Genomic DNA, 108941 nt, shown 5'->3' with positions numbered 1-108941 from the left:
CCGCCGCGGCGGCGCCTGGCTGCGCGCCGCCCACAGCGCTCCCGCCACCGCACCCGCCGCCAGCAGGGAGCTGAGCAGCCCGTACACGCCGGAGCCGGTACGGAAGACGCCTGCGGTGAACGCGGTCAGCCAGACGGGGAAGTTGAACCCGAACGTGCCGATGAAGGCGACCAGCACGATCGGCCACAGCAGGCCGGGGTCGCGGCCGACCTGCCGCAGTGCTGCCCTGACCTGGCCGCTGCCGCGCGGGGCGCGCTCGGCTGGGTGCATCTCGCCGGGGCGCAGGAGGAGCAGGGCGGCCAGGGGCGCGAGGTAGGAGAGGCCGTTGAGGAGGAAGGCCCAGCCGCTGCCCGCCACGGCGATCACGACGCCGGCGGCGGCGGGGCCGACCAGGCGCGCGGTCTGGAAGGTGGCGGAGTTCAGGCTCACCGCGTTGCGCAGGTGCTCCGGCCCGACCAGTTCGGCGACGAAGGCCTGCCGGGCGGGGGCGTCCGCGACGGAGACCAGGCCCAGTAGGACGGCCATGACGTACACGTGCCAGGGCCGCACCTGGCCGGACAGCGCCAGTACGGCCAGGACGAGCCCCGTCGTGCCCAGCGCGGCCTGGGTCCGCAGCAGCAGTCGGCGCATGGGCAGCCGGTCGGCGATCAGGCCGCCGTGCAGCCCGAGGAGCAGCATGGGCGCGTACTGGAGGCCGATGGTGACTCCGACGGCGGCGGGGGAGCCGGTCAGCTCGACGACCAGCCAGTCCTGGGCGATGCGCTGCATCCACGTACCGGTGTGGGAGACGGCCTGCCCGGCGGCGAACAGCCGGTAGTTGCGGATGCGGAGTGAGCCGAACGTCGTCGCGCCCGGCTGTGCGGAGCGTCCGGGTCTTCCCTTCACGCGTCGAGAAAGGCGTCCGTGCGGGAAGCGGCGCCCGAACCGGGATCGGGGAATGAAATCCATGCTGAATTCCTCCTCCCCGCCGCCCGGTCGGTACGCATGCAGGATTCCCTCCGGAAGTGCCGCATAGTCGTCGGAGTTGCAGCTTCAGCCGGAAGGCTTTCATTTCTTGTGAGCTGTAGGATTGTGCGGACACTTCGATACGGTGGGTATTCGTCTGCGCCGGATATCTTTTTACGCTCGGCGGCCGAAGGGCGTACGGTCGCGCGCGGTCGTGAGCCGGAGCGGGGGAGGGGCGTGCGCTCCGCTCCGCCGCCCCGAGGTGCGGAAGTTCGGGTTGCGGGGTGCGGCGCGCACGAATTACCGAGGGAGCTTCCGTCATTTGGAGTAACGTGCTGGTGTCGGAGCGTCACCGCCCGGGGAGGGGGCGGCGCGCGCCGAGGGGTCAGGCGTCGCCAGGAAGTCCAGCCGGCACCAGAGGAGTCCGCCGCTCGTGGTAGTTGCTCACCCCGTCGCCCGCGCCGCGCCGCGCGGTGACGGCTCCGTGTCCGCCGCCCGGGAGTCGCGCGTGCACCACGGGCCGCCGAGGTGCGCCCCGGGGCCGTCCGTACGCGCCGACGGGCGGTGAGCGGGTGGTCGGCAGCGAGATCAGGCCCTGTGACCACCCCAAGAAGGACGTGCGGCGGGTGCTGGAGAAGTGGGCGGCCCGGGGGTGGGTGCTGCGCAAGGACGGGCACTGGGGGCGGCTCTACTGTCCGTGCGAGGGGCGGTGCACGGTCATTCCGGTGGCGGGCACGCCGCGCAGCGCCACGGCGCACGCGCGCGTGATCGACCGGCTGGCGGCGCGGTGTCCGCTGCCGGGCGACGCGGCGAACCGGAGTCTGACGGGGATGCCGCGCGGCGAAGCGTGACCGCTGCGTCAACTGAGGTGGGCGGTCGGCGGTCGTACGTTTTGCGACAGCTGCCCGGGCGGGATGCGACAGGCTTTGTCATGCTTTGTCTGTTGACGAACGTCAACAGACCTGCAACCCTGCCCAAGGACTAGGGGGACGCCGCCATGGACTACGACTTCACCTTCGTCGTCACGGGTGCGACCGTCGACGACCAGGACGCCGTCGATGCGCTGCGCGACACCTGCGACGCCCTTCTGGCGCGGGCCGGCGGCACCGACCTGCTCAGCATCACCTGGCCCGGCGACTGCGCGGTCCGGGCCGCGCTCGAAGCGGCCTCGGCCGCCCGGGCCGCGGTGCCGCGCCTGCGGGTGCGCCGCCTCGACCGCGACCTGGTCGGCATACACGAGATCGCCGAGCGCACGGGCCGCTCCCGGCAGAACGTCGCCCAGTGGGCCGCCGGGGCCCGCAAGGCCCAGGGCGCGCCCTTCCCGGCCGCCGAGGGGACTGTGGGGCGCTCCCAGGCGTGGCTGTGGCCGGAGGTCAACCGCTGGCTCGCCGCGCACGGCCTCGACGACGGTGCCGCGTACCCCACCCGCGAGGAGATGGCGGAGATCGACGTGGCGCTGGCCGGCCGGGTCTCGCTGACGTTCCGGTTCGCCGCGACCGCGGGCTTCCAGGAAGGGCGCCAGCGCGTCATCGACGAGCTGCGCAACCGCCACATAAACCGGTTCCTGGGCATACTGGCGGGGTTCGAGGGGACGACGGACGAGCACGGCGACCACGTCCTGGTCGTGGCCGACGGGCGCGAGCCGGCGCGCGGTGTCATGGAGCGCGTGGCGCAGTTCCCGCACGACGTGGTGCTGGTGACCGAGACCGACCGGTTCACCGTCACGGTCCTCTCCAGCCGCGGCCCGGACCGCTCCGGCCGCGTCGTCCCCGTATCCGGCACGGCGACGGTCGGCGAGTGGCTCCGCCAGGTCCGGGACTTCCCGCACGCGGCCTTCACCGTGGAGGGTGACGACCGTCTCACGGAGGAGTCCGCCCGTATCCAGTGGCAGCTGGCGATCGCCGCGTGACGGCGGGGCCGTCGCGCCCCGCCGACGACTCGTTCCGGCGTGCCGGGGGCGGGTCCGTGCATCCGGACGGTGCGCCGCGGTGTACGATCTCCGGCTCGATTGGCAGCGGTCACCGCTGGTATGGCACACTGTCCAGGTTGCTCGGTTGAGTGCCGATGCTGCGCGCCTCCCGCCGGGAGGACTGGAAGCGAGTCCTAGGTATTCGTCGTCTCTTGTCAGAGGCGGAAGTACGGGAATCTTCCGGGAAGCGTCAGCGGGGTGCCTCAGCCAGGCGCCCGGTGGGTGTTCATCCCCCACGTTTTCCTTCTCGAAGGATCGCCCTTGCGGGGATCTGCGGGAAGGAGCGCGACACGCCCGACCGCGTGGGTCGGTGGATGAACGGCAACGTACCGGGTCCCAGAGCGTTACGAGAGACAGGACTACGAAGTAGCCATGGCGGGACAGAAGATCCGCATCCGGCTCAAGGCCTACGACCACGAGGTCATCGACACGTCGGCGAAGAAGATCGTCGAGACGGTGACCCGTACTGGTGCGTCGGTCGCGGGCCCGGTGCCGCTCCCCACCGAGAAGAACGTGTACTGCGTCATCAAGTCGCCGCACAAGTACAAGGACTCGCGCGAGCACTTCGAGATGCGCACGCACAAGCGCCTGATCGACATCCTCGACCCGACGCCCAAGACCGTTGACTCGCTGATGCGCCTGGACCTTCCGGCCGGCGTCGACATCGAGATCAAGCTCTGAGAGGCGCAGTAGAGATGGCTAAGCAGATCAAGGGCATCCTGGGCGAGAAGCTCGGCATGACCCAGGTCTGGGACGAGAACAACCGTGTCGTCCCGGTCACTGTGGTCAAGGCCGGCCCCTGCGTCGTTACCCAGGTGCGCACCAATGACCAGGACGGCTACGACTCCGTCCAGATCGCCTTCGGCGAGATCGACCCGCGCAAGGTGAACAAGCCCCTCAAGGGCCACTTCGCGAAGGCCGACGTCACCCCCCGCCGCCACCTCGTCGAGGTTCGTACCACTGACGCCAGTGAGTACACCCTCGGCCAGGAGCTGACCGCCGAGACCTTCGAGTCGGGCGTCAAGGTGGACGTGACCGGCAAGAGCAAGGGCAAGGGCTTCGCCGGTGTCATGAAGCGTCACGGCTTCCACGGCGGCAAGGCTTCGCACGGTGCCCACCGCGTGCACCGCAAGCCGGGCTCCATCGGTGGCTGCGCCACCCCGGGCCGCGTGTTCAAGGGCATGCGGATGGCCGGCCGTATGGGCAACGAGCGGGTCACCACCCAGAACCTGACCGTCCATGCCGTTGACGCGGAGAAGGGCCTGCTGCTCATCAAGGGCGCAGTTCCTGGTCCGAACGGCGGCCTCGTCCTGGTCCGTACCGCGGCCAAGGGGGCCTGAGGTAACCGATGAGCACCATTGACATCCTTTCGCCGGCAGGCGACAAGGCCGGGACCGTCGAGCTCCCCACGGAGATCTTCGACGCGAAGGTCAGCATTCCGCTGATCCACCAGGTCGTTGTCGCGCAGCTGGCCGCGGCCCGTCAGGGCACGCACAAGACCAAGACCCGTGGCGAGGTCCGCGGCGGCGGCAAGAAGCCGTACCGCCAGAAGGGCACCGGCCGCGCGCGTCAGGGCTCGACCCGTGCGCCGCAGTTCGCCGGCGGTGGCGTCGTCCACGGCCCCGTGCCGCGTGACTACAGCCAGCGGACCCCGAAGAAGATGAAGGCCGCCGCCCTGCGCGGTGCCCTCACCGACCGGGCCCGCAACAGCCGCATCCACGTCGTCTCCGGCGTGGTCGAGGGCGAGGTCTCCACGAAGGCCGCCAAGGCTCTCCTCGGCAAGATCAGCGAGCGCAAGCACGTGCTCCTGGTCGCCGAGCGCGCCGACGAGGCCGCGTGGCTGTCCGCCCGCAACCTGCCCCAGGTCCACATCCTGGAGCCGGGCCAGCTGAACACGTACGACGTGCTCGTCTCCGACGACGTGGTCTTCACCAAGGCCGCCTTCGAGTCCTTCGTGTCTGGCCCCAAGGCCGTTGAGACCGAAGGGAGCGCCGCCTGATGGCTGAGGCGACCGTCACCAGCAAGTCCTTCACGGACCCGCGCGACATTCTCGTCAAGCCGGTCGTGTCCGAGAAGAGCTACGCGCTGCTGGACGAGAACAAGTACACGTTCATCGTCGACCCGCGTGCGAACAAGACCCAGATCAAGCAGGCCGTCGAGGCGGTCTTCTCGGTCAAGGTCACCGGGGTCAACACGATCAACCGCCAGGGCAAGCGCAAGCGCACCCGCACCGGTTTCGGCAAGCGCGCCAACACCAAGCGCGCCATCGTGACCCTCGCCGAGGGCGACCGTATCGACATCTTCGGCGGCCCGGTCTCCTAACGGAGTCCGAGTCGTCCGGAATCGGACGAGGACTGAGAAATGGGTATCCGCAAGTACAAGCCGACGACCCCGGGCCGTCGTGGCTCCAGCGTCGCCGACTTTGTCGAGATCACGCGGTCCACGCCGGAGAAGTCGCTGGTCCGCCCGCTGCACAGCAAGGGCGGCCGTAACAACGCCGGTCGTGTGACCGTTCGCCACCAGGGCGGTGGCCACAAGCGCGCCTACCGCGTGATCGACTTCCGTCGTCACGACAAGGACGGCGTGCCGGCCAAGGTCGCGCACATCGAGTACGACCCGAACCGCACCGCGCGCATCGCGCTGCTGCACTACGCAGACGGCGAGAAGCGCTACATCATCGCGCCGCGTGGCCTGGTGCAGGGTGCTCGGATTGAGAACGGCCAGGGCGCCGACATCAAGCCGGGCAACAACCTGCCGCTGCGCCACATCCCGGTCGGTACGACGATCCACGCCATCGAGCTGCGGCCCGGCGGCGGCGCGAAGTTCGCCCGCTCCGCGGGTGCCTCCGTGCAGCTGCTGGCGAAGGAGGGCTCCATGGCCCACCTTCGTATGCCGTCCGGTGAGATCCGCCTGGTCGACGTGCGCTGCCGCGCCACCGTCGGCGAGGTCGGCAACGCCGAGCAGTCGAACATCAACTGGGGCAAGGCCGGCCGTATGCGCTGGAAGGGCGTCCGCCCGACCGTGCGTGGTGTCGTGATGAACCCGGTCGACCACCCGCACGGTGGTGGTGAGGGCAAGACCTCCGGTGGTCGCCACCCGGTCTCGCCCTGGGGCCAGAAGGAGGGTCGTACGCGTTCGCCGAAGAAGGCTTCGAACAAGTACATCGTCCGCCGCCGCAAGACGAACAAGAAGCGCTAGGAGCGGGTTTAGATGCCGCGTAGTCTCAAGAAGGGGCCCTTCGTCGACGACCACCTGAGCAAGAAGGTGGACACGCAGAACGAAGCCGGCACCAAGAACGTCATCAAGACCTGGTCCCGCCGCTCCATGATCGTCCCGGCCATGCTCGGCCACACGATCGCGGTGCACGACGGCCGCAAGCACGTCCCGGTGTTCGTCACCGAGTCGATGGTCGGCCACAAGCTCGGCGAGTTTGCGCCGACCCGCACCTTCCGCGGCCACGAGAAGGACGACCGCAAGTCGCGTCGTCGCTGATCGACCGGAGTGCGAAGACTATGACTGACACCGAAGGGACAACCATGGAAGCCAGGGCCCAGGCGCGGTACATCCGCGTCACGCCCATGAAGGCCCGCCGCGTGGTGGACCTTATCCGTGGCATGGATGCCACGGAGGCTCAGGCGGTCCTGCGTTTCGCCCCGCAGGCCGCGAGCGTGCCCGTCGGCAAGGTGCTGGACAGCGCCATTGCCAACGCGGCGCACAACTACGACCACACCGACGCCGACAGCCTCTTCATCTCCGAGGCGTACGTCGACGAGGGTCCGACCCTGAAGCGGTTCCGGCCGCGCGCCCAGGGCCGTGCCTACCGGATCCGCAAGCGGACCAGCCACATCACCGTGGTCGTCAGCAGCAAGGAAGGAACCCGGTAATGGGCCAGAAGGTAAACCCGCACGGGTTCCGGCTCGGCATCACCACCGACTTCAAGTCGCGCTGGTACGCCGACAAGCTGTACAAGGACTACGTCAAGGAAGACGTCGCCATTCGTCGCATGATGACGAAGGGCATGGAGCGCGCCGGTATCTCCAAGGTGGAGATCGAGCGCACCCGTGAGCGCGTCCGCGTCGACATCCACACCGCTCGTCCGGGCATCGTCATCGGCCGCCGCGGCGCCGAGGCCGACCGCATCCGCGGCGAACTGGAGAAGCTGACCGGCAAGCAGGTCCAGCTGAACATCCTCGAGGTCAAGAACCCCGAGACCGATGCTCAGCTCGTGGCCCAGGCCGTCGCCGAGCAGCTGTCCTCCCGCGTCTCCTTCCGTCGCGCCATGCGCAAGAGCATGCAGTCGACGATGAAGGCCGGCGCCAAGGGCATCAAGATCCAGTGCGGTGGCCGTCTCGGCGGCGCCGAGATGTCGCGCTCGGAGTTCTACCGCGAGGGCCGCGTGCCCCTGCACACGCTCCGCGCCAACGTCGACTACGGCTTCTTCGAGGCCAAGACCACCTTCGGCCGTATCGGTGTGAAGGTCTGGATCTACAAGGGCGACGTCAAGAACATCGCCGAGGTCCGCGCCGAGAACGCTGCCGCCCGTGCGGGTAACCGCCCGGCCCGTGGTGGCGGCAACGACCGTCCGCGCCGCGGTGGCGAGCGTGGCGGCCGTGGCGGCCGCAAGCCGCAGCAGAACGCCGCTGCCGAGGCCCCCAAGGCCGAGGCCGCTGCCGCTGCTCCGGCTGCTGAGAGCACCGGAACGGAGGGCTGACCGACATGCTGATCCCTCGCAGGGTCAAGCACCGCAAGCAGCACCACCCGAAGCGCAACGGTATGGCCAAGGGTGGCACCGAGCTTGCCTTCGGTGAGTACGGCATTCAGGCCGTGACCCCCGCCTACGTGACGAACCGGCAGATCGAGTCCGCTCGTATCGCCATGACCCGTCACATCAAGCGTGGCGGCAAGGTCTGGATCAACATTTACCCGGACCGCCCGCTGACGAAGAAGCCGGCCGAGACCCGCATGGGTTCCGGTAAGGGTTCTCCGGAGTGGTGGGTCGCGAACGTCAAGCCCGGTCGGGTGATGTTCGAGCTGTCCTTCCCGAACGAAAAGGTTGCGAAGGAGGCGCTGACCCGCGCCGCCCACAAGCTTCCGATGAAGTGCCGCATCGTGCGGCGCGAGGCAGGTGAGTCGTGATGGCGGCCGGTACCAAGGCGACCGAGCTGCGCGAGCTGAATGGCGAGGACCTCGTCAAGAAGCTTCGTGAGGCCAAGGAGGAGCTGTTCAACCTCCGCTTCCAGGCGGCGACCGGACAGCTGGAGAACCACGGCCGGCTGAAGGCCGTCCGCAAGGACATCGCCCGGATCTACACCCTGATGCGCGAGCGCGAGCTCGGCATCGAGACGGTGGAGAGCGCCTGATGAGCGAGAAGAATGTGACTGAGACGAACGAGCAGCGCGGCTTCCGCAAGACCCGCGAGGGTCTCGTCGTCAGCGACAAGATGGACAAGACCGTCGTCGTCGCTGTCGAGGACCGTGTCAAGCACGCGCTGTACGGCAAGGTCATCCGCCGTACGAACAAGCTCAAGGCGCACGACGAGCAGAACGCTGCCGGTGTCGGCGACCGCGTCCTCCTGATGGAGACGCGTCCGCTTTCGGCGAGCAAGCGCTGGCGCATCGTCGAGATCCTCGAGAAGGCCAAGTAAGGAAATTCCCGTTCGGGAATTCCTATAGATACCGCCTGGGGGGTTTCCCCCAGGTCAGTTCCGCCAGGCTCGGCGGTGGGCCTCAGCCATGAGGCCCCCGCCGGGAACCGGCAGACGATCAGGAGATAGACGTGATCCAGCAGGAGTCGCGGCTTCGGGTCGCCGACAACACGGGTGCGAAGGAAATTCTCACCATCCGTGTTCTCGGTGGTTCGGGCCGCCGCTACGCGGGCATCGGTGACGTCATCGTCGCCACCGTCAAGGATGCGATCCCCGGTGGCAACGTGAAGAAGGGTGACGTCGTCAAGGCGGTCATCGTTCGCACCGTCAAGGAGCGCCGCCGTCCGGACGGCTCGTACATCCGCTTCGACGAGAACGCGGCCGTCATCCTCAAGAACGATGGCGACCCCCGCGGCACCCGCATCTTCGGCCCCGTGGGCCGGGAGCTGCGCGAGAAGAAGTTCATGAAGATCATCTCGCTCGCGCCGGAGGTGCTGTAACCGATGAAGATCAAGAAGGGCGACCTGGTCCAGATCATCACCGGCAAGGACAAGGGCAAGCAGGGCAAGGTCATCGCGGCCTTCCCCCGCGAGGACCGTGTCCTGGTCGAGGGTGTCAACCGGGTCAAGAAGCACACCAAGGCCGGTCAGACCGCTCGCGGCTCCAAGACCGGCGGCATCGTGACGACCGAGGCCCCCATCCACGTCAGCAACGTTCAGCTGGTCGTGGAGAAGGACGGCAACAAGGTCGTCACCCGCGTCGGGTACCGCTTCGACGAAGAGGGCAACAAGATCCGCGTTGCCAAGCGGACCGGTGAGGACATCTGATGACTGCCACCACCAACGCGCCGCGCCTCAAGCAGCGCTACCGCGAAGAGATCGCCGGGAAGCTGAAGGACGAGTTCTCCTACGAGAACGTCATGCAGATCCCCGGTCTGACCAAGATCGTGGTCAACATGGGTGTGGGCGACGCCGCCCGCGACTCCAAGCTGATCGAGGGTGCCATCAAGGACCTCACCACGATCACCGGCCAGAAGCCGGCCGTCACCAAGGCCCGTAAGTCCATCGCGCAGTTCAAGCTGCGCGAGGGCCAGCCGATCGGTGCCCACGTCACCCTCCGCGGTGACCGCATGTGGGAGTTCCTGGACCGCCTGCTGTCGCTCGCGCTGCCGCGCATCCGCGACTTCCGTGGTCTGTCCCCGAAGCAGTTCGACGGTCGGGGCAACTACACCTTCGGTCTCACGGAGCAGGCGATGTTCCACGAGATCGACCAGGACAAGATCGACCGGCAGCGGGGCATGGACATCACCGTGGTCACCACGGCGTCCAACGACGATGAGGGCCGCGCCCTGCTTCGTCACCTCGGCTTCCCGTTCAAGGAGAACTGACCGTGGCGAAGAAGGCTCTGATCGCTAAGGCGGCCCGCAAGCCGAAGTTCGCTGTGCGCGCGTACACGCGTTGCCAGCGCTGCGGCCGGCCGCACTCCGTCTACCGCAAGTTCGGCCTGTGCCGCGTGTGCCTTCGTGAGATGGCTCACCGTGGCGAGCTGCCGGGCGTGACCAAGAGCTCCTGGTAACACCCCCTCCCGCTCGTCCGACCAGCGCCCTCTCGGGCGCCCGGCGGACGGCAGGAATCACGTGGGTGGTTCCGGAGTCTCTCGGTAAGCATCTGATCGGCGGGGGCCCGCCCTTTGATCCCGTAGGGTAGAAGGGTTGGGCGCCCGCCGCCCAGGAACGACTTACTACGCCGAAGGTCCCCGCGCCGCACCCGTCCCGACCCTGATCGGGGAGAGGGATGGCGCATACAGGAAACCCCGGCGAGAGAGGCCGAAGGCCAATTCATGACCATGACTGACCCCATCGCAGACATGCTCACGCGTCTGCGGAACGCGAACTCGGCGTACCACGACACCGTCGTGATGCCGCACAGCAAGATCAAGTCGCACATCGCGGAGATCCTCCAGCAGGAGGGTTACATCACCGGCTGGAAGGTCGAGGACGCCGAGGTCGGCAAGAACCTCATCCTCGAGCTGAAGTTCGGACCGAACCGCGAGCGCTCGATCGCCGGCATCAAGCGCATCTCGAAGCCGGGCCTGCGGGTCTACGCAAAGTCCACCAACCTGCCGAAGGTGCTCGGCGGCCTGGGCGTGGCGATCATCTCCACGTCGCACGGTCTCCTCACCGGTCAGCAGGCCAGCAAGAAGGGCGTAGGCGGAGAAGTTCTCGCCTACGTCTGGTAATTCGGGAACGGAGGAATAGCTAATGTCGCGTATTGGCAAGCTGCCCATCCAGGTTCCCGCTGGTGTGGACGTCACCATCGACGGCCGCACGGTTTCGGTGAAGGGTCCCAAGGGCTCCCTGCAGCACACCGTCGCCGCGCCCATCGAGGTCGCCAAGGGTGAGGACGGCGTCATCAGCGTCACCCGCCCCAACGACGAGCGTCAGAACAAGGCCCTGCACGGCCTGTCCCGCACGCTGGTGGCGAACATGATCACCGGCGTGACCCAGGGATTCAGCAAGGCGCTCGAGATCAGCGGTGTCGGTTACCGCGTCCAGGCGAAGGGCTCCAACCTGGAGTTCTCGCTCGGTTACAGCCACCCGATCCTGGTCGAGGCGCCCGAGGGCATCTCGTTCAAGGTCGAGTCCCCGACCAAGCTGAGCGTCGAGGGCATCGACAAGCAGAAGGTCGGCGAGGTCGCCGCGAACATCCGCAAGCTGCGCAAGCCCGACCCGTACAAGGCCAAGGGCGTCAAGTACGCCGGCGAGGTCATCCGCCGCAAGGTCGGAAAGGCTGGTAAGTAAGCCATGGCATACGGTGTGAAGGTCGCGAAGGGTGACGCCTACAAGCGCGCCGCCGCCAAGCGTCGCCACATCCGCATCCGCAAGCGGATTTCGGGTACGCCGGAGCGTCCGCGTCTGGTCGTGACGCGGTCCAACCGCGGTATCACCGCCCAGGTCATCGACGACATCAAGGGTCACACCCTGGCGTCGGCGTCGACCCTGGACGCGTCGATCCGCGGTGGCGAGGGCAACAAGACGGACCTGGCCAAGCAGGTCGGTTCCCTGGTCGCCGAGCGCGCCAAGGCCGCCGGCGTCGAGGCCGTCGTGTTCGACCGTGGTGGCAAGCAGTACGCCGGGCGGATTGCCGCTCTGGCCGACGCCGCCCGCGAAGCCGGGCTGAAGTTCTAAGCCCCGGTTCCGTAGCTAGCGGACGTAACAGAGAGAGGTAATTCCAATGGCTGGACCCCAGCGCCGCGGGAGCGGTGCCGGTGGCGGCGAGCGGCGGGACCGTAAGGACCGGCGGGACGGCGGCGCAGCTGCCGAGAAGACCGCCTACGTCGAGCGTGTTGTCGCCATCAACCGCGTCGCCAAGGTTGTGAAGGGTGGTCGTCGCTTCAGCTTCACCGCGCTGGTCGTGGTGGGCGACGGTGACGGCACCGTGGGTGTCGGTTACGGCAAGGCCAAGGAGGTGCCGGCCGCCATCGCCAAGGGCGTTGAGGAGGCCAAGAAGCACTTCTTCAAGGTCCCCCGTATCGGCGGCACCATCCCGCACCCGATCCAGGGCGAAGAGGCCGCGGGCGTCGTCCTGCTCAAGCCGGCTTCCCCCGGTACCGGTGTGATCGCCGGTGGCCCGGTGCGTGCCGTGCTGGAGTGCGCGGGCATCCACGACGTGCTGAGCAAGTCGCTCGGTTCGTCGAACCCGATCAACATCGTGCACGCCACGCGCGCCGCGCTCCAGGGCCTTCAGCGGCCCGAGGAGATCGCTGCCCGCCGTGGCCTGCCGCTGGAGGACGTTGCTCCCGCCGCTCTGCTGCGGGCGCGTGCCGGGGTGAACGCGTAATGGCTTCGCTCAAGATCACGCAGACCAAGTCCATCATCGGCAGCAAGCAGAACCACCGCGACACCCTGCGCTCGCTCGGTCTCAAGAAGATCAACGACGTGGTTGTCAAGGAAGACCGCCCCGAGTACCGCGGCATGGTGCACACCGTCCGCCACCTCGTGACGGTCGAGGAGGTCGACTGACATGGCGGAGAACAACCCGCTGAAGGTCCACAACCTCCGTCCTGCCCCGGGCGCCAAGACCGCCAAGACCCGTGTGGGTCGTGGTGAGGCGTCCAAGGGTAAGACCGCAGGTCGTGGTACCAAGGGCACGAAGGCCCGTTACCAGGTTCCGGAGCGCTTCGAGGGCGGGCAGATGCCCCTCCACATGCGCCTCCCGAAGCTGAAGGGCTTCAAGAACCCCGCCCACAAGCAGTTCCAGGTCGTGAACCTGGACAAGCTGGCCGCGCTCTACCCGCAGGGTGGCGAGGTCACGGTGGCCGACCTGGTCGCCAAGGGCGCGGTGCGCAAGAACGAGCTCGTCAAGGTCCTGGGCCAGGGCGAGATCTCCGTGGCGCTGACGGTGACGGTGGACTCCGTCTCCGGCTCCGCCAAGGAGAAGATCACCGCTGCCGGTGGCAGCGTCACCGAGCTCATCTGAGTTCAGTGAACCAACTGACCGGGGATGCCCACGTATTGGGGCATCCCCGGTCGGTCGTTCCAAGGGGGGCGTGGTCGCCGGTAAGGTGGCGTGCACTGTTGCTGTATTTTCCGGGGGTTCTTCCCCCGGGCCCCCGCCGCGTGGGCTAATGTCTGCGCGGTTTTGGCCGCTTTGTATCCGTCATCCTCAAGACCGTCACCTCTCGCTCCAGAGGCGGGAGGCGCAGGAGGCACCGTGCTCACCGCGTTCGCCCGAGCGTTCAAGACGCCCGACCTGCGCAAGAAGCTGCTGTTCACATTGGGCATCGTGCTCGTCTACCGGCTCGGAGCGCACGTTCCGGTGCCCGGGGTGAACTACTCCAATGTCGACACCTGCATGAAGCAGGCCGGTGCCAATGGCGGTCTCTTCGGCCTGGTGAACATGTTCAGCGGTGGTGCGCTGCTCCAGATCACGATCTTCGCGCTGGGGATCATGCCGTACATCACGGCGAGCATCATCCTCCAGCTGCTGACCGTGGTCATCCCCCGTCTGGAGGCCCTCAAGAAGGAGGGCCAGTCCGGACAGGCGAAGATCACTCAGTACACCCGGTACCTGACCGTCGCGCTGGCGGTCCTGCAGGGCACCGGCCTGGTCGCCACCGCCAAGAGCGGCGCGCTGTTCCAGGGCTGCCCCGTCGCCAGCGAGATCGTGCCGAGCGACACGATCTTCACGACCATCACCATGGTCATCACGATGACCGCCGGTACGGCCATGGTCATGTGGCTCGGTGAGCTGGTGACCGACCGCGGCATCGGCAACGGCATGTCGATCCTGATGTTCGTCGGCATCGCGGCCGGCTTCCCCGGCTCGCTGTGGCAGATCAAGATGTCCGGCAAGCTGGCCGACGGCTGGATCGAGTTCTTCTCCGTCATCGTCGTGGGTCTGGCCATGGTCGCCCTGGTCGTCTTCGTCGAGCAGGCCCAGCGGCGGATCCCCGTGCAGTACGCCAAGCGGATGATCGGACGTCGCTCGTACGGCGGTACGTCCACCTACATCCCGCTCAAGGTGAACCAGGCGGGTGTGATCCCCGTCATCTTCGCTTCGTCGCTGCTCTACATCCCGGCCCTGGTGGCACAGTTCAGCGGGTCGAAGGCCGGCTGGGCGACCTGGATCGAAACCAACTTCACCAAGGGCAACCACCCGGTCTACATCGTCACGTACTTCCTGCTGATCGTCTTCTTCGCGTTCTTCTACGTCGCCATCTCCTTCAACCCCGAAGAAGTTGCCGACAACATGAAGAAGTATGGTGGCTTCATCCCGGGGATCCGGGCCGGTCGCCCCACAGCCGAGTACCTCAGCTACGTGCTCAACCGGATCACGTGGCCGGGCTCGCTGTACCTGGGTCTGATCGCGCTGGTGCCCACCGTGGCGTTGGTGCTGTTCAAGGCCAACCAGAACTTCCCGTTCGGCGGGACGAGCATCCTGATCATCGTGGGTGTGGGTCTGGAGACCGTGAAGCAGATCGAGAGCCAGCTCCAGCAGCGCAACTACGAAGGGTTCCTCCGCTGATGCGAATCGTCCTCGTCGGGCCTCCTGGGGCAGGCAAGGGTACGCAGGCCGCGTACCTCGCCAAGAACCTCTCGATCCCGCACATCTCCACGGGCGACCTGTTCCGCGCCAACATCAGCCAGGGCACCGACCTCGGCAAAGAGGCGAAGTCCTACATGGACGCGGGCAACCTGGTACCCGACTCGGTGACGATCGCGATGGCCGAGGACCGGCTGAACCAGGAGGACGCCCGGCAGGGCTTCCTGCTGGACGGCTTCCCGCGCAACCTGGGCCAGGCCGAGGCGCTGGACACGTACCTCAAGGGCAAGGCCGTGAAGCTGGACGCCGTCCTGGACCTGGAGGTCCCCGAGGACGAGGTCGTCAAGCGGATCGCCGGCCGCCGGATCTGCCGCAATGACAGCAGCCATGTCTTCCACGTGGACTACCACAAGCCGAAGACCGAGGGCGTCTGCGACATCTGCGGCGGCGACCTGTACCAGCGCGAGGACGACCGCGAGGAGACCGTCCGCAAGCGGCTGGAGGTCTACCACACGGAGACCGAGCCGATCATCGACCACTACAAGGCGCAGGACCTGGTCGTCACGATCCCGGCCCTCGGCAAGGTCGACGAGGTCACCCAGCGTGCGATGGGCGCGCTCGGCAAGGCCTGACAAGGCACGAGAAGTACGCATACGGCCGCGGTGCCCGGGCACGGGCACCGCGGCCGTATCGTGTGTAGAGGCGGCCGTGTGCTGCCGCAGCAGCGTCGTAGTAGTCGGTTTGAGGAAGGCGTCAGCCCCCATGGTGGAGATCAAGAACCCCGAGCAGATCGCGAAGATGCGCGAGGCGGGGCTGGTGGTCGCCGCCATCCACGCGGCCACCCGTGAGGTGGCGGTGCCCGGCGCCACCACCAAGGACCTGGACGACGCCGCGCGCAAGGTGCTGGCCGAGCACGGCGCCAAGTCGAACTTCCTCGGGTACGGCGGCTTCCCCGCGACGATCTGCACGTCGGTCAACGACGTCGTCGTCCACGGCATCCCCGACACCGACACCGTCCTGAAGGACGGCGACATCATCTCCATCGACTGCGGCGCGATCATCGACGGCTGGCACGGCGACGCGGCCTACACCGCCTTCGTCGGTTCCGGTCACTCTCCGGAGCTGGTCGAGCTGAGCCGGGTCACCGAGGAGTCCATGTGGGCCGGCATCGCGGCCGTCCGCAAGGGCAACCGCCTGGTCGACATCTCCAAGGCGATCGAGGGCTACATCCGCCGCCAGCCGCGTCCGGCCAACGGCAAGTACGGCATCGTCGAGGACTACGGCGGCCACGGCATCGGCTCGCAGATGCACATGGACCCGCACCTGCTGAACTACGTCGACCGCAAGCGCGGCCGCGGACCGAAGCTGGTCCCGGGCTTCTGCATCGCCATCGAGCCCATGGTCAACCTGGGTACGGCCAAGACCCACGTCCTGGAAGACGACTGGACGGTCAAGTCGAACGACGGCAGCTGGTCCTCGCACTGGGAGCACTCGGTCGCGCTGACCGAGCAGGGCCCGCTGGTGCTGACCGCCCCCGACGGCGGCAAGGCCAAGCTGGCCGAGCTGGGTATCGAGGCCGCGCCCGACCCGCTGGCCTGAGGCCCGCACCCGGCCGGCGGTACGGTCCGGGCCCGAGGCGTAACGATCACTGTCCGTGGGCAATAATCGTGGATTCGTCTTTTCGGGAACGCTGACGTAGACTGACGCGTCGGCTGTCGTGCATCCGTGTGCCTGTTTTCCGGGTATGCGTGCGCACGCAGTCGATCAAGGTAGCCGATTCGAAGGGCGAAGCGTGGCCAAGAAGCAAGGTGCCATCGAAATCGAGGGCACCGTGATCGAGTCCCTCCCGAACGCGATGTTCAAGGTGGAGCTTCAGAACGGTCACAAGGTCCTCGCGCACATCAGCGGCAAGATGCGGATGCACTACATCCGTATCCTTCCGGATGACCGGGTCGTCGTGGAGCTGTCTCCGTACGACCTGACGCGTGGCCGGATCGTCTACCGCTACAAGTAGATCTTGTCGACGTCCCCTCCCGTGGGGCGGCGGCACTGACCCGGAGAACCTCACATCCCATGAAGGTCAAGCCGAGCGTCAAGAAGATCTGCGACAAGTGCAAGGTGATCCGCCGCCACGGCCGGGTCATGGTGATCTGCGACAACCTGCGCCACAAGCAGCGCCAGGGCTGACGCACGCCGACCTCTCTGCATTTCGCAGTATCTTCGCGCGACGCAAACGCACAGTAATACGTACATACGCAGACACCCGACCCCTCGTGCTCGCTCACGTGGGGACGACACCCCCGGCTCGGAGGCCGGGGACCCGGCTCGTAATGCTCCAGAGTCTTACGGGAACGGTGCTGCGGAAGACCTCCGAATACCTCAGGAGCCTATAAATGGCACGCCTCGCAGGCGTTGATCTCCCGCGCGACAAGCGCGTCGAGGTCGCCCTCACCTACGTCTTCGGCATCGGGCGCACCCTGTCGCAGCAGACCCTCGCCGCCACCGGCGTGAACCCGGACACCCGCGTTCGCGACCTGGCCGAGGAAGACCTGGTCAAGATCCGCGAGTACGTGGACAACAACCTCAAGACCGAGGGTGACCTCCGTCGCGAGATCCAGGCCGACATCCGCCGCAAGGTCGAGATCGGCTGCTACCAGGGTCTGCGTCACCGCCGCGGTCTGCCGGTGCACGGTCAGCGCACCAGCACGAACGCCCGTACCCGCAAGGGCCCGCGTCGCGCGATCGCCGGCAAGAAGAAGCCGGGCAAGAAGTAGTCCTCAGCGGACGCTCATCAGCGGTCTTCGCTGTAGGACCGACCACCTCCACCGGGAGTAATACATGCCTCCGAAGGGCCGTACGGCCGGCGCCAAGAAGGTGCGCCGCAAGGAGAAGAAGAACGTCGCCCACGGGCACGCTCACATCAAGAGCACGTTCAACAACACCATCGTTTCGATCACCGACCCCACGGGCAACGTGATCTCCTGGGCCTCGGCGGGCCACGTGGGCTTCAAGGGCTCGCGCAAGTCCACGCCGTTCGCCGCGCAGATGGCTGCCGAGTCGGCCGCCCGCCGCGCGCAGGAGCACGGCATGCGCAAGGTCGACGTCTTCGTCAAGGGTCCCGGCTCCGGCCGTGAGACCGCGATCCGCTCCCTCCAGGCCACCGGCCTCGAGGTCGGCTCGATCCAGGACGTCACCCCCACGCCGCACAACGGCTGCCGTCCGCCCAAGCGCCGTCGCGTCTGACGCCGCGCGGCCGCACGACGGCCGCAGCCTGTCGGTCCGCGCTCCGGCGCGGGCCGTCACCGGGCACTTTTCGGGCGGTACGCCGCGACTCCTGGGAGCCGCGCCGTGCCGCCCGTACCCTTGTAGAAACCGCCGGGCCACCGTCCGGCGCAGCTGGCATCAAATAGCGGGTGCCAAGACTGGAAGGCGAAACACCTCATGCTGATCGCTCAGCGTCCCTCGCTGACCGAAGAGGTCGTCGACGAATACCGCTCCCGGTTCGTGATCGAGCCGCTGGAGCCGGGCTTCGGCTACACCCTCGGCAACTCCCTGCGTCGTACGCTCCTGTCCTCGATCCCGGGTGCGGCGGTCACGTCCATCCGCATCGACGGTGTCCTGCACGAGTTCACCACCGTGCCGGGCGTCAAGGAGGACGTCACCGACCTCATCCTCAACATCAAGCAGCTGGTCGTCTCCTCGGAGCACGACGAGCCCGTCGTGATGTACCTGCGCAAGCAGGGCCCCGGCCTGGTCACCGCCGCGGACATCGCCCCGCCGGCCGGTGTCGAGGTGCACAACCCCGACCTGGTCCTCGCCACCCTCAACGGCAAGGGCAAGCTGGAGATGGAGCTGACCGTCGAGCGCGGTCGCGGCTACGTCTCCGCCGTGCAGAACAAGCAGGTCGGCCAGGAGATCGGCCGCATCCCGGTCGACTCCATCTACTCGCCGGTCCTCAAGGTCACCTACAAGGTCGAGGCGACCCGTGTCGAGCAGCGCACCGACTTCGACAAGCTGATCGTCGACGTCGAGACCAAGCAGGCCATGCGCCCGCGTGACGCCATGGCGTCCGCCGGCAAGACCCTGGTCGAGCTGTTCGGTCTGGCCCGCGAGCTGAACATCGACGCCGAGGGCATCGACATGGGCCCGTCCCCCACGGACGCCGCCCTGGCCGCCGACCTGGCGCTGCCGATCGAGGAGCTGGAGCTCACCGTTCGGTCGTACAACTGCCTCAAGCGCGAGGGCATCCACTCCGTGGGTGAGCTCGTCGCCCGCTCCGAGGCCGACCTGCTCGACATCCGCAACTTCGGTGCGAAGTCGATCGACGAGGTCAAGGCGAAGCTGGCCGGCATGGGCCTGGCCCTGAAGGACTCGCCCCCCGGGTTCGACCCGACCGCCGCCGCCGACGCCTTCGGCGCCGACGACGACGCGGATGCCGGTTTCGTGGAGACCGAGCAGTACTGAGCCCGCCTGCGGCGGGTCGGCTGAATTCGGTCGGCCCGCCGTTCGGGTGCGGCTCCCATCGGCCTGCGGCCTCGTCCTCAAACGCCGGATGGGCTGGATTGTGCCTGGCCAGGCCGGAGCGATGAGCCCGGTCGAGACTGGAGGCGGCAGGGCAACCTGTCGCGGCCAGCGTGAATGATCTTCCGCGGGGCACCCGCCTCGTGGGAACTGACACCGGTACCTGATACGGCCGGTGCAGCAATGAAGGAGAAATACCATGCCGAAGCCCGCCAAGGGTGCCCGTCTGGGCGGCGGCGCAGCGCACGAGCGTCTCATGCTGCGCAACCTGGCCACCGCGCTGTTCGAGCACGGCCGCATCACGACGACCGAGGCCAAGGCCCGTCGTCTGCGTCCGTACGCCGAGCGTCTGGTGACCAAGGCGAAGAAGGGTGACCTTCACAACCGCCGTCAGGTCATGCAGCTGATCTCGGACAAGAGCGTCGTGCACACGCTCTTCACGGAGATCGCGCCGCGCTTCTCGGAGCGTCCGGGTGGTTACACCCGCATCACCAAGATCGGCAACCGTCGCGGCGACAACGCCCCGATGGCCGTCATCGAGCTGGTCGAGGGCGAGATCGCCAAGAAGGCCACCGTTGCCGAGGCCGAGGCCGCGACCAAGCGCGCGGTGAAGGAGTCCGACGAGGCCGCCAAGGCCGAGGACACCAAGGGCGAGGCCGCCGAGGCCCCGGCCGAGGAGTCGAAGGACGCCTGAGCCTGACACAGGCCACCGGACGGGCCCGCTCCCCTCAAGGGGGGCGGGCCCGTTCCGCTTGAGAGGATGCACGCGTGAGCGATGAAGTGGAGCCCGGGTTCGTACGGGTGCGGCTGGACCTTTCGTACGACGGCAAGGACTTCTCGGGCTGGGCGAAGCAGCGGGCGCGGCGCACGGTCCAGGAGGAGCTGGAGACCGCGCTGCGGACGGTGACGAGGTCGGCGCAGACGTACGAGCTGACCGTGGCCGGGCGGACCGACGCGGGGGTGCACGCGCGCGGGCAGGTGGCGCACGTGGACCTGCCGGCGGAGCTGTGGGCCGAGCACGCGGACAAGCTGTTGCGGCGGCTGGCCGGGCGGCTGCCCAAGGACGTACGGGTGTGGCGGGTGGCCGAGGCGCCGTACGGGTTCAACGCGCGGTTCTCGGCGATCTGGCGGCGGTACGCCTATCGGGTGACGGATCACCCTGGTGGTGTCGATCCGCTGCTGCGCGGCCACGTGCTGTGGCACGACTGGGACCTGGACGTGGCCGCGATGAACGCGGCGTCGCAGGCCCTGCTGGGGGAGCACGACTTCGCGGCGTACTGCAAGCGGCGTGAGGGCGCGACGACGATCCGTACGCTCCAGGAGCTGAGCTGGGTGCGGGACGCGGACGGGATCATCACCGCGACGGTGCGGGCGGACGCCTTCTGCCACAACATGGTGCGGTCGCTGGTGGGCGCGCTGCTGTTCGTCGGGGACGGGCACCGGCCGGTGGAGTGGCCGGGGAAGGTGCTGGCCGCCGGGGTACGGGACTCGGCGGTGCACGTCGTACGGCCGCACGGGCTGACCCTGGAGGAGGTCGGCTATCCGGCGGACGACCAGCTCATGGCCCGTAACAGGGAGGCACGCAACAAGCGGACCCTGCCGGGGGGCGGCTGCTGCTGAGCCGCCCCGGGGCGGGCGTCAGGACTGGGCGCGCGCGACCTTCGCCGCCTGGTCCTTGCCGCGCTGCCAGATGCGGTTGAAGGCGTACGTGCCGCCGTCCCGGGCTATCTGCAGGGCCTTGGCGGACGCCTTGGTGACGGGCGAGCCGTCGAGGTTGCCGGCGATGGTGAAGTAGGCGTAGCGGCCGGTGGCGTTGGTGTACATGGTGCAGGCCGTGCCCTGGCAGAAGGAGCCGAGGCCGTCGCCCGCCAGCGGGGCGAGGCTGGGCTTGTTGGCGGCCTTGACCTTGAAGGCGGCGGCTTTGGAGTCGAAGACCGCGACGCCGACGGTGACCGCCACGCCGTCCTTGGCATACGTGGCGCGCAGCAGCTTCTTGCAGCCGTTGTGCTTCAGGACCGAGCCGAGGGCGCCGTGGGTGCCGGCCGTGCAGTCGTCGGTGGCGGCGGTGGTCTTGCGGGGGTAGCTGTTCTTGCCGAGCACCATGTTCTGTTCGGGGAAGAGGGTGGCGGGGGTGAGGGCCGCGGTGTCCTTCTTGGGGTCGGTGATGTAGTCCCGCGGGTTCGGCGGCGGCGGGACGGAGACCTCGGAGAAGGACGGTTTGGGGGCGTCGGGCTCGTCGGGCAGCTGCTGGGCGTGCGGCAGGTTGCCGTCGTCCTTGTTACTGGTGATCACGGCGGTGGCGACGATGCCGGCCACGGCGACGGTGGCCAGCGCGCCGCCGCCGATGTACAGCCAGCGCCGGCGTCTGCCGCGTGCTTCGCTCTCCTCGGCGAGTGCCTCCCAGTCAGGAGTCGAGGAGTCCGGTCCCCCGGGGCCGAACGGCCCACCATGCCCAAAGCTCATGCCGCGCATCCTAAACCGGTTGGTGGAACGCGCGGCGGGCGGAGACAATCCGGGCCATGGGACACGTGGAGGCCGGGCATCTGGAGTACTACCTGCCGGACGGGCGGGTGCTGTTGGGCGATGTGTCCTTCCGGGTCGGTGAGGGCGCCTCGGTCGCCCTGGTCGGCGCCAACGGGGCGGGCAAGACGACGCTGCTCCGGCTGATCGCGGGGGAGCTGCAGCCGCACGGCGGCGCGGTGACGGTCAGTGGCGGGCTGGGGGTGATGCCGCAGTTCGTGGGTTCGGTGAGAGATGAGCGGACTGTGCGGGACCTGCTGGTCTCGGTGGCGCAGCCGCAGATCAGGGCAGCCGCCGCGGCGGTGGACGCGGCCGAGCACGCGGTCATGACGGTGGATGACGAGGCCGCGCAGATGGCGTACGCGCAGGCGCTCAGCGACTGGGCCGAGGCGCGCGGGTACGAGGCCGAGACGGTGTGGGACATGTGCACCATGGCCGCGCTGGGCGTCCCGTACGAGAAGGCGCAGTGGCGGCAGGTGCGCACGCTCAGCGGCGGCGAGCAGAAGCGGCTGGTGCTGGAGTCGCTGCTGCGTGGCACCGACGAGGTGCTGCTGCTGGACGAGCCGGACAACTACCTGGACGTGCCGGGCAAGCGCTGGCTGGAGGAGCGGCTGCGCGAGACGAAGAAGACGGTGCTCTTCGTCAGCCACGACCGGGAGCTGCTGGCCCGCTCCGCCGAGAAGATCATCAGCGTCGAGCCGGGGCCCGCCGGGTCGGACGTGTGGGTGCACGGCGGCGGCTTCGCCACGTACCACGAGGCCCGCAAGGAGCGCTTCGCGCGCTTCGAGGAACTGCGGCGGCGCTGGGACGAGAAGCATGAGCAGCTGAAGAAGCTGGTGCGCAGCCTGCGGCAGGCCGCGGAGAACAGCCACGAGCTGGCCTCTCGCTACCACGCGGCCCAGACCCGGCTGCGCAAGTTCGAGGAGGCCGGCCCGCCGCCGGAGCCGCCGCGCGAGCAGGAGATCACCATGCGGCTGCGGGGTGGCCGTACCGGCGTACGGGCCGTGACCTGCGAGAACCTTGAGCTGACCGGGCTGATGAAGCCGTTCGACCTGGAGGTCTTCTACGGGGAGCGGGTCGCGGTGCTGGGGTCGAACGGGTCCGGGAAGTCGCACTTCCTGCGGCTGCTGGCGGGCGACTCCGAGAACCCGGTCGCGCATACGGGGAGGTGGAAGCTGGGCGCCCGTGTCGTACCCGGTCACTTCGCGCAGACGCATGCGCATCCGGAGCTGGAGGGCCGCACGCTTCTGGACATCCTGTGGACGGAACACGCCAAAGACCGGGGCAAGGCGATGAGCGCGCTGCGCCGGTACGAGCTGGAGCGGCAGGCCGAGCAGCGCTTCGACCGGCTGTCGGGCGGCCAGCAGGCGCGCTTCCAGATCCTGCTGCTGGAGCTGGCGGGGACGACCGCCCTGTTGCTGGACGAGCCGACCGACAACCTCGACCTGGAGAGCGCGGAGGCCCTTCAGGAAGGGCTGGAGGCGTACGAGGGCACGGTGCTGGCGGTGACGCACGACCGCTGGTTCGCGCGGTCCTTCGACCGGTACCTGGTCTTCGGCGCTGACGGGCGGGTGCGGGAGACGGCGGAGCCGGTGTGGGACGAGCGCAGAGTGGAGCGGAAGCGGTAACGCCGCGTCACCGCTTGGTGTACGCCCGGTGGTGGGGCTGCGGGGGCGGCTCTTAGATGGACGCATGAGCGCGGAGAGAACGGGCCTGGCGGGCGTCGGCGGGGGTGGGGCCGCGACCGGGGCCGCGGACACCCCGCTCGTCGGGTGGCTGCTCCGGCGCGCCTCGTGGCCGCTGTGGGCGGTGGCCGCCGTACTGATGGGTGCGGTGATCTTCAACGTCCAGCGGCACAGTCCCACCGTCGGCATGGACAACGACTTCGTCGTCAAGGCCGCGCGGGCGCTGCTGCACGGTGAGGCGCCGTATGCCGACAAGCGGTTCCTGTATCTGCCGAGCGCGGTGCTGGCCGCGGTGCCCGAGGCGCTGCTGTCCGCGGGGAAGCTGCGGCTGCTGGTCCCGGTGGCGGGGGTGGGGCTGGTGGTGCTGGGCTGGGCCGTCTCGCTGCGGATCTTCCGGATCCCGGTACGGAGCCGGCTGGCGGTGCTCGGGGTGGCGGCCCTGGCGTTCTTCGAGCCGTTCCGCAACGTGGTGAACATCGGGAACTGGACGCTGGCCTCCGTGGCGGCGCTGCCCGTGGTGCTGCTGCTGGCGCTGCGTTCCCGGTGGGTGGCCGCGGGCGCGGTCCTCGGGCTCGCGCTGGCCCTCAAGCCGCTGCTGGCGCCGCTGCTCCTGCTGCTGGTCCTGGCGCGGCGGTGGCGGGCCCTCGCGGTGGCGGTGGCGGTGCCCGTGGTGGCGTCCGTGCTGGCGGCGCTGGTGATGCCGCGGCCCGGCATGTTCTTCACCCGTACGCTGCCGTTCCTGCTGCGTGGGCAGGACAGCTTCGCGCGGCCCTTCGACGCCTCGCTCGGCATGATCCTGACCCGTCTGGGCGTGCCGGAGACGGCGGCGTACGGGGTCGCGGCGGTGGCGGCGGTCGCCGGGGTCTGGTGCGCCTGGGCGCGCTGGCGGCGGGGCGACGCGGGGGCGCTGCGGCTGGTGGAGACCGCCGCGATGCTGATGCTCGCGGCGTTCCTGGTGTCCCGGCCGTCCTTCGACCACTACCTGCTGGTGGTGCTGCCGCCGCTGGTGGCCTCCGTCACCCTGCCCGGCTCGGTGCCCCGTGCGGTCTGGTTCTGGGTGGCTCTCGTGCCGCAGGTCAGCGGGCTGGTCTGGCCGCATCTGGAGGGGCTGCACCGGCGGGCCTTCAAGGACGCGGCGATGCTGTGGACCGTCGCGGCCGTGCTGGCGTGGTCCTGTGTCCGGCCGCGGGTGCTGCGGGCGGTGGCTATCATGCCCGTGGGGCCCGAGAGCGCGGATCGCACGCCGGTTCGGGACGTATTTTGACCCGGCTGGGGGCGGCCCGGTATTCTGCCAGTTCGTTATGCGTATTGGCTTGCTCTATCTCACGTGAGGGGCCCTTACGCCGGTCCACCGGGCCGATGACCAGCGGCAGGAACCCGGGTTGCGTCCCCGTGGTGCCGCCAGTGCTGGGCGATCGACCGAGGTGGCCAGTACAGGACCCTATTCACTGAAGAAGCGAAGGCTAACCGTGCGTACGTTCAGCCCCAAGCCCGGCGATGTCCAGCGCCAGTGGCACATCATTGACGCCCAGGACGTCGTCCTGGGCCGTCTGGCCTCCCAGGCCGCTTCCCTCCTGCGGGGTAAGCACAAGCCGGTGTACGCGCCGCACGTCGACACCGGCGACTTCGTCGTCATCATCAACGCCGACAAGGTGCACCTGTCCGGCAACAAGCGCAGCCAGAAGATGGCCTACCGCCACTCCGGCTTCCCGGGTGGTCTGCGCTCGGTCCGTTACGACGAGCTTCTCGAGAAGAACCCCGAGAAGGCCGTCGAGAAGGCCATCAAGGGCATGCTCCCCAAGAACACCCTGGGCCGTCAGATGCTCTCGAAGCTGAAGGTCTACGCGGGCGCCGAGCACCCGCACGCTGCCCAGCAGCCGGTCCCGTTCGAGATCACCCAGGTCGCGCAGTAAGTCCGGCCACCCCCTAAGACGAAGAGAATCTGAGGAGAATCGTGGCTGAGACCACCGCCGAGACCCCGCTCGAAGAGGTAGAGGTCGAGGAGTACACGACCGAGACCGAGGTTCCGCTGGAGGGTGAGTACACCTCCGAGTCCCTCGCCTCGCGCTTCGGCGACCCGCAGCCGGCCGCCGGCCTGGGCCGCCGCAAGAACGCCATCGCCCGTGTCCGGATCATCCCGGGCACCGGCCAGTGGAAGATCAACGGCCGCACCCTTGAGGGCTACTTCCCGAACAAGGTGCACCAGCAGGAAGTCAACGAGCCCTTCAAGGTGCTCGAACTCGACAACCGCTACGACGTGGTCGCCCGCATCTCCGGCGGCGGCATCTCCGGCCAGGCCGGTGCGCTGCGCCTGGGCGTGGCCCGTGCGCTGAACGAGGCGGACGAGGACAACAACCGCGGCCCGCTGAAGAAGGCCGGCTTCCTCAAGCGCGACGACCGTGCGGTCGAGCGCAAGAAGGCCGGTCTGAAGAAGGCCCGCAAGGCCCCGCAGTACAGCAAGCGCTAATTGCCGCTCGGCTGCTCGCGCGGCTCTTGGCGAACGCCCCGGTGGCACCATCCGTGCTGCCGGGGCGTTCGGCTATCCGGGACCAGCGGCGTATACCTGGACGCAACGCTCTGGTCCACGTACATCAACTCGGAGGACACCAGTGGGACGACTCTTCGGCACGGACGGTGTGCGCGGTGTCGCCAACGCGGATCTCACGGCGGAGCTGGCGCTCGGTCTGTCGGTCGCGGCGGCGCACGTGCTTGCGGAGGCCGGCACCTTTGAGGGGCACCGGCCGGTGGCCGTGGTCGGACGCGATCCGAGAGCGTCGGGGGAGTTCCTGGAGGCCGCCGTGGTCGCGGGCCTGGCCAGCGCGGGCGTGGACGTGCTGCGGGTGGGCGTGCTGCCGACCCCGGCCGTGGCGTACCTGACCGGGTCGCTCGGCGCCGACCTGGGCGTGATGCTCTCCGCCAGCCACAACCCGATGCCCGACAACGGCATCAAGTTCTTCGCCCGCGGCGGCCACAAGCTCGCCGACGAGCTGGAGGACCGCATCGAGCGCACCTACCGGTCGCACAGCTCCGGCGAGCCGTGGGAGCGGCCGACCGGCGCCGGCGTGGGCCGCGTCAAGGACTACGACCAGGGCTTCGACAATTACGTCGCCCACCTGGTGGGAGTCCTCCCCAACCGCCTCGACGGCCTGAAGGTCGTCATCGACGGCGCGCACGGCGCGGCGTCCCGCGTCTCCCCGGAGGCGTTCGCCCGGGCCGGCGCCGAGGTCGTCACCATCGGCACCGACCCTGACGGCCTGAACATCAACGACGACTGCGGCTCCACGCACATCGCCGGCCTGCGCACCGCTGTCGTCGAGCACGGCGCGGACCTCGGCGTGGCGCACGACGGCGACGCGGACCGCTGCCTGGCGGTGGACCGCGACGGCAACGAGATCGACGGCGACCAGATCCTGGCCGTCCTCGCCCTCGGCATGCGCGAGGCCGGGACGCTGCGCAAGGACACCGTCGTGGCGACCGTCATGTCCAACCTGGGCTTCAAGCTGGCCATGGAGCGCGAGGGCCTGACCTTCGTGCAGACCGCGGTCGGCGACCGGTACGTCCTGGAGGAGATGAAGTCCGGCGGCTACGCCCTCGGCGGCGAGCAGTCCGGGCACGTCATCGCGCTGGACCACGCGACGACCGGCGACGGCACGCTCACCGGCCTGATGCTGGCCGCCCGCGTCGCGGCGACCGGCCGCCCGCTGGGCGAGCTGGCCGGCGTCATGAAGCGCCTGCCGCAGGTGCTGGTCAACGTGCCGGACGTGGACAAGACCCGGGTCGGTACGTCGCCGGAGGTCACCTCGGCGGTCGCCGAGGCGGAGCGCGAGCTGGGCGCCACCGGGCGCGTACTGCTGCGCCCCTCGGGCACCGAGCCGCTGGTACGGGTCATGGTCGAGGCCGCCGACATCGAGCAGGCGGGGGCCGTGGCCGGCCGCCTGGCCGATGTGGTGAAGTCGGCGCTGGGCTGACGCGAGCCGGTCAGCGCTGCCGCTGCCTGGCCCAGTACAGCTTCTGGGCCAGCAGCGTCAGCGTGCCCGCCAGGACGATGCCCAGCAGGTTCAGCAGGAGCTGTTCCGTGGAGCCCCACGCCTGCCGGTACGAGCCGTAGCCGAAGGCGGCGGCCGCGTTGGCGGCGGCCGGCACGGTAGTGACCGAGATCGCCACGCCGACCAGGGCTCCGGACTTCGCCGAGGTCAGCGAGAGCACGCCGGCGGTGCCGGCGAGGACGGCCACGACGAAGGAGAACCAGTCCGGCCGGTAGATGAAACCGGTGTTCGGCCGCTCGGCGGTCAGCGCGTCGGCGTGGAAGAGGCCCACGGCGTCCATGAACAGGCTGAAGCCGACCGTGACGGCCATGGCCACCGCGAAGCCCGCGACCAGGGCCAGCAGGGAGCGCCAGGCCGGCCGGGGCGCGCGCCGGACCAGGGCGGTGCAGATGCCGGCCAGCGGGCCGAACTCGGGCCCGACGGCCATCGCGCCGACGATCAGGATCGCGTTGTCCAGCACCACACCGCAGGCCGCGATCATCGTGGCGAGCGTCAGGAACGCCAGGTAGGTGACGGAGAGCGTCGACTCCTCGTGGGTGGCGTCGGCCAGCGACTCCCACAGGACGGCGTCAGCGCCCTCGCCCGGCGCGTCGTCCTCGGCCCGGTCCGCGCGGGCGGACAGGGACAGGTCGATGTTCTCGACGGCGATCGAGCCGTCCCGGTCGACGCCGAGTTCCCGCAGCGCGCGCAGCAGCCCGTCGCCGGCCTCGCGGGCCACGTCGCACAGGATCACGTCGCCGCGCGGGTCGCGGGCCGCGCCGGTCAGGACCGCGAGGTGGGCGGTGCCGACGGTGCTCTCCACGAGCCGTACGACGTCGTCCGTACGGTCGGCGGGGACGATCAGGCGCAGGTGCAGCACGGGCGTACTCCTCGGGGCGGCGCGACGGCGGCGGGCAGCCTCACAGCTTGCGCAGCGACAGCCGCTGCACCTTGTGGTCGGGGCCCTTGCGCAGGACGAGGTTGGCGCGGCCGCGGGTCGGGGCGACGTTCTGTTCCAGGTTGGGCTTGTTGACGGTGCGCCAGATCATCCGGGCGTAGTCGAGGGCTTCTTCCTCGGAGACCTGGGTGTACTTGCGGAAGTACGAGAACGGGTTCTGGAAGGCGGTCTCGCGCAGCTTGCGGAAGCGGCCCAGGTACCAGCGTTCGATGTCCTCCGTGCGGGCGTCCACGTACACCGAGAAGTCGAAGAAGTCGGCGAGGCCGAGGCGGGTGCGGCCGTCCTTGCCGGGCAGGGCGGGCTGCAGGACGTTCAGGCCCTCGACGATGAGAATGTCGGGGCGGTGCACGGTCAGCCGTTCGCCCGGCACGATGTCGTAGATCAGGTGAGAGTAGACCGGGGCGCTGACCTCGGCCTTTCCGGATTTCACGTCGGCGACGAAGCGGGTCAGGGCGCGGCGGTCGTACGACTCGGGGAAGCCTTTGCGGGACATCAGGCCGCGGCGGTGCAGCTCGGCGTTGGGGAACAGGAAGCCGTCGGTGGTGACCAGTTCGACGCGCGGGTGCTCCGGCCAGCGGGCCAGCAGCGCCTGGAGGAGCCGGGCGGTGGTGGACTTGCCGACCGCGACGCTGCCCGCGACCCCTATGACGAACGGGGTGCCGGGCTGGGCGCCGTGGCCGCCGCCCGCGTCGCCGAGGAAGGTGTTCAGGGCGCCGCGCAGGCTGCTGGACGCGCCCACGTACAGGTTGAGCAGGCGGGACAGCGGGAGGTAGACGTCGCGTACCTCGTCCAGGTCGATCACGTCGCCCAGGCCGCGCAGCCGCTCGACCTCCTCGGCGGTCAGCGGCAGCGGTGTCTTCTCCCGCAGGGCGCTCCACTCGGCGCGCGTCAGGTCGACGTACGGCGTGCGCTCGGCGCGGCGGCGGTGCTGCGACTCGGTGGGCTCTGTGGTGAGGGGCACGCGCCCATTGTCCGCAGGCGCGGGGGCCGGTTCACCCCGGGGTGGGGTTGTGGCCGCCCGGTGCGCGTGTCGCGGCGCGGACGGTTGCGCTCCGGCCGTGGCCGGGACCCCGTGGGTCGGCCGGATGGAGCGCGGGTATTGATCGCGCCGCCCCGTAGGCTGCCCTCATGTGCGGAATCGTGGGGTATGCGGGCGGCCGGTCCGCCCTGGACGTCGTGCTCACCGGGCTGAAGCGGCTGGAGTACCGCGGCTACGACTCGGCCGGGGTGGCCGTGCTGGCCGACGGCGGGCTCGCGGCGGCGAAGAAGGCGGGCAAACTCGCCAACCTGGACAAGGAACTGGCCGACCGTCCGCTGCCGGCCGGCACGACCGGGATCGGGCACACCCGGTGGGCCACGCACGGCGCGCCGAACGACACCAACGCCCACCCGCACCTGGACAACGCCGGTCGGGTCGCCGTCGTCCACAACGGCATCATCGAGAACTTCGCGGCGCTGCGCGCGGAACTGGCCGAGCGCGGCCACACGCTGGCATCCGAGACGGACACCGAGGTCGTCGGGCACCTGCTGGCGGAGAACTTCTCCTCGTGCGGGGACCTGGCCGAGGCGATGCGCCAGGTGTGCCGCCGCCTGGAGGGCGCGTTCACGCTGGTCGCGGTGCACGCGGACGCGCCGGACGTGGTGGTGGGCGCGCGCCGCAACTCGCCGTTGGTGGTGGGCATCGGCGAGGACGAGGCGTTCCTCGCGTCGGACGTGGCGGCGTTCATCTCGTACACCCGCGAGGCCGTCGAACTGGGCCAGGACCAGGTCGTCGAGGTGCGCCGGGACGGGGTGACGGTCACCGGTTTCGACGGCGCGCCGGGCGAGGTGCGCCACTACCACGTGGACTGGGACGCGTCGGCCGCCGAGAAGGGCGGCTACGACTACTTCATGCTCAAGGAGATCGCCGAGCAGCCGAAGGCCGTCGCCGACACGCTGCTGGGCCGGGTGGACGGGTCCGGGGTGCTCTCGCTGGACGAGGTCCGCATCGACGACACGGTGCTGCGCGAGGCCACCAAGGTGGTGATAGTGGCCTGCGGCACGGCCTTCCACGCCGGAATGATCGCCAAGTACGCGATCGAGCACTGGACCCGCATCCCCTGCGAGGTGGAGCTGGCCAGCGAGTTCCGCTACCGCGACCCGATCCTGGACCCGCGCACACTGGTCGTCGCCATCTCGCAGTCCGGCGAGACGATGGACACCCTGATGGCCGTCCGGCACGCCCGTGAGCAGGGCGCGAAGGTGCTGGCGGTGTGCAACACCAACGGCTCGACGATTCCCCGCGAGTCGGACGCGGTGCTCTACACGCACGCCGGGCCCGAGGTCGCGGTCGCCTCGACCAAGGCGTTCCTGACGCAGCTGGTGGCCTGCTACCTCCTCGCGCTGTACCTGGGCCAGGTGCGCGGCACCCAGTGGGGTGACGAGATCCGCGCGGTGGTGCGCGAACTGGCCGCGATCGGTACGCAGGTCGACCAGGTCCTGGGCACGATGGAGCCGGTACGGGAGCTGGCGCGCAGCCTCGCGGACAAGAACACCGTGCTGTTCCTGGGGCGGCACGTGGGCTACCCGGTCGCCCTGGAGGGCGCGCTGAAGCTCAAGGAGCTCGCGTACATGCACGCGGAGGGCTTCGCGGCGGGTGAGCTGAAGCACGGGCCGATCGCGCTGATCGAGGAAGGCGTGCCGGTCGTCGTGGTCGTACCGTCGCCGCGTGGCCGGTCCGTCCTGCACGACAAGATCGTCTCCAACATCCAGGAGATCCGGGCCCGGGGCGCGCTCACCATCGTCATCGCCGAGGAGGGCGACGAGACGGTCGTCCCGTACGCGGACCACCTCGTGCGCATCCCGCGCACGCCGACCCTGCTCCAGCCGATGGTCTCCACCGTGCCGCTCCAGGTCTTCGCCTGCGAACTGGCCACCGCGCGCGGCAACGAGGTCGACCAGCCGCGCAACCTCGCCAAGTCGGTGACCGTCGAATGATCATCGGGGTGGGGATCGACGTCGCCGAGATCGACCGGTTCGCGGCGGCGCTGGAGCGCACCCCCGACATGGCCCAGCGGCTGTTCGTCGAACGGGAGTTGACGCTGCCCAGCGGCGAGCGCCGGGGCATCGCCTCGCTCGCCGCGCGGTTCGCGGCGAAGGAGGCGGTGGCCAAGGCGCTCGGGGCGCCCGCCGGGCTGCGGTGGACGGACGCGGAGGTGGCGGTGCTCGACTCCGGGCAGCCGATACTCCGGATCCGCGGCACGGTCGCGGAGCGGGCGGCGGAACTCGGCGTGCGGTCGTGGCACGTGTCGCTCAGTCATGACGCGGGGGTGGCGTCGGCGGTGGTGATCGCGGAGGGGTGAGCGGCGGCCGTACGCGGTCCGGCTGCCGGGCGAGCCGGGAGGAATGCCCGCGCCGTCCGGGGTGAGACTGGGGGCATGAGGACTGCGTACAGCGTGGATGTCGTACGGGCGGCCGAGCGGGACCTGATGGCGCGGCTGCCCGAAGGTGCCCTGATGCAGCGGGCCGCCGCCGGTCTCGCGGTGGCCTGCGCGGAGCTGCTGGGGCGGGTGTACGGGTCCCGGGTCGTGCTGCTCGTGGGCAGCGGCGACAACGGCGGCGACGCGCTGTACGCGGGCGCCCGGCTGGCCCGGCGCGGCGCGGGCGTACGCGCCGTCCTGCTGTCCCCTGACCGGGCCCACACGGGTGGCCTGGCGGCACTGCGCGCGGCGGGCGGCCGGGTGTCCGGCGACGCCCTGGCCGACCTCGCGCGGGCCGACCTCGTCGTGGACGGCATCGTCGGCATCGGCGGCAAGGGCGGGCTGCGCCCGGAGGCGGCCCGGCTGGCCGGTGCGGCGCGGCAGGCCGTGACCGTCTCCGTCGACCTGCCGAGCGGCGTGGACGCGGACACCGGGGAGGTGCCCGGGGACGCCGTACGGGCCGATGTGACGGTGACGTTCGGCGCGTACAAGCCGGGGCTGCTCATCGATCCGGCGCGCGAGTACGCGGGCGCGCTGCGGCTGGTGGACATCGGCCTGGAGCTGCCGGGGGACGCGACGGCCGAGGCGCTCCAGTACGCGGACGTGGCGGCGCTGCTGCCCCGCCCCACGGCGGAGAGCGACAAGTACCGGCGCGGTGTGGTGGGCGTCGTCGCAGGGTCCGCGCGCTATCCGGGCGCCGCCGTGCTGGCGGTCTCCGGGGCGCTGCGGGGCGGCGCGGGGGCCGTACGGTACGTCGGCCCGGCGGCCGACGCCGTCCTCGCACAGTTCCCGGAAACCCTCGTGCACGCCGGGCCGCCCTCGAAGGCGGGCCGCGTCCAGTCCTGGGTCATCGGCCCCGGCATCGGCGACGACGGCGACGCCATGGGGGACGTCCTCGACTCGGACGTACCCGTCCTGGTGGACGCCGACGGGCTGCGCTTCCTGGACCCCGCGCGCGTCCGCGGCCGTGGCGCGCCGACCCTGCTCACCCCGCACGCCGGAGAGGCCGCCGCCCTGCTCGGCACCGACCGGGCGGACGTGGAGGCGTCCCGCCTGCGCTCGGTACGGGAACTGGCCGAGCGGTACGGCGCCACCGCCCTCCTGAAGGGCTCCACGACGCTCGTCGCCGACCCGGCGGGCGGCCGGGTACGCGCCAACCCCACCGGAACGGGCTGGCTGGCCACCGCGGGCAGCGGCGACGTGCTGTCCGGGCTGACCGGATCGCTGCTGGCCACCGGCCTGCCCGCGCGCGACGCGGCCGCCGTGGGCGCGTACCTGCACGGCCTGGCCGCCCGCCTGGCGGGCGGCCCGGACGGCGCGCCGATCCTGGCGACGGACGTGGCCGGGGCGCTGGGGGAGGCGTGGCGGGACATCAGCCGGTCCTGAGGCGGGCGGGCGCCGGCCGGTCCTGAGGCGGGCGGGCGCCGGCCGGTCCTGAGGCGGGCGGGCGCCGGCCGGTCCTGAGGCGGGCGGGCGCCCCGGCGGTTCCGAGGGCGCCGGCCGGTCCTGAGAGGGGGCGCCGGCCGCTTCCGAGGGCGTCGGGCAGCCCCGTACGCCGGGGGCACGGGCCCCTTCCCCACACCCCCGCGCACCTGCCTCTCCGTGCCCCAACACCCCGTTCTGCGACACTGGGTGGATGAACCATGCAGTCATGCGGGCCCGTGCGGCCGTCGATCTCGACGCGGTGCGCTCCAACGTGCGAGCGCTGCGGGACCGTGCGCCCCGGGCCGAGCTGATGGCCGTGGTGAAGTCCGACGCGTACGGCCACGGCGCGGTCCGATGCGCCCGGGCCGCCCGCGAGGCCGGGGCGGCATGGCTGGGCACCGCGCTCCCCGAGGAGGCGTTGGCGCTGCGGGCCGCGGGCGACACCGGCCGGCTGCTGTGCTGGCTGTGGACGCCCGGCGGGCCCTGGCGGCAGGCGGTCGAGCAGGACATCGACGTGTCGGTCAGCGGGATGTGGGCCCTGCGTGAGGTGACCGCGGCGGCGCGGGCGTGCGGCCGTACCGCCCGCGTCCAGCTCAAGGCCGACACGGGGCTGGGCCGCAACGGCTGCCAGCCCGCCGACTGGGCCGAACTGGTCACCGCCGCGCGCGCCGCCGAGGCCGAGGGCGCGATACGGGTCACCGGCGTCTGGTCGCACTTCGCCTGCGCCGACGAGCCCGGCCACCCCTCCATCGACGCCCAGCTCGCGGCGTTCGCCGAGGCCGACGCGGTGGCCCGCCGGGCGGGTCTTGACCCGGAGGTGCGCCACCACGCCAACACCCCGGCGCTGCTCAGCCTCCCGCACGCGCACTTCGACCTGGTGCGCGCCGGGATCGGGATCTACGGCGTCTCGCCCAGCCCGGAGATCGGCGTCCCGGAGGACTTCGGACTGCGGCCCGCGATGACGCTGGAGGCGTCGCTGGCGTCGGTCAAGCAGGTGCCCGGCGGTCACGGCGTCTCGTACGGGCACCGCTACACCACGTCCGGCGGGACCACCCTCGCCCTGGTCCCGGTCGGCTACGCCGACGGCATCCCCCGCCATGCGTCGAACAGCGGGCCGGTGCTGGTCGCGGGCAAGTGGCGGACGGTCGCCGGAACCATCGCGATGGACCAGTTCGTGGTCGATCTGGGCGGGGACCCGGCCCAGGAGGGCGACGTGGCCGTACTGTTCGGCCCTGGGGACCGGGGTGAGCCGACCGTCGAGGACTGGGCGCGTGCGGCGGGCACGATCGGGTACGAGATCGTCACGCGGATCGGTACCCGGGTGCCACGCGTCTATCTCGGTGAGCGCGCGGACACGGGGAGCGGGACATGAGCGACAGGACGGGGGCGGCCGCCGACGCCGCGATCGACGCGGCGGCCGAAGCGGCCACGACGGCCGGCAACTGGACCCGGGCGGGACGCCAGGCGGGCCTCGCGGGCGCCGCGATCGGCGTGGTCGCCGCGGGCGCCGCGGCGGGCGTGGCCATCGAGCGGCTGACGGTCGGCCGGGGCGTACGGCGCAAGGCACGGCTCGCCCTGGACGCGGCGGGCCCGTACGGGACGCTGCGCGGCACGCCGGGCACGGCGGTGGCCGAGGACGGCACCGAGCTGCACTACGAGATCGACGAGCCGGCCGACGGCAAGGGCGGCAAGGGCGGCGGAACCGGCAGCGCGCGCCGCAAGCGGCTGCTGGGCCTGCTGGGACGCCGCTCCGGGGCGCCCACGGTCGTCTTCAGTCACGGTTACTGCCTGAGCCAGGACTCCTGGCACTTCCAGCGCGCGGCCCTGCGCGGCGCGGTACGCAGCGTCCACTGGGACCAGCGCAGCCACGGCCGCTCGGAGCGCGGCCGGGCCCAGCGCGACGGCACCGAGCGGGTCACCATCGAGCTGCTCGGCCGGGACCTGAAGGCGGTGCTGGACGCCGCCGTGCCCGAGGGGCCGATCGTGCTGGTCGGGCACTCCATGGGCGGGATGACGGTGATGGCGCTGGCCGACCAGTATCCGGAGTACGTCGCGGAGCGTGTGGTCGGCGTGGCCCTGATCGGCACGTCGGCGGGCCGGCTCAGCGAGGTCGCCTTCGGGCTGCCGTCGCTGGGCGTCAAGGCGTTCCACCGCCTGGCGCCGGGCGTGCTCAAGGCGCTGGGCGCGCAGAGCGAGCTGGTCGAGAAGGGCCGCCGGGCGACCGCCGACCTCTTCGCCGGGCTGGTCAAGCGCTACTCCTTCGGTACGCCGAAAGAGGTGGACCCCGGGGTGGCGCGGTTCGCCGAGCGGATGATCGAGGCGACCCCGATCGACGTCGTCGCCGAGTTCTTCCCCGCCTTCGCCGTGCACGACAAGACCGAGGCGCTGGCCGCGTTCGATCCCGTACCGGCCCTGGTGCTGGCCGGCGACCGGGACCTGATCACCCCGTCCGACCACAGCGAGGCCATCGCCGAGCTGCTGCCGGGCGCGGAGTCGGTGTGCGAGGCGGGAGCGGGCCACCTGGTGATGCTGGAGCGCCCCGAGGTGGTCACCGGCCACCTGGAGACCCTGATCGAGCGGGCGGCGGCGACGGCAGCGGCGGCGCGGTCGGCGCGGGCGTAGGGCGGGCTCGCGGCGGCCGCCCGCGGGGGCGTGGGCCGGGCTCGCGGCGGCCGCCCGCCGCGGGTGTGGACCGGCCTTCCGGTGTCCGCCCGCCGCGGACGGGTTCGGAATGCCGGTTGTGTGCGCCGTACCATCGGCGCATGAGCGCCACCGAGACGATCGAGCACGTAACCGTCAAGTCACCTCAGCGGATGCAGGAGTTGGGCCGCACACTGGCCGGGCTGCTGCGCCCAGGGGACCTGGTGCTGCTGACCGGGGAGCTGGGAGCGGGCAAGACGACGCTGACCCGCGGGCTGGGCGAGGGCCTCGGCGTCCGTGGCGCGGTCACCTCGCCGACGTTCGTGATCGCCCGGGTGCACCCGCCGCTGGCCGGCGGCCCGGCCCTGGTGCACGTGGACGCGTACCGGCTCGGCGGCGGCCTCGACGAGATGGAGGACCTGGACCTCGACGTGTCGCTCCCGGAGTCGGTGGTGGTCGTGGAGTGGGGCGACGGCAAGGTCGAGGAACTGTCCGAGGACCGGCTCCACGTGGTCATCGAGCGCGCCGTGGGCGCGGACGCGCCCGCCGCTCCCGGCGACGGCGAGCCGGGGGACGAGGACGACGTGCGGGAGGTCACGGTCCGTGGCGTCGGACCGCGCTGGGCGGCGGCGGATCTCTCGGTGCTGGCCGGGGAGTAGGCCGCGGCCGTACCGTAGTTTCCGACAAGCCGTCGGGAAGATGTTGCGCGCGCGGCGCCGGACGTGGTCACATGGGTGAAGAGAGAGCCGGTTAGGTCTGCCTAACTACGCCCGCTTGCCCAGGAGCCACGGGAGGCATCCATGTCGGCCCACCAGCCCGCCACCGCAGCGGTCCGCAACGGCGCGGCCGAACCGTCGCCGACCATGAACGAGCTGCTGGCGGCGTGCGCCGCGGCCAGCGCGGTGTCCACGCCCCCGCAGCCGCCGTCCCGCGCCGAGGAGGACGAGCAGGAGCCGCAGGACGCGCCGGACGACGTGCGCGACGCCGCGGCGGAGGACGCTGGTCCGTGTCCGCACGGGACGCGCGACGCGGCGTAGAAGGGGCGCGCGAACGGCGCGCGCGGGCGTACCCGCCTACCGGAGCCTGCCCGCCGCCCTACCGGAGGCCGCCCCGCCTCACTTGACGACGACGACCTTCGTCTTGTGCAGCGCGAAGTCCCACATCGCCGTACCGTCCGCCCGCGACTCCCGGATACCGCCGGTCTTCTTCGTCGCGCCCGGATCCGGCATCGAACCGTCGATCGCCGCGCTGAAGCCGATCACCACACCGTCGGCGACCGTGAACCGCACCACGTGCTCGATCGGCACCCCGTCCGAGCCCGCGACCTTCAGCGACCGCCCGTTGACCTTGTAGGTGCCCGGCGCCGGGCTGACCGTGCTCGGCGTGACCTCGTACGTCCGCTTGACCTTGCCGTCCGCCGTGACCAGCCACACCCGGCGCGCGCCCAGCGAGTAGACGACCCGCTCGCCCTCGCCCGAGTCGGGCGGGACCGGCACCTCGGCCTTCCGCTTGTCCGCGCCGTCCTCGCCCTTGCCCGGGGCCGGGCTCGCGGTGGCCGACGGCTGCTTGGCCGCGGTGGTGTGGTCGGGCGCCGAGGCGGACGCCTGGTAGGCCAGGAAACCGACGGCGGCGAGTGCAGCCGTGGTCAGAGCGGTGACGATCGAGCTGCTCTTTGCGGACACCGCCGTGCCACCTTTCGTACGCGCGTGACTACGGGTGACGGTAGCACCCGGCAAGGCACCCGCAGCCGCGCCGTAGTCTTGGAGGCGTGCTGCTGCTTGCTCTGGACACCGCAACCCCCGCCGTCACCGTCGCCGTCCACGACGGCTCCCGCGTCCTCGCCGAGGAGCGCCAGGTCGACGCCCGCCGGCACGGCGAACTGCTGCTGCCCGCCGTCGACCGGGTGCTCGCCGAGGCCGGCGTGAGACTCGGCGCGGTCAGCGACATCGTCGTCGGGGTCGGCCCCGGCCCGTACACGGGCCTGCGGGTCGGCCTCGTGACGGCCGCGACGTTCGGGGCCGCGCTCGACGTGCCCGTACACGGCCTGTGCACGCTGGACGGCATCGCGTACGCCGCCGGGCTCGACGAGCCGTTCCTGGTGGCGACCGACGCCCGCCGCAAGGAGGTCTACTGGGCGCGCTACGCCGACGCCCGCACGCGGCTCACCGAGCCCGCCGTGGACCGCCCCGCGGACATCGCGGACGAGGCCGGCGCGCTCCCGTCGGTGGGCGCGGGCGCGCTGCTGTACGCCGGCACGTTCACCGGCGTACGGGACGGCGGCCCCGAGCACCAGTCCGCGGGCGCGCTCGCCGCGCTCGCCGCCGAAAAACTGGCGCGCGGCGAGGAGATGCTGCCGCCGCGGCCGCTGTACCTGCGCCGCCCCGACGCGCAGGTCCCCGCCAACTACAAGGTGGTCACCCCCAAATGACCGCGCGGCCGGCAGCCGGGGACGGTGCGCGGGACGGCGCCGTACTCCGCGAGATGCGCTGGTGGGACATCGCGCCGGTGCTGGACCTGGAGCGCGAGCTGTTCCCCGAGGACGCCTGGTCGGCGGGCATGTTCTGGTCCGAGCTGGCGCACGCGCGCGGGCCCGCCGCCAACCGCCGCTACCTCGTCGCCGAACTGGACGGCCGCCTGGTCGGCTACGGCGGCCTGGCCGCCGTCGACGGCACCGGCGACATCCAGACCATCGCCACCGCCCGCGACCAGTGGGGCACCGGCCTCGGCTCCCGGCTGCTGACCGAGCTGCTGTCCGCCGCCACCGCCTTCGAGTGCGCCGAGGTGCTGCTCGAAGTACGCGTCGACAACACCCGGGCGCAGCGCCTGTACGAACGGTTCGGCTTCGAGCCGATCGGCTTCCGGCGCGGCTACTACCAGCCGGGCAACGTGGACGCCCTCGTCATGCGCCGTACCACCGTGTCCCCCTCCGAATCCCCGGCCGATTCCACCCCCGGACCGGCCGGTGACACCCCCGCTTCCTCCCCCTCCTCCCCACCCCCCGCACAAGGAACCCGGACCCATGGCTGACGAACCGCTCGTCCTCGGCATCGAGACCTCCTGCGACGAAACCGGCGTCGGCATCGTGCGCGGCCACACGCTCCTCGCGGACGCCGTCGCCTCCAGCGTCGACGAGCACGCGCGCTTCGGCGGCGTCGTCCCGGAGGTGGCCTCGCGCGCGCACCTGGAGGCGATGGTCCCCACCATCCAGCGCGCCCTGAAGGAGGCCGGCGTCGCGGCATCCGACCTGGACGGCATCGCGGTCACCGCCGGGCCCGGCCTGGCGGGCGCCCTGCTGGTCGGCGTCTCGGCCGCCAAGGCGTACGCGTACGCCCTCGGCAAGCCGCTCTACGGCGTCAACCACCTCGCCTCGCACATCTGCGTCGACCAGCTCGAACACGGCGCCCTGCCCGAGCCGACCATGGCCCTGCTGGTCTCCGGCGGCCACTCCTCCCTCCTGCTCGCCCCCGACATCACCTCCGACGTACGCCCGCTCGGCTCGACCATCGACGACGCGGCGGGCGAGGCGTTCGACAAGGTCGCCCGCGTCCTGCACCTCGGCTTCCCGGGCGGCCCGGTCATCGACCGCTACGCACGCGAGGGCGACCCGGAGGCGATCAGGTTCCCGCGCGGCCTGACCGGCCCGCGCGACCCGGCCTACGACTTCTCCTTCTCCGGCCTCAAGACCGCCGTCGCCCGCTGGATCGAGGCCAAGCGGGCCGCGGGCGAGGAGGTCCCCGTCGCGGACGTCGCGGCGTCCTTCCAGGAAGCGGTCGTCGACGTCCTGACCCGCAAGGCCGTACGCGCCTGCAAGGACAACGGCGTCGACCACCTGATGATCGGCGGCGGCGTCGCGGCCAACTCCCGCCTCCGCGCCATGGCCCAGCGCCGCTGCGAGGACGCGGGCATCACCCTGCGCGTCCCCCGCCCCAAACTCTGCACCGACAACGGCGCCATGGTCGCCGCCCTCGGCGCCGAAATGGTCGCCCGCAACCGCCCCGCCTCCGCCTGGGACCTCCCGGCCGACTCCTCCCTCCCGGTGACGCAGCCGCACGTCCCGGGACCGGACCACGACCATGCCGACCACCCTCATGGACACGGCCACGGACACGGCCACGACCATGACCACTTTCACGAGTTGAGCAAGGACAACTTGTACTCGTAGGGGCGTGGGGAAAGGCGCTGCGGCAGGCTTCCCGGCACATGCCGCGCCACTCGTTCGCATGAAGCATCCCGGTTCCCGCTGGCTACTCTGGGCCCACGGCCCAGAATCCCGCCCATGGGAGAATCGATGACCGGCAGTGCCTCCGAGCGCCCCCTCATCCCACAGCCGCCGGCGTCGATCACGCTGCTGCGTGATGCCGTGGCGCAGATCGCCCCCGCCGCCCTGCCCGCATTCGCCCGCGAGCTTTCCCGGGCCGCCGATCAGGCCCGGCAGGGCTCCGATCTCCTGCCGCTGCGGCGCTTCACGACCCAGTGGGCCGTCTACGTGCACATCCAGCGTCACCCCAAGATTGCCGCCAGGTTCCGGGAACTGGAGGACCTGGCCGTGGCCACCGACAACGCTGACGAGGCCCGGAGCGCCGCGGCGGAACTCGGGCACATCCTGGACGCCGCCCACGCCGCCCACGCCGCCGTGGCGCAGGAAGCGTCTTGAAGGAACGCTGGCCGTGGGAGTACGACCCCGACTCCCAGCAAGTGACGGGGGGCTTGCCCCCGAGGTGGTGGCCGAGGCCGAGCACCTGGTCGGCCAACTCGTCGAACTGGCCGATGTGGGGGTCGACATCACTGACATGGGCGAAGGGCCTCGCCCCGGTGGGATGCGCCGGATGGATGCAGCCGGCGGATACTTCTTCTTTCTTCCCGCTCCCCGGAGCAAGCTGGTGGTGGTCACGCGCATCATCCCGCCGTTTGCGGGCCTCTGAAAGAGCGCCGCCCTGCCCCACCCCACCCCTGACACCAGGTCATACCCTGGCCAGAGCTGACATATGCGGTGACGGGGAGGGGCAGGCTGTGAACTGGTTCTGGTGGGTGTTTGTGTTTTTCATGGCGGGGGGTTTCGCCAAGGTCGCCGATGTGGGGCGGAAGGCGATGAGTACGCGGCACGCGCGGAAGATGGAGCGGCTGGAGAGTGCGCGTCGGGAGCGGCTGGAGCTGGAGGCGGCGCAGCGGCCGCCGGAGCCGGTGTGCGGGTGTACGCATCATCTGGCCAAGCACGACAAACAGGGCAAGTGCCATGAGGTGACGCAGGTGCCGACGGCCTGGGACGAGGAGCGGAAGCCGGTCAGGTACGAGCCGGGGCAGTGCACCTGCCAGCAGTACGTCGGGCCGCAGCCCCTGTCGCAGGTGTTCGCGGAGGAGCTGACGGACCGGGCGTAGGCGGCGGGGTGCGCGTCAGGGCGTGGGGGCCGTCTGGCCGAGGAGCATGGTGGGGGCGCCTGCCACCCGCGTCAGGAAGATGACGCAGGAGTGGGGGCCGGAGAGCTTCAGCTTCTTGCGCAGTTCCTCGGGTTCGACGGCCGAGCCGCGCTTCTTGACGACGGCGACGCCGATGCCGCGTTCGCGCAGCAGTGCCCGGAGTTTCTTGACGTTGAACGGCAGCGTGTCGGTGATTTCGTAGGCGGTGGCGTACGGGGTGGGGCGGTGGTCGTCGGCCGTGACGTAGGCGATGGTGGGGTCGATCAGGCGGCCGTTCACCTGCTGGGCGACCTCTGCGACGAGGTGGGCGCGGATGACGGCGCCGTCCGGTTCGTACAGCCAGCGGCCGACGGGGCCCGGTCCGGGGTCGGGCAGGCCGGTGCCGAGCAGGTGGTCGCCGGCGGGCAGGAGTGTGGCGCGGCGTGCGCCCGGCGTGGTGCCGAACCACAGGACGGCTTCCTTCACGTCACCGCCGTCGGAGATCCACTCCGCCTCCGCCTCGTCCGGGACGATCTCGTGCGGAATGCCCGGCGCGATCTTGAGTGCCGCGTGCGGCGCCGTACGGGCGGCCTGTACGGCCCAGGACAGCGGCGGCGAGTACGCCTCGGGGTCGAAGATCCGCCCGCCGCGTCCGCCCCGGCCGCCGCGCCGCGCCGGGTCGACGAAGACCGCGTCGTACGCGGAGGTGTCCACCTCGGTGACGTCGGCGCAGCGCACCTCGATCCGGTCGGCCAGTCCCAGCGCCTCCGCGTTGGCGCGGGCCGCCGCGCAGGCCAGCGGGTCGCGGTCGACGGCCAGGACGTGGATGCCGGCGCGGGCCAGGGCGATGGCGTCGCCGCCGATGCCGGAGCACAGGTCGGCGAGCGTGCGGACGCCGAGGGCGGCGAGGCGGGTGGCGCGGTGGGCGGCGACCGTGCCGCGGGTGGACTGTTCGACGCCGTTGGGCGTGAAGTACATGCACGCGGCGTCCGCCCCGAACTTGGCCGCGGCGCGCTGGCGCAGCCGTGCCTGGCCCAGTGCGGCGGAGACCAGCGGCGCGGGGTGGTCGCGCCGCAGCCGGGTTGCGGTCGCCAGTTCGTCGGCCGGGTCGTGGTCGCGCAGTTCGGCCAGCAGTGCCTGGCCTTCGGGCGTGTGCAGCGCGGAGAAGGAGTCGAGGTCGTTCGCCTGGTTCACCTGGTCCATTGTGGGCCAGCGCGCGCGTACGGGAGCGGCGGGACCCGGGGAGGGGGCTACCCGCGCGTACGGCGGGCGCGGCGGCCGTGGCCTGCGGTGCGTCCGCCGGTCTGGGGCGTGGCGGGGGCGGGCAGCGCCGCGACCACGCGGGGTGTGGCCTGTGTGGCGTCCAGGTCCACCGCGTCGCGGGCCCGCCGCCTGCGCCGCCCGCCGTGCCCGCCCGGCTGCCCTATCGGCTCGCGGCGGCGCTGCGCGCTGTCGCTGATGCGTATGAGCAGCGCGACCATCACCCAGTTCGCGACGAGTGAGGAGCCGCCCTTGGCCAGGAAGGGCAGTGCCTTGCCGGTGAGGGGTATCAGCCCGGTGACGCCGCCTGCCACGACGAAGACCTGGAGCAGCAGCGCGCTGGCCAGGCCGACGGCCAGGAGTTTGCCGAAGGGGTCGCGGGCGGTGAGGCCGACGCGCAGGCCGCGCTGGGCGAGCAGTACGTACAGGAGCAGGACGGCCATCACGCCGGCCAGGCCCAGTTCTTCGCCGACGGTGGTGAGGATGAAGTCGCTGTTGCCGGCGAAGCCGATCAGTTCGGGGTGGCCCTGGCCCAGGCCGGTGCCGCTGATGCCGCCGCTGCCGAAGCTGAACAGTGCCTGGGCGGCCTGCTCGGAGACCAGGCCCGGCGGCCGCTGCTTCTCGGGCAGGAAGATGTCCATGGGGTGCAGCCAGGCCATCACCCGGCCTTTGACGTGTGGTTCGGTCGAGCCGACGACGGCGGCGCCGATCACCGCCATGGCCAGGCCGCACAGCACCCAGCTGGTGCGTTCGGTGGCCATGTAGAGGGTGATCACGAAGAGGCCGAAGAAGATCAGCGAGGTGCCGAGGTCGCGTTCGAAGACCAGCACCAGGAGGCTGATGATCCAGATGGTGAAGATCGGCCCGAGCTGGCGTCCGGGCGGCAGCTGGACGCCCATGACGCGGCGTCCGGAGAGGGCGAGCGCGTCGCGGTTCAGCGTCAGGTAGCCCGCGAAGAACACCGCGATCATGATCTTCACGAACTCGCCGGGCTGCAGCGACAGCGGCCCGACGAAGATCCAGCGCTTGGCGCCGTACGTGTCACCCGGGAAGAACGCCGGGGCCATCAGCAGCACCAGCGCGACGGCCATCGTCAGGTAGATGTACCGCTGGAGGAAGCGGTGGTCGCGCAGCAGCATCAGCACGCCCGTGCAGACCGCCACCCCGATCACCGTCCACACCAGCTGCCCGCCCGCCGCCGGGGCCATGTGCAGGCCGGGCTTGGCCGCGTACGTGATGTCGAGGCGGTTCAGCAGCACCAGGCCGATGCCGGACAGCAGTGTGGCGAGCGGCAGGATCAGAGGGTCGGCGCGCGGCGCGAAGCGGCGCACGATCAGGTGCGGGACGAGCGCCATGAAGAAGACGGCGGCGGCGAAGCCGGGCAGCCCGGCGGGCAGCCGGCCGTTCATCGACAGGCCGGTGTACGCGTAGCCGAAGACCGTGATCAGTACGGCGAAGGCGAGCAGCCACATCTCCGTACGCCGCCGGTTCGGGGCCTGGGCGAGAGCGGCGAACGTCATCGTGCGCTCGGCGTCGCTCTCCGGCGCCCCGGAGGGCCGGAGCGAGCTCGTCAGTCCACGCACGGGATGCCTCCGCCATCAATCATGGGAGCCGTCTGCCCGGAACCACCCGTCCCGGAACCGGACTCCACCGTCGATGGAGAAGACGAGGGCGGCGGTTGCAGGGTTCCCACAGGCGAGCGAGGGGCGGCCGGGCCGTCGCCGGGGATGTCGGTGCTGGTCGGGGCGGCGGAGCCGCCGGCGCCGGGTCCGATTTCACGGGCGACCAGCCGCCGTATCTTGTCCGGATCCACCCGGTTCACGTCCTCACCGCGATGCTTGGCGAACCCCTCCACGGGCAGCGTGCTGAATCGTACATTCCCGCCCGAAAGGTTCTTGGCCTGCTGGACGAACGACAGCAGGTCCCAGCCTTCGTCGGTCACCAGGTCCTGCTTGGCGACGTCCATCAGCTTCAGCAGCCGCAGCGGGTCGGTGAAGGTGCCGGCCGAGTTCAGCCGGTGCGTGGCGGAGGCGAGGAACGCCTGCTGGCGGCGCGTACGGTCCAGGTCGCCGCCGGGCAGACCGTGCCGCTGCCGTACGAAGGCCAGCGACTGCGGCCCGTCGAGCGTCTGCCGCCCGGCCGGGAAGTCGGCCCCCGAGTACCGGTCCTCGACCGCGTGCTTCAGGCACACCGGTACGCCGCCGAGCGCGTCCGCGATGTGCAGGAAGCCCACCAGGTTCACCTCGGCGAAGTGGTCGACCGGCACGCCGAGGAAGTTCCGTACCGTCTCGATCTGTGCCCGGCGGCCCGCCTCCCGGCCCTCGCGCTCCAGCCGGCCGTGGCCGGTGACGCCCTGCCGCGCGAGCCGGTCCTCCGTCTCGGCCTTGGCCAGCCCGTACGCCTTCTTGATCTTGTCCTTGCCGTGCCCCGGTATCTCCACCAGATCGTCGCGCGGAATCGAGAACGCGGTGGCCCGGCCGCCGCCACTGGGCACGTGCAGCAGGATCAGCGTGTTGGTGTTGTAGCCGCCGATGTCGGACGACGCGCCCGCGTGCAGCTTCGCCAGCACATCGTCCGGCAGGTCGTTCCCGTCCTGGTCCTTACGGCTGTCCAGCCCCATCAGCAGGATGTTCGTCGCCCCGCCGGACGACCTGGGCGCCCCGTCGCCGAGCGCCCGCGACGAGCCGATCCGCGCGGCGAGGTCCCGGTAGAGGTACCAGCCCGCGCCCGCCGTGCACAGCACGAGCACGGCGACGCACAGGGCCAGCCTGCGCAGCACGACACGGCGCCGGGACCCGCGCCCGCGCCGCGCCCGGCGCCGGTGCCCTCGCGGACGGGCTGCGTCCGGGGTGGTGGTGAGCCTGCGACGGTGCTTCATCCGACCAGGCTGGCCGGACGGCACTGAAGAAATCCTGAAGGTCCTGAAGGGAGGCTCAGAAGCGACCGGCCCGGCGGCCGTACGGCTCGGCATGCACGGGCTTTACGGGCAGAACAGCCACGAAGCGGGCGCCGGCCCGGCCGTCCTCCCTGCCCCGTACGGTCAGCTCCCCGCCGTGCGCACGGGCGATCCCCCGGGCGATGGCCAGGCCCAGCCCCGTACCGCCGGTCTCGCGGTCACGCGACGCGTCGAGGCGGGCGAACCGTTCGAATACCTGCTCCCGGTCGCCCTCCGGAATGCCCGGCCCGTCATCCGTCACTTCCAGGACGGCCTGAGCGCCGCCGCCGTCTCCCTGCCCCCGGGTACGCGCGACGACACGCACCTCAGAAGCCGCATACCGCAGACCGTTGTCGACCAGATTGGTCAGCAGACGCTCCAGCTGCGCCGGATCGCCCCGTACGGGCACGGGCTCGCCCGCCTCCACCACCAGCCGGGGCCCGCCGCGTGCGGGCCGGCGCGCGGCCTCCTCCTCCGCCAGCAGCGCCAGGTCGGCCGGCTCCGCGGCCCGCGCGGCGTGCGCGTCGAGACGGGCGAGGAGGAGCAGGTCGGCGGCGATCCGCTGCAACCGCTCGGTGTCGCGAAGGGCGGCACGGACAGAGTCGTGCAGAGACGCGCGGGCGGCGGGGCCGGCAGTGCCCTCGCTGTCGTCCGCGAGCGCCACCTCCAGCCGGGACCGCACCGCCGCGATCGGGTTGCGCAGCTCGTGCGACGCGTCCGCGACGAACTGACGCTGCCGGGTGACGGCCTGTTCCAGCCGGTCCAGGGTGGCGTTGACCGTACGGGCCATCAGCGCGATCTCGTCACCGCCCGCCGGGTCCGGCACCCGCCGGTCCAGCTCGCTCGCGCTGACGGCTGCCAGCTCCGTCCTGATGGCCGTCACCGGGCGCAGCGCCAGCCCGGTCACCGCCCAGGCGATGGCGGCGGCCAGCGCGATCAGCGGCGGGGCGCTGGCGAGCAGGGCCACGCCGATCGCGTGGGTCGCGTCGTCCACGTCCGAGAGCACGGTCACGGCGTACACGTACCGTTCCCCGCTGCCGGCCGGCGGCGTGGCACGGACCACCACCACGTCCGCGCGCGCACCCCCCGCCGCGGCGGCGGGGGAGCCGGTGATGACGCGGTCGGCGGAGTCCTGGCCCGGGGCCGGGCGGAAGTCCCGCAGCTCGGCGGCGAGCGGGTCGGCGGTACGGAGACTGGTCGCGACGACCTCGCCCGCCGCGTCCAGGACCAGCACCAGGTCGACGCCGTCGGCGGGCGACGACAGCACCTCCGGAAGGGCACCGCTGTCCGCCTGCGCGGCGACCTTGCGGGCGGCCACTTCGGTACGGCTGGTGGTGTTGTCCAGCAGGTTGGCGCGCAACAGCACGTAGAGCCAGCCGCCGCCGACGGCCAGCACCAGGCCCATGGCCAGGGCGGCGGCTGCGGCGGTGCGGCCGCGCATGGACGCGGGGCGGGGGCGGAACCGGGCCGGTGGCCGGCGGTCAGCCGTCATCGGGCGCCATCCGATAGCCCGTGCCGTGCACCGTACGGATGGAATGGCGGCCGAAGGGCACGTCCACCTTCTTGCGGAGCGAGGAGACGTACACCTCGACGATGTTGGGGTCCACGTCGGCCGGCGCGTCCCAGACCTCGTCGAGGATGTCCCGCTTGGCGACCGCCTGGCCCTCACCCGCCATGAGGCAGCGCAGCACGGCCAGTTCCCGAGCGGTCAGTTCGATGTCGGTGTCGCCGCGGCGGCAGCGGCGGGCGTCAGTGTCCAGAGTGAGATCGCCGCTCTGCAGCGTTCGTGGCCGCTCGGCGGCGCGGCCGCGCCGGGTGAGCGCCCGCAGCCGGGCAAGCAGCACAACGAACGAGAACGGCTTGGCCAGATAGTCATCGGCGCCCGCGTCCAGCCCTTCGGCGACGTCGTACTCGCCGTCCTTGGCGGTCAGCATCAGCACGGGCGTCCAGTCGTCCTGCCGCCGCAGCCGCCCGCAGATCTCGTACCCGCTGGGCCCCGGCAGCATCACGTCCAGCACGATCGCGTCGTACGACCCGCTCAACGCGAGCTCCAGCCCCCGATGCCCGTCCCGAGCCACGTCAACCCAGTGCCCCTCAGCAGCCACCCCCCGCCGCAAGGAGTCAGCAAGCCCCTCTTCATCCTCCACGACCAATATGCGCATGCCCCCCATTGTCACGGTTCCACCCCATTCCCGAGGCCAGCCGCCGGGGAGTCCCCGAGGAGCAGCCATCGATGACCTCGCCCCCAGGAGAGCGGGCGCCAGGGTGATCGGCAATCTCCCCCCAGTACAAAGCAATGCGATCCGCGCGACAGCGCAAACCCACGTGCGCGGCGCGCAACGCACAGCACAACCCAGGATTGCCAAGCTCCCCACCTGGGCAAGGTGCCCACGGACCGGCACCCCCCGAAAGACGCGCCGCAAGGTGCATTGGCACTCCGCTTGACCGAGTGCTAACCGCGTCATAGTCTCGGCTCTGGCACTCTCCACCGGGGAGTGCCAAACACAGCGACGGGCAGGTCCGGCACCCGCGACGACGGATCCACCTGGTCGCCACCTCAGACAGTTAACCCCGTGAGATCTCCGAAGGGGGAGGTCGGATCGTGACGACCGCCAGCTCCAAGGTTGCCATCAAGCCGCTTGAGGACCGCATCGTGGTCCAGCCGCTCGACGCCGAGCAGACCACGGCTTCGGGCCTGGTCATTCCGGACACTGCCAAGGAGAAGCCCCAGGAGGGCGTCGTCCTGGCCGTGGGCCCGGGCCGCTTCGAGGACGGCAACCGTCTTCCGCTCGACGTGACCGTCGGCGACGTCGTGCTCTACAGCAAGTACGGCGGCACCGAGGTGAAGTACAACGGCGAGGAGTACCTCGTTCTCTCGGCGCGCGACGTGCTCGCGATCGTCGAGAAGTAATTCACCGAAGATTGCCTTGATCTGCGCCCCTGGTTCCCGCGTCTAAACAACCGGTTTCCCGGGGCGCAGTTCGTTGGAGAGAACGACTAAGGACACGTAACTCATGGCGAAGATCCTGAAGTTCGACGAGGACGCCCGTCGCGCCCTTGAGCGCGGCGTCAACAAGCTTGCCGACACCGTGAAGGTGACGATCGGCCCCAAGGGCCGCAACGTCGTCATCGACAAGAAGTTCGGCGCCCCCACCATCACCAACGACGGTGTCACCATCGCCCGTGAGGTCGAGGTCGACGACCCGTACGAGAACCTGGGCGCGCAGCTGGTGAAGGAGGTGGCGACCAAGACCAACGACATCGCTGGTGACGGCACCACCACCGCCACCGTGCTGGCGCAGGCGCTGGTCCGTGAGGGCCTGCGCAACGTCGCCGCGGGTGCTTCCCCGGCCGCCCTGAAGAAGGGCATCGACGCCGCGGTCAAGGCTGTGTCCGAGGACCTCCTCGCGACCGCCCGTCCGATCGACGAGAAGTCCGACATCGCCGCCGTGGCCGGTCTGTCCGCGCAGGACAAGCAGGTCGGCGAGCTGATCGCCGAGGCGATGGACAAGGTCGGCAAGGACGGTGTCATCACCGTCGAGGAGTCCAACACCTTCGGTCTGGAGCTGGACTTCACCGAGGGCATGGCCTTCGACAAGGGCTACCTCTCGCCGTACATGGTGACCGACCAGGAGCGTATGGAGGCCGTCCTCGACGACCCGTACATCCTGATCCACCAGGGCAAGATCTCCTCGATCCAGGACCTGCTCCCGCTGCTGGAGAAGGTCATCCAGCAGGGTGGCAGCAAGCCCCTGCTGATCATCGCCGAGGACGTCGAGGGCGAGGCTCTGTCGACGCTGGTCGTCAACAAGATCCGCGGTACCTTCAACGCCGTCGCCGTCAAGGCGCCCGGCTTCGGTGACCGCCGTAAGGCGATGCTGGGCGACATGGCCGCGCTGACCGGTGCGACCGTCATCGCCGAGGAGGTCGGCCTCAAGCTGGACCAGGCCGGTCTGGACGTGCTGGGCACCGCCCGCCGCGTGACCGTCACCAAGGACGACACGACCATCGTGGACGGCGGCGGCAACTCCGCCGACGTCGAGGGCCGCGTCAACCAGATCAAGGGCGAGATCGAGGCCACGGACTCGGACTGGGACCGCGAGAAGCTCCAGGAGCGTCTGGCGAAGCTGGCCGGCGGCGTCTGCGTGATCCGCGTGGGTGCGGCCACCGAGGTCGAGCTGAAGGAGAAGAAGCACCGTCTGGAGGACGCCATCTCCGCGACCCGCGCCGCGGTCGAGGAGGGCATCGTCTCCGGTGGTGGCTCCGCTCTGGTGCACGCCGCCAAGGTGCTGGAGGGCTCCCTCGGCAAGGAGGGCGACGAGGCCACCGGTGTCGCCGTGGTCCGCCGCGCCGCCGTCGAGCCGCTGCGCTGGATCGCCGAGAACGCGGGCCTGGAGGGCTACGTCATCACCTCGAAGGTGGCGGAGCTGGACAAGAACCAGGGCTTCAACGCCGCGACCGGCGAGTACGGCGACCTGGTGAAGGCCGGCGTCATCGACCCGGTCAAGGTCACCCGTTCGGCGCTGGAGAACGCCGCGTCGATCGCCTCGCTGCTGCTCACGACCGAGACCCTGGTCGTCGAGAAGCCGGCCGAGGAGGAGCCCGAGGCCGGTCACGGCCACGGCCACGCCCACTGAGGCAGCTCACAGCCGTTCGAGGCCCGGTCCCCTTTCGAGGGGGCCGGGCCTCGTCCCGTTGACGAGGCCCGGCTGGTCCGCCGTATTCGCGCCGGGGCTCGCTCCGGCTCCGCTTCAGGCCGAGCGGCCGAGGCCTTCCGGGCGTACGGGGTCGGCGAACGGCAGCCCTTTCGTGTAGCGCTCGATCTCGTCCAGGGCCTGGTCGGCCATGCGGTGGAGTTCGCCGCCGAGGGAGCCGGCGATGTGCGGGGTGAGCAGGACGTTCGGGAGGTCGTAGAGGGGGGAGGAGGGGGGCGGGGTCTCGGGGTCGGTCACGTCCAGTACGGCGTTGAGGCGGCCGGAGACGAGTTCGGGGAGCAGGGCCGTCTCGTCGACGAGGGTGCCGCGGGCCGTGTTGATCAGGGTGGCACCGTCCGGCATCAGGGCCAGCCGGTGGGCGTCGAGCAGGTGGTGGGTGGCGGGCAGTCGGGGCGCGTGGACGGTGACCACGTCGGAGGCGGCGCAGAGGGTGTCGAGGGGCGCGGGGGTGACGCCGAGGCGGGTGGCTTCGGCCTCGTCCACGTAGGGGTCGTGGAGGAGGACCGTCAGGTCGAAGGGGCGCAGGAGGCCGATGACGCGGCGGCCGATGCGGGAGGCGCCGATCACGCCCACGGTGCGGCGGTGGTTGCCGGCGCCTGCCAGTTCCTGGTGCCAGTCGTGGGGGGCGCGCAGCGCGCGGTAGCGGTGCGCGGTGTGCAGGACGCGCTTGTTGGCGAAGAGGATCGCGGCGAGCGTGTATTCGGCGACGGGCTGCGCGTTGGCGGCGGCCGCTGAGGTGACGGTGATGCCGCGCTTCCAACAGGCCCCGGTGACGTGGGGTTTGACGGACCCGCCGGCGTGGACGACGGTGCGCAGGCGCGGGGCCCGGGCGAGGACGGCGGTGGTCAGCGGGGTCGCTCCCCACGACGTCAGGAGGATCTCGGCGTCGGCCAGCGCGGTGGCTACGGCCGGGGGCGGGTCGGTCAAGTCGTGGGCGACCAGGCGGGGATCGGTGCGGGTGAGGGCTGTCAGGCGGGTGCGGTGCTGGTCGGTGAGCAGGCGTTCCGCGAGGCCGGGTTCCATGGCGAGCAGCAGAGTGGGGCGGGAAAGTGCCTGGTCGGGGCGATTGTCAGTGGTGTGGTGCATGGTGGAAGCGTGCTCCTGGTTCGGGGCGTCACTTGACGCTTCCGGCGGCGAGTCCGGCCTTCCAGTGCCGCTGGAGGGTCACGAAGGCGATGATCAGGGGGAGGACGGCGAGGAGGGAGCCGGTGACGACGAGGGGGTAGAAGGACGGTTCGCCGTGGGCGTTGCCGTTCCAGGCGTACAGGCCGAGGCTCACGGGGAAGAGTCGCTGGTCGGAGAGCATCACGAGGGGGAGGAAGAAGTTGTTCCAGATCGCGGTGAACTGGAAGAGGAAGACGGTCACCAGGCCCGGCGCGACCATACGCAGGCCGATGGACCAGAAGACGCGCAGCTCGCCCGCGCCGTCGATACGGGCCGCTTCGAGCGCCTCGTCCGGGATGTAGCCGGCGCTGAAGACCCGGGCCAGGTACACGCCGAACGGGTTCACGAGTACGGGTACCAGCACCGACCAGTAGGTGTTGACCACGCCGGTCCTGCTGGCCAGCAGGTAGAGGGGGAGGGCCAGCGCTGTGGTGGGCACCAGCACGCCGAGCAGGACGACGCCGAACAGCTGCTCCTTGCCGGGGAACGCGTACTTGTCGAAGGCGTACCCGGCGGCCACGGAGACCAGGGCGCACAGCGCGGCGCCGGCGCCCGCGTAGAGCAGGCTGTTGGCGTACCACCGGAAGTAGATGCCGTCGCCCTCCGCGGCGAGGCGGGAGAGATTGCCGGCCAGGTCGAAGCCCTCGAAGGACAGGGCGTCGCCGGCCAGCAGGCCGCCCGCGTCCTTGGTGGCGGCGGTGACCAGCCAGACGAGGGGGAAGAGCGTGTAGAGGACGGCGAGGCCGAGTGCCGCGTTGACGGCGGCGGGGGAGAGCCAGCGGCAGCGCGGGCGGCGGCCGGCGGTGCGTACGGACCGGATGCGGGACGGGCGTACGGGCGCGGGGGCCGCCGGGCCGGCGACGGCGGTACGGGGCGGGGGCGCCATCAGGTCCTGCCCTTCGGGTGGGCGAGCGGGGGACGGGCCGGTCCGGGCAGGCGGCGGCCGGGCCGGGGCGACCGGCCGGAGAGGCGGGTGACGGCGAAGGACAGCAGTGCGGCGGCGAGGGCGAGCAGGACGGACGAGGCGGCTGCCAGGCCGTAGTCGTTGCGGGCGAAGGCGGCGGTGTAGGCGTACATGTTCGGCGTCCAGGAGGAGGTGACGGCGGATGCCGAGCCCTGGCTGAGGATCAGCGGTTCGGTGAAGAGCTGGAGCGAGCCGATGACGGTGAAGAGGGCCACCATGACGAGGGAGGAGCGGATGAGGGGGACCTTGACGCCGGTCGCGACGCGCCAGGCGCCCGCGCCGTCCACGGTCGCGGCCTCGATCACCGAGCGGTCGACGGCCTGGAGGGCGGCGTAGAAGATGACCATGTTGTAGCCGAGCCACTCCCACAGGGCGATGTTGACGACCGAGGGCAGCGCTCCGGAGGGGGACAGGAAGTCGAAGCCGAGGCCGCCGGACTCCATCGCGGTCACGACCGGGCTGAGCTGGGGCGTGTAGAGGTAGACCCAGATCAGGGCGGCGATGATGCCGGGCACGGCGTGCGGCAGGAACAGGGCGAGCTGGAAGAAGCGCCGGGCACGGGCGAGGGCGGAGTCGAGCAGCAGGGCCAGGGTCAGCGCGCCGGCCAGGAGGAGGGGGATGTAGAGGGCGCAGTAGCCGAGGAGGACGAGGAAGCCGTCGCGGAAGGCGTGGTCGCCGAGCGCCGCCGCGTAGTTGCCGAGTCCGCTGAAGACCGTGTGGGTGCCGCCGAAGCCGAGGCCGGACTGTTTCTCGGTGAAGAGGCTGAGCCAGACCGCGTACCCGACCGGGACGACCATGACCACGGCGAACAGGACGAAGAAGGGGGTGAGCAGGACGGTGACGGCACGCGCCTTGGCGTTCACCGGCCCATGACCTTCAGGCCGCGCCTCTTCAGTTCGCGTACCGTCGCGTCGCTGCCGGCGCGTACGGCGGCGGCGAGGGAGCCCGTGCCGCCGCGCGCGCCCGCCGCCTTGCCGAACTCGTCCTTCAGCGTGGTGTTGGTGGTGCTGGTGGCCGGGCCCCAGCCCCACTTCCCGTCGACCGAGGCGGCCGCGGCGTCGAAGAGCGCGTAGACGTCCTGGCCGCCGTAGTAGCGGGTGTCGAACGCCTGCCGGGCTACCGGGCGCAGCGCCGTTGCGGCCGGGTAGGCACTGGACTCGCCGGAGGCGACCCGGGCCTTGACCGCGTCGGCGGAGGTGGACATCCAGGTCGCGAACCGCACCGCGGCTCCGGTGTGCCGGCTGCTCTTGGTGACGGCTGTCGTCGATCCGCCGAGCATGCCGCTGGCGGGCCTGCCGTCCCAGCTCGGCACGGGCGCCGCGGCCCACTTGCCGTTCTGGTCCGGCAGGGTGCCCTTGAGGACGCCCGCGCCCCAGGAGGCGCCGAGGTAGCCGACGGTGCCGCCGCTCTTGAGCGAGTTGGTCCAGCCGGGACTGAAGGAGACGTGGGTGTGGACGAGGCCGTCCTTGAGGAGGCCCTGCCAGTAGGCGGTGACTTTCCTGGTGGCCGGGTCGGTGGTGTTCAGCTTCCAGGAGTCGCCCTGGGTGGTGAACCAGTGGGCGCCGGCCTGCCAGGCCATCGCCTCGAAGGTGGTCGGGTCGTCGGGGAAGAAGGTGGCGACGCGCGCCTTCGTGTCGGCCTTCTTCACCGCGGCCGCCGCGGTGCGGAAGGCGTCCCAGGTCCGCGGTACGTCGATCTTGTGCTGGGTGAAGAAGTCCTTGCGGTAGTAGTAGACCTGCGGCGCGGCGTCGAAGGGGACGGCCCAGCTGCGGCCGCCGAGGGTGGTGAGCTGGACGGCCTGCGGCAGCAGTTTCTTCTTCAGGCCGGGTGTGATGTGCGGGGTGATGTCCTGGAGGGCGCCCTGGCTGACGAACTCGGGGAGCGTCGGGTATTCGACGCTGACCAGGTCGGGCGCGTTGCCCGCCTTGACCGCGTTGGAGATCTTGGCGTACCCGCCCGCGGTGCCCGAGGGGATCTCCTCGAACCGTACCTTCGTGTCGCGGTGGGTGGCGTTGAACGCGTCCACGGCTTGTTTCGTGCCCTTGGTCCAGCCCCAGTACGTGAGGGTCACGGGGCCTTCGCTCCCGGCGGCGCCACTGCCCCCGCCGCAGGCCGTCAGCAGGGTCAGGGCGGTGAGGCCGCCGGCTAGCGCGAGCGTCGTTCTGCTCCAACTGCGGCTCATGGCGCGGCTCCTGAGCATGAGGAGGGGGCGGCTCGAAGGTGATGGCCGCGATCCGCGATCCTTGGGCCGGCCTTGAGCGAAGTCAAGAGCGAAAGATTGATTGATCGAAAAAAGAACAGGATGGGGGAGGTGAAGGGTGGCGTCCGGAGGTGGTCAGGCGAAGTCGCCGTCCGGAGCGGCCCCGGAGGCGGCACCGCTCCCGGTGCCGGTGCCGGTGCCCCCGTCGGCGGCGCCGGAGCCGGCCCCCGTGCCGCCCCCCGCCCCGCACGAAGCGCGTACCCGCAGGGCCGGCAGCAGGGTGAGGTGGCGTCGCGGGGCCGGTTCGCCGACGGGGCCGCGCGGCAGGCCCGGCACCGGCGTCGCCGCCGCGAGTCCGTCCCCGTCCGCCGCCCCGCTCCCGTCGGCCCCTTCGCGCAGCCGGTCCACCAGCAGCCGCGCCGCTTGCCGGCCCACCTCGCGCTTGGGCGGTGCCACGGCCGTCAGCGGGGTGTCCGCCAGTGCCGCCACCTCGTCGTCGTACGCGACCAGCGCCAGGTCGCTGGGTACCCGTACGCCCAGTTCGGCCAGCCGCTGCACCATCTGGATCGCGTCCACGTCGTTGTGCACCAGCGCGGCCGTCGCCTCCCCCGAGGCCACCGCCGCCCGCAGCTCCCGTACGGCGCGCTCGAAGCCCTGCGGGTCCAGCTCGGCCGGTACGGAATCGATCACCGGCCGCGGCCGCGGCACGCCGAGGGCCCGCAGCGCCGCCGCGTACCCCTCGCGCACCGCGAGCGCCGTCGGGCTGTCGGCGCGGGCCACCAGCAGCGGTGCCGCGTGCCCCTGTGCGATCAGGTGGCGCAGTGCGAGGAGCACCCCGTGGCCGTGGTCCGAGCACACCCGGTCCAGTCCCGCCAGCGGGCTGCCCGGTGGCACGCTGCGTTCCAACAGGACGACGGGTACGGGCAGTTCGGCGACCCAGCCGCCGTACTCGGCCGGATCGCCCGGCCCGCGCCAGCCCGGCGCGACGAGCAGCCCCTCGGCCCCGGCCGACAGCAGGCCCTCGGCGCGCGCCGGGTCCTCCTCGGGCCGGTAGTCGGATATCCGCAGGACGAGCCGGGCCCCGGCCCGCGCCGCCGCCTCGTGGGCGCCGCGGATCACATCGGCGAAGTAGTACGTGGCGGAGGGCGCCAGCAGGCCCAGTACGGGTCCCTCGGCGGCGGGCGCGCGGCCGTCGGCGGCCCGGTCGCGCCGCCGGGGCCAGGACACCGCGCCGTGCGCCCGGTCGAGCAGGCCCTTGCCGGTCAGCGCCTCGACGTCGCGCCGTACGGTGACGGGCGAGACGCCGAGCTGGTCGGCCAGGTCGGTGACGCGGGCCGAGCCGCGTTGCCGTACCAGGGCCAGCAGGCGGTCATGACGTTGCACAGCACGCTCGCGCACGGCGGCAGCCCCTCGTGGTGTGGTGGACCGGTGGCGGCCGGGACGGCGGCCGGCCCGGGCCCGTCTCCAAGGTGAAGACGCACCCTAGTCCAGTCTGATCGAACCGGCTGGTAACCGGTCGTTCGATCAGGCCCCCTTGACGTTCGATCGCGGCGAGTTGAGGATTCCTGGGTCGCCGACCGTGAGGGAAACGCCCATGACCGTGCCCCCGTCCCAGCAGCCCGCCCACCGGGAGGCCGGTCCGCTCCCGCCCGAGGACCGCGAGCTCAGCCCGTACACCGGATGGACCCGCGCGCACTGGGAAGCCACGGCCGACCGCCTCCTGGGAGCGGTCGTCCCGTACGCGTCGCCGCGCAACGGGCTCATCAACCTCCCGGGCGCACGGCCCAGTTGGGCGGGGCCGCGCTCGGACGGCCTCGAAGGGTACGCCCGTACCTTCCTGGCGGCCGCCTTCCGGGTGGCCGGCAGCGGCGGCCGGGACCCGCACGGCTACCTGGCCCGGTACGCCGAAGGGCTCGCCGCGGGCACCGAACACCCCGTGACCGAACCGGGCCTCGGCGGCCCGCACCCCGACGCCTGGCCGGTCATGCCGGACACCCGGCAGGCCATCGTCGAATCCGCCTCCGTCGCCCTCGGCCTGCGGCTGACCCGCCCCTGGCTCTGGGACACCCTGGACGACAAGGTCCGCGCCCGGGCCGTGGACTGGCTGCTGCCCGCCCTCGACCCGCCGCCCATCGACAACAACTGGTGGCTGTTCGGCCTCACCGTCGGCGGTTTCCTCCTCGACGCGGGCATCGAGACGGAGCGCGCGCAGGCGTCCGTCGACCGCGCGCTGGAGCGCATCGACGGCTGGTACCGGGGCGAGGGGTGGTACAGCGACGGCGACAATCAGGCGTTCGACCACTACAACGGCTGGGCGCTGCATTTCTATCCCGTCCTGCACGCCCATCTCTCCGGCGACCGCGTGCTGCTCGACACGTACGGCGAGCGGCTGCGCGCCCACCTCGACGGTTACCGTCGCATGTTCGACGCCAACGGCGCGCCGATGCCGTTCGGCCGCTCGCTCACCTACCGCTTCGCGACCCTCGCCGCCCCCTGGCTCGGCGCGCTCACCGGCCACACCCCGCTCACCCCCGGCGCCACCCGCCGCCTCACCTCCGGCACGTTGCGGCACTTCCTCGACCACGGTGCCGTGACGGACCAGGGTCTCCTGCCGCTCGGCTGGTACGGCCCGTACGCGCCCATGCTCCAGGGCTACTCCGGGCCCGCCTCCCCGTACTGGGCCTCCAAGGGCCTCCTCGGCCTGCTGCTGCCGGACGGCCACCCCGCCTGGACCGCACGCGAGGAACCGCTGCCCGCCGAGACGGCGGACGCCGTCACCACGCTGCGCGCGCCCGGCCTGCTCGTGCAGTCCACGGCCGCCGACGGGCTGGTCAGGCTGCACAACCACGGCAGCTCCTCGGTCTTCGGCCCGGCCGACCCGAACTACGCGCGGTTCGCCTACTCGACGCGTACGGGCCCGTCCGCGGCGGAGGACGCGGGGACCAGCCCGGACACGTCGGCCAACCCCGGCTCGGACACCACCCCCGCCGAACTTCCCGACAACCACTTCGCCCTGCTCGTGGACGGCACGCCCACCGGCCGCGGCGCGGTCGAACCGCGGGGCAGCGGCCCCGGCTGGGCCGCCTCCGCGCACATCCCGCGCCGCGCGGACGGCTCCGAACTCACCGGCGTACGGGTGCTGTCCGCGACCCTGGCGCACGGCCGCGCCGAGGTACGCGTCCACCTCGTCACCGGGGCCGCGCCCGGCACGCCCGTACGGCAGACCGGCTGGGCCGTCACGGACGACGGGCCCACCGCCCAGCTGCACGCCGTGCACGGTTTCGGTGAGGACGCCGGGCAGCCGAGGACCGTACCGACCGGCAGTACGCCCTTCGGGGACCACACCCGTACCGCCTGCCTCGACGGCACCGTGCCCGACGACGCCCCCGGAGGCGCCCTGTTCGTCTCGCTCGCCTCCCTCACCGCCGAGCCCGGCCCGGCGCCCGTCCACGAACTGGCCGAGGTCCGGCTCACCGGCCGCCACACCCTCCACGTGACCTGGGAGGACGGCACCACCAGCACCCTGTCGCCCGACTCGCTCGACGACCCGGCCGGCAAGGACACCGCCACCGCCCCGTAAGGGAGGCAGCGACCATGAGACCCGAGACGGGCCGGGGAGCGCACGTCACCGCACGCGCGCTCTCCGCCGTACGCGCGCTCTCCACCGCCCTCGCCCTGGCCACGGCGCTCACGCTCGTCACAGCCCCCGGCGCGCACGCCGCCGACCACCCCTCCGCTTCCGCGGGCCACGTCTTCCACGTCGACTGCGCCGCGCCCGCCGGGGGCGACGGCTCCCGCGCCCGCCCCTGGTCCACCCTGGCCCAGGCCAACGCCCGCCCGTACGGCCCCGGCGACCGCCTGCTGTTCCGCCGCGGCAGCACCTGCACCGGCACCCTCGCCCCCAGGGGCGCGGGCTCCGCCACCGCCCCCTTCACCATCGCCGATTACGGAAGCGCCGCCGCCCGCGCCCGGCTGGACGGCGCCGGCGCCCACGACACCGTGCTGCTCGCCGACACCCGGTACGTACGGCTCACCGCCCTGGAGATCGTCAATGCGGCCCGCCCGGGCAGCGAACGCAACGGCGTACGGCTGCGCCTGACCGATTACGGCACCGCCCGCGGGATCGCGGTCACCGGCCTGTACGTGCACGACGTACGCGGCGGCGACGCCAAGACCCTGACCGGGTCCAGCGGCATCCACGTGGCGGTCGAGGGCACGGCGCGGCCCAGCCGCTACGACGGCCTGGAGATCGCCCGTAACCGGATCGAGGACGTCGACCGGGAGGGCGTGTACGTCAAGTCGACCTGGTCCAGGCGCGCCCTCGTCGGCAACCAGCAGGACCCGCACACCTACCCCGGCGCCTGGACCCCGAGCACCCGCGTCCGCGTCCACCACAACACCCTCAGGTCGCTGGCGGGCGACGGCATCAAGCTGGACACCACGGCGGGCGCCGTCGTCGAGCACAACCGGGTGGACGGCTTCCAGCTCCGCTCGCCGTCGGCCAACGCGGGGATCTGGACGTTCAACACGGACGACACCCTCATCCAGCACAACGAGGTCTCCGGCGGCGGCAGCACCCACGACGGCATGTCCTTCGACGCGGACGGCGCCTCCCGGAACACGGTGTTCCAGTACAACAACAGCCACGACAACAAGGGCGGATTCCTGCTGCTGTGCCCGTACAGCGGCGCGAAGACGATGGGCACAACCGTGCGCTACAACATCAGCCGCAACGACGGCGCCCGGCTGATTCAGAACTGCGCGGGCCCCATCCTCGACACCCGCATCTACAACAACAGTTTCCTCAACACGGACCGCATCCCCGCCTACCTGGTCCAGGACGACACCGCCGCCCCGGCCACCACCCACCACCGGCTGACCGTCCGCAACAACATCTTCGCCAGCCGCGGACAAGGCGGCTACGCGCTCAAGAACCCCACACCCGGCCTGCGCTTCGACCACAACGTCTTCCACGGGCTGCCGCCCGCGCACCTGCCCGCCAACCCCGGCGGCACCACGGCCGACCCCGGACTGCGCGACGACTTCCGCCTCACAGCCGGGTCCCCGGCCCACGCCGCCGGACGGCACGTGACGGGCAACGGCGGCCGCGACTACTTCGGCACACCGCTGCCCGCCGGGGCCCCCACCATCGGCGCGTACGAGGGCCCCGGCGTCCGCTGACGACTTCCCCGGCGGCGGTACGGGCCGCACGCTTCACCCGCGGCCCGTACCGCACCGCGTCACTGAGGCCCGTACTTGCGGCCCGTCTTCGACGTGATCCCGCCGAGCAGATTGCGCGGCGCCAGCTTCGCCACGCCCATCAGCGCCTTGTAGCGCGGGTCCGGGATCGACAGCGACTTGCCGCGCGCCAGGTCCTTCATCGCCGCGGCCACCAGCTTGTCGGCGTCCAGCCACATCCAGTCGGGGATGCTGTCCGTCCCCATCCCGGCCCGCTCGTGGAACTCGGTCCGCACGAAGCCGGGGCACAGCGCCATCAGCCGTACGTTGCTGCCCGCCAGGTCGCGGGCGGCGCCCTGCGTGAACTGCACGACCCACGCCTTGCTCGCCCCGTACGTGCCGCGCGGCACGAACGCGGCCACCGAGGCGACGTTGACGACCCCGCCGCGGCGCCGCTCGCGCATCCCCTTCAGCGCCTCGGACGTCAGCCGCAGCACCGCTTCGCAGTGCACCTTGAGCATCTTCAGCTCGTCGGCCATCGGCACGTCCAGGAATTCACCCTTGTTGCCGAAGCCCGCGTTGTTGACCAGCAGGTCCACCGGGTGGGTGCGGTCGCCGAGCCGCTGCTCGACCGCCGCGATGCCGTCGTCCGTCGCCAGGTCGGCGACCAGCACGGACACCTCGACGCCGTGCCGGTCGTGCAGCTCGGTGGCCTGCTCACGCAGCCGCTTCTCGTTGCGCGCCACGAGCACCAGGTTGTGGCCGTCGCCCGCCAGGCGGCGGGCGAACGCGGCGCCGATGCCCGCCGTCGCTCCCGTAATCAATGCAGTCGTCATACGGGCACGCTATCCGCATACGGACACGCCACTCGCCCCGGCCGCTACGCACCGGCCGGGGCCGCGGCGCCCCGTTCACCCGGTTCAAGCCTCTTGGTCACGGATGTACTTGAGCGCCCATTCGCGCAGCTCCGGGTGGAGTGCCTCGCCCGCCTCCAGGAGCCGCGGCAGCACCGGGCGCTCCGTGGTCATGCCGCGGAAGGCGAGGGCGATCGTCACGTCGTGGTCCGGGCGGTGCTCGACGGTGATGGTGTCCCCGGCGCGTATCTCTCCCGGCTCGACGACCCGCAGGTACGCACCGGGCACGCCGGCCTGCGTGAAGCGCTTGACCCAGCCCGGCTCGCCCAGCCGCCCCTGGAAGGTCATGCAGGGGATGCGCGCGGAGGTCACCTCCAGCAGCAGCCGGGGGCCGACGCGCCAGCGTTCGCCGATGCGGGCGTGGGTGATGTCCAGGCCGCTGGTGGTGAGGTTCTCGCCGAACAGCCCGGCAGGCAGTTCGCGGCCCAGCTCCTTCTCCCAGGTGTCCAGGTCCTCGCGGGCGTACGCGTACACCGCCTGGTCGTCGCCGCCGTGGTGCTGGAGGTTGACCACCGCGTCACCGGCCAGGCCGCTGCCGGCGATCCCTTTGGGACCGGGCGCGGAGACCGCCACCGGCCCGTCGACGGGCTGTTTCCCGATGCCCGTACTGCCCGTGGCGCCGCGGTACTCCATGGGCCGCGGCCGCCCCACATTCACAGACAGAAGCTTCATGGCGGCACGCTACTGGCACCCGGCCAAAGCCGCGACCCATTATTTCCCGTCCGCTCCAAGGCTCGCTTATGCTCGAAGCATGATCGAGGCCCGTCATCTCCGCGTGCTGCGCGCCGTCGCCCGGACCGGCTCCTTCTCCGCCGCCGCCCGCGAGCTGGGCTGCACCCAGCCCGCCGTCAGCCAGCAGATGAAGGCGCTGGAGCAGTCCGCCGGCACCCCGCTGCTGATCCGTACGGGCCGCGAGATGCGGCTGACGCAGGCGGGCGAGGCGCTGGTGCGGCACGCCACCGGCATCCTGGCCGGGCTGACCGCCGCCGAGGAGGAGGTCGCCGCCATCGCGGGCCTGCGGGCCGGGCGGGTACGGCTGGTCTCCTTCCCCTCCGGCAGCTCGACGCTGGTGCCCACCGCCCTGGCCGCCATGCGCGCCGCCCACCCCGGCACCCGCGTGTCCCTGGTCGAGGCCGAGCCGCCGCGGTCGGTCGAGATGCTGCGCAACGGCGACTGCGAGATCACGCTCGCCTTCCGGTACCCGGAGGTGCGCGGCGCCGACCCCGCCGCCGAGGCGGAGTGGGACGACCTGGTCGTCCGGCCGGTCCTGGTCGACCGGCTGGTGGGGCTGGTCCCGGAGGCCCACCGGCTGGCCGGGGCCGGGACGGCGGGCTACGCCGACCTGGCCGGCGAACCGTGGATCGCCGGCTGCCCGCGCTGCCGGCGGCACCTGGTCGAGGTCTGCGAGGGGGCGGGCTTCACGCCGCGCATCGACTTCGCGACGGACGACTACCCGGCGGTGATCGGCCTGGTCGGCGCGGGGCTCGGGGTCGCCGTCCTGCCGGAACTGGCGCTGGAGTCGGTACGGCACAAGGGGGTCCGTACGGTCACGATGGAGCCGTGCGTGCAGCGCGAGGTCGTGGCGCTCACCCTGCCGGACCTCGCGCAGGTCCCGGCGGTCGAGGCGATGCTCGGCCGGCTCGCGGGGGCGGTCAGCCGCTGAGGCGGCGGGGCTGAGGCGCGCACAGGCCGCCGAGACGGCGGGCCGGGAGGGGCGGGCGCAGGCTCCGGGGCGCCCGGCCGGGGTCCGGCCATGGGTTCAGGGGGCGGCGCGCGGCGGGGACCTGGCCTGATTGCGCCGTCCGGGTGAAGTTTCTGAGGAAACGTTTCTTCAGTCCGTGCTCTCAAGCACCCCCGGCGCCGGGGTGTCCCACTGCCGCCGTCGCCGGCACCAGCCGGTGCCGCGCCCGGCCCATCAGCTCTTCGCGCTCGTCCTCCGTCAGCCCGCCCCACACCCCGTAGGGCTCGCGCACCGCGAGGGCGTGCGCCGCGCACTGGGCGCGTACGGGGCAGCGCATGCAGACCTCTTTCGCCGATGTCTCACGCGCGCTGCGGGCGGCGCCGCGCTCGCCCTCGGGGTGGAAGAAGAGGGAACTGTCCACGCCACGGCACGCGGCGAGCAGCTGCCAGTCCCAGAGGTCTGCGTTCGGGCCCGGAAGGCGCGAGAAATCTGCCATTGCTAGTCCCCTCGAAGCGGTACCGGTTCGGGCTCGTTGCTCACGACCGTACATCTACTGTCTAAGTAGATGTAAATATGACTCATTGCGAATCTAGCCACAGACACTGTGAAAAAGGAAGAAAAGCCACCAAATAGGGCATAGCGCTACAAAGGGGGGCGTTGCTCGGCGTCGCATCTTCTGCGTGTCCGGGCCCTCACGTAGAGTGCCGAATAGGGCTGTCCAACCCGTAACTCTTTCGAGTGACCGTCGTTGAGAGGGCGGAAGCGGTTGGCGGAGGTAGGTCTCGGGCAGGTGTCCGAGGCGGTCGATCGCTCAGGTGACGATACGTACCAGCCTGGAGGCTCAAGGTGACGCGCATCAGCTGCGGAGGGCGGTCATGACATCCGTCCTCGTCTGTGACGACTCCCCGCTTGCCCGAGAGGCGCTCCGCCGCGCGGTCGCGACCGTGCCCGGTGTAGAGCGTGTGACGACGGCGGCCAACGGCGAGGAAGTCCTCCGCCGCTGGGGCGCCGATCGCTCGGACCTGATTCTGATGGACGTGCGGATGCCCGGCCTAGGCGGGGTCGAGACGGTGCGCCGGCTGCTCTCCGCCGACCCCGGGGCCCGCATCATCATGCTCACGGTCGCCGAGGATCTGGACGGGGTCGCCCTGGCGGTCGCCGCCGGCGCCCGCGGCTATCTGCACAAGGACGCCTCGCGCGCCGAACTGCGGGCGACGGTCACCCAGGCCCTCGCCGACCCCACCTGGCGGCTCGCCCCGCGCCGGCTGCGGTCCGCCGAGATGGGGGCCGCCCCGACCCTGACCGCGCGCGAGATCCAAGTGCTGGAGGGCATGAGTCACGGCCGCTCCAACGCGGAGATCGGACGTGAGCTGTTCCTCTCCGAGGACACGGTCAAGACCCACGCCCGGCGGCTGTTCAAGAAGCTCGGCGCCTCCGACCGGGCCCACGCGGTCGCGCTCGGATTTCGCTGGGGTCTGGTCCGCTAGGACGGCCGTGACGTGCAGCGATGCGGGGGATTGAGGGTCCCCGCCCGCCGCGTGGCGGGCGGGGTGGCAAGTGGTCCCGCAGGCGCCGGTCCGGGAGCGGCATCCCGGTTCGGCGCGCGGTGCCGCATCCTTGAGGTATGGAGTTCCTCGGGGACGGGCCGATCCGGTGCGAGGGGAGGGCGCGGGAGATGACAGCCGGCGCACCTGCCGCGCATAACGCTTCGGTGCACAAGTACGGACCTGATGCCGCGGATCGCGCCGCGCCAAGGCACCATGGACCGATGCGCGATGACGGGATTCAGGAGATCGGCGATCTCGTCGCACGCGCCGTGGAAGGGGATCGCCGGGCCACCCACGACCTGCTGGCCCACGTGCACCCCCTCGCGCTGCGCTACTGCCGCACCCGGCTGTCCCGGCTGCCGGGTGACGCGCGCCACTTCGTCGAGGACCTGGCGCAGGAGGTCTGCGTCGCGGTGCTCTGTGCGCTGCCGCGCTACCGGGACACCGGAAAGCCCTTCGAGGCGTTCGTCTTCGCCATCGCCGCCCACAAGGTCGCCGACCTCCAGCGGGCCGCGATGCGCGGCCCCGGCAGCACGGCCGTGCCGTCCAACGAGATGCCCGAACAGCCGGACGACTCCCTGGGCCCCGAGGAGCGGGCGCTGCTCAGCAGTGACGCCGAGTGGGCCAAGAAGCTGCTGGCCAACCTGCCGGAGAACCAGCGTGAGCTGGTGCTGCTGCGGGTCGCGGTCGGGCTGACGGCCGAGGAGACCGGGCAGATGCTGGGGATGTCGCCGGGCGCGGTGCGGGTGGCGCAGCACCGGGCGCTGAGCCGGCTGCGGGCGCTGGCCGAGCAGTAGGAGCGGCGTCGGGGGCGGGGTGCCGGAGGCCGGGGCGACCGGACACCCCGGGGGAACGTACAGTCGAAGCATCGTGCAGCCGTAGGAATGTACGTCCGTACCGCGGCGATTTTCATGGGAACGCACAAGTGATGCGCTCCTCACCGGTTGTGGAATGAGACGCCTGTGGTGGCCGTTAGCATGGGTGTCCGCGCTGAGGCAAGACCATTTGGGAAGGTGTCATGACTGACAACGTCGACGGAATGCCCGCCAAATTCGCGATGCTCGGTCTGACATATGACGACGTGCTGCTGCTGCCCGGCGCCTCCGAGGTGCTGCCGAACGCGGTCGACACCTCGTCCCGGGTCTCGCGCAACGTCCGGGTGAACATCCCGCTGCTCTCCGCCGCCATGGACAAGGTCACCGAGGCGCGGATGGCGATCGCCATGGCGCGGCAGGGCGGCGCGGGCGTGCTGCACCGCAATCTGTCCATCGAGGACCAGGCCAACCAGGTCGACCTGGTCAAGCGCTCCGAGTCCGGCATGGTCACCGACCCGATCACGGTCCGCCCGGACGCCACCCTCGTCGAGGCGGACGCGCTCTGTGCGAAGTTCCGCATCAGCGGTGTGCCGGTGACCGACGCGGCGGGCAAGCTGCTGGGCATCGTCACCAACCGCGACATGGCCTTCGAGCTGGACCGCAGCCGCCAGGTGCGCGAGGTCATGACCCCGATGCCGCTGGTCACCGGCAAGGTCGGCATCTCCGGCGAGGACGCCATCGAGCTGCTGCGCCGCCACAAGATCGAGAAGCTGCCGCTGGTCGACGACGCGGGCGTCCTCAAGGGTCTGATCACGGTCAAGGACTTCGTGAAGGCCGAGAAGTACCCGAACGCGGCCAAGGACGCCGAGGGCCGCCTGGTCGTCGGCGCCGCGGTGGGCGTCGGCGACGAGGCCTTCGACCGCGCCCAGGCGCTCGTCGAGGCCGGCGCGGACTTCCTGGTCGTGGACAGCGCGCACGGCCACAGCCGCGGCATCCTCGACATGATCGCCAAGGTGAAGTCCAACATCCGCGTCGACGTGGTCGGCGGCAACGTCGCCACCCGTGACGGCGCCCAGGCGCTGATCGACGCCGGCGCGGACGGCATCAAGGTCGGTGTCGGCCCGGGCTCGATCTGCACCACCCGCGTCGTCGCCGGCGTCGGCGTGCCGCAGGTCACCGCGATCTACGAGGCCGCGCAGGCCGCGAACGCGGCGGGCGTGCCGCTGATCGGGGACGGCGGCCTGCAGTTCTCCGGCGACATCGCCAAGGCCATCGCGGCCGGCGCCGACACGGTCATGCTGGGCTCGCTGCTGGCCGGCTGCGAGGAGTCGCCGGGCGAGATGGTCTTCATCAACGGCAAGCAGTTCAAGTCGTACCGCGGCATGGGCTCGCTCGGCGCGATGCAGTCCCGCGGCCAGGCGCGCTCCTTCTCCAAGGACCGCTACTTCCAGGACAACGTCCTGTCCGAGGACAAGCTGGTGCCCGAGGGCATCGAGGGCCAGGTCCCCTACCGCGGCCCGCTCGGCTCGGTGGCCCACCAGCTCGTCGGCGGCCTGCGCGCCTCCATGGGCTACGTCGGCTCGGCGAGCATCGAGGAGCTGAAGGACAAGGGCCGCTTCGTCCGCATCACCGCGGCGGGCCTGAAGGAGAGCCACCCGCACGACGTGCAGATGGTGACCGAGGCGCCGAACTACGCGCGGCGGTGAAGCCGGTAGGCTTGAGGCGCCTGTTCAAGGGGGTCTGATGTCGTACTCGGTGAGTTACAGCGAACGCGCGGCTCACATGCGCGACACTTTGACCGAGGACCGCCGGGCTTCGCTGGAGCGGGGCCTCAAGAAGCTCGCGGACGACCCACGGCCGAAGATCTCGATACCGTTTCCGAACGACGAGAACACCCGGTCGCTGGCGCTCACCCAGAACATCGCGATCGAGTACGTCATCAGCGACGGTCTGCTGATCGTCCTCGTGGTCCATGTCGTGGACACCTCGCAGGTGCTCCTCGAAAACGAGGAGTGATCAAGCCCTGATACGTCCCCAGCGTCCCCGGTCGGGGATACTGGGGACGTAATCGTATGGAAGGGCCAACACGTGACTGAGATCGAGATCGGGCGCGGCAAGCGCGGCCGCCGGGCGTACGCCTTCGACGACATCGCCGTCGTACCGAGTCGGCGCACCCGCGACCCGAAGGAGGTCTCGATCGCCTGGCAGATCGATGCCTACCGTTTCGAGCTGCCGTTCCTGGCGGCCCCGATGGATTCGGTCGTCTCGCCGCAGACCGCGATCCGCATCGGTGAGCTGGGCGGCCTGGGCGTACTGAACCTGGAAGGGCTCTGGACGCGCTACGAGGACCCGGAGCCGCTGCTCGCGGAGATCGCGGAGCTGGACGGCGACGCCGCCACCAAGCGGCTCCAGGAGATCTACGCCGCGCCGATCAAGGAAGAGCTGATCGGGCAGCGCCTCAAGGAGGTGCGCGACTCCGGTGTGGTCACCGCCGCCGCGCTCTCGCCGCAGCGCACGGCCGAGTTCTCCAAGGCCGTCGTGGACGCGGGCGTGGACATCTTCGTCATCCGCGGCACCACCGTCTCCGCGGAGCACGTCTCCTCGGCCGCCGAGCCGCTGAACCTGAAGCAGTTCATCTACGAGCTGGACGTCCCGGTGATCGTCGGCGGCTGCGCCACGTACACCGCGGCCCTGCACCTGATGCGCACCGGCGCGGCGGGCGTGCTCGTCGGCTTCGGCGGTGGCGCCGCGCACACCACCCGTAACGTGCTCGGCATCCAGGTGCCGATGGCGACCGCGGTGGCCGACGTGGCCGCCGCCCGCCGGGACTACATGGACGAGTCCGGCGGCCGGTACGTGCACGTGATCGCCGACGGCGGCGTGGGCTGGTCCGGCGACCTGCCCAAGGCCATCGCCTGCGGCGCGGACGCCGTGATGATGGGCTCGCCGCTGGCGCGCGCCACGGACGCGCCGGGCCGCGGCCACCACTGGGGCATGGAGGCCGTGCACGAGGACGTGCCGCGCGGCAAGCGGATGGACCTGGGCGCGGTCGGCACCACCGAGGAGATCCTGTGCGGTCCCTCGAACAGGCCGGACGGTTCGATGAACTTCTTCGGCGCGCTGCGCCGGGCGATGGCGACCACCGGCTACTCCGAGCTGAAGGAGTTCCAGCGGGTCGAGGTGACGGTCGCGCCGTCGCAGCACGACAAGCACTGACGGCCGGCCGGGCGGGTTCGCCCGGCCGCCTGTGACGCCCGAAGGGCCCGGACCGCGTGTGCGGTCCGGGCCCTTCGTGTCGTGCGATCCGTCAGGCGCCCAGCTTCTTGGCGACCTGGAAGCCGCCGGCCCCCGCCAGCAGGTAGAAGACCACGTCGATCGCGCCGAGGTACTCCTTCCACACCGCGTGGACCAGGTCGAAGTGGCCGAAGACGGTCTCGGTGAGCGTGGCGTGCGCGGCGTCGGCCGTGAGGAGGGCCATGCCGAAGACCTGACCGAGGTAGAGCCCGGCCAGACCGAGCACCGCGGCGACGACCGGCAGCGCGGCGCCGCGGCCGCCGACCTTGCCCACGACGGCACCGATCAGCGCGCCGACGGCGAGCGCCGCGTATCCGATGGAGGCGCCGTCGACGGCCTTGAGGACCGCGCCGTAGATACCGGCCGCGACCAGCGTGACGACGACGCCGAGCGCGACGGCCAGGCCGGCGTTGCCCTGGCGGGCGGCGGGCGGGGCCATCGGTGCCGGGAAGCCGCCCGGTGCGGGAGCGCCGTACGGAGCCTGCGGCGGCTGGTTGGGCTGCTGCGGCTGCTGAGGCGCGGGCGGCCAGGGCTGACTCATGAGGTTCCCCCGAGGTGGTGACCGTCGTGGCGCTGGGCGCGGGACCGGTCGGTGTGGACGCGCACTACGTTCGATGCGCGGACACAAGCTAACAGACCGGTCTGACATGTCCACTATGGAATTCCGCTGTGCCCGGAGCTGCGCTCGGAGCCGGTGCTCAGAGCCGGTGTGCGGAACCCGTCGGCGTCGCCCCCCGGGTGTCCAGCAGCAGCTGGGCCTTGACCGCCAGGCCCTGGAGGTCGTACGTGCGGTGGTGCTGGAGCAGCAGCGTGAGGTCGGCCCCTGCGGCGGCCTCGTAGAGGGCGTCGGCGCGCGGGACGGGCCGGTCCCGGACCTGCCACTGGTGGACGTACGGGTCGTGGTACGTGATGTGCGCGCCCAACTCCATGAGCCGGGAGGCGACTTCGCGGGCGGGGGAGCCTTCCTCGTCGCCGGTGTCCGGCTTGTAGGTGACGCCGAGGAGCAGGACGCGGGCGCCGCGCGCGGACTTGCCGTGCTCGTTGAGCAGGGTCGCGCAGCGCTGTACGACGTAGCGCGGCATCCGGCTGTTGACCTCCTGCGCCAGCTCGACCAGGCGCAGCGGGTAGCCGAGTGAACGGCCCTTGTAGGAATAGTAGTTGGGGTCGATGGGGGCGGTGTGGCCGCCGACGCCGGGGCCGGGGCGGAACGCCTGGAAGCCGAACGGCTTGGTCTCGGCGCAGCGGATGACGTCCCACAGGTCGACGCCGATGTCGTGGCAGAGCACCGCCATCTCGTTCATGAGCGCGATGTTCAGGTGCCGGTAATTGGTCTCCAGCAGCTTGGCCGTCTCCGCCTCGCGCGGGCCGCGGGCGCGTACGACCTTGTCGGTGAGCCGGCCGTAGAACGCCGCCGCGGCTTCCGTGCAGGCGGGGGTCAGGCCGCCGATGACCTTCGGGACGGTGGCGTAGGGGTGGGTGCGGTTGCCGGGGTCGTGGCGGGCGGGGGAGCAGGCGAGGTGGAAGTCGCGTCCCGCGGTCAGGCCGGAGCCCTCTTCCAGGAGGGGGCGCAGGAATTCCTCGGTGGTGCCCGGGTAGACGGTGGATTCGAGGACCACCGTGGTGTGCGGGCGCAGGTGCGCCGCCAGTACGCGGGCGGCGTCGGCGACCGCGGTCAGGTCGAGGGCGCCGTCCTCGCCGAGTGGGGTGGGGGCGCAGATGACAGCCGTACGGACCCGGCCGAGCACGGTGGGGTCGTCGGTGCTGCGGAAGCCGGCCGAGAGCAGCCGGCGGACTTCGGGTGCGGTGAGCGGGTTGTGCGCGGCGGGCGCGGTGGCGGCCGGGCGTCCTTCCGGGGGCGCGGCCGCGGGGGCGCCCGGTGCGGCCGTCGCCGGTGGCGGTTCGGGGTCGTAGCCGATGGTGCGGACGCCGGCGAGGGTGGCGGCCTGGGCGAGGGGGAGGCCGATATGGCCTAGTCCGATGACGGCGAGGTCTGCGGGCATGGCTGGCTGCCGTCCTTCCCGAGCGGTTCCGGATGAGGCGTTGAAGCATAAGAGCATAAGTAGACTAAGCGGACATTTGGCCCAGAATAGGGATTGGCGGACCGGTGCGGCGGGGTGTTGCCCTGCCCGCCGGAGGGTGGATACGGGCCGGTGGCGCGGCCAAAATCGACGGACGGGGAGTGTGGCCCCGACCACAGCGGGAGGCAGCGGTGAGGACAGCGACACTCGGACCGGCCCAGCGTGCCGAAGCGCTCGCACGGATGGCCGAACGGGAGCTGGACATTTTGGTGGTCGGCGGCGGAGTCGTCGGCGCCGGCACGGCACTGGACGCGGCGACCCGCGGTCTGGACACCGGACTGGTCGAGGCCCGTGACTGGGCGTCGGGCACGTCGAGCCGGTCGAGCAAGCTCATCCACGGCGGGCTGCGGTACCTGGAGATGCTGGACTTCGCGCTCGTACGCGAAGCGCTCAAGGAGCGCGGACTGCTGCTGGAACGGCTCGCACCGCACCTGGTCAAGCCGGTCCCGTTCCTCTACCCGCTCACCCACAAGGGCTGGGAGCGCTGGTACGCGGGCTCCGGCGTCGCCCTGTACGACGGCATGTCGGTCTCCTCGGGCCACGGCCGCGGCCTGCCCGTCCACCGGCACCTCTCGCACAAGTGCGCCCTGCGCGTCGCGCCCTGCCTGAAGAAGGACGCCCTGGTCGGCGCGTTGCAGTACTACGACGCCCAGATGGACGACGCCCGCTTCGTGATGAACCTCGTCCGCACCGCCACCGCCTACGGGGCGGACGCCGCCAACCGGGCCCGGGTGGTCGGCTTCCTGCGCGAGGGCGAACGCGTTGTCGGTGCCAGGGTGCAGGATGTGGAGGCAGGGGGTGAGTACGAGGTACGGGCACGCCAGGTGGTGAACGCGACCGGCGTGTGGACCGACGACACACAGGCCCTGATCGGGGAGCGCGGCCAGTTCCACGTACGGGCGTCGAAGGGCATCCACCTGGTCGTGCCCAAGGACCGGATCCACTCGACGACCGGGCTGATCCTGCGCACGGAGAAGAGCGTGCTCTTCGTCATCCCGTGGGGCCGGCACTGGATCGTCGGGACGACCGACACGGACTGGGACCTGGACAAGGCGCACCCGGCCGCGTCCAGCGCCGACATCGACTACCTGCTGGAGCACGTGAACTCGGTGCTCGCGACGCCGCTGACGCGCGACGACGTCGAGGGCGTCTACGCGGGCCTGCGCCCCCTGCTGGCGGGCGAGTCGGACGCGACCAGCAAGCTGTCGCGCGAGCACACGGTCGCGCACCCGGTGCCGGGGGTCGTGGTGGTCGCGGGCGGCAAGTACACGACGTACCGGGTGATGGCCAAGGACGCGGTGGACGAGGCGGTGCACGGGCTCGACCAGAGGGTGGCCGAGTGCGTCACCGAGGACACGCCGCTGGCCGGCGCCGAGGGCTACAAGGCGAAGTGGAACGCGCGGGCCCACACGGCGGCACGCACCGGTCTGCACGTGGTGCGCGTCGAGCACCTGCTGAACCGTTACGGCTCCCTGGCCGACGAGGTCTTCGAACTGATCCTCGCCGACCCGGCGCTCGGCGACCCGCTCGCCGCCGCCGACGACTACCTGCGGGCCGAGGTCGTCTACGCCTGCACCCACGAGGGCGCCCGGCACCTCGACGACGTCCTCACCCGGCGTACGCGCATCTCCATCGAGACCTTCGACCGGGGCACCCGCAGCGCCCGCGAGTGCGCGGAACTGATGGCGCCGGTGCTGGGCTGGGACGCGGACCAGGTCGACCGCGAGGTGCAGCACTACGAGAAGCGGGTGGAGGCGGAGCGCGAGTCGCAGCGGCAGCCGGACGATCTGACCGCCGACGCGGCACGGTTGGGGGCGCCGGACATCGTGCCGCTGTAGGGCCCCGGCCCCCAGCCGGCCCTGCCGGGCGGAGTCGATGCATCCGGAGGTGACGCGTCCGGACCCGACGCGTTCGGACCCGCCCGGCAGGACTCCGCCGCCGGCACCGCGGGTGTCCCGGCCGTCGTCTTCGCCGTGTCCGTGTTGTCGCGCAGGCTCAGTACGTACCGTCCGTCCGCTTCGCGTTGCGTGGCTGCCGTGTCCCGCGCGGCTCGGACCGAGGGCGGTGGACTCCACCCGGCGCGCGCCGACGGGGGAGCAGTCCCGCCCGTACGGCTCGGGCAGCCCGGGAGCGGGGCCATGCACTGCGGGGCCCGGCCGCCGGAGTACGCGGTGCGGGGGGGGGCGAGGGCCGTCAGGATGGCGGTGAGGGTGAGCAGGCGAAGGAAGGTACGGGCGGGTGCGATGCGCGGGACGCGGGGAGAACCGAGGGGAGGGCTGAGGGCGTGGAGGGAGTAGGGGCATCGGAGTGAGCGGAGGGAAGGGGGGCGGAGCCGGGCGGAGTGACGAAAGGGACGCGGGAGGCGCTGGAGGAGATGAGACCGGTGGTGTCGGAGGTGCGGGCGGCGGGTCCGGAGGTGTCGGAGACGGCGACGGAGCGGGCGGCGCACCGGGCCCTGGCGCCCGCGGTCCGGGAGACGGCGGGAGGGGCGCGGTGCATCGCGGTTCCGCCCTCGCCCCGGTCCGCGTTTTCCGTCCCGGGGCCCGTCGGCACCGCGCCGACGATGCCCTCGTCAGCGGGGATGCCGCCCTTCCAGGCCATCATGGCTGGTGCACAACAGGCGCCGAGTCGTGGACCCTGGCCTTCCCCACGGGCGCGGATGAGAGAGAATGAAGGCTCCGCCAGGGTGGGTTGTCCGAGTTGGGCCAGTTTGGTGATCGACAAGTGTTCGAGATGCCAACTCGGCTGGATTGCAGAGGGGATTCAGTGGGCGACGAGGTCGAGATGGACGGCAAGGAGGGCAGGCTGCTCGCCGGCCGGTACCGGCTCGCCGAAGTCCTCGGCCGGGGCGGAATGGGTACGGTCTGGCGCGCACGGGACGAAGTGCTCGGCCGTACGGTCGCGGTCAAGGAACTGCGCTTCCCTGGCGGGGTCGAGGAGGACGAGAAGCGCCGCCTGATCACCCGTACGCTGCGGGAGGCCAAGGCGATCGCCCGGATCCGCAACAACGGCGCGGTCACGGTCTACGACGTGGTCGACGAGGACGACCGTCCGTGGATCGTCATGGAGCTGGTCGAGGGCCGCTCGCTCGCCGAGGTGGTGCGCGACGACGGCCCGCTGACGCCCCGCCGGGCGGCCGAGGTCGGCCTCGCCGTCCTCGATGTGCTGTGCGCCGCCCACCGCGAGGGCATCCTGCACCGCGACGTGAAGCCCTCCAACGTCCTGATGTCCGACGACGGCCGGGTCGTGCTCACCGACTTCGGTATCGCCCAGGTCGAGGGCGACCCCTCGGTGACCTCCACCGGCATGCTCGTCGGCGCCCCCTCCTACATATCGCCCGAGCGGGCCCGCGGCCAGAAGCCGGGCCCGCCGGCGGACCTGTGGTCGCTGGGCGGCCTGCTGTACGCCTGTGTCGAGGGCGTGCCTCCGTACGACAAGGGGTCGGCGATCGCCACTCTGACCGCGGTGATGACCGAGCCGCTGGAGCCGCCGAAGAGCGCCGGCATGCTGGAAGAGGTCATCTACGGGCTGCTGGTGAAGGATCCGGCGGCGCGGCTCGACGACCGGGCGGCGCGGGCGCTGCTCCTGGACGCGGCCAGCGCGCCGGAGGACACCGGACCGGAACCGCCCGCCCCGGACGCCACGCGGGCGATGGCGCTGCCGGTCGTCCCCGAGGAGCCCCCGGCGAAGGCCGGGGACCGTGGCCGGGACAAGGACCGTGACCGGGAGCAGACCCGGTCGAAGCCGTCGGTGCCGCGCCCGCAGTGGAAGCCCAAGCCGCGCGCCAAGGAAGCCGAGAGACGCGCGCCGGAAGCGCGCCGTGGCGCCTCGCGCCCGGGGTCGTCGGCCGCGGGTGCGGGTGCGGGTGCGGCGTCGGCTGCCGCGCCGCTCGCGGACACCGGGTCGCGCACGGGATCCGGCCCGGGGTCGCGTACGGGTGTGGATTCCCGTACGCGCACGGCTGCCCGTACCGGACCGGGTACGGGCACGGGGGCCGGAGGTGCGGCGGCGTCCGCCTCGACGACGCGGAGCACCACCGGCAGCCAGTCGGCGCAGACCGGTTCGACGAACGGGCCGAAGAACTGGCCGACGGCGGTCGGCTCGGCCGGCCGGACGGGCTTCGAGTCGGAGGGCGCCAAGGAGAAGGTGCGCACCGCGCTCCAGGCGGTGCGCAAGGCGGCGGCCGCCGCGGCCGCCGCGGCCCGCCCGGAGTCGAAGCCGGCCGACGGCACGCGCCCGTCCGGCCCGCCGCGGGCGTCCGTCACCGATGTCGTACCCCGCCGTACGCTCGTCATCGTTGCCGTGGTCGTGGTGCTCGCCGTGCTCGGCACGGTGCTGGCCTTCGCGCTCAGCGGGAACGACGAGCAGGGCGGCGGCCGGGCGGCGGGCGCCGGCCAGGCCGCCACCGGCCAGGCCGAACCGTCCGGGGGCGGCGACACGGGCGAGGGCGCCGACGGGAACGCGTCCCGGCCGTCGGACGGCAGGCCGGGCGGCGGCCAGAACGGCAAGCCGGGCGGCGACGCTCAGGGCAAGGCGGTGCCGCAGGGCTACGCGACGGTGGCGAACGGCGGGTTCCACTTCGCCGTGGCGCTGCCGTCCGGCTGGAAGCAGACGGACACGGCCGGCCGGAACTCCGGCGCGATCTACAGCGCCTCGGGCGGTTTCCCGCGCGTGCAGATCGACTACAACGCCAAGCCCGGCAGTGACGCCGCGGCCGCCTGGCGCAGCCTGGAGCCCGCCGTCCGCGGCAGCGTCCAGAACTACCACCGCATCGACATCAGGGCGATCGAGTGGCGCGGCTACCCGACGGTCGCCGACTGGTCGTTCACGCGCAAGCAGAACGGCCAGGACGTACGCGTGCTCAACCGCGGCTTCCGGGCGGACGACCAGCACGGCTACGCGATCATGGTCACCTGCAAGGCGGACGCCTGGGACGCGGCGGAGTGCCGGCAGCTGCGGGACACCGCGTTCGCGACCTTCCAGGTGAAGGACTGACCTCTCGGCTCACGGCACGGCCTTCCGGGGCACGGCACGGCCTTCCGGGGCACGGCACGGCCTTCCGGGGCACGGGCCGGCCTTCCCAGGTGAACAACATGCCTTCCGCGGCGTGCGTACCGGAGAGGTGCGCAGGCTGTCGCGGTGTGCGCGGTGACGGGCGCAGGGCGGAAGCGAAGTCCTGGGGGAACTGTTGGCCGGAGCGCTCCTCAACTCACGCCTCCGGCACGTATCGTGAGACCCCGAAGACCGTACGCAGCCGCAATCGGAAGATATGCGACCGGTTTTGACCACTCGGGGTAACCGGTGGGGCCGGGAGATCCCGGACAAAGACCGGCAGGCGGCGTGAATCGCGCGCTGGGAGGCGTCGTGGACGAGTACGCGGGAAGAGTGCTCGCCGAGCGCTACCGGCTGCCGGTGCCGCCGGCGGACGAGTACGAGTCCGCCGAGACCCGCGCCTTCGACACGTACAGCGGGCAGGAGGTCCTCGTCCGGCAGGTGCCGCTGCCCGAGGTCGTGGACGCCGAACTCCTGGACACCGGTCACCCGTGCGGGCGGCCCGTGCCGGGCGAGTACGGACACCGGGCGCCCGGCGCCGACCGCACGCCGCAGGACCCCGCCGTACGGCGCGCCCTGGAGGCCGCGACCGCCGCGGCCCGGCTGCCGGACCACCCGCAACTCGATCAGGTCTTCGACGTCTTCGCCCAGGACGGCAGCCTGTGGATCGTCAGCGAACGCGTCGCCGCCCGCCCGCTCGCCGCTCTCCTCGCCGAACGCACCCTCACTCCGCACCGGGCGGCGGAGGTCGCCGCCGACCTCCTCACCGCCCTGCGCGCCCTGCACGCGCACGGCTGGACCCACCGCAACATCACCGTCCGTACGGTCCTGGTCTGCGACGACGGGCGGGCGATCCTGACCGGCCTGGCGGCGGGTGCGGCGGAGGAGGCGCTGTGCGGGTACGACCCGGTGCCGGGGGAGGGGGCGGCGGGAGAGGGCGCGCCTGTTCCGGGGCGGGTGTCGGTGCCGGGGCAGGCTTCTTCCGCGTCGCATCAGGTCTCCGCGTCGCATCAGGTCTCCGTGCCGGAGCAGGTTTCCGCGTCGGCCGATGCGGGGACCGAGGCGGAGGATTCCGTTCCGGAAGCGGGCGGTGACGGAGGGACGGGCGCCGCGTCCGAAGCGGATGCCCGCCGGGCCCGGGCCGGGGCCATCGCCGCATACCAGGCGGGCACCCGTGCGGCGGCCGCTCGTACGGCCACCGGCCACAAGGCTGCCGGCAACACCGCCACCGGCAGCACGGCCACCGGCGACGGCCCACCCGCGCCCTGGCCCGCCGGCCGCGCGCACCCCGCCGACCCGCACTTCAGCCCGTACCGGGACCACATCACCGCGCCGGCGCCTCCGACGCGGCCGGGCAGCGCCGCGTACGGCGGCAGCCTCCCGGGACCGGGGCCGCACCCGGGTGGCGTACGGGTCCCGAATCCGCTGCCGATACAGCGCCCGGCGCCGGAGTCGGGTCCCTCCCTGGCCAAGGCGCCGGAGAGGACGGAGGAGTGGGCGGGGGCGTACGAGCCGAGGAGACCTCACGAGCCGAGGAGGCTTGACGGGCCGAAGGAGCCGCCGCAGCAGCCGGAAGGCCAGGCCCCGGCCGGTTCCTACGGGCGTCCGGGCGCGGCCCTGGCCGCCGAGCGGGCGCGGCAGATACGCATCAGCGTCGTCGGCCCGGTCACCGAGCGCTGGGCGCCGGAGCAGGCCGGTCCGGTGCACGCCAACTGGCAGCTCGCGCCCCCGATCGGCCCCGCCACCGACCTGTGGGCGGTCGGCGCGCTGCTGTTCCGGATCGTGCAGGGGCACTCCGCCTACCCCGAGGACAGCGCCGCCGAGCTGGTGCAGCTGGTGTGCTCGGAGCCGCCGTCGTACGCCGAGGAGTGCGGCGCGCTGCGGCCCGTCGTCGAGTCGCTGATGCGGCAGGACCCGGCCGACCGCCCGGACTTCGAGGAGCTGCGCGGCTGGCTGCGGTCGCTGATCCGTACCGCGCCGGAGCCGGAGGTGGGCAGCCGGGTCGTGACCGTACCGTCGCTGGAAGGGCCCGGTGACTCGCGGCGGCTGCCGATCCTGCGGCGCCGGGGCGAACTCGTACGCAAGGGGCGGCAAGGGCGGCACAAGAAGGCGCGCCAGTCCCGGCCGCCGCGCCCGGCCAAGCCGCCGCGCCAGCCGAAGGGCAGGCGTTCCGCCGTGGCGTACCGGGAGACCACCCAGCACGCCCAGCCCGGCCTCACCGAGACGCCCGCCGAGCAGCCGCAGCACCGCACGCCACCGGCGCCCCAGTCTCAACACCCCACCCACCCGCAGCCACAGCCGCACGCAAACCCCCAGTCACACCCGCATCCCACCCAGAACGACCACCACTCCCGCCACTCCCACCAACCTTCTTCCTCACCGCCGCCCCCACCCCCGCACACCGCGGCCACAGCCCGGCCCCCGCGCCGGCCCGAACCGGCCCGCGCGCCCAAGCAGCCCCGCCCCGCCGGACACCACCGCCCGGCCAGGCAGTTCCGGCGCGTCGAGGGCGCCACATCTACGGGCTCAGGCAGCCCGCGCCGCCTCGGGCTGCTTCTCGTCGGGCTCGTGCTGCTGCTCGTGGTGGGCACGATCCTGGCCGCGGTGCTGTTCATGCCGAAGACCGGCTCGGGCGAGGGCGGCGCGGGCAGCGTGCGGGAGCGCGGGGGCGCGGTGGGCACGCAGAGCTCGACGCCCGACGACCGCTCCGGCGACCAGGGCTCACGCAAACAGCAGCCGCAGACGACCGAACCCGCCGACCTCGCCGAAGGCTTCGCGGTCCGCAAGGACCCGGAGGGCTTCCAGGTCGCCGTCCACCAGGGCTGGCAGCGTCGTGGGGAGAACGAGCGCGGCCAGGTCCGTTATCTGGGGAACGACTTCGAGCTGCTGATCGTGCCCGGCCGCGACACGACGTCCCGCTACGGCACCGATCCGATGGCCTACCAGCAGGACAAGGAGGCGGAACTGGCCCCGTACCGGGAGTCCAGCTGGTCCGGCTCCTCCGGCCTGCGCCGTATCGACGTCGGCAAGGCCGCGATGGCCGAGGGCACCTTCACCTGGCAGGACAGCAGCGGCCGCCAGGTCTACGTGCGCAACCTCGCGATGATCCACGAAGGCCGCTACCACGTCATCCTGGTCATCGGCCCGGACAACGAACGCCGCGAGGTCGACCGCCTGTACGACCAGGCGACGGGGTCCTACCGGCCCGGTTAGCCACCCGCCGGCCTTCGGGCACCGGCTCTCACGCGCTCAACTCCCGCTCCAGCGGGGTACGGAAGCGAGGCGTGACCCGTACGTCCCCGGTCCACCGCGTCAGCCGCTCCGCCTCGGCGCCTACGGCCTCCGCCGCCTCCCGGCCCGCGTCCGTCAGGAGGCGCCAGGTGACATCGCCTCCGGGGCGCTGGGCCCAGCCGCCGATGACGCGGCCGTTCCACCAGACGGTGGGGCCGATGTTGCCGTTGCGGTCGAAGAGGGGGCGGACGTGGTCCGGGTCGAGATACCAGTCGCGGTGCTTCCAGCCCATGGCGGTCGGGTCCAGGGAGGGCAGCAGGGCCGCCCAGGGCGCGGGATCCGGTACGGGATCCAGGTCGTCGGGGAGGGCGAGACCAGGGACGGAGACGGCTTCGGAGCCGGACCCCGCACGGGAGCCGGCCCCCGACCGCGCCCCGGAGCCGGAGCCGGAGCGTGCGCCCTCGGACAGGTCCACCTCGACCTCGACCGCACCCGCGGCGGCGGCCGCGCGCCGGGCGTCGGTGAGGGTCCAGCCCGTCCACCACTTGAGGTCCTCGACCGTCGCCGGGCCGTACGACGCCAGCCAGCGGCGGGCCAGCTCGGCCCTGGCCGCGGCGGGGTCGGGTGCGGGCAGGTCGGCCCAGGCGGTGCCGGGTGACCAGCGGAAGGAACTGCTGGTCCAGCCGCCGCGCGGCCGGCTGCGCCGGACCCGCCCCTCGGCGGCGAGGGTGCGGAGGATGCGGCTGGAGACCGCGACGGTGGCTTCGTACGGCTTGCCGGGGGACACCACGATCGTGGCGCGCAGTTCGGGCACGTCGGCGGCGAGATCGGCGGCGGTGGCCTCACCGCGCGCTTCGAGTGCGGCGAGAGTTCTGGCCTCCACCTCGGCCAGCCGCCGTGCGTCCCAGTCCGGCAGGCCCTCGATGACCCACTTGGTCATGGCGAGCCGTTCCTTGGCGGCGACCGGGGCCGCGGCGGACGCGGCCACCACGGGGGCCAGCGTGGTGCTGACGGCGAAGAGCGTCCGGCGCATGCACAGCATCCGGACGAGGGTGCGGTCCCGGTAGAGGGCGCGGTCGAGCTCGTCGGGGTCCGGATCGGCCAGTCGGGCCCGGGCCGTGAGATGCACGGTGGCGGCGTCCGTGGCGTGCAGGCCCACGAGGGCGTCGGCCGCCTCCTCCGCCGTGGCGGCCTTGGCGGCGGCCGCGAGCAGCTGCCGGTGCCCGAGACGGGCGCGGCGCTGGGCGGCGTCGATGCGGGGGCGGGGGGTGGCGGGGCTCATGGTGCCGACAGTACGGGGGGTGTAGGGCGGGGGCTGTCCTACGGGGCCGGTGGCGCGCGTCAGGCTCTCGCCGTGTGCCTTGCCGGGGCGTGGGAGCCCGGCTAGCCTGCCACCTGACGGCCCGTCAGGAGCGTTGTCGCGGCGGCTCGTCGAGCACCGGTCGGTGGGAACCGCGTAAGGGGAACCGGATGGAGAACCGGACGGAGCTGCCGCGCATCGTCAGCGTCGACGACCACGTCATCGAGCCCGCGCACCGCGACGAGATGACGCTGGAAGGCATCACCCGCGCCGAGACACGCCCCGGCCGCTGGGGCCCGGCCGAGCGGCTCAGGGACATGGACCTCGACCACGTCGAGGCGTCACTGCGCTTCCCGGCCTACTCCCGCTTCTGCGGCCACCTGGGCCCCGTCCGATGGATCTGACGTACTCGCCCGAGGAGGAAGAGTTCCGGGCGCGGCTGCGGGAGTGGCTGGCCAAGACGCTCCCGGACCTGCCGGCACGTCCCGACCCGCTGGACTGGCCCGGCCGGCGCGCCTACGACCTCGGCTGGCAGCGGCGGCTGTACGACGCCGGGTACGGCGCCCTGCACTGGGACGCCTCGCCCGCCCAGCGGCTGATCTTCCTGGAGGAGACGGAACGGGCCGGCGCGCCCTACGTGGGCGCCAACTTCGTCGGACTGCTGCACGCCGGACCGACCATCGCCGCCGAGGGCACGGACGAGCAGCGCGCCCGCTGGCTGCCGCCGATCGTGCGCGGCGACGAAGTCTGGTGCCAGGGCTTCAGCGAGCCGGAGGCGGGCTCCGACCTTGCCGCCCTGCGCACGCGCGCGGTCCGCGACGGCGACGCGTACGTGGTCACCGGGCAGAAGATCTGGACCTCGCACGCGGAGATCGCGGACTGGTGCGAGTTGCTGGTGCGTACCGACCCGCAGGCGCCCAGGCACCGGGGCATCTCCTGGCTGGCGATGCCGATGGACGCGCCCGGGGTCACCGTACGGCCGCTGCGCACGCTCGCCGGCCCGGCCGAGTTCGCCGAGGTCTTCCTCGACGCGGTACGGGTTCCGGTGGCGAACCGGGTCGGCGCCGAGCACGACGGCTGGCGCGTCACCATGGTCACGCTCTCCTTCGAGCGGGGCACCGCCTTCGTCGGCGAGGTCGTCGCCTGCCGCCGTACGCTCGGCGAGCTGGCCCGTACGGCACGGGCGGACGGACGCTGGGACGACCCGGTGCTGCGCCGCCGGCTGGGCCGGCTGAACGCCGAGTTCGCGGCCCTGTGGCGGCTCATCCAGCGCAACGTCGGCGCGGCCCGGGACACGGGCGGGGTGCCGGTTGCGGGCGGTTCGGTCTTCAAGCTGCGCTACTCGCAGGCCCGCCAGGAGCTGTATGACGCGGCCGCCGAGGTGCTGGGGGTGGCCGGCGCGCTCGACGCGGACCAGCGGTGGACGGCGGACCGGCTGTCGTCCCTCTCGTACACGATCGCCGCCGGCACGTCGCAGATCCAGCGCGACATCATCGCCGAGCGCATCCTCGGCCTGCCGAAGGGACGGTGAGCGGCGCCGTGGACCTGCGGCCCAACGCTGATCAGCGCGCCTTGCAGGCGGGGACCCGTGAACTGCTGGCGCGGCGCTTCGGGAGGGAGCGGCTGCGGGAGGCGGTGGAGAATCCCGCGCTGGACCGCGCGCTCTGGCGCGAGCTGGGCGCGGCCGGCTTCTTCGCGCTGCGGCTGCCGGAGGCGGACGGCGGGGTCGGGCTCGGGCTGCCGGAGGCGGTGCTGGTCTTCGAGGAGGCGGGCCGGGCACTGCTGCCGGGGCCGCTGGTGGCGGGACAGCTGCTGGCGGGGGCGGTGCCGGGCGTGGCCACGGGGGAGCGGGTGGTGGGGCTGTGCGATGTGGGGGTGGGTGGGGGGCGGTTGTGGGAACACCCTGGGGACTGCGATGAGTTGATCTTGGTGGAGGGCGGCTCGGAGGGCGGCTCGGAGGGCGGCTCGGAGGGCGGCTCGGAGGGCGGCTCGGAGGGCGGCTCGGAGGGCGGTTCCGAGGGTGGCTCGGAGGCGGACGCGTACGGGCGGGCCTTCTGGAACGCCCGCGACTGGCCCGTCCTGGAGCCCTTCCGCTCGATCGATCCGCTGACGCCGCTCGCGCGCGTGGTGTCCTACCCGCGCCGTGCGCCGCGCTCTCTGGACGTGCCGCGGCTGCGGCGCGAGGCCACGCTGCTGACGGCGGCGCTCCAGCTGGGCAGCGCTGCCCGTACGGTCGAGATGGCCGTGGAACACGCCGGGCGCCGTGAGCAGTTCGGCGTACGGATCGGATCGTTCCAAGCGGTGAAACATCTGTGCGCCGAGATGCTGATAAGAGTGGAGATAGCGCGAAGTGCCGTATATGCGGCTTCGCTCACCGGACGGTCACTCGCAGTGACCGGCGCCAAGCTCCTCGCCGACGAGGCCGCGGTGCGCAACGCCCGGGACTGCCTCCAGGTGCACGGCGGCACGGGCTTCACCTGGGAGGCCGATGTGCATCTGCATCTCAAGCGGGCGTGGTGCCGAGTCGAACAATGGCAAAGCAGGCGAAAGGCGGAGGAAGCGCTCGCAGAGGGCTTATTGGCCAGCGATGTCGACGTGTAGTGCGGTGTGTGCGGAATGTCGGATTCCGTACATGTAAGCGGTCACGGAGGGTCGATATCGGGTTGCGTCCTGGGCGTAACTCGTCACAGGGGGGAGTCGGCGTCCCGCTCGGGTACGCTCCCTTGGGTGCGAGTGGTCCTGAGGCGCAACTGTTCCCGTGGGGTCGTGGTGACCGACCCGGAATGCCGAATGCGCTCCGCTCGCCCTCGAAGGAGGGGCGTCAGGCCTTCTTGTTCGACTCCCGGCAAAGCGCGTCGCACAGTATGCACCACGCATACTCCCTTGCGCTGGAATATGCCCGAAGCGCTTGTTGGGGTGACTGAACGTCAACCATGCTGTGCATCACCGGGGTCACGGAGTGTGACCCCGAGGAGGCGCGAGGCGATGTGTCCGCCGGTTCGGATGGTGTGAGCGGTGCAGGTGCTTCAGGTGCAGTTGGAAGTCCGGCCCGACCCCGCGGAGGTGGGGCGGGCCCGGAGGTGGGCCCGGTCTCGGCTGGCCGGCTCGGGTATAGGGGCCGACGAGCCGCTGGCGGAGACGCTGATCCTGCTGATCTCCGAGTTGGTCACCAACGCCGTCGTGCATACCGGGAACCCCGCCGAGCTGCGGATGTGCTTCTCGGGCTCGGGTGCCGCGGTCGGCACCGTAAGAGTCGAGGTCGCGGACCGCAGCGCCCGCGCGCCACGCCCCCGGCGCGCCGACGGTGACGACACGAACGGCCGCGGCCTGGAGCTGGTCGACGGGCTGGCGGACCGCTGGGGCTGGCGGCCCGAGGGGGCCGGCAAGAGCATCTGGTGCGAGGTGGACCGTGGCCAGTCGTTGCTGATGGCGGCGGGTTCGGACCTGGGCGCGTACGACCCGCACTGCGCCGTTCCGCACCGCGCCTGAAGCCGCGTCCGGGTCCGCGTCCGACCCGGAGAAGTCCGGACCGGACGTCGGTGCGGGTGTTGACGTGTCGTGTCCACTTGATCACGCTGGGGTGGAGCGATTCGCCGCGAGGGGACGCCGAGGGTACGGGGGCGGGAGCCTCGGCGAGTGCGGGTCGTGTCCCGTAGCCGGGTGGTGGTCCGCGGTGCCGCGCTCGGGGTGCGCACGGGCGTACCGCCACCCGGCTGGGACGATCCCGCCTCACGGCCGGCCGGTGTGCGGCGTGAGATCCCGCCGTACGGCCCGCCTCACAGCACCGCGACCGGCGCCACCGGCGCCCCGGTGCCGCCCACGAACGGCTCCGCCGTCGCGGTGAGGAAGAACGCGTAACGGTTCTCCTCCGCACACGCCCCGGCCAGCTCCTCCAGGTTCCAGTTCTGGCCCTGGAGCATGCCCATCTCCACCAGGTGCAGCGCATGCACGGGCAGCCAGAGGTTCTCGATCTCCGGCGGGAAGATCTCGAAGGTGAGGGTGTCGTTGGCGACCGCCGCGACATCGCGGGCGTGGAACCATTCGGGCGTACGGACCGACAGTCCCGGGGACGGGAAGGCGTACGCGTCCCGGTCGCCCGCCAGGTAGTGCTGGATCTGCCCGGTGCGGACGAGGACGATGTCGCCGGACCGCACCCGTGTACCTGCCAACTCCTCCGCCGCGTCGAGATCTTCCGGTGTCACCACGTGGTCGGCGGGCAGCCGCCCGGGCCCTTCGGTGTCCCCGCGACGGGCGCGGGCCACGTCGAGCAGGACGCCGCGCGAGACGATCGGCGGCGCCTTCTCGATGCCGAGGACGGTGGCGCCGCCGTGCGCGGTGACGGTGTCGGCGGGCCGGTCGTTGTACAGGCGTCCGGAGTGCGAGACGTGGGTCAGGCCGTCCCAGTGGGTGGCCGCCTGGAGCCCCATGGTGACGGCGTCGTCGGAGGTGGCGACCGTCCCCGGGCCGAAGATCTCCTGGTTGATCGCGGTCATGGTGTGCAGCGGGTTGACGCGGCCGGGGATCAGGCCGGTCTGGACGCCGTCCTGCCGCAGCGGCAGCGCGAGCGCGACGCGGCGGCCGGAGCGGACGGTGGCGGCGGCCTGCCGTACCACCTCGGGTGTCAGCAGGTTGAGCGTGCCGATCTCGTCGTCCGCGCCCCAGCGGCCCCAGTTGTTCACGCGCTTGGCGAGGGCGTGGAACGCGTCGGGCAGGGGCATGGGGCCTCCTCGGGCGGTCGATCCGGTCGGCCCGGTCGATCCATGGGTGGGCTGCGGGGTGCGCGGGTCTTGTGCTCGGTGCGGCGCTGCCCAAAAATCTAACGGGCCGTCAGAAACCGTGGGAAGGGGCTCGGCATGGGGAACTTCTTGGCGGACAAGGTGATCGCCGTCACCGGTGCGGGCCGCGGCATCGGGCGCGCGGTGGCCCTCGCCTGCGCCGCGCAGGGCGCCCGGGTGGTCGTCAACGACTACGGGGTGGCGGTCGACGGCGCCGAACCGAGCAGCGAGATCGCCGAGGCGGTGGTCAAGGAGATCGGGCAGGCGGGCGGCGACGCGGTCGCCGTCGCGGACGACGTGTCCACCATGGAGGGCGGGCAGCGCGTCATCGACACGGCCCTGACGCGGTACGGGCGCGTGGACGGCGTGGTGTGCGTGGCCGGCATCCTGCGCGAGCGGATGCTCTTCAACATGACCGAGGAGGAGTGGGACCCGGTCGTCGCCACCCACCTGAAGGGCACGTTCACCGTTTTCCGCGCGGCCTCGGCGGTCATGCGCCGGCAGAAGTCCGGCACCCTCATCGGCTTCACCAGCGGCAACCACCAGGGCAGCGTCTCGCAGGCCAACTACGCGGCGGCCAAGGGCGGCGTCATTTCGCTCGTACGCAGCGCCGCGCTCGGCCTGAGCCGGTACGGCGTGACCGCCAACGCGGTCGCTCCCGTCGCCCGTACGCGGATGTCCGCCAATGTACCGACGGAGCTGACGGAGATCGGCGAGCCCGAGGACGTCGCGGCCCTCGTCGTCTACCTGCTCAGCGACCGCGCCGCGGCGGAACGGATCACCGGGCAGGTCTACACGGTCGCCGGGCCGAAGATCGCGGTCTGGGCCCAGCCGAGGGAGCTGCGCTCCGGGTACGCGGAGGGCGGGTGGACACCGGAGAAGATCGCGGACTTTCTGCCGGGGACGGTGGGGGTGGATCCGATGCCGTTGCTGTCCCGGGTGGAGTCGATGGCCGCTGACGCGGCCGGGAGGCGGCGGCCCAACGCGTAGCCCCGACGGGGGCCGGTCGGTGGCCGGTGGCCGTCCGGGTCCGCCTGCGGCGGGGTTGGCTGTGTCGCCGGTGGCGGGCTGCTTGCGGGTGCCGCGCTGCGCCTGCGGCGGGCCTGGCTGTGTCGGTGGCGGGCTGTTCGCGGGTGCCGCGTCGTTGCCGCTGCGGCGGGCGGTGGCCGCTGCGCGGGGCTGTTCGGTTCGGGGACGGGCCTGCGCGGCAGGCCGCTCCGGCCCGTCCCCTTCTGTGAGTGGGAGGGGGAGGCGTGGTCGGGGGTTGATGCCGGTGGGAGGTGTTCGGTGGATTTTTCGTTCGGGGTTACCGATGAGGTGTTCCGGGGCGAGGCCCGTTGTTGGCTTGCGGAGCATTTGGGTGAGGGGTGGGACGTCGGGTGTGCTGATTGGGGTGTACGGCGTTCCTGGGAACGGGAGTTGGGGCGGGGTGGGTGGATCGGGATCGGATGGGACAGGGGGTGTGGCTCGTACGGGAACCGGGGGGCCACGCTTACGGAGCAGGTGGTGTGGGCCGAGGAGTACGCCGCGGCGCGTGCGCCGGAGCGGGTGGGGCACATCGGGGAGAACCTGCTGGCGCCGACATTGATCGCGTACGGGGACGCCGCGCAGCAAAAACGTTTCCTGCCGCCCGTCGCGCGCGGTGAGGAACTGTGGTGCCAGGGGTACAGCGAGCCCGGCGCGGGATCGGACCTCGCGGCGGTCCGGACGGTGGCCGAGCGCGACGGGGACACGTACCGGATCAGCGGACAGAAGATCTGGACCTCGCTGGCGCGGGAGGCCGACTGGTGCTTCGTGCTGGCCAGGACCGATCCGGGCGAACGGCGGCACCGGGGGCTGTCCTTCCTGCTGGTGCCGATGGACCAGCCGGGGCGCGTCGAGGTGCGGCCGATCCGGCAGCTGACGGGGACGGCCGAGTTCAACGAGGTCTTCTTCGACGGGGCGGTGACGCGCGCCGAGCATGTGGTGGGCGGGCCCGGTGCCGGGTGGCGGGTGGCGATGGGGCTGCTGGCGCTGGAGCGCGGTGTCTCCACGCTCGCCCAGCAGGTCGGATTCGCGCGGGAGTTGAGCGAGGTGTGCGAGACGGCCGTACGTACGGGTGCGGTGCGTGATCCCGTACTGCGGGACCGGCTCGTACGGCAGTGGGCCGAACTGCGGGTGATGCGGTGGAACGCGCTGCGCACGCTCGGCCCGGTGGCCGGGGACGCGGGGGCGCCCAGTGTGGCGAAGCTGCTGTGGTCCGGCTGGCACCAGCGGATGGGGGAGCTGGCGATGCACGTACGGGGAGCGGGCGCGGCGTGTGGGCCAGGGGCGTGGACGGCGGACGTCCCCTACGAACTGGACGCGCGACAGCGGCGGTTCCTCTTCAGCCGGGCCGACACGGTCTACGGCGGTTCGGACGAGATCCAGCGCATGATCATTGCCGGGCGCGTGCTCGGCCTCGACGGAGGGCGGGAGCGGTGATGCGAGGCGTCATCTTCGAGGTCGGGCAGCCACGGGTCGTGGCCGACCTGGAGGTACGGCGACCGGGGCCCGGCGAGGTGCTGGTCGGCATCCGGGCGGCGGGGCTGTGCCACAGCGATGTGTCAGTGGTCGATGGGACGATTCCTCATCCGGTGCCGGTGGTGCTGGGGCATGAGGGCGCGGGCGTGGTCGAGGAGGTGGGGGACGGGGTCACCCATGTAGCGGCAGGAGATCATGTAGCGCTGTCCACGCTGGCCAACTGCGGGACGTGCGCGGAGTGCGACCGGGGCCGGCCGACGATGTGCCGCGCGTCGATCGGGATGCCCGGCAAGCCGTTCCGGCACGGCGGCCGGGAGGTGTACAGCTTCGCGTCCAGCTCCGCCTTCGCCGAGCGTACGGTCGTCAAGGCCGTGCAGGCGGTGCGGATTCCCCGCGGGATACCGCTGACGTCGGCGGCGCTGATCGGGTGCGGCGTGCTGACCGGGGTCGGTGCCGTCCTGAACCGCGCGCGGGTGGAACAGGGCGACACGGTGGTGGTCATCGGCACGGGCGGCATCGGGCTGAACGTGCTCCAGGGTGCCCGGCTGGCCGGCGCCTCGGTGATCGTCGCGGTGGACGTCAACCCGGCGAAGGAGGCGGTGGCGCGGCGCTTCGGGGCGACGCACTTCGTCGACGCGTCGGCGGTCCCGGACACCATCGAGGCCGTACGCGGCGTCCTGCCGTCCGGCGCCGACCACACCTTCGAGTGCGTGGGCCGTACGGAGCTGATCCGGCAGGCCGTGGACCTCCTCGGCCGGCACGGCCAGGCGGTGCTGCTGGGGGTGCCCCCGGCCACCGCGGAGGCGTCGTTCCTGGTCTCGTCGATGTACCTGGACAAGTCCATCCTGGGCTGCCGTTACGGTTCCTCCCGCCCGCAACGCGACATCGCACGGTACGCGCGCTTCTACGAGGAGGGCCGTCTCCTCCTGGACGAGCTGGTGACCAGGACGTACGCGGTCGCGGACTTCGCGAAGGCGGTGGAGGACATGCGGCGGGGGCGGGTGGCGCGTGGGGTGGTGACGTTCTGACGGGATGGCGGCCTGACGTTCTGTCGGCCTGACGTGCTGACGTGCTGAGTCAGGGCCCCGGGGGCTGTTACGCGCTGAAGCGGCCGAAGGCGCCCCGGTGGAAGAGGAGCGGGCCGGTCCGCGCGGCTTCCGGGTCCGTACCGAGGGCGGCGACCCGGCCCACGACGATGAGGTGGTCGCCGCCGGTGTGCACGGCCTGGATGACGCAGTCGATCCAGGCGGGGGCGCCCGCCAGGCACGGTGAGCCGGTGACGGGGGCGGGGGAGTGGGTGACTCCCGCGTACTTGTCGGCGCCGCTGACCGCGAAGGCGCGGCACAGGTCCTCCTGGTGCGCGCCCAGGATGTTGACGCAGAAGACGCCGGCGCGGGCGATCCGGGGCCAGGTCGTGGACGTACGGGCCGCCATGAACGTGACCAGCGGCGGATCGAGGGAGAGCGAGGCGAAGGACTGGCAGGCGAAACCGGCCGGGCCGTCCGTCGGGGCACCGTCCGTGCCGTCCGTGCCGTCCGCCAGGCTGTCCGCCGGTGCGCCGGTCGTGGGTGTGGGCGTGGGCGTACAGAGATCGGGTGCGGACGCGGGTGCCGGCGCGGGTGCCGTGACGATCGTGACGCCGCTGGCGAAGTGGCCGAGGACGGCACGGAAGGCGGCCGGGTCCAGCGGCGCGCGCTCGTCCTCCCGTACGGCTCGGAGGGCGCGGCGCGGCGGTACGGCGGTGGCGCGGGCCGGGGCCGCAGCCCCGGCCGAGGTCGGCGCGCCCACCGACCGCAGATAGCGCACCGCGGTGGCTGCCATGGCGGCGTGTCCCATCATGGCCCCATTGAACCTGACGGTTCGTCAGTTCGGAAGACCGGCGGGCACCCCGCCGGTCTTCTCACCACCCGCGGTAGGTCGGCCGTCGGCGCTCCACGAAGGACACGACGCCCTCCTGCGCGTCCGCCGTCGTCATGTTGATCTCCTGGGCCGCCGCCTCGGCGGCGAACGCCGCTCCGCGGTCGCCGTCCAGGGAGGCGTTGACCAGCTGCTTGGTGAGGGCGAGGGCCCTGGTCGGCCCGGCGGCCAGCCGCTCCGCCCAGTCCCGCGCGGCCTGCTCCAGCCCGGCGTCCGGGACGACCCGGTTGACCAGACCCATCCGTTCGGCGTCCGCGGCCGTCACGGCGTCGCCGAAGAACAACAGCTCCTTCGCGCGCCGCGGGCCGACGAGCCGGGGCAGCAGGTACGCGCCGCCGCCGTCCGGTACGAGCCCGCGGCGCGCGAACACCTCGATGAACGTGGCGGACTCGGCGGCCACCACGAGGTCGCAGGCGAGGGCGAGATGCACGCCGAGCCCTGCGGCGGTGCCGTTGACGGCGGCGAGGACCGGCTTCTCGCAGTCCAGGACGGCGCCGATGAGGCGCTGCGCGCCGCGCCGGATCATCCGGGCCACGTCGCCCGCGACGCGCTCGGGCGGCTGTGGAGCCCCGGTCTCTCCGGTGGGTTCGGCTTCTCCGGTCGGTTCGGCCTCCCCGGCCCCTGGAGTGGCCGACCTCCCGGCTCCTGCGCCGGGATTCGCGCCTCCGCCTCCCGGCCCGCCACGGAGGTCGGCACCCGAGCAGAAACCTTTGCCCGTGGCGGTGAGGACGACGGCTCGTACGGCCGGGTCGGCGGAGGCGTCGGAGAGCAGCGTGATGACGCGTTCGCGCTGGTCCCAGGTGAGGGCGTTGAGGGCGGCGGGGCGGTTGAGAGTGATCCACAGCACGGCGTTGTCAGTGGTGCGGAGTATCAATGAATCAGCGGGGTCGGGGCCGGATGCGGAGTCGGGTCCGGGGCCGCGTGCGGGTGCGGACGCGGGGCCGGATCCGGGTTCGGGGGACACGGGGGTGGAAGACATGGCGAAGCGGCTCCCAGCAGTGCGGTCGGCGGTGCGGTCGGTGGCGTGCCCGATGGCGCGGGCGATGGTGCGCACGATGGCGCGGGCGGGTGTCCGGGCGGTGGCGCGGACGGGTGTCCGTACGGCCGCTCGGGCGACCGGCGGGCCCACCGCGCGGTCAGTGGCACACGGCGAGCGCGTCGAGCGCGACGGCGCCCTGGCCGCGCGGCAGCACCATCAGCGGGTTGATGTCCAACTCGGCCAGTTCGCCGCTCAGTTCCAGTGCCATCCGCTGTACGCGCAGCACGACCTCGACGAGCGCGTCCACATCGGCCGGCGGCGCGCCTCGTACGCCGTCCAGGAGGGCGTGCCCGCGCAGCTCGCCGAGCATCGCGCGCGCCCGGTCCTCGCCGAAGGGCGGCACGCCGACGGCGGTGTCCCGCAGGACTTCGACGAGTACGCCGCCCAGCCCGACCGTCACGGTCGGCCCGAAGAGGCTGTCCGCGGTGACGCCCACGACCATCTCCACCCCCCGCTCGACCATCTGGCAGACGAGCACGCCGTCCAGCTCGATGTCCTCGTAGCGGGCGATGTCGGTCAGCTCCCGGTAGGCGTCCCTGACCTGGCTGGCGGAGGTCAGGCCGGTCTTGACCAGTCCGAGTTCCGTCTTGTGCGCGAGCTGCGGTGCGGAGGCCTTCATGACGACGGGATAGCCCACCAGGCTCGCGGCGCGCACGGCCGCCGCCGCGCTGGTCACGAGCTGCTCGCGGGGCACCCGGATCCCGTAGGCGCGCAGCAGCTGCTTCGCCGCGTGTTCGCTGAGCTGCTGTCCCGGGCGCATCAGGTCCTGTGCCTTGCGCGCGGAGGGGGACGGGGTGCGCGGGGCGTCGTCGAAGGGGGAATGGTAGCCGGTGGTGAAGCGGTGGTGGGCCAGGTGGGCGCGGACGGCCGTGACGCAGTTGGCGAAGGTGCGGAAGGTCGCCACGCGCCGGGAGCCGAGGAGCGTGTGCCGGTAGGCGTCCTCGGTGCCGACCGGCGAGCCCCAGACGACGCACACCAGCTTGTCCGTCTGCTCCGCCGCGTCCACGAGGTCCTGCGCCAGCTTGTCGCTCATCGGCGGGAAGGGGCCGGTGATCGGGCAGATCAGTACGCCGACGGACGGGTCGGCCAGGATCGCGTCGATGATCTTGCGGCCGCGCCAGTCGCCGACCGGGTGCCCGCCGCTGTCGACCGGGTTGGCGACGCTCAAGTAGCCCGGGATCCACTGGTGCAGCTCGTCCTGCTTCGCGCGGCCCAGTGCGGGCAGCCGGAGCCCGGCGGCCGTCGCCAGGTCCGCGAAGTGGGCGCCGGTGCCCCCGGATATCGAATAGACGGCGACGCCGTCGGCCGTCGGTGTACGGGCCCGGGCGAGCAGGGCCGCGGTGTCCTGCAGCTCGTCCAGCCCGTCCACCCGGATCACGCCGAACTGCCGCATGGCCGCGTCCGCCACCGCGTCGGCGCCGGTCAGCTTGCCGGTGTGGGAGGCGGCCGTACGGGCCCCGGTCTCGGTGCGGCCGACCTTGACGGCGACGACCGGGACCTTGTTGCGGGCCGCCCGGTCGGCGGCGAGCAGGAAGCTGCGGCCGTCCTTGAACCCTTCGACGTACGCGGCGATGGCGCCGACCTCGGGACGGGAGGCGAAGTAGGAGAGGAAGTCGGCGGTCTCCAGATCGGCCTCGTTGCCGGTCGGGGCCCAGTGCGAGAGGCGGATGCCCAGTTCCTGGAGGGAGAAGACGGGGCGGCCCTGGTGGCCTGACTGCGTGATCAGGGCGATGGCGGGGCCGTCCAGGTCCTCGCGGAACGACGCGAAGGCGTTGAGGTTGGTGTTCGGGCCGAGCAGCCGGATGCCGGTACGGGCCACGGCCTCGGCGAGCCGGTCCTGGGCGGCGGCGCCCGCCGCCCCGGTCTCGGCGAAGCCGGAGGCGAAGGCCACCGCGAACCTGATCTTGGCGTCGGCCAGTTCCTCGATGACCGGTACGGGGTCCGCGACCAGCAGTACGGCGAGATCGACCTGCTCGGGCAGGTCGGAGACGGAGGTGAGACAGGGCAGGCCGAAGACGCTGCTGCGGCCCGGGTTGACCGGGTGCAGGCGGGCACCGACGCGTTCGGCCCACGCCATGAGCTGCCGGGTGATGCCGGTGTTCGGGCGGCCCTCGCTGTCGGAGGCGCCGACGACCGCCACCGACTCGGGCCGGAAGAACCGGTCCAGGTCGGGGACGGGGGCGTACAGCGGTCGTCCGCTGACGTCCAGGTCGGGCCCCGTGGTGCCGACGTGCGCGCTGTCGGGGTGCGCGCCGTCGGGGGGCGGGCCACCCGCGTGCGGTACGGCCGTACCGTGCACGGTGTGCGATGGTGTCGCCCCGCATGCCACGACGCGGGCCGGGCTGGAGTGAGTGGTGAGGCTGCCGTAGGTCGATCCAAGCATCGCTGACGCCCGCTCCCGTGTGACGAGTGCCGATTCAACTGACGCTCGGTCAGGTTAGGGGACCTGACGGCCCGTCAGGAATGCTCGGGAGCGGTAAACCTTCCGGGTGGGCCTTCTCGTCGGTCGCGTACGCGGCGGCGACGGCGCGGGCGATGCGGCGGGCGTCGGCGGCCAGTTCGCGGAACATGCCGCTGATCGGGTTGGTGTAGCCCGTGAAGTGGAGGCCGGGGGCGGAGGGGAGGGTGCGGGGGCCGTGGACGCGCGGCCGGCCACGGGTGTCGAGGAGGCCGAGGTGGCCGACGAGGCCGTCCAGGCCGCGCCGGTAGCCGGTGGCGGCGATGACGGCCTCCGGTTCGATCGCGTCGCCGTTCGCGAGCCGTACGACGGCGCCGTCGAAGGACGCCACCGCCGCGACCGGCCGAACCGCCCCGCGCCGTACGGCGTCGATCAGCCCCACGTCCTGGACGGGGATCGCCCCCTCCAGGACCCGGCTGTACAGCCCGGTGTCCGGCATCGGCAGCCCGTGCGCCGACAGGTCCGGCACGGAGAGGCGGCGCATCACGTGGGCCGCCCGGTCCACCATGCGCGGCGGCAGGCGGCGTACGAGGATGCCCGTCGCCTGGGCGGGCCAGCCCGCCGTCGAGCGGCGCACGATGTGCGGGGCGGTACGGACCGCCAGCCGCACCCGTGCCGCGCCGCCCTCCGCCAGGTCGACCGCGATCTCGGCCCCGGTGTTGCCGGTGCCGACGACCAGGACGTCCTTGCCCACGTAGGGGCGGGCGTTGCGGTAGGCACCGGCGTGCAGGAGTTCGCCGGGGTAGCTGTCGCGGCCGGGCCAGTCGGGGAGGTGCGGGGTGTGGTTGTAGCCGGTGGCGATCACGACCGTACGGGCGGCCGGCTCGCGCCCGCCGTTCGCGCGCAGAATCCATTCGCCGCCCGCCGCGCGGTCCATGTCCGCCGCGCGGTCCACGCGCCGCACTTTGACCCCCAGGGCGACTTCGAGCTGGTGGTGCTCGGCGTACTGCTCCAGGTAGCGCACCACGTCGTCGCGCGCGACCCACCGCCCGTAGGCGCGCGGGATGGGCAGGCCGGGCAGGCCGGAGAGGCGGCGCGTGGTGTGCAGTCGCAGACGGTCGTAGTGCCCCCGCCAGGAGGCACCCACCGCGTCACCCTTTTCGAGGACGACGGCACGGATGCCATAGGCGCCGAGGGCGGCGGCCGTGGCGAGCCCGCCCGGCCCGCCCCCGACGACGTACACGGGCGGGACGGCGGCAGGCGGCGTGGTGCTGGGTGCAGGTGTACTGGGTGCAGGCGCGGCGGATGCGGGTGTGGTGGATGCGGAGGAGCTGGCGTGCGCTGCGTCGTCCGGCATGCCGGTGAGGGTAGCCGCGGAGCGCGCGCATGTCGCCGTACGGGGAACTGTCCGTGCTCGCCCCCTTGCGCGTACCGGCCGACTTCGATTGAACTGACCTGGCGTCAGGAGGCTGGCGGAGAGCGATCGAAGGCTGGTGGTCCGGGGTGGAACCCAAGGTGGAGGCCGAGCCCGGGGGAGTGTCGAGCGATGTGTCCCCACCTGCCTCGCCCAGGTTCGACGTGCCCGACGCCGACGCGTTCAGCCGCGCCTACTGGGACGCGGCAGCCCAGGGCCGCCTGCTGCTGCGCCGCTGCCGCGCCGATGACTGTGGCGCGGCGCACCACTATCCGCGCGAGTTCTGCCCGCGTTGCTGGAGCGAAGACGTGGAGTGGGAGGAGGCGAGCGGGCGGGCCACGCTCTACACGTGGTCGGTGGTGCACCGTAACGACCTCCCGCCGTTCGGCGAGCGCGTGCCGTACGTGGCCGCGGTGGTGGACCTGGCCGAGGGGCCGCGGATGATGACGGAGATCGTCGAGTGCCCGGAGGCGGACCTGCGCATCGGGATGGCGCTGCGGGTGCGCTTCCGTACGGTCGGGGACAGGGACAGGGACAGGGACAGGGGCAGGGACAGAGATCCCCGGAGGGGCACGGGCGGGACGGCGGAGGCAGGCGCTCCCGGCCTGGCCGTCCCCGTCTTCCGCCCCGCTTGAGCGAGCGCGTACGGCGCGCAGTCGCGCATGCCCCGTCCTCGCGCACGCCCCACCAGTCACCGAAGACGGACACACCCGCCAGTCACCGGAGGCGGCCCCACCCGTCAACGCCTGAGCGCGCTCGCGCACCGGCCGGGACGGAAATTCGCTGGCCCGCCGCGCCCGCCCCCGTCATGCTGGCGCGCGTGCTGATCCGAGAAGCGACCGCGGCCGACTGGCCCGCCATCTGGCCGTTCTTCCGGGCCATCGTGGCGGCCGGAGAGACGTACACCTACCCCCGCGACATGGACGAGCCGACCAGTCGTGCGACATGGCTGCTCGCCCCGCCGAGCCGTACGGTCGTCGCCGTGGACGACGGCGGTACGGTCCTGGGTTCGGCCAAGATGAACGCCAACCACATGGGCGGCGCCGCCCACATCGCCAGCGCCTCCTTCATGGTCGATCCGGCGCACAGCGGCCGCGGTGTGGGCCGCGCGCTCGGTGAGTACGCCGTCGACTGGGCGCGTGCGACGGGCTTCCGGGCCATGCAGTTCAACGCGGTGGTCGAGACCAACACGCGTGCCGTCGCCCTCTGGAAGTCACTCGGCTTCGAGATCATGACGACGCTCCCCGAGGGCTTCCAGCATCCCTCCGAGGGCTACGTCGGCCTGCACATCATGTACCAGCGGTTCTGAGCGCCGGCGCGGGACGGACCCGTCCGTCTCAGCCGCCCACAGTGATCACTTCATACCGTTTCGCGGTGGGCGGCGTGCCCGTATGGAGCTTGGCGTTCACCACCGCGAGCGTGTCCCCGAAGCGAGCCGCCGTCGACGGGGTCCGGAACAGCCGGGACGTGATCGTCTTCTGCACCTTGCCGCTGGTCAGCGAGGCGTTGAGCGCGATCCGCCGCACTTGGTCGTGAAAACCCTGGACGGCCCACACGGTGCGCCCGCGCAGCACGATGCCGTCGACACTCGGTACGCGCACCCCGTCGACGGCCGTGCTGCGCCCGCTCGCCGGATCGACCGTGTACAGCGCGCCCTTGCGGGAGTGCGCGACGATCAAGGTCCGTCCGTCGGGCGTGGTCTGGATGCCGTTGAGGTTGAACCGGCCGGTGATGTCGGAGGCCGGGCCGCTGACGCGGAGCGTGGTGAAGCGGCCGGGCGTTCCGTGCCGGTCGACGGGTACGAAGTAGAGCTTGGCCCGGAGGGAGTCGGTGAACCACGCGCCGTCCCGGGTCAGGGCCACGTCGTTGATGAACGCCGAGCCCGCGGGACCGAACCGGTAGCTCGCCACCGTGCGCTTGGTCCCGGTGTCGTAGACGTACGCCCGCCCGGCCTGCCCGCCGGCGACGAACAGCAGGTCATGGCGGTGGTGTGTCTTCATGCCGAGGGCGTGCCTGCCGCGCGGCGCGTCGATGAAGCGGGTGGCGGTGCCTGCCTCGATGTCCCCGCGGAAGATGTCCCCGCCGAAGTAGTCACCCGCGTAGAAGGTGGAACCGTGACCGGCGGCGATGCCTTCGGCCGAGGTGGCGCCCGGCAGCACGATCGTCTTTCCTGACGCCGCCTTCCCCGCCACCGCCTTCCCCGGCGCCCCCGCCCTCTCAGGTACAGCGGCCGCCCTCCCCGGTACCGGGCCCGTCGACACCGTTACGGCGGCGAGTGCGAGCAGGGACAGGAACGCTCCTCGCACCCCCCGGACTGCTCGTGGGCGGCTCCTGGTCGTACGGCGCATCGGCGGCCCCTCCACCTCACGCGGGCGTGATCCGGTCGGGCCCGCTGCCCTCCCGGCACCGTAGCCGCGTGCCGCGCGTGTCATGCGTGGCATTGCCCCGGTTGACCCGAATGCCATAAGAAGGGCGGTAAGGCCGGATACGGGCCGGGCGTAGGGCAAAGGGGATGAAAGCAATCACATACCGGCCCATGTCCCGTGGGTGGCAGTGGGCGGCGCCGGCCTCTGACGCCGCACCCGCCTACGGCCAGAGGAGTTCCCGGGCCCAGGCCTCGCCTGCCCGGCGGTAATTGATGCGTACGTGGCGGCGGCGGGCATCGCCCTGGAAGAACTCGACCTCGTCGGGGCGCAGGACGTACAGGGTCCAGCTCGGGACGGGAGCGGTCGGGTCCTGCCGGGCCCGCTCCCAGGCGGCTTCCGAGGCGCGTTCGAGGTCCGCGTACGAGGCGAGGACTTCGCTCTGGTGGCCCACCAGGGCGGCGGCCAGGGCACCCGTGGAGCGGCGGTGCAGGTCGGCCGCGCTCTCCTCCGGGCGCGCCTCGGTGACCCGGCCCCGTACGCGGACCTGGCGGCCGACGCCCGCCCAGTAGAAGCCGAGGGCGGCGCGCGGCCGGGCGGCGAGTTCGCGGCCCTTGCGGCTGCCGCGGTGGGAGGCGAAGTGCCAGCCGCGCTCGTCGGCGTCGTGCAGCATCAGGGTGCGTACGTCGGGGTCGCCGGCCGCGTCCGCCGTCGCGAGCGTCATGGTGTGCGGCTCGGGCACGCCCGCCTCCGCGGCCTCCCGCAGCCACTGCCGGAAGAGCGGCAGCGGGTCGGCCGGGGCGTGTGCCGGATCGGGGTCGACGGCGGGCAGCTCGCAGTCCCAGACGCGGAGGGAGCGAAGGAGGGCGTGGAAGCGCTCGTCGGAGTCCGGGCCCGCGCCCGCATCCGCCCCCGTGCCCGTTTCCGTGTGCGGGGGCGCGTTCTCTGCCGGGTGTTCGACCATGGCCGGCAGCCTAGTCCGCCGGCCCGCGGGCGGCGGACCAGGCAGTGCCTGGCGCGAGTCGGCCTAGTGGCGGGTGACCGAGCGGATCCAGGCGAGTTGCTGGGAGACCTCTCCGGCCTGGGCGACCGTCTCCCGGTCCGAGCCGTTGAAGACGCCGAGGAGGGTTTCGGTGCCGCGCGGTCCGATGCTCATCACCGGGCCGCCGGAGTCGCCGCCGGCCGGGATGCCGGTCACCTTCTCCATGCAGAAGTCCGGGCCGCCCGGTGCCGTGTAGCCCTTGCAGCGGCGGTCGTCCGGCCGTACGACGCGCAGGTCCGACTGCTTGAGCACGGGGGACTGGCAGGTGTTCTCGTCGTCGGTGCAGGTGGCGCCCCACCCGTACTGCCGCACGGTCTGGCCGACGCGGACGCCGGCCGTGGCCAGGCGCGCCGTGGGGATCTTCATCTTCGGGACCTTGACCAGCATCATGTCGGCCTTCGCGCTTCCCACGCGCTTGCCGGGCAGCGGCCGGACCGTGGTGCCCTTGCGCATGTCGAGGTTGCCGACCCGGAAGGAGATCCGCTTGTCGGCGACCGGCTTCGCCTGCTCGTAGAAGCAGTGCGAGGCGGTGAGTATCCACTGGGGAGCGACCGCCGTCCCCGTACAGGTCGGTTGGCCGTCGATGAGCATGCGTACCGCCCACGGGCCGTACGTGCTCTTCGCCCCGCCGATGACGGCGGAGGCCGGCGCGGACCAGATCACCGAACCTGTCAGCAGCAGTGCGGCTGTCAACAGCAGCACCCGAACTCGACGCACCATACGGACAACTCCTCCACCAGGCCGGGCCCTTACGGGGAGAGAGATGCCCCGCCGGGGCAAAAGGTTCCGACTTACGCCGATGTGGGAGCCGGGGCCGGGGGATGGGTGCCGTACGGCTTGAGGGTGATCGCGCGGGCGCAGCGCTGTACGTCCTCGGCGAGCTTCTTCGCCACGTAGTTCTTCCACGGCATGTGGGGCAGCAGCCGCAGCATCATGTGCCGGAAGCGGATCGCTCCCTTGGAGGCGGGTGTCATCTGCGGTACGAATTTCTCCGCCATCCGCTGGTTCGCCGTGACGTACGGGCGCATCTCCGCCTCGTAGCGCGCGAAGCCCGTACGCGGGTCGCCGCCCGCCGCCGCGAGTTCCCCGGCCAGTACGTACGCGCCCACCAGCGCCATCCCCGTACCCTGCCCCGACGCGGGTGACGCGCAGTGCGCGGCGTCGCCCAGCAGCACCACGCGCCCGCGCGACCAGCGGTCCATCTCGATCAGGTGCAGCCCGTCGAAGTAGAAGTCGCCGGCGGCGCGGGACGCTTCGAGGAGCCGTGGCACCTGCCAGTCGACGCCCTCGAACGCGTCGGCCAGCAGCTCGCGTTGCGCGTCCGCGTCGCGGTGGTCGTAGTCCAGCCGGGGCGAGCGGAAGGTGAGCCACGCCTTGGCGCCGCTGTCCCCGTCACCGTTACCGTCACCGGCCGCGCTGTACGCGCAGACGAGCCGGCCGGGAGCCAGGTGGTACAACTCCTCGCGCGGCGACACCAGTTCCCCGGGAACGCTGAACGAGGACATGTACGCGCCGATGTGCCGCAGATACCGGGACTCGTCGCCGAAGGCGAGGCGGCGAACGGTGGAGTGCAGGCCGTCCGCGCCGACGACGAGGTCGAAACGGCGCGGTGCCGCGCGCTCGAAGGTGACGTCGACCCCCGTGCCGTCGTCTGTGAGTGAGCTGACCGAGTCGCCGAAGACGTACTCCACGTCGTCGCGCGTGCGGTCGTAAAGGATGCGGGTCAGGTCGCCGCGCATGACCTCGTCGTCGCCGTCCACCCGGGCGCCGAAGATGTCGGCGGGCAGCGTGGCCACCCGCCGGCCGTCGCCGTTCACGTACGCGCCGGTCCGCATGTCCGTACTGGCGCGCCGGATCTCCGGCAGTACGCCCATACGGTCTGCGGCCTCGATGGCCGCGCCCCGCAGGTCGACCTTGTAGCCGCCGGTACGGAGTCGCGGCGCGCGCTCCACGAGGGTCACGGCGTAGCCGTAACGGTGCAGCCAGTACGCGAGGGCGGGACCGCCGATGCCGGCGCCGGAGACGAGGGCGTGAGGACGGGTTGTCGAGGTCATGCCGCCGACTATACGGATGTCTTATACGCTTGTCTAGTACGGATGTATGGATTCATGTGGCTCACGGTGCGTGCAGGGCTTGGTCGAGCCTGCGGCCCCGGCTGTCGGCCACGCGTACGGCGTCGCTCAGTGACTCGGTGAGGCGGTTGGTGATGAAGCGCAGCTCGGTGGGGGTGGGGGGCTCGGGCCGGTTCAGGGTGGCCCGCGAATGGTCCAAGAGATGGACGGCCATGGAGAGTTGCAGTTCCTCCAGCTCGTCGGCCAGGTCGGACACGGGGCCGCGCCCGTCGCCGATCACGTAGCAGGGCTTGCCGTCCTGACTGGCCCAGGGGAGGAGGCGTGGCTCCTGGGGGTGGTTTTCGGTCGTCATGGCTTCAATGGTCGGCACGTGTGCGTAGCGTCACCAGGAGTTGGTGGCATACAAGGTGGGTTGTGGGGTGGTTGATCATGGTCGTGCAGGGGGCGGACCCCTCACCCGCACGCGTGCATGTCGGTGGGCTCATCAGCTCTTGGCGGCAGCGCGCGGGGATGACGCAAAAGGAATTGGCCCGTGAGGCACACGTTTCGGAGTCGCTGGAGGGGGCTTACGAGCGTGCGGAACGCATCCCGAGTGCGGGCTTTCTGGCCGAGGCCGACCGGCTTACCGCAGCTGAGGGCGAGCTGGAGTCGTGCATCGGCCTGATGGAACAGGAGCCGGAGCGTGATCAATTCCGGGAGTGGAAGGCGCTGGAGAGCGAGGCCCTGAGTCTGGAGGGGTACCAGAGCCTCGTACTGCCCGGGTTGCTGCAGGCACCCGATTACGTTTGGGCCCTGTTCCGGACTCGGCTGCCGGCGTACAGCAAGAGCGAGGTCGAGCGGCTGGTGCAAGAGCGGCTGGAACGGAAGTCCGCGCTCATCCGGGACCCGGCCCCGACGGTGAGCTTCGTGGTCGAGCAGTCGGTGTTCGAGCGGCCGATCGGCGGTGTTGCGGCATTCAAGAGGTGCCTGCTTCACGTCGTGAAGACCCTTCACGAGCTGGATCACGTCATGCTGCAGGTGATGCCCACGAACGTGACCGAGCACGCGGGACTCAGCGGTCCGCTGGACGTGGTGTTCTCCCCGGACGGGCGATTCAGCATCTTCATGGAGGGGCAGGGCAAGGGTAGGTTGCTGACGAGGCCGACTGAGGCCAATCAGTACGCCCAGAGGATCGCTGCCCTCCGGTCTCAGGCCATGGACCCGCAGAGGTCGCTGGAATTCGTCGAGAAACTGGCAGGGTGAGCGTGAGCCCCAAACTGACCTGGTGCAAAAGCAGTCACAGCAACCCCGATGGTGAAACGTGCGTCGAAGTCGCCCCAACCCCCACCACCATCCACATACGCGACTCCAAGAACAAGACCGGCCCGGCGCTCGCCGTCCCCCCGGCCGCCTGGGCCGACTTTCTCCGGCTCATTTCTCAGGGCCGGACTGCACGTACTCGGTGACCCGTTCGTTGAGGGCCTGCAGCCGCTCGTCCCAGGAGTAGATCCGGCGCAGATCGTAGCCGCCCGTGTCGACCGGCTCCTGCACGATCACTTCGCGGCCCGACAGCTCGACCGACCGGGGGCGCTGTGAGACGCCCAGGATCTGGGTGATCACCCCGTCCTTGACGGTGAAGGACCACAGGGACAGCCAGCTGTCGCTGGTCTCGATGGCGAGCAGCAGATCGTCCTTGCCGTCGCCGTTCAGGTCCCGGTAGTGCGGTGTCTGTACGGCGCACGACTTGTGGCGGAGGCCCCGGCACTCCTTGATCTTCTTCGCCGTGTCGTCGTCATCGCTCATGGTCTCCGCCGCGGCCCGGGCGATGACGAGCGGCGCGAGCTCATGGATGTCGCCGGACGGTACGCGCGGCAGCGACCGCAGCGGTGTCGGCCTGCCGGCGGAGTTCGGCGGCCCCAGGGGCTCCGGGGGCGTCTTTCCGGTCCACACCCGCTCGGGAGCGCTCGCGGCCGGTGTGCGTCCGGCGCTCTTCGCCGCACCCGTCCCGTCGCACCCGCTGAGCACCGTGCACGTGGCGGCCAGGGCGGCGAGGGCCACGGCCGGCAGGGAACGGAGCATCGGTACGTCATTTCCGGTCGGGCCTGAAGGGCGATGGCGGGCGGGGCTCCCACCGCACATGATGTTGTCTGTCCTTTGTTGCGGCAATTCGGCGAGGGCGTAACGGCACGCCGTAGACGCGGGTGCAGAGGTGTTACGGACCGGGCCCGCCCGCACAGGACCATGTAGGACACGTCCTGTCCTGCATGACGCCTAGCGTCTTCGACATCGGCCAGCGCGGCCGCCCCGGCCGCCCCGCACCGTGAGGAGCACGTCATGAGCCGTGTCACCGGCAATCAGCCCGACGGAACGCCCACCTGGATCGAGCTGGCCGTTCCCGATCTCGGCCGCGCCATGGACTTCTACGGGGCGCTGTTCGGCTGGACGTACGAGACGGAGGCGATGGAGGGCGGGCGGTACGCCGTCGGGCTCGTGGACGGGCGGCGCGCGGCGGGTCTGATGGAGCGGCCCGACGCGGCGGGCGGCGCGTGGACCATGTACATGGCCGTCGATGACTGCGACGGCACGGCCAAGCGGATCGCCGACGCGGGCGGCCGGGTGCTGTGGGGTCCGGTGGAGATCCGGGACTACGGGCGAGCCGCCCTCGCGGAGGACTCCGTAGGGGCGCAGTTCGGGCTCTGGCAGGGACGCGCCCACGTCGGCTGCGAGGTCGTCAACGAGCCGAACTCCCTCGTACGCAACGACCTGGTGGCGCCGGACGCCGCCCCGGCCCGCGCGTTCTATGCGGCGGTCTTCGGCTACACCCTGGACGGCAACCCGGACCTGCCGGACGTCGACTTCACCTTCCTGCGGCGCCCGGACGGGCACGAGATCGGCGGGATCGTGGGCGACCCGTCCGCCGGGGCGGCGGGCTGGGCGACGCTGTTCGAGGTCGCGGACACGGACGCGGCGGTGGCGCGGGCGGTGGCGGCGGGCGGGACGGCGTCCGAGCCGGAGGACACGGTGTACGTGCGGCAGGCGCGGGTGACGGATCCGTTCGGCGCGGAGTTCGTGGTCGGGGCGCGGCCGGCGGCGTAGAGCGGGACCGGTACGGCGCTACACCAGCGCCTCGCGTGTCCACGCCGCCAGGCCCGCGACGAAGCCCGCGCGGTCGCGGGGCGAGAGGGTGTCGAGGGCGCGCAGCAGCGGCTCGGAGCGGGTCGCGATGAAGCGTTCCACGGCGGGGCGGTGGTCGGGGGTCAGCGAGACGAGGATCCGGCGGCGGTTGGCCGGGTCCTCGTTGCGTTCCACGATGCCGGCCCGGGTCAGGGCGCCGACCAGTTCGCTGGCGGTCGGCAGGGAGACCCGTAGCCGCCGGGCCAGGTCGCCGACGGTCAGGGCGCCCGCGAGGAGCTGCGGGAGTACCGCGCCGTGCCGTGGGGTGAGGTGGTGGGACGTCATCGAGCCGAGGAGGGGTTCCGGCATGACGCCCTGGACGAGGCCCTTGCGGAAGTACGGGGCGAGCAGCGGGATGAGGCCGATGACCTCGACTTCTTCGGGGGTCGGTACCCGCGCGGAGTTCTCGTCGGGGGCGTGCGGCATACTGCGAGTCTAGACGGTTTGTATTTCCGAACTGTTTGGCTGTCAGCGCGCACGGGAGGGAGTCGGGATGCCGTCGGTCAGCTATCACGACGCGGTCAACGAAGCACTGGAGCGTATGGACGACCTGGGGTACGAGCGAGGCGTCGGAGCGGACCTCGCCAACCACGGGCCGATGGGCGCCGAGGCGCTGGCGATGCTCGGGCACGAGGGGGAGGTGGCCGGGTGGGTGGAGCGCTACCGGGTCGCGATGCCCCACCACGAACCGCCCGCCGCACGCTTCGCCCTCGACCCCGCCGACGAGAGCTCCTGGCGGCCGGCGCTCGGGGCGTTCGACCGGGCCGGTGACTGGGAGGGGCTGTTCGCACGGGAGCTGGCCGAAGCGTCCTGGCACGACGTACTCGCCCGCTGGTGGCCGCGCCTGCTGCCGGGGCTCTTCGCGGGGCTGACGCACGGCCTGATCCGTACGGCGCATGCGGTACGGGCGCTCTACGGCGCGGACGGCGGCAAACCCACGGACGCGCAACTCACCGAACTCGCGCGCGGGCTGGCGTACTGGGCGGCCCGCTACACCGTCCTACCGGGGCAGGCGCGGCTGCGCGGGACGTACGACCTGGCGGGGGCGATCGCGGCGCTGCCGCGCATACCGGGCGACGGCGGGCCGATGAACCCGGGCGTGGCGGGCGGGCGGCTGGCGCGGCTCGCCGAACTCCCGGGCTACGGCGAGGCGCTGGACGCGCTGGCCGTCGACCACGCGCCGCGGCTGCTGAGTGAGATGACGACGCAGTTCTCCGACGTGTACCTGAGCCACGACGAGGTGTTCCCGGTACCGCTGATCCACGGCGTCACCGCGCCCGCCGCCGTACGGCTCGTACTGCCGCACCTGCCCGCCGAACAGTACGAACCGACGCTGGCCGCCCTGTGGCAGGTGCACACCGCGCTGCTCCTCGCCTTCACGACGAGCAGGCGGGGGGAGGGGACGGGGGTGTGGCGCCGCGAGCTGTCCGGTGAACTCGCCGACGGACTGCCGTCGTTGGACGAACTGGGGGCGCGGGCCGTCGAGCACGGTGACGAGCACGTAGTGAAGTTCACGGAGGCGTGCCGCCGGGAGTACGCGCTGCGGCCCGATCCGCGGTTCCGGGCGGCGGTGCTGGTGGCGCAGCGGCGGATTGCTCCACTGGGGGGCTGAGGGCCGGTCGTTCGTCGGGGCGCCCGGGCGGCCTGGCGGCCGGGCGCCCCGTCGTTCGGTCTCAGCCGCGGTCGGCGGCGGTGCGGCGGCGACCCGCCAGCACCAGGACCGCGCCCGCCGTGACGCCGATGGCGGCGCTGCCGGCGGCCCACGGGGTGATGGGGCTGACGCCGGTGGAGGCGAGGCTGCTGCTGCCGCCGCTGCCGGTGTCGGTGCCGCTGCCGGTGGACGTGGGGGCGTGGCCGGAGACCGTGCCGGAGGGGGCGGTGGCGCCGGGACCGCCCGCGGACTTGGTGTCGACGGCAGGCGTGACGTTCTTGCCGCCGCCCTTGGCTTCCTCGGCCGCCTTGTCCCCGGCCGCCTTCTCCTTCGCGGCCTTGTCCTTCTCCGCCTTGTCCTTGGCGGCCTTCTCCTCCTTGGCCTTCTTCTCGGCGGCCTCGTCCTTGGCGCGGGCCTCGTACTGGCCTACGGCGAGGAAGTGCTCGATCGCGGCGTCGTCGTTGCCCCAGAGCGCATCGCGGGCAGCCGCGTTCACGGCGGGGCCGCCGATGCTTGCGATCTGGGTCGCCCGGATGCGGATGTCCGTACGGTACGCGTCGCGCCGACCGGTCTCCAGGAACCGCACCCGGTCCTGCGGGGACCCGTCGAGCGCCTCACTCGCCGCCTCTTTCAGGCACGGCCCGACGTCCTTGCCCGCCAGAATCCGGAAGATCGCGAAGGTGTTGTCCTCGTCGCGTGCCGCGTACTGGCCCGTCTCCAGGAAGCGGCGCAGGTCCTCCGGAGTGCCGTCGAGCGCACTGTTGGCCTCGCGGACGAGCGCCTTACCGGCGTTCTTGTCGGCGAGCATCCGCAGGATCGCGATCCGGTCCTCTTCCACGGACCGGTCATCCGACTTCTTCGCGGGCGCGTCCGGCTTCGCCTCCGCCCCGTGGTCCGGCGCCGACTTGGCGGCGGCGGGAGCCTCGGCGGCGACCGCCGGGGAGGAGAACAGTACGGCCGGTGCGACGGCGGCGGCCGCGAGGAAGGCCGTGAGACGGGCCTGCTTCTTCATGCGCTCACACAATATTTCGGTCGATCAACGGAAAATAACCCTTACAGACTAAGGGGTCTTCACGCCTAGCGTGAGCGGCATGAATGCACCACAAGACCACCGCCACCACCTGTTCTTGGGCGGCCGCCGCCTGTCCTATCTCGACTTCGGCCCAGCCGCCGGAAAACCCCTCCTCGCCCTGCACGGGCATTTCTCCGAAGGCCGCAGCTTCGCCATGCTGTCCGCCGAACTCGCGCCGGAATGGCGGCTGATCGCTCCCGATCAGCGCGGCCACGGCGAGTCGGACCGCGCGCCGGACCACTCCCGCGAGGGCTATGTGGCCGATGCCGTGGCCCTGCTCGACCACCTGCGGCTGCCGTCCGCCGTCGTACTCGGCCATTCCATGGGCGGCAAGAACGCGTACCACCTCGCCGCCCGGCACCCCGGCCGGGTGCGCGCGCTGATCAACGTGGACGACCCGGTCGTGATCACGGACACCGGCCCCAGCGGTATCGCCTTCTGCCTCGACTGGCCTCAGCGGGCGCCGACCCGTGAGGCGCTGCTCGACGGTCTCGGCCCGGCGGCCCCCCTGGTCGCCGACGGGCTGCGGCAGGAGGCCGACGGAAGCTGGCGGCTGCCGTTCGTGCCGCAGGACATCGTCGCGTCCGACCTGGGCGTACGCGGTGATCACTGGCCGGTCTGGCTGGGCAGCGACTGCCCGGCGCTGCTCGTCCACGGCCGTAAGAGCTTCCTGCTGACGCCGGAGCTGGCCCGGGAGATGGCGGAACGGCGGCCGCGCACCCGCCGTGTGGAGCTGGACGCCGGGCACTTCATCCCGGCCGAGGACCCGGAAGGCCTGACCAGGGCCGTACGGGACTTCCTCGGCACCCTCGGGTGAGCGGCCTGCGGGGTGCCGGGACCATAGTGGACAGAGGGGAGATATTCTCCATAAGGTAAAGAAATGGCAAACTTCGTTGAATGTATAACCGATCCGGACCGTGCCGGTGAGCTGTGGTGCGGAGACCGCACGGTCGCCGTGCTCGCCGCCCGCCCCCAGGGAGCCGTCGAAGGGTCGGTCGCGCTGATGGATATCGGCGCCCCCGACCCCGCCCTGCGCTTCGTCGCCGTCCTCGACTGCGCGGAGGACGCGCTCCTGATCCCCCTGCTGCGGGCAGCGGCGGACGTGGCCCGCAAGGCGGGCGGTACGGCGCTGCGGTGGATCACGGAGGAGGACGCGAGCCCCGGCAAGGCGGCGGTGGAACTGGGGGCCCTGGAGAGCGGTGAGGTCTACCGCTGGTGGCGGCGCGGCCTGCCGGCCGGTGTGCCCGTGGGCGATGCGGCAGTACGGCAGCTCCCCTCCGAGGAGGAGGGCGTCGCGTTCCGTATCGGTACGGACGACGCCTGGTACGACGTCGAGCTGGACGGCGACCGCGCCCGCCTGGTTCACAACCGCGAAGCCGACAGCACCGCCGACGCGCTCACCGCCCTCACTTCGGCAGCCCTGCACACCCTCGACACCGACCACGCAGGCCTCCGCGACACCGAGGTCAACGCGGCGCCCGACGACGAGGAACTGCACGACGCGCTGCGCAGGTTGGGCTTCGAGCCGACGACTTCGCGTGCCGTGGAGTACACCCTGGCCTTCTCGTAGGGCAGCGGCACAGACGCGCGGCCTGCCGTGTGGCTCCGCTCGCCATGACCGGTGAAACGGGTCACGCGGGCACCAGGTTCCCCGCTCACCTCGCCCCCGCCCCGTCCTACCCCCGCCCCAGCACCAATGTCCCCGACGAGCAGAACCAGCCGCCCGTGCCGGAGGCTACGGCCAGTTCCGGGAGGGCGCCGTCCGGGCGTCGTACCTGGCGGCCCTCGCCTGCCTCGCCGCGCAGTTGGCGTACCGCCTCGACCAGCAGGAACAGGCCGCGCATGCCGGGGTGGCAGGCGGCCAGGCCGCCGCCGTCGGTGTTGACGGGGAGGGCGCCGTCGCGCAGCAGGCGGCCCTTCGCCACGAATGCGCCGCCCTCGCCCTTGGCGCAGAAGCCGAGGTCTTCCAGCGTCACGAGGGTCATGTAGGTGAAGGCGTCGTAGATCTGGGCCACGTCGATCTCCGACGGGCGTACTCCGGCCCGTTCGAAGGCGAGGCGGCCGGAGACGGCGGCGGGGGAGACGGTGAAGTCGTCCCACTCGGACATCGCGGAGTGCGATACGGCGGTGCCCGTGCCCAGGACCCGTACGGGCGGCCTGGCCAGGTCGCGTACGTACTCCTCGGCGGCCAGGAGGACCGCGCAGCCGCCGTCGGAGCGGATGCAGCAGTGGAGCTTGGTGAAGGGGTCGGCGATCAGCGGGCCCGACAGTACGTCGTCGACGGTGACCGGCGTGCGGTACATGGCGTCCGGGTTCGTGGCCGCGTTGGCGCGCGCTTGGACGGCGACCTCGGCGAGCTGGGCAAGGGTCGTGCCGTACTGGTGCATGTGGCGGCGCGCGGCCATCGCGTACTTGGCGACGAGCGTGTGGCCGTACGGCACCTCGTACTGGAGCGGGCCGCGGGCGCCGAAGGAGAGGTTGGCGGTACGGCGGCCGGCCTTGAGGTCGGCGCGCGTCGTGGACCCGTACACCAGCAGGACCGCGCGCGCCTGCCCGGCCCCGATGGCATCCGCGGCGTGCGCGGCCATCACCTCCCAGGTGGCGCCGCCCACCGAGGTGGAATCGGCCCAGGTGGGACGCAGTCCCAGGTACTCGGCGACCTCCACGGGTGCGAGAGTTCCGAGCCCGGCCGAGGCGAAGCCGTCGACCAGTGAGCGGTCGAGGCCGGAGTCGGCCAGCGCGCGGCGGGCGGCCTGGGCGTGCAGGGCGTACGGAGTGGCCCCGTCCACGCGTCCGCAGTCGGAGAGGGCGACACCGGCGATGGCGACCTTGCGGGGGGACGTTACTGCACTCCCTGGCGGCATGAACCTGACGGTACATCAGGTATGGGCGAGGCGGGAGGGCGCGGCTGCTGGGTGACAAGCGCGCGTGAGGCTGGGAAATGACGGCTGTCGTACCTACTATGACGACCCGTCAGGTCGGCGGTGCCGGGTGCTCGGACGGCCCGGGCCGCCGGCTGTGCCGGACCAGGTCGTCGAACGGTCGGGAGGAGCCCGCCGATGGATGCCGCGTTCACCGAGGAGCAGGACGAGATCCGCCGTACGCTGCGCGAACTGCTCCACAAGCGCTGCGGCCCCGACGACCTCCGGGCCGCCGTGCGCACCCCCGAAGGGTACGACCCCAACCTCTGGCGACAGCTCGCGCAACAGCTGGGGCTGCCAGGACTGGCACTGCCCACCGCGTACGGCGGCGTCGGCTGCGGGCCCACCGAGCTGGCGCTGGCCTGCGAGGAGGCCGGACGGGTGCTGCTGCCGTCGCCGCTGCTGCCCACCGCCGCCCTCGCCGCTCCGCTGGTGCTGGCGCTGGGGACCGACCGGCAGCGTACGGAGCTGCTGCCCGCCTTCGCGTCGGGCGAGCTGACGGGCGCGCTCGCCGTACCGGGCGGGCAGCTGGGCACGGCCCTCGCGCTCACCGGCCGGAACGGCGGGGACTGGGCGGGCGGCGGCCGGGCCGGTGGCATCCAGGCGCGGCGGAGCGAGGGGGCGAAGGGATCCGGGGCGGCGGAGGAGTGGCGGCTGTACGGGGAGGCCGCGCAGGTGCTGGGCGGGCACAGTGCGGGGCTGCTCCTGGTGGCCGCGCACACGGGCGGCTATGCGCGCAGCCGTACGATGCTCTTCGTCGTACGGGGGGACGCGCCCGGTGTGGTGCGGGTGCGGCAGACGGTGATGGATGAGACCCGGGCGCTGGGAGCCGTCCAACTGCGCGATGTGCGCGCGTCGTTGCTCGGCGCGGACGGGGCGGATGGGGTGCACGAGGCGGACGGGCAGGTCGGGCGCGTGCTCGCGCGGGCGGGGGCCGTGGTCGCGGCGGCGGTGGCCGCCGAGGCGGCCGGGGCGGCGGACGCGGCGCTCGGGCGGACCGTCGAGTACGTCCAGGTGCGGGAACAGTTCGGCCGTGCCATCGGCTCCTTCCAGGCCGTCCAGCACC

Annotated in this window: 114 protein-coding genes and 1 pseudogene (2 of these 115 cut by a window edge); 80 read left to right on the top strand and 35 right to left on the bottom strand. The window is 71.8% G+C overall.

What is annotated here, in order from left to right:
* Positions 1–885, bottom strand: the 5' portion of a protein-coding gene (locus tag ACZ4Z1_RS05595; RefSeq protein WP_468485258.1) for an MFS transporter. Its footprint begins 429 nt before the window's first position; 885 of the gene's 1314 nt are visible here — the first part of the coding sequence; its start codon is at positions 883–885; its stop codon lies beyond the left edge, outside the window.
* Positions 886–1517: 632 nt separating this feature from the next.
* Between ACZ4Z1_RS05595 and ACZ4Z1_RS05590 the strand changes: the two genes are divergently transcribed.
* The 33 genes from ACZ4Z1_RS05590 (at position 1518) to truA (ending at position 20743) form a co-directional block, all read left to right on the top strand.
* Complete coding sequence (locus tag ACZ4Z1_RS05590) at positions 1518–1796, top strand: hypothetical protein (RefSeq protein ID WP_365839330.1); 279 nt, start codon at positions 1518–1520, stop codon at positions 1794–1796.
* 146 nt (positions 1797–1942) lie between these two features.
* Complete coding sequence (locus tag ACZ4Z1_RS05585) at positions 1943–2854, top strand: helix-turn-helix transcriptional regulator (protein WP_468485257.1); 912 nt, start codon at positions 1943–1945, stop codon at positions 2852–2854.
* A 432-nt stretch (positions 2855–3286) separates the two neighbouring features.
* Entirely contained in the window at positions 3287–3595 is a 309-nt protein-coding gene (rpsJ, locus tag ACZ4Z1_RS05580) for a 30S ribosomal protein S10 (RefSeq protein ID WP_004571821.1), read from the top strand.
* Positions 3596–3609: 14 nt separating this feature from the next.
* A complete protein-coding gene (gene rplC, locus ACZ4Z1_RS05575) occupies positions 3610–4254 on the top strand; it encodes a 50S ribosomal protein L3 (protein ID WP_030016992.1) in 645 nt (214 codons plus the stop codon).
* Positions 4255–4262: 8 nt separating this feature from the next.
* Positions 4263–4913: a 50S ribosomal protein L4 gene (rplD, locus tag ACZ4Z1_RS05570; RefSeq protein WP_468485256.1), complete on the top strand. Its 651-nt coding sequence runs from the start codon at positions 4263–4265 to the stop codon at positions 4911–4913.
* Positions 4913–5236: a 50S ribosomal protein L23 gene (gene rplW, locus ACZ4Z1_RS05565; protein ID WP_466082019.1), complete on the top strand. Its 324-nt coding sequence runs from the start codon at positions 4913–4915 to the stop codon at positions 5234–5236. The genes rplD and rplW overlap by 1 nt, the downstream gene beginning before the upstream one ends.
* A gap of 39 nt (positions 5237–5275) precedes the next feature.
* Positions 5276–6112, top strand: a complete 837-nt coding sequence (gene rplB / locus ACZ4Z1_RS05560) for a 50S ribosomal protein L2 (RefSeq protein WP_030016989.1) — start codon at positions 5276–5278, stop codon at positions 6110–6112.
* A 12-nt stretch (positions 6113–6124) separates the two neighbouring features.
* Positions 6125–6406 carry a 30S ribosomal protein S19 gene (gene rpsS / locus ACZ4Z1_RS05555; RefSeq protein WP_030016988.1) on the top strand — a complete coding sequence of 94 codons (282 nt, stop codon included), beginning with the start codon at positions 6125–6127 and terminating at the stop codon, positions 6404–6406.
* Between the two features lie 44 nt (positions 6407–6450).
* Positions 6451–6798 (top strand): 50S ribosomal protein L22, encoded by a 348-nt coding sequence (gene rplV, locus ACZ4Z1_RS05550; RefSeq protein WP_003974262.1) that lies wholly within the window; start codon positions 6451–6453, stop codon positions 6796–6798.
* A complete protein-coding gene (gene rpsC, locus ACZ4Z1_RS05545; protein ID WP_004571828.1) occupies positions 6798–7625 on the top strand; it encodes a 30S ribosomal protein S3 in 828 nt (275 codons plus the stop codon). Before rplV ends, rpsC begins: the two co-directional genes overlap by 1 nt.
* Positions 7626–7630: 5 nt before the next feature.
* A complete protein-coding gene (gene rplP, locus ACZ4Z1_RS05540; RefSeq protein ID WP_004571829.1) occupies positions 7631–8050 on the top strand; it encodes a 50S ribosomal protein L16 in 420 nt (139 codons plus the stop codon).
* Positions 8050–8274, top strand: coding sequence for a 50S ribosomal protein L29 (gene rpmC / locus ACZ4Z1_RS05535; protein WP_030016986.1), 225 nt, complete (start codon positions 8050–8052; stop codon positions 8272–8274). The genes rplP and rpmC overlap by 1 nt, the downstream gene beginning before the upstream one ends.
* A complete protein-coding gene (gene rpsQ / locus ACZ4Z1_RS05530) occupies positions 8274–8558 on the top strand; it encodes a 30S ribosomal protein S17 (protein WP_004571831.1) in 285 nt (94 codons plus the stop codon). The genes rpmC and rpsQ overlap by 1 nt, the downstream gene beginning before the upstream one ends.
* Before the next feature lie 131 nt (positions 8559–8689).
* Complete coding sequence (gene rplN, locus ACZ4Z1_RS05525) at positions 8690–9058, top strand: 50S ribosomal protein L14 (RefSeq protein WP_003974257.1); 369 nt, start codon at positions 8690–8692, stop codon at positions 9056–9058.
* A 3-nt stretch (positions 9059–9061) separates the two neighbouring features.
* The gene (rplX, locus tag ACZ4Z1_RS05520) at positions 9062–9385 is read left to right on the top strand and encodes a 50S ribosomal protein L24 (RefSeq protein WP_031003050.1); all 324 of its coding nucleotides are present in this window, start codon (positions 9062–9064) and stop codon (positions 9383–9385) included.
* Entirely contained in the window at positions 9385–9945 is a 561-nt protein-coding gene (gene rplE, locus ACZ4Z1_RS05515; protein WP_398347790.1) for a 50S ribosomal protein L5, read from the top strand. The genes rplX and rplE overlap by 1 nt, the downstream gene beginning before the upstream one ends.
* Before the next feature lie 2 nt (positions 9946–9947).
* Positions 9948–10133 carry a type Z 30S ribosomal protein S14 gene (locus tag ACZ4Z1_RS05510; RefSeq protein WP_004571834.1) on the top strand — a complete coding sequence of 62 codons (186 nt, stop codon included), beginning with the start codon at positions 9948–9950 and terminating at the stop codon, positions 10131–10133.
* A 264-nt stretch (positions 10134–10397) separates the two neighbouring features.
* Entirely contained in the window at positions 10398–10796 is a 399-nt protein-coding gene (gene rpsH / locus ACZ4Z1_RS05505) for a 30S ribosomal protein S8 (RefSeq protein ID WP_004571835.1), read from the top strand.
* Positions 10797–10818: 22 nt separating this feature from the next.
* Entirely contained in the window at positions 10819–11358 is a 540-nt protein-coding gene (rplF, locus tag ACZ4Z1_RS05500) for a 50S ribosomal protein L6 (protein ID WP_468485255.1), read from the top strand.
* A gap of 3 nt (positions 11359–11361) precedes the next feature.
* On the top strand, positions 11362–11745 hold the full coding sequence (gene rplR, locus ACZ4Z1_RS05495; protein ID WP_030375637.1) for a 50S ribosomal protein L18: 384 nt from the start codon (positions 11362–11364) through the stop codon (positions 11743–11745).
* A 46-nt stretch (positions 11746–11791) separates the two neighbouring features.
* Positions 11792–12397 carry a 30S ribosomal protein S5 gene (gene rpsE / locus ACZ4Z1_RS05490; RefSeq protein WP_030016981.1) on the top strand — a complete coding sequence of 202 codons (606 nt, stop codon included), beginning with the start codon at positions 11792–11794 and terminating at the stop codon, positions 12395–12397.
* Positions 12397–12579 (top strand): 50S ribosomal protein L30, encoded by a 183-nt coding sequence (gene rpmD / locus ACZ4Z1_RS05485; protein ID WP_030016980.1) that lies wholly within the window; start codon positions 12397–12399, stop codon positions 12577–12579. Before rpsE ends, rpmD begins: the two co-directional genes overlap by 1 nt.
* A gap of 1 nt (position 12580) precedes the next feature.
* Complete coding sequence (gene rplO, locus ACZ4Z1_RS05480; RefSeq protein ID WP_004571840.1) at positions 12581–13036, top strand: 50S ribosomal protein L15; 456 nt, start codon at positions 12581–12583, stop codon at positions 13034–13036.
* 234 nt (positions 13037–13270) lie between these two features.
* A complete protein-coding gene (gene secY, locus ACZ4Z1_RS05475) occupies positions 13271–14584 on the top strand; it encodes a preprotein translocase subunit SecY (RefSeq protein ID WP_398347792.1) in 1314 nt (437 codons plus the stop codon).
* Entirely contained in the window at positions 14584–15234 is a 651-nt protein-coding gene (locus ACZ4Z1_RS05470) for an adenylate kinase (protein WP_468485254.1), read from the top strand. Before secY ends, ACZ4Z1_RS05470 begins: the two co-directional genes overlap by 1 nt.
* A gap of 130 nt (positions 15235–15364) precedes the next feature.
* A complete protein-coding gene (gene map, locus ACZ4Z1_RS05465; RefSeq protein ID WP_468485253.1) occupies positions 15365–16201 on the top strand; it encodes a type I methionyl aminopeptidase in 837 nt (278 codons plus the stop codon).
* Positions 16202–16394: 193 nt separating this feature from the next.
* On the top strand, positions 16395–16616 hold the full coding sequence (gene infA / locus ACZ4Z1_RS05460; RefSeq protein ID WP_003956442.1) for a translation initiation factor IF-1: 222 nt from the start codon (positions 16395–16397) through the stop codon (positions 16614–16616).
* 59 nt (positions 16617–16675) lie between these two features.
* On the top strand, positions 16676–16789 hold the full coding sequence (gene rpmJ / locus ACZ4Z1_RS05455; RefSeq protein ID WP_003956441.1) for a 50S ribosomal protein L36: 114 nt from the start codon (positions 16676–16678) through the stop codon (positions 16787–16789).
* A gap of 206 nt (positions 16790–16995) precedes the next feature.
* Positions 16996–17376, top strand: coding sequence for a 30S ribosomal protein S13 (gene rpsM, locus ACZ4Z1_RS05450; protein ID WP_004571844.1), 381 nt, complete (start codon positions 16996–16998; stop codon positions 17374–17376).
* Between the two features lie 64 nt (positions 17377–17440).
* On the top strand, positions 17441–17845 hold the full coding sequence (gene rpsK, locus ACZ4Z1_RS05445; RefSeq protein ID WP_004571845.1) for a 30S ribosomal protein S11: 405 nt from the start codon (positions 17441–17443) through the stop codon (positions 17843–17845).
* Positions 17846–18043: 198 nt separating this feature from the next.
* Positions 18044–19066 (top strand): DNA-directed RNA polymerase subunit alpha, encoded by a 1023-nt coding sequence (locus ACZ4Z1_RS05440; RefSeq protein ID WP_003956430.1) that lies wholly within the window; start codon positions 18044–18046, stop codon positions 19064–19066.
* A gap of 256 nt (positions 19067–19322) precedes the next feature.
* The gene (gene rplQ / locus ACZ4Z1_RS05435) at positions 19323–19817 is read left to right on the top strand and encodes a 50S ribosomal protein L17 (protein WP_468485252.1); all 495 of its coding nucleotides are present in this window, start codon (positions 19323–19325) and stop codon (positions 19815–19817) included.
* Positions 19818–19891: 74 nt separating this feature from the next.
* On the top strand, positions 19892–20743 hold the full coding sequence (gene truA, locus ACZ4Z1_RS05430) for a tRNA pseudouridine(38-40) synthase TruA (RefSeq protein WP_468485251.1): 852 nt from the start codon (positions 19892–19894) through the stop codon (positions 20741–20743).
* A gap of 18 nt (positions 20744–20761) precedes the next feature.
* On the opposite strand, the gene ACZ4Z1_RS05425 is transcribed toward truA, so the two are convergent.
* The gene (locus ACZ4Z1_RS05425; RefSeq protein WP_468485250.1) at positions 20762–21586 is read right to left on the bottom strand and encodes a hypothetical protein; all 825 of its coding nucleotides are present in this window, start codon (positions 21584–21586) and stop codon (positions 20762–20764) included.
* Positions 21587–21642: 56 nt separating this feature from the next.
* Here ACZ4Z1_RS05425 and ACZ4Z1_RS05420 point away from each other — a divergent pair, with 56 nt between their 5' ends.
* The 5 genes from ACZ4Z1_RS05420 (at position 21643) to glmM (ending at position 27296) form a co-directional block, all read left to right on the top strand.
* A complete protein-coding gene (locus ACZ4Z1_RS05420; protein ID WP_468485249.1) occupies positions 21643–23271 on the top strand; it encodes an ABC-F family ATP-binding cassette domain-containing protein in 1629 nt (542 codons plus the stop codon).
* 64 nt (positions 23272–23335) lie between these two features.
* Positions 23336–24592 (top strand): glycosyltransferase 87 family protein, encoded by a 1257-nt coding sequence (locus ACZ4Z1_RS05415; RefSeq protein ID WP_468485248.1) that lies wholly within the window; start codon positions 23336–23338, stop codon positions 24590–24592.
* 205 nt (positions 24593–24797) lie between these two features.
* Positions 24798–25241, top strand: a complete 444-nt coding sequence (gene rplM, locus ACZ4Z1_RS05410) for a 50S ribosomal protein L13 (RefSeq protein WP_468485247.1) — start codon at positions 24798–24800, stop codon at positions 25239–25241.
* A gap of 41 nt (positions 25242–25282) precedes the next feature.
* Complete coding sequence (gene rpsI / locus ACZ4Z1_RS05405; protein WP_398347801.1) at positions 25283–25795, top strand: 30S ribosomal protein S9; 513 nt, start codon at positions 25283–25285, stop codon at positions 25793–25795.
* 142 nt (positions 25796–25937) lie between these two features.
* Complete coding sequence (gene glmM / locus ACZ4Z1_RS05400; protein ID WP_468485246.1) at positions 25938–27296, top strand: phosphoglucosamine mutase; 1359 nt, start codon at positions 25938–25940, stop codon at positions 27294–27296.
* Between the two features lie 10 nt (positions 27297–27306).
* On the opposite strand, the gene ACZ4Z1_RS05395 is transcribed toward glmM, so the two are convergent.
* Entirely contained in the window at positions 27307–28233 is a 927-nt protein-coding gene (locus ACZ4Z1_RS05395; protein ID WP_468485245.1) for a DUF389 domain-containing protein, read from the bottom strand.
* A gap of 40 nt (positions 28234–28273) precedes the next feature.
* Complete coding sequence (gene coaA, locus ACZ4Z1_RS05390) at positions 28274–29272, bottom strand: type I pantothenate kinase (RefSeq protein ID WP_468485244.1); 999 nt, start codon at positions 29270–29272, stop codon at positions 28274–28276.
* Positions 29273–29439: 167 nt separating this feature from the next.
* Between coaA and glmS the strand changes: the two genes are divergently transcribed.
* The 7 genes from glmS (at position 29440) to ACZ4Z1_RS05355 (ending at position 36871) form a co-directional block, all read left to right on the top strand.
* Positions 29440–31287: a glutamine--fructose-6-phosphate transaminase (isomerizing) gene (gene glmS, locus ACZ4Z1_RS05385; protein ID WP_468485243.1), complete on the top strand. Its 1848-nt coding sequence runs from the start codon at positions 29440–29442 to the stop codon at positions 31285–31287.
* Positions 31284–31652 (top strand): holo-ACP synthase, encoded by a 369-nt coding sequence (locus ACZ4Z1_RS05380; RefSeq protein ID WP_468485242.1) that lies wholly within the window; start codon positions 31284–31286, stop codon positions 31650–31652. The genes glmS and ACZ4Z1_RS05380 overlap by 4 nt, the downstream gene beginning before the upstream one ends.
* 75 nt (positions 31653–31727) lie before the next feature.
* The gene (locus ACZ4Z1_RS05375) at positions 31728–33155 is read left to right on the top strand and encodes an NAD(P)H-hydrate dehydratase (RefSeq protein WP_468485241.1); all 1428 of its coding nucleotides are present in this window, start codon (positions 31728–31730) and stop codon (positions 33153–33155) included.
* Positions 33156–33405: 250 nt separating this feature from the next.
* Entirely contained in the window at positions 33406–34566 is a 1161-nt protein-coding gene (gene alr / locus ACZ4Z1_RS05370) for an alanine racemase (RefSeq protein ID WP_468485240.1), read from the top strand.
* On the top strand, positions 34563–35816 hold the full coding sequence (locus tag ACZ4Z1_RS05365; RefSeq protein ID WP_468485239.1) for an alpha/beta fold hydrolase: 1254 nt from the start codon (positions 34563–34565) through the stop codon (positions 35814–35816). Before alr ends, ACZ4Z1_RS05365 begins: the two co-directional genes overlap by 4 nt.
* A 140-nt stretch (positions 35817–35956) precedes the next feature.
* Complete coding sequence (tsaE, locus tag ACZ4Z1_RS05360) at positions 35957–36493, top strand: tRNA (adenosine(37)-N6)-threonylcarbamoyltransferase complex ATPase subunit type 1 TsaE (protein ID WP_468485238.1); 537 nt, start codon at positions 35957–35959, stop codon at positions 36491–36493.
* A gap of 141 nt (positions 36494–36634) precedes the next feature.
* Positions 36635–36871, top strand: a complete 237-nt coding sequence (locus ACZ4Z1_RS05355; RefSeq protein WP_468485237.1) for a hypothetical protein — start codon at positions 36635–36637, stop codon at positions 36869–36871.
* 78 nt (positions 36872–36949) lie between these two features.
* On the opposite strand, the gene ACZ4Z1_RS05350 is transcribed toward ACZ4Z1_RS05355, so the two are convergent.
* Positions 36950–37516, bottom strand: coding sequence for a hypothetical protein (locus ACZ4Z1_RS05350; protein WP_468485236.1), 567 nt, complete (start codon positions 37514–37516; stop codon positions 36950–36952).
* A gap of 86 nt (positions 37517–37602) precedes the next feature.
* On the opposite strand from ACZ4Z1_RS05350, the gene tsaB reads away from it, so the two are divergent.
* The 6 genes from tsaB (at position 37603) to ACZ4Z1_RS05320 (ending at position 41210) form a co-directional block, all read left to right on the top strand.
* Positions 37603–38262, top strand: a complete 660-nt coding sequence (tsaB, locus tag ACZ4Z1_RS05345; RefSeq protein WP_468485235.1) for a tRNA (adenosine(37)-N6)-threonylcarbamoyltransferase complex dimerization subunit type 1 TsaB — start codon at positions 37603–37605, stop codon at positions 38260–38262.
* On the top strand, positions 38259–38861 hold the full coding sequence (rimI, locus tag ACZ4Z1_RS05340; protein WP_468485234.1) for a ribosomal protein S18-alanine N-acetyltransferase: 603 nt from the start codon (positions 38259–38261) through the stop codon (positions 38859–38861). Before tsaB ends, rimI begins: the two co-directional genes overlap by 4 nt.
* Positions 38854–39996 carry a tRNA (adenosine(37)-N6)-threonylcarbamoyltransferase complex transferase subunit TsaD gene (gene tsaD / locus ACZ4Z1_RS05335; protein ID WP_468485233.1) on the top strand — a complete coding sequence of 381 codons (1143 nt, stop codon included), beginning with the start codon at positions 38854–38856 and terminating at the stop codon, positions 39994–39996. The genes rimI and tsaD overlap by 8 nt, the downstream gene beginning before the upstream one ends.
* 126 nt (positions 39997–40122) lie before the next feature.
* Positions 40123–40488, top strand: a complete 366-nt coding sequence (locus ACZ4Z1_RS05330) for a hypothetical protein (protein ID WP_468485421.1) — start codon at positions 40123–40125, stop codon at positions 40486–40488.
* Positions 40489–40555: 67 nt separating this feature from the next.
* Positions 40556–40756 (top strand): hypothetical protein, encoded by a 201-nt coding sequence (locus tag ACZ4Z1_RS05325; RefSeq protein WP_468485232.1) that lies wholly within the window; start codon positions 40556–40558, stop codon positions 40754–40756.
* Positions 40757–40844: 88 nt separating this feature from the next.
* On the top strand, positions 40845–41210 hold the full coding sequence (locus ACZ4Z1_RS05320; RefSeq protein ID WP_468485231.1) for a hypothetical protein: 366 nt from the start codon (positions 40845–40847) through the stop codon (positions 41208–41210).
* 15 nt (positions 41211–41225) lie between these two features.
* Here ACZ4Z1_RS05320 and ACZ4Z1_RS05315 read toward each other — a convergent pair whose 3' ends face one another.
* The 5 genes from ACZ4Z1_RS05315 to ACZ4Z1_RS05295 are packed head-to-tail and all read right to left on the bottom strand — an operon-like array spanning position 41226 to position 47585.
* Positions 41226–42431 (bottom strand): class I SAM-dependent methyltransferase, encoded by a 1206-nt coding sequence (locus tag ACZ4Z1_RS05315; RefSeq protein WP_468485230.1) that lies wholly within the window; start codon positions 42429–42431, stop codon positions 41226–41228.
* A gap of 47 nt (positions 42432–42478) precedes the next feature.
* Entirely contained in the window at positions 42479–44008 is a 1530-nt protein-coding gene (locus ACZ4Z1_RS05310; RefSeq protein ID WP_468485420.1) for an FtsW/RodA/SpoVE family cell cycle protein, read from the bottom strand.
* 50 nt (positions 44009–44058) lie between these two features.
* Positions 44059–45366, bottom strand: a complete 1308-nt coding sequence (locus ACZ4Z1_RS05305) for an LCP family protein (protein WP_468485229.1) — start codon at positions 45364–45366, stop codon at positions 44059–44061.
* 55 nt (positions 45367–45421) lie between these two features.
* On the bottom strand, positions 45422–46915 hold the full coding sequence (locus ACZ4Z1_RS05300) for a sensor histidine kinase (RefSeq protein ID WP_468485228.1): 1494 nt from the start codon (positions 46913–46915) through the stop codon (positions 45422–45424).
* Positions 46905–47585: a response regulator transcription factor gene (locus tag ACZ4Z1_RS05295; RefSeq protein ID WP_468485227.1), complete on the bottom strand. Its 681-nt coding sequence runs from the start codon at positions 47583–47585 to the stop codon at positions 46905–46907. The genes ACZ4Z1_RS05300 and ACZ4Z1_RS05295 overlap by 11 nt, the downstream gene beginning before the upstream one ends.
* Before the next feature lie 440 nt (positions 47586–48025).
* On the opposite strand from ACZ4Z1_RS05295, the gene groES reads away from it, so the two are divergent.
* Together groES and groL are read left to right on the top strand one after the other, a co-directional pair.
* Entirely contained in the window at positions 48026–48334 is a 309-nt protein-coding gene (gene groES, locus ACZ4Z1_RS05290) for a co-chaperone GroES (RefSeq protein ID WP_010986397.1), read from the top strand.
* Positions 48335–48437: 103 nt separating this feature from the next.
* Positions 48438–50060 (top strand): chaperonin GroEL, encoded by a 1623-nt coding sequence (gene groL / locus ACZ4Z1_RS05285; RefSeq protein WP_468485226.1) that lies wholly within the window; start codon positions 48438–48440, stop codon positions 50058–50060.
* Between the two features lie 114 nt (positions 50061–50174).
* Here groL and ACZ4Z1_RS05280 read toward each other — a convergent pair whose 3' ends face one another.
* The 5 genes from ACZ4Z1_RS05280 to ACZ4Z1_RS05260 all read right to left on the bottom strand — a co-directional run bounded on the left by ACZ4Z1_RS05280 (position 50175) and on the right by ACZ4Z1_RS05260 (position 55864).
* Positions 50175–51224, bottom strand: a complete 1050-nt coding sequence (locus ACZ4Z1_RS05280) for a hydroxyacid dehydrogenase (protein WP_468485225.1) — start codon at positions 51222–51224, stop codon at positions 50175–50177.
* Positions 51225–51252: 28 nt separating this feature from the next.
* Complete coding sequence (locus ACZ4Z1_RS05275) at positions 51253–52188, bottom strand: carbohydrate ABC transporter permease (protein WP_468485224.1); 936 nt, start codon at positions 52186–52188, stop codon at positions 51253–51255.
* Positions 52188–53129, bottom strand: coding sequence for a carbohydrate ABC transporter permease (locus ACZ4Z1_RS05270; RefSeq protein ID WP_468485223.1), 942 nt, complete (start codon positions 53127–53129; stop codon positions 52188–52190). The genes ACZ4Z1_RS05275 and ACZ4Z1_RS05270 overlap by 1 nt, the downstream gene beginning before the upstream one ends.
* A complete protein-coding gene (locus ACZ4Z1_RS05265; protein ID WP_468485222.1) occupies positions 53126–54448 on the bottom strand; it encodes an ABC transporter substrate-binding protein in 1323 nt (440 codons plus the stop codon). Before ACZ4Z1_RS05265 ends, ACZ4Z1_RS05270 begins: the two co-directional genes overlap by 4 nt.
* A gap of 153 nt (positions 54449–54601) precedes the next feature.
* Positions 54602–55864 (bottom strand): LacI family DNA-binding transcriptional regulator, encoded by a 1263-nt coding sequence (locus ACZ4Z1_RS05260; protein ID WP_468485221.1) that lies wholly within the window; start codon positions 55862–55864, stop codon positions 54602–54604.
* A gap of 196 nt (positions 55865–56060) precedes the next feature.
* Between ACZ4Z1_RS05260 and ACZ4Z1_RS05255 the strand changes: the two genes are divergently transcribed.
* Both ACZ4Z1_RS05255 and ACZ4Z1_RS05250 read left to right on the top strand, forming a co-directional pair.
* Positions 56061–58046: a DUF2264 domain-containing protein gene (locus ACZ4Z1_RS05255; protein WP_468485220.1), complete on the top strand. Its 1986-nt coding sequence runs from the start codon at positions 56061–56063 to the stop codon at positions 58044–58046.
* A gap of 14 nt (positions 58047–58060) precedes the next feature.
* Positions 58061–59647 carry a right-handed parallel beta-helix repeat-containing protein gene (locus ACZ4Z1_RS05250; RefSeq protein WP_468485219.1) on the top strand — a complete coding sequence of 529 codons (1587 nt, stop codon included), beginning with the start codon at positions 58061–58063 and terminating at the stop codon, positions 59645–59647.
* Between the two features lie 59 nt (positions 59648–59706).
* Here ACZ4Z1_RS05250 and ACZ4Z1_RS05245 read toward each other — a convergent pair whose 3' ends face one another.
* Positions 59707–60480, bottom strand: a complete 774-nt coding sequence (locus ACZ4Z1_RS05245) for an SDR family NAD(P)-dependent oxidoreductase (protein ID WP_468485218.1) — start codon at positions 60478–60480, stop codon at positions 59707–59709.
* 84 nt (positions 60481–60564) lie between these two features.
* Positions 60565–61230 carry an MOSC domain-containing protein gene (locus tag ACZ4Z1_RS05240; protein WP_468485217.1) on the bottom strand — a complete coding sequence of 222 codons (666 nt, stop codon included), beginning with the start codon at positions 61228–61230 and terminating at the stop codon, positions 60565–60567.
* Positions 61231–61309: 79 nt separating this feature from the next.
* Between ACZ4Z1_RS05240 and ACZ4Z1_RS05235 the strand changes: the two genes are divergently transcribed.
* Complete coding sequence (locus tag ACZ4Z1_RS05235; protein WP_468485216.1) at positions 61310–62221, top strand: LysR family transcriptional regulator; 912 nt, start codon at positions 61310–61312, stop codon at positions 62219–62221.
* 181 nt (positions 62222–62402) lie between these two features.
* Here the strand turns inward: ACZ4Z1_RS05235 and ACZ4Z1_RS05230 are convergent, their stop codons facing one another.
* Entirely contained in the window at positions 62403–62735 is a 333-nt protein-coding gene (locus ACZ4Z1_RS05230) for a WhiB family transcriptional regulator (RefSeq protein WP_468485215.1), read from the bottom strand.
* A 379-nt stretch (positions 62736–63114) separates the two neighbouring features.
* Between ACZ4Z1_RS05230 and ACZ4Z1_RS05225 the strand changes: the two genes are divergently transcribed.
* The 5 genes from ACZ4Z1_RS05225 (at position 63115) to ACZ4Z1_RS05205 (ending at position 67817) form a co-directional block, all read left to right on the top strand.
* On the top strand, positions 63115–63726 hold the full coding sequence (locus ACZ4Z1_RS05225; protein WP_003948568.1) for a response regulator transcription factor: 612 nt from the start codon (positions 63115–63117) through the stop codon (positions 63724–63726).
* Between the two features lie 281 nt (positions 63727–64007).
* Entirely contained in the window at positions 64008–64583 is a 576-nt protein-coding gene (locus ACZ4Z1_RS05220; protein ID WP_003984493.1) for a sigma-70 family RNA polymerase sigma factor, read from the top strand.
* A 221-nt stretch (positions 64584–64804) separates the two neighbouring features.
* The gene (gene guaB / locus ACZ4Z1_RS05215; protein ID WP_468485214.1) at positions 64805–66307 is read left to right on the top strand and encodes an IMP dehydrogenase; all 1503 of its coding nucleotides are present in this window, start codon (positions 64805–64807) and stop codon (positions 66305–66307) included.
* A gap of 37 nt (positions 66308–66344) precedes the next feature.
* Positions 66345–66617, top strand: coding sequence for a hypothetical protein (locus tag ACZ4Z1_RS05210; protein ID WP_468485213.1), 273 nt, complete (start codon positions 66345–66347; stop codon positions 66615–66617).
* A 72-nt stretch (positions 66618–66689) separates the two neighbouring features.
* Positions 66690–67817, top strand: coding sequence for a GuaB3 family IMP dehydrogenase-related protein (locus ACZ4Z1_RS05205; RefSeq protein WP_468485212.1), 1128 nt, complete (start codon positions 66690–66692; stop codon positions 67815–67817).
* A gap of 91 nt (positions 67818–67908) precedes the next feature.
* Here the strand turns inward: ACZ4Z1_RS05205 and ACZ4Z1_RS05200 are convergent, their stop codons facing one another.
* Positions 67909–68436, bottom strand: a complete 528-nt coding sequence (locus ACZ4Z1_RS05200) for a hypothetical protein (protein WP_468485211.1) — start codon at positions 68434–68436, stop codon at positions 67909–67911.
* A 157-nt stretch (positions 68437–68593) separates the two neighbouring features.
* Positions 68594–69895, bottom strand: a complete 1302-nt coding sequence (locus tag ACZ4Z1_RS05195; RefSeq protein ID WP_468485210.1) for a nucleotide sugar dehydrogenase — start codon at positions 69893–69895, stop codon at positions 68594–68596.
* Between the two features lie 209 nt (positions 69896–70104).
* Here ACZ4Z1_RS05195 and ACZ4Z1_RS05190 point away from each other — a divergent pair, with 209 nt between their 5' ends.
* The 3 genes from ACZ4Z1_RS05190 to ACZ4Z1_RS05180 all read left to right on the top strand — a co-directional run bounded on the left by ACZ4Z1_RS05190 (position 70105) and on the right by ACZ4Z1_RS05180 (position 78238).
* Complete coding sequence (locus ACZ4Z1_RS05190; protein ID WP_468485209.1) at positions 70105–71811, top strand: glycerol-3-phosphate dehydrogenase/oxidase; 1707 nt, start codon at positions 70105–70107, stop codon at positions 71809–71811.
* Positions 71812–72739: 928 nt separating this feature from the next.
* Positions 72740–74968, top strand: a complete 2229-nt coding sequence (locus ACZ4Z1_RS05185) for a serine/threonine-protein kinase (protein ID WP_468485208.1) — start codon at positions 72740–72742, stop codon at positions 74966–74968.
* 369 nt (positions 74969–75337) lie between these two features.
* A complete protein-coding gene (locus ACZ4Z1_RS05180) occupies positions 75338–78238 on the top strand; it encodes a serine/threonine-protein kinase (RefSeq protein WP_468485419.1) in 2901 nt (966 codons plus the stop codon).
* Between the two features lie 28 nt (positions 78239–78266).
* On the opposite strand, the gene ACZ4Z1_RS05175 is transcribed toward ACZ4Z1_RS05180, so the two are convergent.
* On the bottom strand, positions 78267–79538 hold the full coding sequence (locus ACZ4Z1_RS05175; protein WP_468485207.1) for a DNA glycosylase AlkZ-like family protein: 1272 nt from the start codon (positions 79536–79538) through the stop codon (positions 78267–78269).
* Positions 79539–79726: 188 nt separating this feature from the next.
* Here ACZ4Z1_RS05175 and ACZ4Z1_RS05170 point away from each other — a divergent pair.
* The 4 genes and pseudogenes from ACZ4Z1_RS05170 to ACZ4Z1_RS05155 all read left to right on the top strand — a co-directional run.
* Positions 79727–79933: pseudogene (locus ACZ4Z1_RS05170) on the top strand (hypothetical protein); the annotation flags it as partial.
* A 17-nt stretch (positions 79934–79950) separates the two neighbouring features.
* Positions 79951–81087, top strand: a complete 1137-nt coding sequence (locus ACZ4Z1_RS05165; RefSeq protein WP_468485206.1) for an acyl-CoA dehydrogenase family protein — start codon at positions 79951–79953, stop codon at positions 81085–81087.
* An 8-nt stretch (positions 81088–81095) separates the two neighbouring features.
* Positions 81096–82157 carry an acyl-CoA dehydrogenase family protein gene (locus ACZ4Z1_RS05160; RefSeq protein WP_468485418.1) on the top strand — a complete coding sequence of 354 codons (1062 nt, stop codon included), beginning with the start codon at positions 81096–81098 and terminating at the stop codon, positions 82155–82157.
* A gap of 414 nt (positions 82158–82571) precedes the next feature.
* Positions 82572–83045 (top strand): ATP-binding protein, encoded by a 474-nt coding sequence (locus tag ACZ4Z1_RS05155; protein WP_468485205.1) that lies wholly within the window; start codon positions 82572–82574, stop codon positions 83043–83045.
* Between the two features lie 287 nt (positions 83046–83332).
* Here the strand turns inward: ACZ4Z1_RS05155 and ACZ4Z1_RS05150 are convergent, their stop codons facing one another.
* Entirely contained in the window at positions 83333–84274 is a 942-nt protein-coding gene (locus ACZ4Z1_RS05150) for a cyclase family protein (protein ID WP_468485204.1), read from the bottom strand.
* 135 nt (positions 84275–84409) lie between these two features.
* Here ACZ4Z1_RS05150 and ACZ4Z1_RS05145 point away from each other — a divergent pair, with 135 nt between their 5' ends.
* The 3 genes from ACZ4Z1_RS05145 to ACZ4Z1_RS05135 all read left to right on the top strand — a co-directional run bounded on the left by ACZ4Z1_RS05145 (position 84410) and on the right by ACZ4Z1_RS05135 (position 87861).
* The gene (locus tag ACZ4Z1_RS05145) at positions 84410–85321 is read left to right on the top strand and encodes an SDR family oxidoreductase (protein WP_468485203.1); all 912 of its coding nucleotides are present in this window, start codon (positions 84410–84412) and stop codon (positions 85319–85321) included.
* A gap of 297 nt (positions 85322–85618) precedes the next feature.
* Positions 85619–86794 (top strand): acyl-CoA dehydrogenase family protein, encoded by a 1176-nt coding sequence (locus tag ACZ4Z1_RS05140; RefSeq protein WP_468485202.1) that lies wholly within the window; start codon positions 85619–85621, stop codon positions 86792–86794.
* Positions 86794–87861: a Zn-dependent alcohol dehydrogenase gene (locus tag ACZ4Z1_RS05135; protein ID WP_468485201.1), complete on the top strand. Its 1068-nt coding sequence runs from the start codon at positions 86794–86796 to the stop codon at positions 87859–87861. Before ACZ4Z1_RS05140 ends, ACZ4Z1_RS05135 begins: the two co-directional genes overlap by 1 nt.
* 67 nt (positions 87862–87928) lie before the next feature.
* Here the strand turns inward: ACZ4Z1_RS05135 and ACZ4Z1_RS05130 are convergent, their stop codons facing one another.
* The 4 genes from ACZ4Z1_RS05130 to ACZ4Z1_RS05115 form a co-directional block, all read right to left on the bottom strand.
* Positions 87929–88672 (bottom strand): flavin reductase family protein, encoded by a 744-nt coding sequence (locus ACZ4Z1_RS05130; protein ID WP_468485200.1) that lies wholly within the window; start codon positions 88670–88672, stop codon positions 87929–87931.
* A gap of 61 nt (positions 88673–88733) precedes the next feature.
* Positions 88734–89729, bottom strand: coding sequence for an enoyl-CoA hydratase/isomerase family protein (locus ACZ4Z1_RS05125; protein WP_468485417.1), 996 nt, complete (start codon positions 89727–89729; stop codon positions 88734–88736).
* A 157-nt stretch (positions 89730–89886) separates the two neighbouring features.
* The gene (locus tag ACZ4Z1_RS05120) at positions 89887–92172 is read right to left on the bottom strand and encodes an acetate--CoA ligase family protein (RefSeq protein WP_468485199.1); all 2286 of its coding nucleotides are present in this window, start codon (positions 92170–92172) and stop codon (positions 89887–89889) included.
* Positions 92173–92221: 49 nt separating this feature from the next.
* On the bottom strand, positions 92222–93544 hold the full coding sequence (locus ACZ4Z1_RS05115) for a flavin-containing monooxygenase (RefSeq protein WP_468485198.1): 1323 nt from the start codon (positions 93542–93544) through the stop codon (positions 92222–92224).
* A gap of 221 nt (positions 93545–93765) precedes the next feature.
* Between ACZ4Z1_RS05115 and ACZ4Z1_RS05110 the strand changes: the two genes are divergently transcribed.
* Positions 93766–94236 carry a Zn-ribbon domain-containing OB-fold protein gene (locus ACZ4Z1_RS05110; protein WP_468485197.1) on the top strand — a complete coding sequence of 157 codons (471 nt, stop codon included), beginning with the start codon at positions 93766–93768 and terminating at the stop codon, positions 94234–94236.
* A gap of 173 nt (positions 94237–94409) precedes the next feature.
* Entirely contained in the window at positions 94410–94910 is a 501-nt protein-coding gene (locus ACZ4Z1_RS05105) for a GNAT family N-acetyltransferase (RefSeq protein ID WP_468485196.1), read from the top strand.
* A 28-nt stretch (positions 94911–94938) separates the two neighbouring features.
* Here ACZ4Z1_RS05105 and ACZ4Z1_RS05100 read toward each other — a convergent pair whose 3' ends face one another.
* The 5 genes from ACZ4Z1_RS05100 to ACZ4Z1_RS05080 all read right to left on the bottom strand — a co-directional run bounded on the left by ACZ4Z1_RS05100 (position 94939) and on the right by ACZ4Z1_RS05080 (position 99430).
* Positions 94939–95793: an SMP-30/gluconolactonase/LRE family protein gene (locus ACZ4Z1_RS05100; RefSeq protein WP_468485195.1), complete on the bottom strand. Its 855-nt coding sequence runs from the start codon at positions 95791–95793 to the stop codon at positions 94939–94941.
* Between the two features lie 394 nt (positions 95794–96187).
* On the bottom strand, positions 96188–96928 hold the full coding sequence (locus tag ACZ4Z1_RS05095; protein WP_468485194.1) for a pyridoxine/pyridoxamine 5'-phosphate oxidase: 741 nt from the start codon (positions 96926–96928) through the stop codon (positions 96188–96190).
* 63 nt (positions 96929–96991) lie between these two features.
* Positions 96992–97726, bottom strand: coding sequence for a S1 family peptidase (locus tag ACZ4Z1_RS05090; protein ID WP_468485193.1), 735 nt, complete (start codon positions 97724–97726; stop codon positions 96992–96994).
* 71 nt (positions 97727–97797) lie between these two features.
* Positions 97798–99060 carry an FAD-dependent monooxygenase gene (locus ACZ4Z1_RS05085; protein ID WP_468485192.1) on the bottom strand — a complete coding sequence of 421 codons (1263 nt, stop codon included), beginning with the start codon at positions 99058–99060 and terminating at the stop codon, positions 97798–97800.
* A 61-nt stretch (positions 99061–99121) separates the two neighbouring features.
* On the bottom strand, positions 99122–99430 hold the full coding sequence (locus tag ACZ4Z1_RS05080) for a hypothetical protein (protein ID WP_468485191.1): 309 nt from the start codon (positions 99428–99430) through the stop codon (positions 99122–99124).
* A gap of 77 nt (positions 99431–99507) precedes the next feature.
* Between ACZ4Z1_RS05080 and ACZ4Z1_RS05075 the strand changes: the two genes are divergently transcribed.
* Both ACZ4Z1_RS05075 and ACZ4Z1_RS05070 read left to right on the top strand, forming a co-directional pair.
* Positions 99508–100320, top strand: a complete 813-nt coding sequence (locus ACZ4Z1_RS05075; RefSeq protein WP_468485416.1) for a helix-turn-helix domain-containing protein — start codon at positions 99508–99510, stop codon at positions 100318–100320.
* On the top strand, positions 100317–100523 hold the full coding sequence (locus tag ACZ4Z1_RS05070) for a DUF397 domain-containing protein (protein ID WP_468485190.1): 207 nt from the start codon (positions 100317–100319) through the stop codon (positions 100521–100523). Before ACZ4Z1_RS05075 ends, ACZ4Z1_RS05070 begins: the two co-directional genes overlap by 4 nt.
* On the opposite strand, the gene ACZ4Z1_RS05065 is transcribed toward ACZ4Z1_RS05070, so the two are convergent.
* On the bottom strand, positions 100489–101136 hold the full coding sequence (locus tag ACZ4Z1_RS05065; RefSeq protein WP_468485189.1) for a hypothetical protein: 648 nt from the start codon (positions 101134–101136) through the stop codon (positions 100489–100491). The two genes, ACZ4Z1_RS05070 and ACZ4Z1_RS05065, sit on opposite strands and share 35 nt — an antisense overlap.
* A gap of 255 nt (positions 101137–101391) precedes the next feature.
* Between ACZ4Z1_RS05065 and ACZ4Z1_RS05060 the strand changes: the two genes are divergently transcribed.
* Positions 101392–102153 carry a VOC family protein gene (locus ACZ4Z1_RS05060; RefSeq protein WP_468485188.1) on the top strand — a complete coding sequence of 254 codons (762 nt, stop codon included), beginning with the start codon at positions 101392–101394 and terminating at the stop codon, positions 102151–102153.
* A gap of 18 nt (positions 102154–102171) precedes the next feature.
* Here the strand turns inward: ACZ4Z1_RS05060 and ACZ4Z1_RS05055 are convergent, their stop codons facing one another.
* The gene (locus ACZ4Z1_RS05055; RefSeq protein ID WP_468485187.1) at positions 102172–102657 is read right to left on the bottom strand and encodes a MarR family winged helix-turn-helix transcriptional regulator; all 486 of its coding nucleotides are present in this window, start codon (positions 102655–102657) and stop codon (positions 102172–102174) included.
* A gap of 67 nt (positions 102658–102724) precedes the next feature.
* On the opposite strand from ACZ4Z1_RS05055, the gene ACZ4Z1_RS05050 reads away from it, so the two are divergent.
* Complete coding sequence (locus ACZ4Z1_RS05050) at positions 102725–103843, top strand: questin oxidase family protein (protein ID WP_468485186.1); 1119 nt, start codon at positions 102725–102727, stop codon at positions 103841–103843.
* A 61-nt stretch (positions 103844–103904) separates the two neighbouring features.
* On the opposite strand, the gene ACZ4Z1_RS05045 is transcribed toward ACZ4Z1_RS05050, so the two are convergent.
* Positions 103905–104894: an ALF repeat-containing protein gene (locus ACZ4Z1_RS05045; protein ID WP_468485185.1), complete on the bottom strand. Its 990-nt coding sequence runs from the start codon at positions 104892–104894 to the stop codon at positions 103905–103907.
* A gap of 79 nt (positions 104895–104973) precedes the next feature.
* On the opposite strand from ACZ4Z1_RS05045, the gene ACZ4Z1_RS05040 reads away from it, so the two are divergent.
* Complete coding sequence (locus ACZ4Z1_RS05040; RefSeq protein WP_468485184.1) at positions 104974–105771, top strand: alpha/beta fold hydrolase; 798 nt, start codon at positions 104974–104976, stop codon at positions 105769–105771.
* Positions 105772–105834: 63 nt separating this feature from the next.
* On the top strand, positions 105835–106524 hold the full coding sequence (locus tag ACZ4Z1_RS05035) for a hypothetical protein (RefSeq protein ID WP_468485183.1): 690 nt from the start codon (positions 105835–105837) through the stop codon (positions 106522–106524).
* 106 nt (positions 106525–106630) lie between these two features.
* On the opposite strand, the gene ACZ4Z1_RS05030 is transcribed toward ACZ4Z1_RS05035, so the two are convergent.
* A complete protein-coding gene (locus tag ACZ4Z1_RS05030; protein WP_468485182.1) occupies positions 106631–107818 on the bottom strand; it encodes a thiolase C-terminal domain-containing protein in 1188 nt (395 codons plus the stop codon).
* Between the two features lie 195 nt (positions 107819–108013).
* On the opposite strand from ACZ4Z1_RS05030, the gene ACZ4Z1_RS05025 reads away from it, so the two are divergent.
* Positions 108014–108941: the 5' portion of an acyl-CoA dehydrogenase family protein gene (locus tag ACZ4Z1_RS05025; protein ID WP_468485181.1), read on the top strand. 332 nt of this gene lie beyond the right edge of the window; only the first 928 of its 1260 coding nucleotides appear in the window; its start codon is at positions 108014–108016; its stop codon lies off the right edge, out of view.

Source organism: Streptomyces sp. NPDC030165 (assembly GCF_055573595.1).
This window is presented reverse-complemented; position numbering and strand designations above follow the sequence as displayed.

What these genes read in the sequence shown, in the direction of transcription:
- ACZ4Z1_RS05135 (WP_468485201.1), top strand. Translation starts at nt 86,794, where the DNA reads ATGCGAGGCGTCATCTTCGAGGTCGGGCAGCCACGGGTCGTGGCCGAC.
- ACZ4Z1_RS05060 (WP_468485188.1), top strand. Translation starts at nt 101,392, where the DNA reads ATGAGCCGTGTCACCGGCAATCAGCCCGACGGAACGCCCACCTGGATC.
- ACZ4Z1_RS05120 (WP_468485199.1), bottom strand. Translation starts at nt 92,172, where the DNA reads ATGCTTGGATCGACCTACGGCAGCCTCACCACTCACTCCAGCCCGGCC.
- rpmD (WP_030016980.1), top strand. Translation starts at nt 12,397, where the DNA reads ATGGCTTCGCTCAAGATCACGCAGACCAAGTCCATCATCGGCAGCAAG.
- ACZ4Z1_RS05165 (WP_468485206.1), top strand. Translation starts at nt 79,951, where the DNA reads ATGGATCTGACGTACTCGCCCGAGGAGGAAGAGTTCCGGGCGCGGCTG.
- ACZ4Z1_RS05250 (WP_468485219.1), top strand. Translation starts at nt 58,061, where the DNA reads ATGAGACCCGAGACGGGCCGGGGAGCGCACGTCACCGCACGCGCGCTC.
- rplD (WP_468485256.1), top strand. Translation starts at nt 4,263, where the DNA reads ATGAGCACCATTGACATCCTTTCGCCGGCAGGCGACAAGGCCGGGACC.
- ACZ4Z1_RS05365 (WP_468485239.1), top strand. Translation starts at nt 34,563, where the DNA reads ATGAGCGACAGGACGGGGGCGGCCGCCGACGCCGCGATCGACGCGGCG.
- groL (WP_468485226.1), top strand. Translation starts at nt 48,438, where the DNA reads ATGGCGAAGATCCTGAAGTTCGACGAGGACGCCCGTCGCGCCCTTGAG.
- rpsS (WP_030016988.1), top strand. Translation starts at nt 6,125, where the DNA reads ATGCCGCGTAGTCTCAAGAAGGGGCCCTTCGTCGACGACCACCTGAGC.
- rplB (WP_030016989.1), top strand. Translation starts at nt 5,276, where the DNA reads ATGGGTATCCGCAAGTACAAGCCGACGACCCCGGGCCGTCGTGGCTCC.
- rpmJ (WP_003956441.1), top strand. Translation starts at nt 16,676, where the DNA reads ATGAAGGTCAAGCCGAGCGTCAAGAAGATCTGCGACAAGTGCAAGGTG.
- rpsK (WP_004571845.1), top strand. Translation starts at nt 17,441, where the DNA reads ATGCCTCCGAAGGGCCGTACGGCCGGCGCCAAGAAGGTGCGCCGCAAG.
- ACZ4Z1_RS05080 (WP_468485191.1), bottom strand. Translation starts at nt 99,430, where the DNA reads ATGACGACCGAAAACCACCCCCAGGAGCCACGCCTCCTCCCCTGGGCC.
- ACZ4Z1_RS05195 (WP_468485210.1), bottom strand. Translation starts at nt 69,895, where the DNA reads ATGCCCGCAGACCTCGCCGTCATCGGACTAGGCCATATCGGCCTCCCC.
- ACZ4Z1_RS05210 (WP_468485213.1), top strand. Translation starts at nt 66,345, where the DNA reads ATGTCGTACTCGGTGAGTTACAGCGAACGCGCGGCTCACATGCGCGAC.
- ACZ4Z1_RS05125 (WP_468485417.1), bottom strand. Translation starts at nt 89,729, where the DNA reads ATGTCTTCCACCCCCGTGTCCCCCGAACCCGGATCCGGCCCCGCGTCC.
- ACZ4Z1_RS05055 (WP_468485187.1), bottom strand. Translation starts at nt 102,657, where the DNA reads ATGCCGCACGCCCCCGACGAGAACTCCGCGCGGGTACCGACCCCCGAA.
- ACZ4Z1_RS05255 (WP_468485220.1), top strand. Translation starts at nt 56,061, where the DNA reads ATGACCGTGCCCCCGTCCCAGCAGCCCGCCCACCGGGAGGCCGGTCCG.
- map (WP_468485253.1), top strand. Translation starts at nt 15,365, where the DNA reads ATGGTGGAGATCAAGAACCCCGAGCAGATCGCGAAGATGCGCGAGGCG.
- rplV (WP_003974262.1), top strand. Translation starts at nt 6,451, where the DNA reads ATGGAAGCCAGGGCCCAGGCGCGGTACATCCGCGTCACGCCCATGAAG.
- ACZ4Z1_RS05200 (WP_468485211.1), bottom strand. Translation starts at nt 68,436, where the DNA reads ATGAGTCAGCCCTGGCCGCCCGCGCCTCAGCAGCCGCAGCAGCCCAAC.
- rplO (WP_004571840.1), top strand. Translation starts at nt 12,581, where the DNA reads ATGGCGGAGAACAACCCGCTGAAGGTCCACAACCTCCGTCCTGCCCCG.
- rpsE (WP_030016981.1), top strand. Translation starts at nt 11,792, where the DNA reads ATGGCTGGACCCCAGCGCCGCGGGAGCGGTGCCGGTGGCGGCGAGCGG.
- ACZ4Z1_RS05315 (WP_468485230.1), bottom strand. Translation starts at nt 42,431, where the DNA reads ATGGACCAGGTGAACCAGGCGAACGACCTCGACTCCTTCTCCGCGCTG.
- rplE (WP_398347790.1), top strand. Translation starts at nt 9,385, where the DNA reads ATGACTGCCACCACCAACGCGCCGCGCCTCAAGCAGCGCTACCGCGAA.
- ACZ4Z1_RS05095 (WP_468485194.1), bottom strand. Translation starts at nt 96,928, where the DNA reads ATGGTCGAACACCCGGCAGAGAACGCGCCCCCGCACACGGAAACGGGC.
- ACZ4Z1_RS05355 (WP_468485237.1), top strand. Translation starts at nt 36,635, where the DNA reads ATGTCGGCCCACCAGCCCGCCACCGCAGCGGTCCGCAACGGCGCGGCC.
- ACZ4Z1_RS05075 (WP_468485416.1), top strand. Translation starts at nt 99,508, where the DNA reads ATGGTCGTGCAGGGGGCGGACCCCTCACCCGCACGCGTGCATGTCGGT.
- rplW (WP_466082019.1), top strand. Translation starts at nt 4,913, where the DNA reads ATGGCTGAGGCGACCGTCACCAGCAAGTCCTTCACGGACCCGCGCGAC.
- rplC (WP_030016992.1), top strand. Translation starts at nt 3,610, where the DNA reads ATGGCTAAGCAGATCAAGGGCATCCTGGGCGAGAAGCTCGGCATGACC.
- tsaD (WP_468485233.1), top strand. Translation starts at nt 38,854, where the DNA reads ATGGCTGACGAACCGCTCGTCCTCGGCATCGAGACCTCCTGCGACGAA.
- ACZ4Z1_RS05265 (WP_468485222.1), bottom strand. Translation starts at nt 54,448, where the DNA reads ATGAGCCGCAGTTGGAGCAGAACGACGCTCGCGCTAGCCGGCGGCCTC.
- ACZ4Z1_RS05425 (WP_468485250.1), bottom strand. Translation starts at nt 21,586, where the DNA reads ATGAGCTTTGGGCATGGTGGGCCGTTCGGCCCCGGGGGACCGGACTCC.
- ACZ4Z1_RS05230 (WP_468485215.1), bottom strand. Translation starts at nt 62,735, where the DNA reads ATGGCAGATTTCTCGCGCCTTCCGGGCCCGAACGCAGACCTCTGGGAC.
- rplR (WP_030375637.1), top strand. Translation starts at nt 11,362, where the DNA reads ATGGCATACGGTGTGAAGGTCGCGAAGGGTGACGCCTACAAGCGCGCC.
- ACZ4Z1_RS05045 (WP_468485185.1), bottom strand. Translation starts at nt 104,894, where the DNA reads ATGAAGAAGCAGGCCCGTCTCACGGCCTTCCTCGCGGCCGCCGCCGTC.
- ACZ4Z1_RS05040 (WP_468485184.1), top strand. Translation starts at nt 104,974, where the DNA reads ATGAATGCACCACAAGACCACCGCCACCACCTGTTCTTGGGCGGCCGC.
- rplF (WP_468485255.1), top strand. Translation starts at nt 10,819, where the DNA reads ATGTCGCGTATTGGCAAGCTGCCCATCCAGGTTCCCGCTGGTGTGGAC.
- ACZ4Z1_RS05240 (WP_468485217.1), bottom strand. Translation starts at nt 61,230, where the DNA reads ATGAAGCTTCTGTCTGTGAATGTGGGGCGGCCGCGGCCCATGGAGTAC.
- ACZ4Z1_RS05035 (WP_468485183.1), top strand. Translation starts at nt 105,835, where the DNA reads ATGGCAAACTTCGTTGAATGTATAACCGATCCGGACCGTGCCGGTGAG.
- ACZ4Z1_RS05375 (WP_468485241.1), top strand. Translation starts at nt 31,728, where the DNA reads ATGAGGACTGCGTACAGCGTGGATGTCGTACGGGCGGCCGAGCGGGAC.
- rplX (WP_031003050.1), top strand. Translation starts at nt 9,062, where the DNA reads ATGAAGATCAAGAAGGGCGACCTGGTCCAGATCATCACCGGCAAGGAC.
- ACZ4Z1_RS05440 (WP_003956430.1), top strand. Translation starts at nt 18,044, where the DNA reads ATGCTGATCGCTCAGCGTCCCTCGCTGACCGAAGAGGTCGTCGACGAA.
- ACZ4Z1_RS05420 (WP_468485249.1), top strand. Translation starts at nt 21,643, where the DNA reads ATGGGACACGTGGAGGCCGGGCATCTGGAGTACTACCTGCCGGACGGG.
- ACZ4Z1_RS05310 (WP_468485420.1), bottom strand. Translation starts at nt 44,008, where the DNA reads ATGACGTTCGCCGCTCTCGCCCAGGCCCCGAACCGGCGGCGTACGGAG.
- ACZ4Z1_RS05585 (WP_468485257.1), top strand. Translation starts at nt 1,943, where the DNA reads ATGGACTACGACTTCACCTTCGTCGTCACGGGTGCGACCGTCGACGAC.
- ACZ4Z1_RS05470 (WP_468485254.1), top strand. Translation starts at nt 14,584, where the DNA reads ATGCGAATCGTCCTCGTCGGGCCTCCTGGGGCAGGCAAGGGTACGCAG.
- ACZ4Z1_RS05050 (WP_468485186.1), top strand. Translation starts at nt 102,725, where the DNA reads ATGCCGTCGGTCAGCTATCACGACGCGGTCAACGAAGCACTGGAGCGT.
- ACZ4Z1_RS05330 (WP_468485421.1), top strand. Translation starts at nt 40,123, where the DNA reads ATGACCGGCAGTGCCTCCGAGCGCCCCCTCATCCCACAGCCGCCGGCG.
- ACZ4Z1_RS05150 (WP_468485204.1), bottom strand. Translation starts at nt 84,274, where the DNA reads ATGCCCCTGCCCGACGCGTTCCACGCCCTCGCCAAGCGCGTGAACAAC.
- ACZ4Z1_RS05065 (WP_468485189.1), bottom strand. Translation starts at nt 101,136, where the DNA reads ATGCTCCGTTCCCTGCCGGCCGTGGCCCTCGCCGCCCTGGCCGCCACG.
- guaB (WP_468485214.1), top strand. Translation starts at nt 64,805, where the DNA reads ATGACTGACAACGTCGACGGAATGCCCGCCAAATTCGCGATGCTCGGT.
- rpsM (WP_004571844.1), top strand. Translation starts at nt 16,996, where the DNA reads ATGGCACGCCTCGCAGGCGTTGATCTCCCGCGCGACAAGCGCGTCGAG.
- ACZ4Z1_RS05415 (WP_468485248.1), top strand. Translation starts at nt 23,336, where the DNA reads ATGAGCGCGGAGAGAACGGGCCTGGCGGGCGTCGGCGGGGGTGGGGCC.
- ACZ4Z1_RS05105 (WP_468485196.1), top strand. Translation starts at nt 94,410, where the DNA reads ATGCTGGCGCGCGTGCTGATCCGAGAAGCGACCGCGGCCGACTGGCCC.
- ACZ4Z1_RS05275 (WP_468485224.1), bottom strand. Translation starts at nt 52,188, where the DNA reads ATGGCGCCCCCGCCCCGTACCGCCGTCGCCGGCCCGGCGGCCCCCGCG.
- ACZ4Z1_RS05305 (WP_468485229.1), bottom strand. Translation starts at nt 45,366, where the DNA reads ATGAAGCACCGTCGCAGGCTCACCACCACCCCGGACGCAGCCCGTCCG.
- ACZ4Z1_RS05115 (WP_468485198.1), bottom strand. Translation starts at nt 93,544, where the DNA reads ATGCCGGACGACGCAGCGCACGCCAGCTCCTCCGCATCCACCACACCC.
- ACZ4Z1_RS05235 (WP_468485216.1), top strand. Translation starts at nt 61,310, where the DNA reads ATGATCGAGGCCCGTCATCTCCGCGTGCTGCGCGCCGTCGCCCGGACC.
- ACZ4Z1_RS05245 (WP_468485218.1), bottom strand. Translation starts at nt 60,480, where the DNA reads ATGACGACTGCATTGATTACGGGAGCGACGGCGGGCATCGGCGCCGCG.
- rpsQ (WP_004571831.1), top strand. Translation starts at nt 8,274, where the DNA reads ATGAGCGAGAAGAATGTGACTGAGACGAACGAGCAGCGCGGCTTCCGC.
- ACZ4Z1_RS05130 (WP_468485200.1), bottom strand. Translation starts at nt 88,672, where the DNA reads ATGATGGGACACGCCGCCATGGCAGCCACCGCGGTGCGCTATCTGCGG.
- rimI (WP_468485234.1), top strand. Translation starts at nt 38,259, where the DNA reads ATGACCGCGCGGCCGGCAGCCGGGGACGGTGCGCGGGACGGCGCCGTA.
- tsaE (WP_468485238.1), top strand. Translation starts at nt 35,957, where the DNA reads ATGAGCGCCACCGAGACGATCGAGCACGTAACCGTCAAGTCACCTCAG.
- rpmC (WP_030016986.1), top strand. Translation starts at nt 8,050, where the DNA reads ATGGCGGCCGGTACCAAGGCGACCGAGCTGCGCGAGCTGAATGGCGAG.
- ACZ4Z1_RS05175 (WP_468485207.1), bottom strand. Translation starts at nt 79,538, where the DNA reads ATGAGCCCCGCCACCCCCCGCCCCCGCATCGACGCCGCCCAGCGCCGC.
- ACZ4Z1_RS05085 (WP_468485192.1), bottom strand. Translation starts at nt 99,060, where the DNA reads ATGACCTCGACAACCCGTCCTCACGCCCTCGTCTCCGGCGCCGGCATC.
- rpsC (WP_004571828.1), top strand. Translation starts at nt 6,798, where the DNA reads ATGGGCCAGAAGGTAAACCCGCACGGGTTCCGGCTCGGCATCACCACC.
- ACZ4Z1_RS05295 (WP_468485227.1), bottom strand. Translation starts at nt 47,585, where the DNA reads ATGCGCATATTGGTCGTGGAGGATGAAGAGGGGCTTGCTGACTCCTTG.
- rplP (WP_004571829.1), top strand. Translation starts at nt 7,631, where the DNA reads ATGCTGATCCCTCGCAGGGTCAAGCACCGCAAGCAGCACCACCCGAAG.
- rplQ (WP_468485252.1), top strand. Translation starts at nt 19,323, where the DNA reads ATGCCGAAGCCCGCCAAGGGTGCCCGTCTGGGCGGCGGCGCAGCGCAC.
- ACZ4Z1_RS05300 (WP_468485228.1), bottom strand. Translation starts at nt 46,915, where the DNA reads ATGACGGCTGACCGCCGGCCACCGGCCCGGTTCCGCCCCCGCCCCGCG.
- rpsJ (WP_004571821.1), top strand. Translation starts at nt 3,287, where the DNA reads ATGGCGGGACAGAAGATCCGCATCCGGCTCAAGGCCTACGACCACGAG.
- ACZ4Z1_RS05090 (WP_468485193.1), bottom strand. Translation starts at nt 97,726, where the DNA reads ATGGTGCGTCGAGTTCGGGTGCTGCTGTTGACAGCCGCACTGCTGCTG.
- glmS (WP_468485243.1), top strand. Translation starts at nt 29,440, where the DNA reads ATGTGCGGAATCGTGGGGTATGCGGGCGGCCGGTCCGCCCTGGACGTC.
- ACZ4Z1_RS05145 (WP_468485203.1), top strand. Translation starts at nt 84,410, where the DNA reads ATGGGGAACTTCTTGGCGGACAAGGTGATCGCCGTCACCGGTGCGGGC.
- ACZ4Z1_RS05030 (WP_468485182.1), bottom strand. Translation starts at nt 107,818, where the DNA reads ATGCCGCCAGGGAGTGCAGTAACGTCCCCCCGCAAGGTCGCCATCGCC.
- rpsH (WP_004571835.1), top strand. Translation starts at nt 10,398, where the DNA reads ATGACCATGACTGACCCCATCGCAGACATGCTCACGCGTCTGCGGAAC.
- ACZ4Z1_RS05220 (WP_003984493.1), top strand. Translation starts at nt 64,008, where the DNA reads ATGCGCGATGACGGGATTCAGGAGATCGGCGATCTCGTCGCACGCGCC.
- ACZ4Z1_RS05380 (WP_468485242.1), top strand. Translation starts at nt 31,284, where the DNA reads ATGATCATCGGGGTGGGGATCGACGTCGCCGAGATCGACCGGTTCGCG.
- ACZ4Z1_RS05280 (WP_468485225.1), bottom strand. Translation starts at nt 51,224, where the DNA reads ATGCACCACACCACTGACAATCGCCCCGACCAGGCACTTTCCCGCCCC.
- alr (WP_468485240.1), top strand. Translation starts at nt 33,406, where the DNA reads ATGAACCATGCAGTCATGCGGGCCCGTGCGGCCGTCGATCTCGACGCG.
- ACZ4Z1_RS05225 (WP_003948568.1), top strand. Translation starts at nt 63,115, where the DNA reads ATGACATCCGTCCTCGTCTGTGACGACTCCCCGCTTGCCCGAGAGGCG.